This window comes from Brevundimonas sp., from assembly GCF_046293315.1.
GTDB lineage: Bacteria > Pseudomonadota > Alphaproteobacteria > Caulobacterales > Caulobacteraceae > Brevundimonas.
The window spans coordinates 165,426-279,461 of sequence record NZ_JBKBPF010000002.1 but is presented as its reverse complement, the minus strand read 5'-3'; the positions used below and the strand labels follow the sequence as shown (position 1 = coordinate 279,461).

Annotated in this window: 100 protein-coding genes (1 of these 100 cut by a window edge); 48 read left to right on the top strand and 52 right to left on the bottom strand. The window is 67.4% G+C overall.

The features are described from left to right. Positions 1-800: the 3' portion of an ornithine cyclodeaminase family protein gene (locus ACK4SE_RS03085; RefSeq protein WP_409688626.1), read on the top strand. Its footprint begins 172 nt before the window's first position; the window shows 800 of its 972 coding nt (coding positions 173-972); its start codon lies off the left edge, out of view; it ends in the stop codon at positions 798-800. A 9-nt stretch (positions 801-809) separates the two neighbouring features. Here ACK4SE_RS03085 and ACK4SE_RS03080 read toward each other — a convergent pair whose 3' ends face one another. Genes ACK4SE_RS03080 through ACK4SE_RS03060 form a run of 5 tightly spaced genes read right to left on the bottom strand, consistent with a single transcriptional unit; the run spans position 810 to position 7,510 of the window. Further along, positions 810-2,261, bottom strand: a complete 1,452-nt coding sequence (locus ACK4SE_RS03080; RefSeq protein ID WP_409688623.1) for a S10 family serine carboxypeptidase-like protein — start codon at positions 2,259-2,261, stop codon at positions 810-812. Further along, positions 2,258-3,580 carry an APC family permease gene (locus ACK4SE_RS03075; protein WP_409688620.1) on the bottom strand — a complete coding sequence of 441 codons (1,323 nt, stop codon included), beginning with the start codon at positions 3,578-3,580 and terminating at the stop codon, positions 2,258-2,260. The genes ACK4SE_RS03080 and ACK4SE_RS03075 overlap by 4 nt, the downstream gene beginning before the upstream one ends. Continuing rightward, complete coding sequence (locus ACK4SE_RS03070) at positions 3,573-4,538, bottom strand: ornithine cyclodeaminase family protein (protein ID WP_409688617.1); 966 nt, start codon at positions 4,536-4,538, stop codon at positions 3,573-3,575. The genes ACK4SE_RS03075 and ACK4SE_RS03070 overlap by 8 nt, the downstream gene beginning before the upstream one ends. Beyond that, positions 4,535-5,788 (bottom strand): aminotransferase class V-fold PLP-dependent enzyme, encoded by a 1,254-nt coding sequence (locus ACK4SE_RS03065; protein ID WP_409688614.1) that lies wholly within the window; start codon positions 5,786-5,788, stop codon positions 4,535-4,537. Before ACK4SE_RS03065 ends, ACK4SE_RS03070 begins: the two co-directional genes overlap by 4 nt. Positions 5,789-5,812: 24 nt before the next feature. Continuing rightward, the gene (locus tag ACK4SE_RS03060) at positions 5,813-7,510 is read right to left on the bottom strand and encodes a hypothetical protein (RefSeq protein WP_409688611.1); all 1,698 of its coding nucleotides are present in this window, start codon (positions 7,508-7,510) and stop codon (positions 5,813-5,815) included. Positions 7,511-8,143: 633 nt separating this feature from the next. Here ACK4SE_RS03060 and ACK4SE_RS03055 point away from each other — a divergent pair. From ACK4SE_RS03055 to ACK4SE_RS03030, 6 genes are all read left to right on the top strand, one after another. Then, positions 8,144-8,791: a helix-turn-helix transcriptional regulator gene (locus ACK4SE_RS03055; RefSeq protein WP_409688608.1), complete on the top strand. Its 648-nt coding sequence runs from the start codon at positions 8,144-8,146 to the stop codon at positions 8,789-8,791. A gap of 265 nt (positions 8,792-9,056) precedes the next feature. After that, the gene (locus ACK4SE_RS03050) at positions 9,057-9,632 is read left to right on the top strand and encodes a hypothetical protein (protein ID WP_409688605.1); all 576 of its coding nucleotides are present in this window, start codon (positions 9,057-9,059) and stop codon (positions 9,630-9,632) included. Between the two features lie 249 nt (positions 9,633-9,881). Further along, complete coding sequence (locus ACK4SE_RS03045) at positions 9,882-10,655, top strand: hypothetical protein (protein WP_409688602.1); 774 nt, start codon at positions 9,882-9,884, stop codon at positions 10,653-10,655. A gap of 126 nt (positions 10,656-10,781) precedes the next feature. Next, positions 10,782-11,627: a hypothetical protein gene (locus ACK4SE_RS03040; protein WP_409688599.1), complete on the top strand. Its 846-nt coding sequence runs from the start codon at positions 10,782-10,784 to the stop codon at positions 11,625-11,627. 26 nt (positions 11,628-11,653) lie between these two features. Beyond that, positions 11,654-14,197 (top strand): hypothetical protein, encoded by a 2,544-nt coding sequence (locus tag ACK4SE_RS03035; RefSeq protein WP_409688596.1) that lies wholly within the window; start codon positions 11,654-11,656, stop codon positions 14,195-14,197. Between the two features lie 14 nt (positions 14,198-14,211). After that, positions 14,212-15,108, top strand: a complete 897-nt coding sequence (locus tag ACK4SE_RS03030; RefSeq protein ID WP_409688594.1) for a hypothetical protein — start codon at positions 14,212-14,214, stop codon at positions 15,106-15,108. A gap of 9 nt (positions 15,109-15,117) precedes the next feature. Here the strand turns inward: ACK4SE_RS03030 and ACK4SE_RS03025 are convergent, their stop codons facing one another. The 6 genes from ACK4SE_RS03025 to ACK4SE_RS03000 form a co-directional block, all read right to left on the bottom strand. Next, entirely contained in the window at positions 15,118-15,537 is a 420-nt protein-coding gene (locus ACK4SE_RS03025) for a hypothetical protein (protein ID WP_409688591.1), read from the bottom strand. A gap of 264 nt (positions 15,538-15,801) precedes the next feature. Further along, positions 15,802-16,317 carry a hypothetical protein gene (locus tag ACK4SE_RS03020; RefSeq protein WP_409688588.1) on the bottom strand — a complete coding sequence of 172 codons (516 nt, stop codon included), beginning with the start codon at positions 16,315-16,317 and terminating at the stop codon, positions 15,802-15,804. Positions 16,318-16,333: 16 nt separating this feature from the next. Further along, positions 16,334-17,425, bottom strand: coding sequence for a zinc-dependent alcohol dehydrogenase (locus tag ACK4SE_RS03015; protein WP_409688585.1), 1,092 nt, complete (start codon positions 17,423-17,425; stop codon positions 16,334-16,336). Positions 17,426-17,718: 293 nt separating this feature from the next. Then, positions 17,719-19,275 carry an alkaline phosphatase D family protein gene (locus ACK4SE_RS03010; protein ID WP_409688582.1) on the bottom strand — a complete coding sequence of 519 codons (1,557 nt, stop codon included), beginning with the start codon at positions 19,273-19,275 and terminating at the stop codon, positions 17,719-17,721. Positions 19,276-19,369: 94 nt separating this feature from the next. Continuing rightward, positions 19,370-21,583, bottom strand: a complete 2,214-nt coding sequence (locus tag ACK4SE_RS03005; protein ID WP_409688579.1) for a TonB-dependent receptor — start codon at positions 21,581-21,583, stop codon at positions 19,370-19,372. A 274-nt stretch (positions 21,584-21,857) separates the two neighbouring features. After that, the gene (locus ACK4SE_RS03000; protein ID WP_409688576.1) at positions 21,858-23,111 is read right to left on the bottom strand and encodes a TetR family transcriptional regulator; all 1,254 of its coding nucleotides are present in this window, start codon (positions 23,109-23,111) and stop codon (positions 21,858-21,860) included. A gap of 141 nt (positions 23,112-23,252) precedes the next feature. Between ACK4SE_RS03000 and ACK4SE_RS02995 the strand changes: the two genes are divergently transcribed. The 7 genes from ACK4SE_RS02995 (at position 23,253) to ACK4SE_RS02965 (ending at position 42,933) form a co-directional block, all read left to right on the top strand. Further along, on the top strand, positions 23,253-24,311 hold the full coding sequence (locus tag ACK4SE_RS02995) for a helix-turn-helix domain-containing protein (RefSeq protein ID WP_409688573.1): 1,059 nt from the start codon (positions 23,253-23,255) through the stop codon (positions 24,309-24,311). Positions 24,312-24,945: 634 nt separating this feature from the next. Next, positions 24,946-38,367 (top strand): hypothetical protein, encoded by a 13,422-nt coding sequence (locus ACK4SE_RS02990; RefSeq protein WP_409688570.1) that lies wholly within the window; start codon positions 24,946-24,948, stop codon positions 38,365-38,367. A gap of 141 nt (positions 38,368-38,508) precedes the next feature. Continuing rightward, positions 38,509-38,772 (top strand): DksA/TraR family C4-type zinc finger protein, encoded by a 264-nt coding sequence (locus ACK4SE_RS02985; protein WP_409688685.1) that lies wholly within the window; start codon positions 38,509-38,511, stop codon positions 38,770-38,772. A gap of 93 nt (positions 38,773-38,865) precedes the next feature. After that, positions 38,866-39,099: a hypothetical protein gene (locus ACK4SE_RS02980; protein WP_409688567.1), complete on the top strand. Its 234-nt coding sequence runs from the start codon at positions 38,866-38,868 to the stop codon at positions 39,097-39,099. Between the two features lie 17 nt (positions 39,100-39,116). Continuing rightward, positions 39,117-39,662 carry an arylesterase gene (locus ACK4SE_RS02975; RefSeq protein WP_409688564.1) on the top strand — a complete coding sequence of 182 codons (546 nt, stop codon included), beginning with the start codon at positions 39,117-39,119 and terminating at the stop codon, positions 39,660-39,662. A gap of 101 nt (positions 39,663-39,763) precedes the next feature. Then, entirely contained in the window at positions 39,764-41,263 is a 1,500-nt protein-coding gene (locus ACK4SE_RS02970; RefSeq protein ID WP_409688562.1) for an ATPase domain-containing protein, read from the top strand. Next, a complete protein-coding gene (locus ACK4SE_RS02965; protein ID WP_409688559.1) occupies positions 41,260-42,933 on the top strand; it encodes a response regulator in 1,674 nt (557 codons plus the stop codon). Before ACK4SE_RS02970 ends, ACK4SE_RS02965 begins: the two co-directional genes overlap by 4 nt. 19 nt (positions 42,934-42,952) lie before the next feature. Here the strand turns inward: ACK4SE_RS02965 and ACK4SE_RS02960 are convergent, their stop codons facing one another. The 4 genes from ACK4SE_RS02960 to ACK4SE_RS02945 all read right to left on the bottom strand — a co-directional run bounded on the left by ACK4SE_RS02960 (position 42,953) and on the right by ACK4SE_RS02945 (position 46,992). Then, the gene (locus ACK4SE_RS02960) at positions 42,953-43,696 is read right to left on the bottom strand and encodes a peptidase (RefSeq protein ID WP_409688556.1); all 744 of its coding nucleotides are present in this window, start codon (positions 43,694-43,696) and stop codon (positions 42,953-42,955) included. A 67-nt stretch (positions 43,697-43,763) separates the two neighbouring features. Further along, a complete protein-coding gene (locus ACK4SE_RS02955) occupies positions 43,764-44,627 on the bottom strand; it encodes a transglutaminase domain-containing protein (RefSeq protein WP_409688553.1) in 864 nt (287 codons plus the stop codon). Positions 44,628-44,629: 2 nt separating this feature from the next. After that, complete coding sequence (locus ACK4SE_RS02950) at positions 44,630-45,568, bottom strand: alpha-E domain-containing protein (protein ID WP_409688550.1); 939 nt, start codon at positions 45,566-45,568, stop codon at positions 44,630-44,632. Further along, on the bottom strand, positions 45,568-46,992 hold the full coding sequence (locus ACK4SE_RS02945; RefSeq protein WP_409688547.1) for a circularly permuted type 2 ATP-grasp protein: 1,425 nt from the start codon (positions 46,990-46,992) through the stop codon (positions 45,568-45,570). Before ACK4SE_RS02945 ends, ACK4SE_RS02950 begins: the two co-directional genes overlap by 1 nt. A 354-nt stretch (positions 46,993-47,346) precedes the next feature. Here ACK4SE_RS02945 and ACK4SE_RS02940 point away from each other — a divergent pair, with 354 nt between their 5' ends. The 4 genes from ACK4SE_RS02940 to ACK4SE_RS02925 all read left to right on the top strand — a co-directional run bounded on the left by ACK4SE_RS02940 (position 47,347) and on the right by ACK4SE_RS02925 (position 53,832). Continuing rightward, positions 47,347-48,831 (top strand): alkaline phosphatase, encoded by a 1,485-nt coding sequence (locus ACK4SE_RS02940; protein WP_409688544.1) that lies wholly within the window; start codon positions 47,347-47,349, stop codon positions 48,829-48,831. Between the two features lie 231 nt (positions 48,832-49,062). After that, positions 49,063-51,822: a TonB-dependent receptor gene (locus ACK4SE_RS02935; RefSeq protein WP_409688541.1), complete on the top strand. Its 2,760-nt coding sequence runs from the start codon at positions 49,063-49,065 to the stop codon at positions 51,820-51,822. A 159-nt stretch (positions 51,823-51,981) separates the two neighbouring features. Beyond that, on the top strand, positions 51,982-52,380 hold the full coding sequence (locus ACK4SE_RS02930; RefSeq protein ID WP_409688538.1) for a DUF1489 family protein: 399 nt from the start codon (positions 51,982-51,984) through the stop codon (positions 52,378-52,380). A 78-nt stretch (positions 52,381-52,458) separates the two neighbouring features. Continuing rightward, positions 52,459-53,832, top strand: coding sequence for a class II 3-deoxy-7-phosphoheptulonate synthase (locus ACK4SE_RS02925; RefSeq protein WP_409688535.1), 1,374 nt, complete (start codon positions 52,459-52,461; stop codon positions 53,830-53,832). A 185-nt stretch (positions 53,833-54,017) separates the two neighbouring features. On the opposite strand, the gene ACK4SE_RS02920 is transcribed toward ACK4SE_RS02925, so the two are convergent. Beyond that, complete coding sequence (locus ACK4SE_RS02920) at positions 54,018-55,202, bottom strand: FAD-dependent oxidoreductase (RefSeq protein ID WP_409688532.1); 1,185 nt, start codon at positions 55,200-55,202, stop codon at positions 54,018-54,020. Between the two features lie 50 nt (positions 55,203-55,252). Beyond that, the gene (locus tag ACK4SE_RS02915; RefSeq protein ID WP_409688529.1) at positions 55,253-56,245 is read right to left on the bottom strand and encodes a sensor histidine kinase; all 993 of its coding nucleotides are present in this window, start codon (positions 56,243-56,245) and stop codon (positions 55,253-55,255) included. A gap of 270 nt (positions 56,246-56,515) precedes the next feature. Here ACK4SE_RS02915 and ACK4SE_RS02910 point away from each other — a divergent pair, with 270 nt between their 5' ends. Both ACK4SE_RS02910 and ACK4SE_RS02905 read left to right on the top strand, forming a co-directional pair. Further along, entirely contained in the window at positions 56,516-57,088 is a 573-nt protein-coding gene (locus ACK4SE_RS02910; RefSeq protein WP_409688526.1) for a prephenate dehydratase domain-containing protein, read from the top strand. A gap of 267 nt (positions 57,089-57,355) precedes the next feature. Next, positions 57,356-58,114: a chorismate mutase gene (locus tag ACK4SE_RS02905; protein ID WP_409688523.1), complete on the top strand. Its 759-nt coding sequence runs from the start codon at positions 57,356-57,358 to the stop codon at positions 58,112-58,114. On the opposite strand, the gene ACK4SE_RS02900 is transcribed toward ACK4SE_RS02905, so the two are convergent. The 7 genes from ACK4SE_RS02900 to flgF form a co-directional block, all read right to left on the bottom strand. Further along, the gene (locus tag ACK4SE_RS02900; protein WP_409688520.1) at positions 58,111-58,620 is read right to left on the bottom strand and encodes a hypothetical protein; all 510 of its coding nucleotides are present in this window, start codon (positions 58,618-58,620) and stop codon (positions 58,111-58,113) included. The genes ACK4SE_RS02905 and ACK4SE_RS02900 overlap by 4 nt on opposite strands. Positions 58,621-58,633: 13 nt before the next feature. Next, positions 58,634-59,080: a hypothetical protein gene (locus ACK4SE_RS02895; RefSeq protein ID WP_409688517.1), complete on the bottom strand. Its 447-nt coding sequence runs from the start codon at positions 59,078-59,080 to the stop codon at positions 58,634-58,636. 34 nt (positions 59,081-59,114) lie between these two features. Next, positions 59,115-59,585 (bottom strand): hypothetical protein, encoded by a 471-nt coding sequence (locus ACK4SE_RS02890; RefSeq protein WP_409688514.1) that lies wholly within the window; start codon positions 59,583-59,585, stop codon positions 59,115-59,117. Between the two features lie 122 nt (positions 59,586-59,707). Next, a complete protein-coding gene (flgH, locus tag ACK4SE_RS02885; protein ID WP_409688511.1) occupies positions 59,708-60,430 on the bottom strand; it encodes a flagellar basal body L-ring protein FlgH in 723 nt (240 codons plus the stop codon). Positions 60,431-60,441: 11 nt separating this feature from the next. After that, positions 60,442-61,278, bottom strand: a complete 837-nt coding sequence (gene flgA / locus ACK4SE_RS02880) for a flagellar basal body P-ring formation chaperone FlgA (RefSeq protein WP_409688509.1) — start codon at positions 61,276-61,278, stop codon at positions 60,442-60,444. After that, complete coding sequence (flgG, locus tag ACK4SE_RS02875) at positions 61,275-62,063, bottom strand: flagellar basal-body rod protein FlgG (RefSeq protein WP_409688506.1); 789 nt, start codon at positions 62,061-62,063, stop codon at positions 61,275-61,277. The genes flgA and flgG overlap by 4 nt, the downstream gene beginning before the upstream one ends. A gap of 13 nt (positions 62,064-62,076) precedes the next feature. Next, positions 62,077-62,814 (bottom strand): flagellar basal-body rod protein FlgF, encoded by a 738-nt coding sequence (flgF, locus tag ACK4SE_RS02870; RefSeq protein ID WP_409688682.1) that lies wholly within the window; start codon positions 62,812-62,814, stop codon positions 62,077-62,079. A 198-nt stretch (positions 62,815-63,012) separates the two neighbouring features. On the opposite strand from flgF, the gene ACK4SE_RS02865 reads away from it, so the two are divergent. From ACK4SE_RS02865 to ACK4SE_RS02840, 6 genes are all read left to right on the top strand, one after another. Further along, positions 63,013-63,630 (top strand): flagellar basal body-associated FliL family protein, encoded by a 618-nt coding sequence (locus ACK4SE_RS02865; protein WP_409688503.1) that lies wholly within the window; start codon positions 63,013-63,015, stop codon positions 63,628-63,630. 3 nt (positions 63,631-63,633) lie between these two features. Continuing rightward, positions 63,634-64,677, top strand: coding sequence for a flagellar motor switch protein FliM (fliM, locus tag ACK4SE_RS02860; RefSeq protein ID WP_409688500.1), 1,044 nt, complete (start codon positions 63,634-63,636; stop codon positions 64,675-64,677). Then, positions 64,674-65,168, top strand: coding sequence for a DUF6468 domain-containing protein (locus ACK4SE_RS02855; protein WP_409688497.1), 495 nt, complete (start codon positions 64,674-64,676; stop codon positions 65,166-65,168). The genes fliM and ACK4SE_RS02855 overlap by 4 nt, the downstream gene beginning before the upstream one ends. An 18-nt stretch (positions 65,169-65,186) precedes the next feature. Then, complete coding sequence (locus tag ACK4SE_RS02850; RefSeq protein WP_409688494.1) at positions 65,187-66,041, top strand: MotE family protein; 855 nt, start codon at positions 65,187-65,189, stop codon at positions 66,039-66,041. 68 nt (positions 66,042-66,109) lie between these two features. Continuing rightward, a complete protein-coding gene (locus ACK4SE_RS02845; RefSeq protein ID WP_409688491.1) occupies positions 66,110-66,358 on the top strand; it encodes a DUF3297 family protein in 249 nt (82 codons plus the stop codon). 268 nt (positions 66,359-66,626) lie between these two features. Continuing rightward, on the top strand, positions 66,627-68,249 hold the full coding sequence (locus ACK4SE_RS02840; RefSeq protein ID WP_409688489.1) for an AbgT family transporter: 1,623 nt from the start codon (positions 66,627-66,629) through the stop codon (positions 68,247-68,249). Between the two features lie 4 nt (positions 68,250-68,253). Here the strand turns inward: ACK4SE_RS02840 and pgeF are convergent, their stop codons facing one another. The 4 genes from pgeF to ACK4SE_RS02820 all read right to left on the bottom strand — a co-directional run bounded on the left by pgeF (position 68,254) and on the right by ACK4SE_RS02820 (position 72,554). Continuing rightward, positions 68,254-69,024, bottom strand: coding sequence for a peptidoglycan editing factor PgeF (pgeF, locus tag ACK4SE_RS02835; RefSeq protein WP_409688486.1), 771 nt, complete (start codon positions 69,022-69,024; stop codon positions 68,254-68,256). 1 nt (position 69,025) lies between these two features. Continuing rightward, positions 69,026-70,099 carry a class I SAM-dependent methyltransferase gene (locus tag ACK4SE_RS02830; RefSeq protein ID WP_409688483.1) on the bottom strand — a complete coding sequence of 358 codons (1,074 nt, stop codon included), beginning with the start codon at positions 70,097-70,099 and terminating at the stop codon, positions 69,026-69,028. A 4-nt stretch (positions 70,100-70,103) separates the two neighbouring features. Then, entirely contained in the window at positions 70,104-70,976 is an 873-nt protein-coding gene (lgt, locus tag ACK4SE_RS02825; protein WP_409688480.1) for a prolipoprotein diacylglyceryl transferase, read from the bottom strand. Between the two features lie 90 nt (positions 70,977-71,066). Then, entirely contained in the window at positions 71,067-72,554 is a 1,488-nt protein-coding gene (locus ACK4SE_RS02820; RefSeq protein WP_409688477.1) for a hypothetical protein, read from the bottom strand. Between the two features lie 167 nt (positions 72,555-72,721). On the opposite strand from ACK4SE_RS02820, the gene ACK4SE_RS02815 reads away from it, so the two are divergent. Next, positions 72,722-74,716, top strand: a complete 1,995-nt coding sequence (locus ACK4SE_RS02815) for an acetyl-CoA carboxylase biotin carboxylase subunit (RefSeq protein ID WP_409688474.1) — start codon at positions 72,722-72,724, stop codon at positions 74,714-74,716. A gap of 35 nt (positions 74,717-74,751) precedes the next feature. Beyond that, positions 74,752-75,138 carry a DUF805 domain-containing protein gene (locus ACK4SE_RS02810; protein ID WP_409688472.1) on the top strand — a complete coding sequence of 129 codons (387 nt, stop codon included), beginning with the start codon at positions 74,752-74,754 and terminating at the stop codon, positions 75,136-75,138. On the opposite strand, the gene ACK4SE_RS02805 is transcribed toward ACK4SE_RS02810, so the two are convergent. Together ACK4SE_RS02805 and ACK4SE_RS02800 are read right to left on the bottom strand one after the other, a co-directional pair. Next, entirely contained in the window at positions 75,135-76,592 is a 1,458-nt protein-coding gene (locus ACK4SE_RS02805) for a vWA domain-containing protein (protein ID WP_409688469.1), read from the bottom strand. The genes ACK4SE_RS02810 and ACK4SE_RS02805 overlap by 4 nt on opposite strands. A 436-nt stretch (positions 76,593-77,028) precedes the next feature. Beyond that, positions 77,029-77,406 (bottom strand): hypothetical protein, encoded by a 378-nt coding sequence (locus ACK4SE_RS02800; RefSeq protein ID WP_409688466.1) that lies wholly within the window; start codon positions 77,404-77,406, stop codon positions 77,029-77,031. Positions 77,407-77,541: 135 nt separating this feature from the next. Between ACK4SE_RS02800 and ACK4SE_RS02795 the strand changes: the two genes are divergently transcribed. Further along, on the top strand, positions 77,542-79,401 hold the full coding sequence (locus ACK4SE_RS02795) for a monovalent cation:proton antiporter-2 (CPA2) family protein (protein WP_409688463.1): 1,860 nt from the start codon (positions 77,542-77,544) through the stop codon (positions 79,399-79,401). A 63-nt stretch (positions 79,402-79,464) separates the two neighbouring features. On the opposite strand, the gene ACK4SE_RS02790 is transcribed toward ACK4SE_RS02795, so the two are convergent. Continuing rightward, entirely contained in the window at positions 79,465-80,076 is a 612-nt protein-coding gene (locus tag ACK4SE_RS02790; RefSeq protein WP_409688460.1) for a DUF4168 domain-containing protein, read from the bottom strand. 241 nt (positions 80,077-80,317) lie between these two features. On the opposite strand from ACK4SE_RS02790, the gene dusA reads away from it, so the two are divergent. Both dusA and ACK4SE_RS02780 read left to right on the top strand, forming a co-directional pair. Beyond that, on the top strand, positions 80,318-81,346 hold the full coding sequence (gene dusA, locus ACK4SE_RS02785) for a tRNA dihydrouridine(20/20a) synthase DusA (protein WP_409688457.1): 1,029 nt from the start codon (positions 80,318-80,320) through the stop codon (positions 81,344-81,346). Further along, a complete protein-coding gene (locus tag ACK4SE_RS02780; protein ID WP_409688454.1) occupies positions 81,343-82,167 on the top strand; it encodes a sulfite exporter TauE/SafE family protein in 825 nt (274 codons plus the stop codon). Before dusA ends, ACK4SE_RS02780 begins: the two co-directional genes overlap by 4 nt. Here ACK4SE_RS02780 and ACK4SE_RS02775 read toward each other — a convergent pair. Further along, positions 82,164-82,688: a TIGR02281 family clan AA aspartic protease gene (locus ACK4SE_RS02775; protein ID WP_409688452.1), complete on the bottom strand. Its 525-nt coding sequence runs from the start codon at positions 82,686-82,688 to the stop codon at positions 82,164-82,166. The two genes, ACK4SE_RS02780 and ACK4SE_RS02775, sit on opposite strands and share 4 nt — an antisense overlap. A gap of 282 nt (positions 82,689-82,970) precedes the next feature. Here ACK4SE_RS02775 and ACK4SE_RS02770 point away from each other — a divergent pair, with 282 nt between their 5' ends. Continuing rightward, positions 82,971-83,294, top strand: coding sequence for a hypothetical protein (locus ACK4SE_RS02770; RefSeq protein WP_409688449.1), 324 nt, complete (start codon positions 82,971-82,973; stop codon positions 83,292-83,294). Between the two features lie 56 nt (positions 83,295-83,350). On the opposite strand, the gene ACK4SE_RS02765 is transcribed toward ACK4SE_RS02770, so the two are convergent. Further along, entirely contained in the window at positions 83,351-83,599 is a 249-nt protein-coding gene (locus ACK4SE_RS02765) for a DUF1289 domain-containing protein (RefSeq protein WP_409688446.1), read from the bottom strand. 87 nt (positions 83,600-83,686) lie between these two features. Between ACK4SE_RS02765 and ACK4SE_RS02760 the strand changes: the two genes are divergently transcribed. Together ACK4SE_RS02760 and ACK4SE_RS02755 are read left to right on the top strand one after the other, a co-directional pair. Further along, a complete protein-coding gene (locus ACK4SE_RS02760; protein ID WP_409688443.1) occupies positions 83,687-83,845 on the top strand; it encodes a hypothetical protein in 159 nt (52 codons plus the stop codon). 74 nt (positions 83,846-83,919) lie between these two features. Continuing rightward, positions 83,920-84,720 (top strand): crotonase/enoyl-CoA hydratase family protein, encoded by an 801-nt coding sequence (locus ACK4SE_RS02755; protein ID WP_409688440.1) that lies wholly within the window; start codon positions 83,920-83,922, stop codon positions 84,718-84,720. Between the two features lie 7 nt (positions 84,721-84,727). Here the strand turns inward: ACK4SE_RS02755 and ACK4SE_RS02750 are convergent, their stop codons facing one another. The 3 genes from ACK4SE_RS02750 to ACK4SE_RS02740 are packed head-to-tail and all read right to left on the bottom strand — an operon-like array spanning position 84,728 to position 87,686. Next, positions 84,728-85,732 (bottom strand): HlyD family secretion protein, encoded by a 1,005-nt coding sequence (locus ACK4SE_RS02750; RefSeq protein ID WP_409688679.1) that lies wholly within the window; start codon positions 85,730-85,732, stop codon positions 84,728-84,730. A gap of 26 nt (positions 85,733-85,758) precedes the next feature. Then, the gene (locus ACK4SE_RS02745) at positions 85,759-86,517 is read right to left on the bottom strand and encodes an ABC transporter ATP-binding protein (RefSeq protein WP_409688437.1); all 759 of its coding nucleotides are present in this window, start codon (positions 86,515-86,517) and stop codon (positions 85,759-85,761) included. Continuing rightward, positions 86,514-87,686, bottom strand: coding sequence for an ABC transporter permease (locus ACK4SE_RS02740; protein WP_409688434.1), 1,173 nt, complete (start codon positions 87,684-87,686; stop codon positions 86,514-86,516). The genes ACK4SE_RS02745 and ACK4SE_RS02740 overlap by 4 nt, the downstream gene beginning before the upstream one ends. A 202-nt stretch (positions 87,687-87,888) precedes the next feature. Between ACK4SE_RS02740 and ACK4SE_RS02735 the strand changes: the two genes are divergently transcribed. Both ACK4SE_RS02735 and ACK4SE_RS02730 read left to right on the top strand, forming a co-directional pair. Further along, positions 87,889-89,964 carry a S46 family peptidase gene (locus tag ACK4SE_RS02735; protein ID WP_409688431.1) on the top strand — a complete coding sequence of 692 codons (2,076 nt, stop codon included), beginning with the start codon at positions 87,889-87,891 and terminating at the stop codon, positions 89,962-89,964. A 207-nt stretch (positions 89,965-90,171) separates the two neighbouring features. Continuing rightward, positions 90,172-92,238 carry a S46 family peptidase gene (locus ACK4SE_RS02730; protein ID WP_409688428.1) on the top strand — a complete coding sequence of 689 codons (2,067 nt, stop codon included), beginning with the start codon at positions 90,172-90,174 and terminating at the stop codon, positions 92,236-92,238. 4 nt (positions 92,239-92,242) lie between these two features. On the opposite strand, the gene pgsA is transcribed toward ACK4SE_RS02730, so the two are convergent. The 6 genes from pgsA to ACK4SE_RS02700 all read right to left on the bottom strand — a co-directional run bounded on the left by pgsA (position 92,243) and on the right by ACK4SE_RS02700 (position 97,432). Continuing rightward, a complete protein-coding gene (gene pgsA / locus ACK4SE_RS02725; protein WP_409688425.1) occupies positions 92,243-92,878 on the bottom strand; it encodes a CDP-diacylglycerol--glycerol-3-phosphate 3-phosphatidyltransferase in 636 nt (211 codons plus the stop codon). Between the two features lie 2 nt (positions 92,879-92,880). Further along, positions 92,881-93,714, bottom strand: a complete 834-nt coding sequence (locus ACK4SE_RS02720; RefSeq protein ID WP_409688422.1) for a glycosyltransferase family 2 protein — start codon at positions 93,712-93,714, stop codon at positions 92,881-92,883. Further along, entirely contained in the window at positions 93,711-94,343 is a 633-nt protein-coding gene (locus ACK4SE_RS02715) for a carbonic anhydrase (protein WP_409688419.1), read from the bottom strand. Before ACK4SE_RS02715 ends, ACK4SE_RS02720 begins: the two co-directional genes overlap by 4 nt. A gap of 9 nt (positions 94,344-94,352) precedes the next feature. After that, on the bottom strand, positions 94,353-96,233 hold the full coding sequence (uvrC, locus tag ACK4SE_RS02710) for an excinuclease ABC subunit UvrC (RefSeq protein WP_409688416.1): 1,881 nt from the start codon (positions 96,231-96,233) through the stop codon (positions 94,353-94,355). Positions 96,234-96,501: 268 nt separating this feature from the next. Next, positions 96,502-96,948 carry a DMT family transporter gene (locus ACK4SE_RS02705; RefSeq protein WP_409688413.1) on the bottom strand — a complete coding sequence of 149 codons (447 nt, stop codon included), beginning with the start codon at positions 96,946-96,948 and terminating at the stop codon, positions 96,502-96,504. Positions 96,949-96,958: 10 nt separating this feature from the next. Further along, positions 96,959-97,432 carry an NUDIX domain-containing protein gene (locus ACK4SE_RS02700; protein ID WP_409688410.1) on the bottom strand — a complete coding sequence of 158 codons (474 nt, stop codon included), beginning with the start codon at positions 97,430-97,432 and terminating at the stop codon, positions 96,959-96,961. 156 nt (positions 97,433-97,588) lie between these two features. On the opposite strand from ACK4SE_RS02700, the gene ACK4SE_RS02695 reads away from it, so the two are divergent. From ACK4SE_RS02695 to ACK4SE_RS02680, 4 genes are all read left to right on the top strand, one after another. Continuing rightward, positions 97,589-98,347 carry an SDR family oxidoreductase gene (locus ACK4SE_RS02695; RefSeq protein ID WP_409688407.1) on the top strand — a complete coding sequence of 253 codons (759 nt, stop codon included), beginning with the start codon at positions 97,589-97,591 and terminating at the stop codon, positions 98,345-98,347. A 5-nt stretch (positions 98,348-98,352) separates the two neighbouring features. After that, positions 98,353-98,748 carry a dihydroneopterin aldolase gene (folB, locus tag ACK4SE_RS02690; protein WP_409688404.1) on the top strand — a complete coding sequence of 132 codons (396 nt, stop codon included), beginning with the start codon at positions 98,353-98,355 and terminating at the stop codon, positions 98,746-98,748. A gap of 69 nt (positions 98,749-98,817) precedes the next feature. Continuing rightward, positions 98,818-99,402, top strand: a complete 585-nt coding sequence (locus ACK4SE_RS02685; RefSeq protein WP_409688401.1) for a hypothetical protein — start codon at positions 98,818-98,820, stop codon at positions 99,400-99,402. Positions 99,403-99,412: 10 nt separating this feature from the next. Next, a complete protein-coding gene (locus ACK4SE_RS02680; RefSeq protein ID WP_409688398.1) occupies positions 99,413-99,805 on the top strand; it encodes a hypothetical protein in 393 nt (130 codons plus the stop codon). Between the two features lie 2 nt (positions 99,806-99,807). Here the strand turns inward: ACK4SE_RS02680 and ACK4SE_RS02675 are convergent, their stop codons facing one another. Further along, a complete protein-coding gene (locus ACK4SE_RS02675; protein ID WP_409688396.1) occupies positions 99,808-100,413 on the bottom strand; it encodes a DUF3617 family protein in 606 nt (201 codons plus the stop codon). Between the two features lie 89 nt (positions 100,414-100,502). Between ACK4SE_RS02675 and ACK4SE_RS02670 the strand changes: the two genes are divergently transcribed. Both ACK4SE_RS02670 and ACK4SE_RS02665 read left to right on the top strand, forming a co-directional pair. Then, entirely contained in the window at positions 100,503-100,796 is a 294-nt protein-coding gene (locus ACK4SE_RS02670; RefSeq protein ID WP_409688393.1) for a GNAT family N-acetyltransferase, read from the top strand. 55 nt (positions 100,797-100,851) lie between these two features. Beyond that, positions 100,852-101,499: a DUF4126 domain-containing protein gene (locus ACK4SE_RS02665; RefSeq protein ID WP_409688390.1), complete on the top strand. Its 648-nt coding sequence runs from the start codon at positions 100,852-100,854 to the stop codon at positions 101,497-101,499. Here the strand turns inward: ACK4SE_RS02665 and ACK4SE_RS02660 are convergent. Then, positions 101,487-102,191, bottom strand: a complete 705-nt coding sequence (locus ACK4SE_RS02660) for a hypothetical protein (RefSeq protein ID WP_409688387.1) — start codon at positions 102,189-102,191, stop codon at positions 101,487-101,489. The genes ACK4SE_RS02665 and ACK4SE_RS02660 overlap by 13 nt on opposite strands. A 185-nt stretch (positions 102,192-102,376) precedes the next feature. On the opposite strand from ACK4SE_RS02660, the gene ACK4SE_RS02655 reads away from it, so the two are divergent. The 5 genes from ACK4SE_RS02655 (at position 102,377) to ACK4SE_RS02635 (ending at position 106,008) form a co-directional block, all read left to right on the top strand. Continuing rightward, positions 102,377-103,828 (top strand): sensor histidine kinase, encoded by a 1,452-nt coding sequence (locus ACK4SE_RS02655; protein ID WP_409688385.1) that lies wholly within the window; start codon positions 102,377-102,379, stop codon positions 103,826-103,828. Then, positions 103,825-104,247 carry a response regulator gene (locus tag ACK4SE_RS02650; protein WP_409688382.1) on the top strand — a complete coding sequence of 141 codons (423 nt, stop codon included), beginning with the start codon at positions 103,825-103,827 and terminating at the stop codon, positions 104,245-104,247. Before ACK4SE_RS02655 ends, ACK4SE_RS02650 begins: the two co-directional genes overlap by 4 nt. Continuing rightward, positions 104,247-105,290: a sensor histidine kinase gene (locus tag ACK4SE_RS02645; RefSeq protein WP_409688380.1), complete on the top strand. Its 1,044-nt coding sequence runs from the start codon at positions 104,247-104,249 to the stop codon at positions 105,288-105,290. Before ACK4SE_RS02650 ends, ACK4SE_RS02645 begins: the two co-directional genes overlap by 1 nt. An 8-nt stretch (positions 105,291-105,298) precedes the next feature. Next, positions 105,299-105,742, top strand: coding sequence for an NUDIX domain-containing protein (locus ACK4SE_RS02640; protein WP_409688377.1), 444 nt, complete (start codon positions 105,299-105,301; stop codon positions 105,740-105,742). A 92-nt stretch (positions 105,743-105,834) separates the two neighbouring features. After that, the gene (locus tag ACK4SE_RS02635; protein ID WP_409688374.1) at positions 105,835-106,008 is read left to right on the top strand and encodes a CsbD family protein; all 174 of its coding nucleotides are present in this window, start codon (positions 105,835-105,837) and stop codon (positions 106,006-106,008) included. A 67-nt stretch (positions 106,009-106,075) separates the two neighbouring features. On the opposite strand, the gene ACK4SE_RS02630 is transcribed toward ACK4SE_RS02635, so the two are convergent. From ACK4SE_RS02630 to ACK4SE_RS02605, 6 genes are all read right to left on the bottom strand, one after another. After that, positions 106,076-107,254 (bottom strand): vWA domain-containing protein, encoded by a 1,179-nt coding sequence (locus ACK4SE_RS02630; protein ID WP_409688371.1) that lies wholly within the window; start codon positions 107,252-107,254, stop codon positions 106,076-106,078. Then, positions 107,254-108,276: an adenosine deaminase gene (locus ACK4SE_RS02625; RefSeq protein ID WP_409688368.1), complete on the bottom strand. Its 1,023-nt coding sequence runs from the start codon at positions 108,274-108,276 to the stop codon at positions 107,254-107,256. The genes ACK4SE_RS02630 and ACK4SE_RS02625 overlap by 1 nt, the downstream gene beginning before the upstream one ends. Further along, on the bottom strand, positions 108,273-108,710 hold the full coding sequence (locus tag ACK4SE_RS02620) for a type II toxin-antitoxin system VapC family toxin (RefSeq protein WP_409688365.1): 438 nt from the start codon (positions 108,708-108,710) through the stop codon (positions 108,273-108,275). Before ACK4SE_RS02620 ends, ACK4SE_RS02625 begins: the two co-directional genes overlap by 4 nt. After that, positions 108,707-108,946 carry a FitA-like ribbon-helix-helix domain-containing protein gene (locus ACK4SE_RS02615; protein ID WP_409688362.1) on the bottom strand — a complete coding sequence of 80 codons (240 nt, stop codon included), beginning with the start codon at positions 108,944-108,946 and terminating at the stop codon, positions 108,707-108,709. The genes ACK4SE_RS02620 and ACK4SE_RS02615 overlap by 4 nt, the downstream gene beginning before the upstream one ends. A 280-nt stretch (positions 108,947-109,226) precedes the next feature. After that, positions 109,227-110,990 (bottom strand): arginine--tRNA ligase, encoded by a 1,764-nt coding sequence (argS, locus tag ACK4SE_RS02610; RefSeq protein ID WP_409688359.1) that lies wholly within the window; start codon positions 110,988-110,990, stop codon positions 109,227-109,229. Beyond that, on the bottom strand, positions 110,987-111,646 hold the full coding sequence (locus ACK4SE_RS02605) for a Tat pathway signal sequence domain protein (protein WP_409688357.1): 660 nt from the start codon (positions 111,644-111,646) through the stop codon (positions 110,987-110,989). The genes argS and ACK4SE_RS02605 overlap by 4 nt, the downstream gene beginning before the upstream one ends. A gap of 147 nt (positions 111,647-111,793) precedes the next feature. Here ACK4SE_RS02605 and ispH point away from each other — a divergent pair, with 147 nt between their 5' ends. Continuing rightward, positions 111,794-112,762, top strand: a complete 969-nt coding sequence (gene ispH / locus ACK4SE_RS02600) for a 4-hydroxy-3-methylbut-2-enyl diphosphate reductase (protein WP_409688354.1) — start codon at positions 111,794-111,796, stop codon at positions 112,760-112,762. On the opposite strand, the gene ACK4SE_RS02595 is transcribed toward ispH, so the two are convergent. Together ACK4SE_RS02595 and rpsD are read right to left on the bottom strand one after the other, a co-directional pair. Beyond that, on the bottom strand, positions 112,759-113,163 hold the full coding sequence (locus ACK4SE_RS02595) for a hypothetical protein (protein ID WP_409688351.1): 405 nt from the start codon (positions 113,161-113,163) through the stop codon (positions 112,759-112,761). The genes ispH and ACK4SE_RS02595 overlap by 4 nt on opposite strands. A gap of 117 nt (positions 113,164-113,280) precedes the next feature. Next, complete coding sequence (gene rpsD, locus ACK4SE_RS02590) at positions 113,281-113,898, bottom strand: 30S ribosomal protein S4 (RefSeq protein ID WP_409688348.1); 618 nt, start codon at positions 113,896-113,898, stop codon at positions 113,281-113,283. Between the last annotated feature and the right edge of the window lie 138 nt (positions 113,899-114,036).

Sequence of the window (114,036 nt, the reverse complement as noted above, 5' to 3'; positions counted from 1 at the left end):
CCGGGGAGGCCGTTTTCGGGGCCAAGCTGGTCAGCGTCTATCCAGAGAATTTCGGGCAAGGCCGTCCATCCCATCAGGGAGTCATCACCCTGTTCGATCCCGCCAACGGCGCGCCCTCGGCGCTGGTGCACGCCGGGGAGGTCACGCGCATCCGCACGGCCTGCGCCAGCGCGGCGGCGACCGACGTTCTGGCCCGGCTGGACGCGACGCGGCTGGCGGTGCTCGGCTACGGCGAACAGGCGAAGGCGCACGTGGCCGCCATCGCCGCCGTTCGGCCGCTGTCCCGGGTTCGCGTGTGGGGCCGGTCTCCGGACCGCGCCCGGGCCTTCGCCGCTGACCTGCACAGCGACGCGATCCCTGTCGAGGCCGTGGGCGACGTGCGGGAGGCTGTCCAGGACGCCGACATCATCTGCACCGTGACCGCAGCGGTCGAGCCGATCCTGATCTCGGAGTGGGTGAGCGACGGGGCCCACATCAACGCCGTGGGGTCCAGCTACGCCGGGCCGGTGGAGATCGCGCCGGACCTTGTGGCCCGCAGCCGCTTCATCGCCGATTATGCGCCCGGCGTTCTGGCGCAGGGCGCCGAGTTTCTGGCGGCGAAACAGGCCGGTCTGATCGACGACAGCCACGTGGTCGGCGAGATCGGGCAGGTGTTCGCCGGAACCCTGAAAGGCCGCACCCGCCCGGATCAGGTCACCCTATACAAGTCTCTGGGCCACGTGGTTCAGGACCTCGCCTGCGCATCATGGCTGGCGGATCAGGCGCGGCGGTGCGGCGGCGGCGTCGAGGTCGCCTTTTGAGCGGCGCCCCTACTCCGCCATGAAGTCGCGCACCGCGTCCGCCAGGGCCTCAAGGTTCGTGTCCTCGATGAAGACCGAGTGGCCCGAGGCGAAATAGGCTGCGGTCAGCCGGTCGGCGGGAATGCCCGCCTGATCCAGCGTGTAGCGCCCGCCGTAGGCCGGGGTGGACAGGTCGTAGTATCCGGCCGACCAGAACACCCGCAGATCGGGGTCCCGCGCCATGGCCTCGGCCAGATGCGGAATGGCGTCTGTAAAGCCTTCGTGGTCCCAGGCGCTGTTCACCTCCAGATTGAGCGCCTGGTAGGCGTCATCGGCCCGGAAATCCAGCACATCGCCGTAGTAGGCGTCGACTACGGACACGCCGTCCGCAGGCCGGAACACGGTCTCCTCGGCGACGGCGGCCCGCGCGGCGGCCTCGGGGCCGTAGTTCATGCCGGGGTCGTCATAGGGCGGGCGCTGCGCCGGGGCGTCGAGCCGGGCCGTGGCGCGCGCGTCCAGCTGGCCGGTGCGCAGGCCCTGATCCGCCAGCAGGTTGAACATGAACAGGGTGTTGGTGATGCGCAGGTCGTTCTCGGCGATCAGGGCGGCGGGCAGGCCGGTCATCGCCGACAGCCGCCCGGCCATGGCGTTCCGCTCCGCGTCGGGCAGGGCGGCGCCCTGGATCAGCGCCGCGATATAGTCCGTGCGCGCGAACACCACGGCGTCCTCGTACACCTGCTCGACCGTGCGGCCGTCGCGGGCGGCGCGGCCATGATGCCAGGCGGCCGCCGCATAGCTGGGCAGGGCCGACATATGGGCGAGGAGGCCGCTGCGTTCACCGGGCACCAGAGCGAACAGCAGCACGCCATCGAAATTCAGGTCGGGGGCCACGCGCGTGATCTCCGCCGCACGTATCGTGCCGTAGCTCTGGCCCAGCAGATAGCGGGGCGCGTCCGAACGGTCGTGGCGGGCTAGCCAGTCGCGGATGACGTCGGCGACGGAGCGCGCGTCGCCCGTGCGGCTCCAGAACGGCGCGCCGTCACCATGAGGGTGGCTGTACCCCGTGCCCACCGGGTCGATGAACACCAGATCCGCCGCATCCAGCAGGCTGTGGGGATTCATGGCCAGATACTGGTCATCGGCCTCGCCGAAACGGCGCATGGGCCCGAAGGCGCCGAAATGCAGCGGGGTGGTGGAGGCGCCGGGGCCGCCGTTGAAGATGAACAGCACCGGTCGTTCGGCGGAAACGGCATCCGTCCGGATGTAGCTGGTGGTGACCACCGTTCCCGAGCCTTCGCCGTCTTCGGACCGCACCACCGTCTCGGCCACGACCGCCTGATAGGCGACCGGCCCGTCCTTCAGTTGCCCCACATGGGAGGTGGCGACGGAGCGGGGGCTCTGCGGGTCCTGTGCGGCGGCGGGCGCGGCAAGCGCCAGGGTGAGGGCGACGCCGGCCGCGAGGCTTCGGAACGAATGGATCATGACGCACTCCGGGAATCTGGACCGACGCCGAACCGGCCGCGCACCAGGTACCAGGCGGCCCCGATCAACCCCCAGACCGTGAGCGCCACATACGGCCGCCAGTCGGCGGTGAGGCCGAGCAGGACCACGACGAACGAGGCGACGACGCCCATCCAGCCCCAGATGGCGACGAAGCGTCGGCTGGGGCGGAAGGCGGCCTGGGCGTGGATCTCGGGGTGGTGTTGCGCGATGCGCGTGGCCGACAGACAGGTGGCCCCATACTTCAGCAGCGTCGGCACGTTCACGGCCAGAAACAGGGCGGTCAGGTTCATGGGCGCCAGAAGGCCCAGGGCGCACAGGCCGAAAGCGACGGCCAGCGCAATGTGCGGCGTCTGGAAGCGCGGATGAACCCGGGCCAGCGACGAGGGCAGGGCGGCCGCGCGGGCCATGGCGAACAGATAGCGGCTGAACACCATGGCCAGGGCGTTCAGGGACTTGCCAATAGCGAGCACCGCCGCGAGGACGATGACAGGCCGGGCGATGTCGTCACCCATGAACACGGCAGCGGCGTCCAGAACCGGGGTTTCACTGGCGGCCAGCGCCTCGGGCCCCAACACGCCGAGGGCCACGGCGGCCACCATCAGATACAGGATCATGGCCGAGACGATGGAGGCGGCCACGCCGATCGGGATGGCGCGTCGGCTGTTGCGGACCTCGTCGCCGACCTCGGTGGCGGCTTCGATGCCGAAGAACAGCCCGATCAGGACCGGGGTGGCGGCCAGCACGCCCGCCCAGCCCTCGGACATGAAGGGAGTGAACGACTCCGGCTGGATGGACGGCGCGCCCCAGCCGGCGAACACGAAGAACAGAACGATCAGGCCGGCCATCAGCACGGTCTGGACCCGCGCGGCGATGGCCACGCCCCACAGGTTGAGCCCGAAGATCAGGACAAACACGCCCAGCATGGTCGCCTTGGTGGGAACCGGGACCAGCATCGACACATAGCGGGTCAGCACCAGCGCAAGGATGAGCATGGCGCCCACGCTGCCGGCGATGCGCAGCCAGGCGATCATGAATCCGGTCGCGGGCGACAGGAACCGGCGCGGCCATTCGTAGGACGCGCCCGCCGTGGGCAGGGCCGATCCCATGAAGGCGTAGGTCACCGCGATGATGAACATCGGGACGGCTGCGAGGGCGACGGCCAGCAGCATGGCCGGTCCGGCCAGGGCCGTGGCGGGCGCGATGACCGAGAAGATCGAGACCCCGACGGCCAGACCCAGCCCCAGGGCGATGACCGAGATCAGGCCCACGCCCTGTTTCAGATGCGGCGCATCAGCCATGCAGAGTTCCCCTTTCATGGGACAGCAGCCATGCGGCCGCCGCCAGATCCTGGGCGGCGTGGCCCAGGGATTTGTAGAGCGTGATCTGGTCCGTGCCGGTTCGGCCCGGGTGTCGGCCTGAGAAGACCTCGCCGATCTCGGCCACCACGTGATCGTCGGTCACGCGGCCCTGCTCGCGGGCGCGCAGGAATTCGCCGCCGTGAGCCAGAACGTGGCCGCGATGATCGGCGATGAACAGGCTGCGCGCCACGAGATCGGCGTCCGCCTCGGCCGCATGGGGGCCGCTGGAGCCCACGAGATTCACATGGGTTCCCGGCGCGACCCAAGCGCCTTCGAGCACCGGATCGGTCGCGGTGGTGAGGGTGCAGACCACATCGGCGCTCTCCACGGCCTGGGCGGCGGTCGCACAGGGCAGGACGTCAAGGCCGAAGCGGTTCTGCATGTCATCGGTGAACGTGGTGACACGCTCAAGATCCCGCCCCCAGACCCGGACGGTCGTCAGCGGTCGCACCGCCGCGATGGCTTCCAGATGGGCCTCGGCCTGGGCTCCGGCCCCGATCAGGGCGAGGACGCGGGCGTCATCCCGCGCCAGGGCGTTCGTGGCCGCCGCCGTGGCTGCGGCGGTGCGGATGCGGGTGATCTCTTCGGCGTCGCCGACAAAGACCGGACGACCGTTGTCCGTGTCGAACATCACGACCAGACCTTGATGCCGTCGGCGCCCGGGGCGGTCCGGCGCGCCATAGACGCTGACCAGCTTGGCCCCGAACCCGGCGTCGGACACGGCGGGCATGAGCGCGAAGGTCCGCCCTTCGCCCACGGGCAGGAAACTGCGCAGGGCCTGCCCGACCCGGCCGTCGGAAAGGTCGATCATGGCCTGACGCATCAGGGGAATGCACCCCGCTATGCTGAGCCGCGATCGCACGGCCTCGGCGTCCATGACCACCAGGGCGTCGCTCAAGCCAGCGCCTCCACCAGACGATCCACGTCGGCCGACGTGTTGAAGATCGACGCCGACACGCGCAGCCGGTGCGCGCCCAGGGTGACGCGCACGCCTGCGCGCCGGAGCCGGTCCGCGAAGGTCTGGCGGGCGTCCCTGTAGGCAAAGGCGATCAGCGGGCTGGTGCTGTCCTCGGGCGTCAGGGGCTCGAAGCCCAGTCGCGGCAGTTCGGCGCGGGCCCGTTCGATAACCGGCTGGCGCCAGGCCTGGATAGTCTGCACGCCCAGCGACTGGATGTAGTCCAGCGACCAGTCCAGATGGGCCAGGCCGGTGTTGGTGAAGGTGCCCATGGCGAACAGGCCGGCGGCGTCATCGCGCGCGCGGGTCTCGAACAGGCGCGGACCCGGCGGATCATAGGGATAGGCGTGGCTGGAGAAGGCGGCGAGCTGCTGATAGCCGGCCTGCGGCCTGCGCAGCCGGGGAATCAGGTCGGCCCGGGCGTAGAGAAAGCCCAGCCCCATGTCGCCCATCAGCCATTTGTAGCTGGACGACGCCACCAGATCGACGCCGGTGGCGCGCACGTCGAACGGCACGGCGCCGATGGCGTGGACCGCGTCCACATAGACATGAGCCCCATGGGCGTGGGCCAGATCGCACACGGCCTTCAGGTCATGCTGGAAGCCGTTGATGGTCGAGACGGCGGACAGGGCGACCAGACGCGTGCGGTCGTTCACCGCCGCCTCCATGTCCGACATCAGGATGCGGTTCTCGCGCATGGGCAGGATCACCACCTCCATGCCCGCGCGCTCCAGTTCGGCATACAGATGGAACGAGCCGAAGAAGTGCAGCGCGTCGGTGACGATGCGGCCGCCGACCTCTGGAATGCCCAGGGCGCTGACGGCCAGTTGCTCGCCCGCGGACGTGCTCTGGACATAGGCCACCTCGGCGGGCGTGGCGTTGATGAGGGCCGCGAACCGCTCCAGCACCGACTGCCGCAGCGGTCCGAAATCGTAGCCGTCGGGGCCGCCGTTCATGGCGCGGGACTCGAGATAGAGCCGCACCGACTCCCGCGCGCCGACGCTGAAGGGGTGGATCGACCCCGCGTCCAGATAGACGCCCTGGAGGTCGGGAAACTGATCGGTGGCGGGCAGGGCCGGAACAGACCCGCCGACACCAGCGACGGCGGGCGCAGCGCCGGCGGCCGCGGGCAGGGCGGCGGCGGCGGCCAGCCAGCTTCGCCGCGTCAGTCCCTGTGCCCGCTCGTCCGCCATGACCCTCTCCTCAACCCGAATCCGTCACAGGGCGCAGGCGCTGTCCGGCGCGCCGTCGACCCGTTCCCACCGCCAGCCGCTGACGGGCTCGCCGCGGGGCAGGTAGCTGACGCCATAGGTGGCGCCGTCGCGGCGGATGGTCATCTCCATCATGCGGTCCTCATCGCCCTGCGCCTCGCGCACCGGCGTGATCGACAGGATTTCGTCCCCCTCCGCAAGCCCGGCGCGGGCGGCGGCGGACTCGGGCAGCAGATCGGCCACCACGCCCAGCCGCATCTCGTCGAAGCCCAGCTGGAACGGACGATGCGACACCTGCACCGGCCTCAGGCAGGGGCCGAAGGAGTCCGGGTGCGGGGCCAGGGCCTGCCCCGCGATCATGCCGTCAAAGCCGGCCTGCGCCTCGTCGCCGATCTCGGCCTGCAGCAGCGCCACCCAGTCCGAAAGGCCGACCGTCTCGCCCGCCTTCTGACGCGCCAGAACGGTCACGACCAGATCGTCCAGCGACCGCGCCCCGTCGGAGGCGGCGCGGACCTGGGCGTCGACATTGGCGAGATAGATGAAGCCGCGGCCATAGGGGATGCGTTGCGCCCGGGAGTCGCTCCAGAAAATCTGGCCGGCCTGCTCGTTCGACAGGCGGATGTGGGGGTTGGCGTAGTAGGCGTCGGCGCGGCGGTTGATGATGTCGAGGAACTCCCCGGAGTCCAGAAGCCCGGCCCGAAGCGCCAGAAGCGAGGAATAGAACTCCGCAGTCCCCTCTGTGTACCACGCGGTCAGGGCGTGAGGATCGCCGCCGTTCAGGCGGGGCCAATTGTGGGCCATCTCGTGGGCCAGCAGCATCTGCAGCCCGTCGCTGGTGGTCTCGCCGCCCGCGCCGTAGCCGAACATGAAGGACTGGGCCAGGGCGGTGCCGCCACCCGCCGGATAGGGGTTCTCGCGAATGAACACCCGGTAGGGCGCTCCGGGATCGTCGAAGAACTCCGACATATAGGTGTAGAGCGCGCGCGTCCCGGCGGCCACATCTTCGATGTCGAAGGGCGGGTGAGACAGCCAGTAGAGGGCGAAGTCGTCGGCCCCGGCCTCAGGCTCGCTGGCCACCGCGCCCACGGCGTAGAACGAGAAGGCCAGGGTGCTGGCCGGCGCGGTGACGGAGCGCTCGCCCTCGCCGAAACTCCACACCCCGCGCGCGCCCTCGGGCAGGGCGGACAGGTCCCAGTTCAGGCTGATCCGGTAGGGGGTCTCGACCACGGGCAAGGCGAAAAAATAGACCCCGGCGCCCATCAGCCCGCCGTCCTGGGCGCGCAGATCGAACAGAGGCCCGTTGCGGGTTTCCGACGACACCGCTCGCGGGGTAACGGCGTAGGTGACGGTCACTTCGCCTTCCGTCGCCCGGTCGGCCAGATAATGGCGGTAGACCCCCTCTGGCGTCGGCTCCGCATCTTCGGCGGCAAGGGTCAGCCGACCGCGCGCGTCGCGAACCTCGATTTCGTCAGCTTCGTAGGCCGCAGTGGGTGTCGATACGAGCGTCACCGGCATGCGCAGAAGGGCGTCGGCAGCGTCGATTTCCGGAGCGGAGAATTGCAGTTGCACCTCCAGCCGATCCACCCCGCCGTCCGCCGCGGGGCGGGGCGTCAGGGTGACGGACAGAGGCGGCGACTCATCCGCCCACGCCGCCGGAGCGATGAGGAGAACGCAAAGAAGAAGGAGGTGTTGAAGGCGCGGCATGAGCCCTATCCCAAACAGATTTGATCCCAGAGGATACTAAAGGCGATCGGGGAGGTTCATGCGATCTTTGCAGCGAATGGGCGCTATGGCGGCTATTTTATGCCGATCGGCTGTGACATCCGCCTCGGCTCAAGCGTGACCATGGACGTTCCTGCGTCAGGCGCTTCTGGTTGATCGTCGTGTTTTTGCGCTTCTGAGATGACGGGTTCTGGCCCCAGGCGACAAGGTCAGCTCGGGCCGCCTGCAACTTGCAACGCTCTGCATGAAAGTTGAGACGGCTGTCAGGAGACGGCCTCGCACCGCCCGGATATCCTCGGCGCGAATAAAGGTATCCAGTATGGTCGTCTCCACATCATTGCGCGATCCGATCATGGCGGGCCGGGGCAGGAGACACAGCGCCCTGACGACGAGGACCTCGCTGTCGAGGGCGACTGCGCTGATGGTGATCGCGCAGCGAAGGTGGCGATGGCGCCGGCCGCCATCAGTGACGACTCGCCTCCGTGCCGGGTTGTTCCCGCGCACAAGTTCGCGGACTGCGCGAGAATCGCTCAGCGACTACCCAAAAATGGGGATTTCCGAGGTGCACTGCACAGCTAGATTGAATTAACTATAATCAGAAGTTCAATCCTAGTGATGTATGTATCGCCTGCGAGTGAAATCAGTAGATTGTCCTTAACTGGCTCTCCTGAGCCAGATTTACGAAATTGGCAGGACGAATTAGAGCGGCCGCTTCTTAACTGGAGCGTGCGCCGCGCTCATGCATTGTTCATCGTCACGCCGGAGTTGAAGCTTCTGGACCTGAACCTGGCAGGCGATATGCTCGTCAAGGCTGATCACGATATACAGACTGTCGGAGGGCAGTTCGGCTTTTCGGACAAGGGGCGCACCGGCTGCCTGCGGACATTTCTCGCGAATGAAAGTCTCGAAGCTGCAGGATGGTCCTATCGACGGGTTTGCGGGAGCATTGTGATCATCCATGTCGAGTGGCTGCGCCAATGCCCTGGCGTAACGGGCGGCAATGCCGTCGCGCTCACTTTCCAGCCCGCAAGCCCGGCCGAGCGATACGTATGGGCCGACTTCGCCCCGTACTTCGACCTCACGCGATCTGAAGCCGCGATCGTCAAGAGACTTGTCGACGGCCAGACGCCCGCTGCGGTGGCCGAGCAGCTTGGACTGTCGATCGAGACGGTAAGAACCCACATCCGACGCATCTACAACAAGCTGGGCGTGAGCAGCCGAGAGCAGCTCTTCGCAGCGGTCGCCTCGTTCCGGATCGGGTGACCTTCAGGCGCTTTCCTGCGCCAGTCATTTTAAATTGCTGATTATTTTCAACGAGAAAGGGGCTCATGTTCGCCCCTGGAACGGCAATTTAACCCTGCTGATTCCCCTGACAGTTGAATATAACGCGGCTACCCAAAACTGGGGACGCCCACGTTTCTGCGGACAACTAAGTTCCCGTTAAGAAAGCGTTAAGCTTTTAACTTTGCGGGGGGCGCGGCCACTTGAGCCGCTGCCGGAAAACCCGGTCTTGAGGGCGGCGGACAACATGCAATTGCAGGCTAATTCTGGCCGCCGGTTGGGGCGTTTGATTGCCTGTGCCGGCAGTCTGGGTGTCATGGCGTGCGCCGCTGGCGCTGTCGCCGCCGAGCCCGTCGCGCCCGGAGTTTCATCCTTTTCGCGGGTGGACGTCATCCTCGCGGGAAGCATCAGCGCGCGCTGCGACCTGGCCGGCGGAGGCGATATCGACTTCGGTGAGTTGGTCGGCAACCAGACCGCTCGGGCGCGGGTGGCCCTGGATTGCAACGTGCCCTTCGACCTGAGCTTCCAGTCCGCCCGGGGGGGGCTTGCCCATACGGCGCTGCCTGCCGGGGAGGGCCCCTATTCCGGCACGCTGGACTACACCCTGGACGTCAGTGTGCCGGTGATCGGCCCTCGCCGATCGACGCTGCACGGACGGTATGAGAGCCGGTCGCTCATGTCGCGCAAGACGCTCGGAAGCGGCGAAGCCATCGCTGCGGGGCACGCGCAAATAGAGATTCGCACAGGAACACCGCTGGGGGCGGGACTGCTGGCGGGCCGCTACTCGGAGACCCTGACCATAACTGTTGCTTCCCGTCTTTGAGGGCGGACGAAATAATCCACCATCTGACGGTATGGAGTAAAATTAGACAAATAAAGTCAGTTGTGGCGATTAATGCTAATTTGGCCGTGTAATTTAGTTAGTTGATCAAGTAAATCTCAGGCTCAATTGAGATATTAGGGTTCTTTGTTCTTGACTCTATTCCACAATAAGCTCTTAAGGGCGATAAGATCGGGGGGAGAATTCCATTCGTTCGACACGCCTAATCACAACCTTTCTACGGAGATCATCATGAAAATCGCTTCACTTCTCGCCGGCGTCGCCGCCGTCGCGCTCACCGCCGGGGCCGTCTCGGCCCAGGACATTCATCAGGGCCAGTCGTCGCTGACCGGATCCGCGACCATGTACGGCAACAACGGCGGCTTCCTGGGCCCCGTGCTGAACATCCCGGCCAATGCGAACCTGGCCAACGCCCAGAACGACGGCTCGTCGGTGTCCTCGTGGCACGCTGTCGGCAACGCCGTTGACAACATCGGCACGGCCGAGACCTCGGACGGCGCCACCTTCACCCTGACCGGTTCGGTGTCCACCGACTGCGCCTACTACTCGGGCAACAACAACACCGAGACGCTCGATTTCGGCCAGATCGGCATCTACGCCTCGGACAACACCGGCCCGGCCGCCGCCTTCACCATGGTCGCCCCGGCCGTGCTGAGCATCGACACCAACCTGGCCGGCTGCAACACCGCCAACACCGTGCGCATCCAGAAGACCGACGTGCGCGGCATGGTGAACAACAGCGGCTCGGGCTACGACACGGACGTCTTCCAGGCGAACCTGCCGTACTCCATCGCGGCCAGCTACACCGCCTCGGGCACGGGCGCGCCCGCCGCCGGCTCCGCCCAGACCCTGACCGTCGCCGAGAACGCCGACCAGGCCTCGCGCCAGCACGGCGCCTGGAAGTCGGCCATGTCCCTCGACATCGTCGTCCCCACCCCCGCCCGGGCGCTGCTCGCCGGCACCTATGCGGGCACCTTCGGCGTGACCATCTCCGCCGGCCTGTAGGCAACCACAGCCTGGTTCGGGGAGCAGGAGGGCGCAGTCCCTCCTGTTTCTCGTTCCGGGCCGGAGCCTCTGGCTCTCTCAATAACCACCATCACAGAGCCGCAGCAGCGGATTCGGAGACGCAGCATGTTTCGACGGGGCCAGTTTCAGTCGACCTGGAAAGGGTTGGCGTTCGCCGTGACTCTGGTGATGGGCATGTCGGTCCTGTCCGCGGCCTGGGCCATGCGTGTCGCGCCCATGGTGTCAGAACTGACCACCACAGGCGCAGGATCGACCACGCGCATCGAGGTCGGCAACATCGGCTCGGCCGCCCTGCCGTTCGAGACCCTGATCACCCGGGTCGAGTTCGACGAGAATGGTGAACTGGTCGAGACTCCGGCTGACGAGGAGTTCCTTGTGTTCCCCCCGCAAGGGTTGGTTCCAGTCGGCGGGCGCCAGGTCGTGCGGGTCCAATGGGTCGGTGAACCCGACCTTGAGGTGTCACACGCCTACTATCTGTGGGTTCGCCAGCTGCCTGTGGCCACCGAGCCTGTCCAGTCGGAAGCCGGCGGAGCGGTCACCGTATCGGTGCTTTACACGATGAAGGCGCTGATCGTGGTCGCGCCCGACGGCGCCCAGCCCAATGTTCAGATCGTCTCCGTCACGCCGGCCATGGTCACGCCGCCTGCGCCGGAAGTCGATCCGTCGCTGACCAATGGTGAAATGATCGCGCCGCCGCCCTCGCAGCCGGGCGTGGAAATCAGCGTGACCAACACCGGCCGGCGCTATGCCCTGATGAGCGGCGCGACCTGGATCATCGAGGGCACCACCCTGGGCGGCGAGCCCTTCAACCTGACCCTGAGCGGTCAGGAGGTCGCCGAGACTGTGGGGGTCGGCTATCTCGCCCCCGCTGGAGGCCGCCGCACGTTCCAGCTCCCCACAGGGGAAGCGCTTGACCCGGCCCGGCCGGTCACCGTGCGGTTCGCGCGATGAAGCGGTGGGAGAGAGCTCTGGCAGGCGTGACGCTTGCTCCGATCATGGCTCTCGCTGCGCCTCTCAACTGGGCGGCCGCGGGAGCCGAGGCCGGTCACGGGATAGCCCATCCGGCGGCTCTTTCGGAGCCCCCGGAGCCCACAGCTGGATCTCAGGAAACTCCGGCGCGGCCCAACATCAACCCCTATGACCGCGACATCGCCATGACGGTGCCGCTTCAGTTCAATCGGCGGGTTCTGGGTGAAATGCCGGTGCTTCTCACTGCGGACGACCGCTTCATCGTGAACAGCGCCGGCTTCGTCAGCCTGATCAGTCCGCTGTTGACGGAACAGGCGAACGCCGAATTGAGGGCGGCGCTTGAAGGGGTGCCGCAGTTCGCGCCGGAGGAGATCAATGCGGCGGGCATACAGCTCGACTACGATCCCGAGCAGCTGGCCGTGCTCGTTCTGCGCATTGATCCAAGCAAACGCACGCCCGAGTTCCTCTTTCGCGGCGGCGAACCCGAGACGCCGGAGCAGGGGCCGGAGAATTTCAGCGCCTATCTGAACGCCAACATGGCCGTCAGCCGGCGCGTGTCGACCGGCGAGGTCGACCGGCCGAGCCTCTTTCTGAACGGTGCGATCCGCGTTGCTGGTGTCGTCCTGGAAGCCGATGTCCAGGGACGGGAAGACCGCTTCACCGACACTTACTCGTTCGAGCGCCGCTACGCCCGCCTTGTCTATGACCAGCCCGAAGCCTTCCGACGCTGGACGCTGGGCGATCTCGATCCCGAGGTCCGGGGGCGGCAGGGGTTCGCCGACCTCGGCGGGCTGGGCGTCAGTCGCCAGAGACGGCGGTTTGAATCCTTCCGCAACAACGTCCTCTCGGGATCGCGCCAGTTGATCCTGCAGGAATCGTCAGTGGTTCGCGTGTCGCGCAACGGCGTCTTCGTACGGGAATTCCGGTTGGATCCGGGCCAATACGACGTCAGCAACCTGCCTCTGGATGCGGGCGGCAACAATATCGAGATCGACATCCAGGGGGAGTCGGGTCGCCGCGACAGCGTCTCCTACAGCGCCTATCTGGACAGCATCGATCTCGAACCCGGCGACTACGAGTACGGGGCCTACTTCGGTCTCACGAGCGAAGGAATTTTCGGCGAGCCTGACTATGCTGACGGCGAGCTGGCCTTCACCGGGTTCTATCGAAAGGCCTTCAGGGATCGCCCTTCGGTCGGTCTCGGGCTGCAGGCTTCGGAACGCGTGCAGACCTTGACCGGGCAGGGACAGCTGATCCTGCGAAACGGCTCCCGGATTCAGATGGATGCGTCCCTGAGCACCAGTGAGGACGCCGGGCAGGGCTATGCACTGGCGCTGGGCTATGACTTCCTGCTGGACAGGGGCGACTCGGCTGACGCGTTGAACTTCGTGGCGGATTTTGTTTCGGACGATTTCGCCAACCTGGGCAACCGCTTCGGCGATAACCCCACATCCTGGTCCTTCAGCGCCGGATACTCCCGCCGTTTCTCCCCGGACTGGATCGGCAACCTGTCCGCCAGCTACCGCATGAGCCGGGACGGGTCGCGTGACGACGCCTACACGATCAACGCCTCCAGCACCTATCGCGTGACCCCGGACTGGAGTGTCCAGATGGGGGTCGAGTACGCTGACTTCGGCATTAGATCAGGTCCGTTCGGGTCGAGCGACGCCGGCTTCGGCGCGACCGTCGCCCTGATCTGGACGCCCAATTTCCGCGACCGGGGCGAGGCGCGCTATAACTCCGCGCGGGATTCCGGCAGCGTGCGGTTCCAGCGTTCGGGGGCGAACCGCGTCGACTCCTTCGGCTATTCGCTCGCCTCCACCTACGACGATGGATCAGGATCTGTCTCGGGACAGGTGGACTACAGCTCAAACCGGTTCGACGCGACCCTCAGCCACATCGCCTTTGGCAGCGACTTCTCGAACATCACCGAGGAGCAGGTGACGAGCCTGCGCGTCGGCGCCTCCATCGCCACGACAGGCGGGAAGGTGGCGATCGGGCGCAACATCTATGACAGCTTCGCCATTGTGTACCCGCATGAGAGCCTGAGGGAGCACGACGTCATCGTCGGCGAGAGCCTGGAAGGCGGACGCTACACGGCCCGGAGTGGCGCCTTCGGCCCCGCGCTTTCCAACATTCTGACCTCCTATGTGAACCAGTCCGTTCGCTATGACGCCATCAACGCGCCGCGCGGCTATGACATCGGTGAGGGCATCCTGCGCGTTCATCCCGCCTACAAGAGCGGATATGCCATCGAGGTAGGGAGCAATGCCTATGTCAGCGCGCTGGGTCGGCTCGTCGGCAACGGCGACAGGCCACTGGCGCTGATCAGCGGGCATCTGATCCCGGTCGACGATCCGGATGCCGATCCCCAGCTGTTCTTCACTAATTCGGTGGGACGCTTCGCCGCCCAGTCGCTCGAGCCCGGCAGGCGCTACAGGGTCGAACTGTTCACCACGCCTCGACAGGGATTCGAGTTTACGGTTCCGTCTGATTCTGACGGCCTGCTGGACTTGCAGATCGTCCGGGTTCCCATCGACGTCGTCGAATAAGCAAGAGGTTCACCATGTCCTTCAGAGCGAATCTCGCCGTCGGCGCCGCCGGCATCTTCCTTTGCCTGGCGACGGCCGGCGCCGGTCAGGCGTGCAGCCTGTCCTTGCAGCCGTCGCAGGACAGCTGGACGATCCGCTACGATCCCTTCGCCCAGGACGCGACCCAGAACCAGTTTGACGTTGCGGTGGTGAACCAGGGCGACGTGCGCTGCTCCGGCACGATCAGGGTGGATCTTTCGGGCGAAGAGTACGGCCTTCGCATGGCGGGAGCGCCCGGCCGCATTCCCTACGCCTTGATCGATGAGCGGGACGGCGCGGACCTGACGCCCCGGGCGGGCCTCAACGCGCGGCGGATCAACGCCCAGCCGGTGGCTCTCGAACCGGGAGAGCGCAGCTTGCTGCGTTTCACCTTCGTGACCGCCCCCGGCGAGGTGCCTGCCCAGGGACTCCATGTCCAGAACGCGCGCATTGCGCTGGAGGACGGATCAGGGGTCATCGTCGGCGAACGCCCGTTGACGCTCGCGCTGGACGTGGTTCCCGCGGCGGTCCTGGGACTGAAGGGTGAGTTTCAGCGCAGCAACGGCGTCGCGCGGATCGACCTGGGTGAACTCACGCCGGGCCCCAAGCCCTTGTCTGCGGCCCTTTATGTCCTGAGCACGGGCGGTTATCGCGTGTCCGTCGGATCGGCAAACGGGGGCCGACTCCGGATGGGCGCGACCGACTGGTACGTCGATTACGAGCTTGAAGTCGGCGGCCACCGTATGGATCTGGCGTCGCCGGATGGCTTCGAGGTCGTTTCGCGGCGCGCCCGGGCCGACGACTATCCGTTGAGCGTGCGGATCGGTGACGTCGCGGGACGGCGTGCCGGCGAGTACACCGATGTGATCACCTTCACGGTCGCGGCCCTGTAGCCGGGGCGGTCAGATCGGCTGGATGGTGAGGGACAGGATCAGGGGCGCGGTCAGCTCCACATCGTCGAACTGGTAGTCGACGGTCCTGATGGTGGCCAGGTTCGAGCGACGAAGGATTTGTTCGCCGCTTCTGGACAGCTGGATGACGCGGCCCGCATAGCGCAGGCTGGCGGTCTCGCTCTCTCCCAGAGCCCGGTATTGTGCTGAAACCGTGAAGCCGCCCGGCGCATTGCAGGCCTCGACGACCGAGCCTGACACGCCGGGGCTCGCGAGCAACGCTCCGCTTGGGCGGACCCAGCATGCCACCGGCACCCGCGCGGTCAGGCGATAGGTGGTGCCGGACTGGCTGTCCGATGCGGCGGCGCCGGTCACGGCGAAACAGCTCCCGACCAGGGCGAGAGCGGCGACAATGCTGAGCGAGCGGGTCATGGCGAACCTGATCTCCTGTTCGACATGACGCTAGCCGTGAAGGCTTAATATGACGCGAGGAGGTAGGCTTAGCGGGTGGTGAACGAGACGCCGTTCCTGAAGGCAACCGTCAACCTTGGAGGTGTCTTTCTGCCCTGAGGGCCAGCGACGCTTCAGACAGCGGGTTTGGCGCGGTCATGGCGGTCTGCCGGCGCTTCCGCCAGAGCTTGCGTCGGGGGCCGCCCGGCTTCCTGGCCATATCTGGCTACTGACGTCCAGGCCTTGCTAACGCCTGCGGCGCACCAGAAGGATCATCGCGAGCACGCTGACGCTGACCGCCGCGGCGGTGGCGATGCCGGCCTCACGGGCATGGGCCCGTTTCACCAGACCCATCTCAACCAGCGGGTTTGGAAGGCGTCCGCGACGGAGATCCTGAAGCAGTCCTTCGCCGCTGTTCACGCGATCCGCCAACAGGAGCAGGAGCCAGTGACCCCACTGACTTTCGCTGAACCGGAAGGCTGTGCGACGGATGGCGCCGCTGAGCCCTTGCGGGGGCGCCGAGGTGCCGACCACCGCCGTAAGGCGAGGGTGCTCGACGGATCGCAGGATCTCCATATCAACATCCTGCAGCGGCGGCCGGACCCAGTTCATTCCCCTGTCATCGTCCCCGGACCGGTCGCGCATGGGCCAGGTTGGATCGTTCTCGGGATCGGCGTCGACGCCCCAGCCCGGGACCGTGTTCGGGTCTATGCGGGTGGTAGATTTGTCGGCAGCGGCCAGGGCGCGGTCGGACTGGGTCATGGAATGCTCCTTGCTCTCACGCCGCATTGGGAATGAGGACGGGCTTGATGCAGCCGTCCAGCTTGGACGAGAACAGGTGATAGGCTTCCGCCACGTCCTCCAGCGGGACGCGGTGGGTGATGATCGCCTTGGGATCGATGCGGCCCGCCTGCACATGCTCGATCAAACGGGGCAGCAGACGCTTGACCGACGCCTGGTTGGCGCGGATCGTGATGCCCTTGTTCACGACATTGCCGATCGGGACCATGTTGCCCGTGGGCCCGTAGACTCCGACGATCGACACCACGCCGCCCTTCTTGACGGAATTGATCGCCCAGTGAAGCGGCACGGCGCTGCCCGCTTCCAGCTTCAGCTTCTTGCCGAACAGGGTGTGCCAGGCATTTCCCGAGGCGTCGGCGCCGACGGCATCGATGCAGACGTCCGCCCCGAGCTCGGTGGTCTTCTTGATGAAGACCACGGGATCCCCGATCTCGCGAAAGTCGTAAACCTCGGCGGGGCAGTAGGTTCGGGCGAAGTCGAGGCGGTATTCATGGTGGTCGATCACGATCACCCGTCCGGCTCCGAACAGCCAGGCGCAACGGGCCGCCAGCAGACCGATGGGGCCGGCCCCGAACACCACGACCGTGTCGCCCGGCTGGATTCCGCCCATCTCCGCCGCCTGGTAGCCGGTGGGGACCACATCGGTCAGGAGGACCGCGTCGTCCGGATCCATCCAGTCCGGTATCAACGTCGGGCCGAAGTCCGCGTAGGGGACACGCACAAACTCCGCCTGGCCGCCGTCGTAGCCGCCGGCCGTATGGGAATAGCCGAAGATGCCGCCCACCGCCGTGGCCTGGGCGTTGGACTCATGGCAGTTGCCGAACAGGCCCTGCTTGCAGAAGTGACACTGGCCGCAGGCGATGTTGAAGGGCACCAGCACACGGTCGCCTCTCTTCAGATTGGCGACGTCCCCGCCGACCTCCTCGACCACGCCGCAGAATTCATGGCCAAAGGTCGTGCCGACCCGCGTGTCCGGCACCATCCCGTGATAGAGATGCAGGTCCGAGCCGCAGATGCATGAGCGCGTCACCCGCACGACGGCGTCGCGTGGATGCTGAATCGTCGGCATCGGCTTTTCCTGAATTCGGACCCGCCGGGGGCCTCGGTAGTCCATCGCAAGCATTGGGGTCTCCCGTAGGGTGGGTGACTGCCAACCCTGCGGGCGCAGCATCGTTCCAGCATGTCGGGTTTTGATCAGCCCGGATCATCGGAGGCGTTGCGGGCGGATGTCGCCGCAACAGGATGTCCAGCCTTGCGGCCCGCTGACAGGCCGCTCAGTCAAACAGCGTGAGAGTCCTTGCCGACGCGAACGTGGCGACCAGGTCGGCCGCCTTCCAGTCGAAGGAAACACGCGAGGAAGGATCAGGCCGCGACGGCGCCGGGGCGGCCGTCCTCGACCACCCAGCTGTTCAGGGTCGAGACCGTGGCGCGGGGGTCGCGGACATCCGAGATGGTCCGGTAGCGGGTGCTCATCCGGTCACGCTCCACATCGATGGAGACATAGCCGCGCACCCGGCTGTCGAAGAATTTGATCTGCGGATTCTCGGGCATCTGGGCCATCAGCGCCTCATGGGGCGGGCCCGAGGACGAGATGGAGGTGCCGACGAATTCGGTGGCCACGGTCTGGGACGACGGGTCGGCGCTGACGCGCTTCACGTCATTGGTCCAGAACGAGTGATAATCGCCGCTGAGCACCACCGGGTTGCGGGGCCGCAGGGTCACCAGCGCCTCGGTCATCCGGTCGCGCGCCACGGGGAAACCGTCCCAGGTGTCGGTCCAGTAGCGGGTCTCCGCATCGCCGTTGCCGAACCGCAGGCCCGCCATGACCAGATTCTGGCCCAGGATGTTCCAGCGCGCGTCGGACCGCGCCAGGCCCTCGTACAGCCAGCGCTCCTGCTCGAAGCCCAGGAAGGTGCGGGCGGGATCCAGCCGGTCCAGACAGGCGGCGTCGGTGATCACCTGGCCCTTGCCGCCGTTGGGCCCGTCGCTGCAGGCTTGCCTTGAGCGATACTGGCGCCCGTCCAGCATGAAGAACTGCGCCAGCCGACCGTAGCGGACGCTGCGGTGGATCGGCATCTGCAGCCGGGCGTCCAGGCGCGTGCGGCGGATGGGCATGGCTTCGTAGAAGGCCTGATAGCCGGCTGCGCGGCGACGCAGGAAGTCGTTAGGCGTAACGCCGGGCGTCTTGGACCAGACGCCGGAATAGTCGTCGTGGACTTCGTGGTCGTCCCACACCGCCAGACAGGGCGCGGCCGCGTGCAGGCGCTGCAGATCGGCGTCGGTGCGGTGCAGGGCGTAGCGGTTGCGATAGCCCGCGAGTGTGGTGGCCTCTTCCAGACCGTAGGGCCGCACCACATTGGCCGACTGGGCTGCGGTGCGGGTGTATTCGTAGATGTAGTCGCCCAGGAACAGGGTCAGGTCCGGCGCCTCGTCGGCCATGTGGCCATAGGCGCTGAAATAGCCGGACTCCCAATTCGAGCATGAGGCGACCGCCAGACGCAGCCGGTCGATGTCGGCGTCCGGCGCCGGCGCGGTGCGGGCGCGGCCGACCGGGCTCTGCTGGCCCAGGCTGGTGAAACGATACCAGTACGGTCGGTCGGGCGTCAGGCCCTCGATCTCCACGTGGACGCTGTGGGCGCTCGTCCTGTCTGCAGCGACGTCGCCGGCGGCGACGATGCGTCGGAACGCCTCGTCCGCAGCCACTTCCCACCGGACCGCCGCCGGGCCGCCCATGCCGCCCAGACCGTCCGGCGCCACGGGATCGATGGCGAGCCGGGTCCACAGGACGAAGCCGTCGGGCGCCGGATCGCCGCTGGCCACCCCCAGGGGGAAGACATAGGCGCCGTCGGCCCGCGCCTGACTGAAACGCAGCACCAGCGGCGCGGCGACCAGGCCGCCGATCAGATGGCGACGGTTCATGGACGGTGTTTCAAGCATGGACGGGGCTTTCCGGAGCTGTCGAAAGAAAAGATGGCCGGACCGGCTCGCGCCGGCCCGGCCTTTTCTCAGGCGCCTAGAAGTCCACCGTCAAACGGACGCCGACGGTGCGGCCCTGGTTCGGCGAGGACGTCGGACGGGCCGAGCCGTTGAAGCCGTTGCGGGTTTCTTCGTATTCCTTGTCGAAGATGTTGCGGCCCCACAGGCCAAGCCGCCAGTTGGCGTCCTCCGGACCGGCGCTCACGCTCGCGTTCCACAACCAGTAGCCGGACAGCACCGAGCTGGAGGCCGCATTGTAGACGGCGTCACGCTGGTTGTAGTTGGTCTCGGCGCGCAGGCCCCAGCCGGCCATGAACCAGTCGTAGGAAACCGAACCGCCGTAGTTGAACTCGGGGAACTGCAGGGGCTCTCCGGAACGGTCGTTGGTGATGATGTTGTCCCACGGACCGTTCGGCGGGTTCGCCGCATCGGTCGCCGCGCCGTCGATGGCGAAGTACTCGGTGTATTCGCCGGTCTTGTAGCCATAGTTCTGGCTGATGGTCAGGCCCCGGATCGGGGTCCACACCAGCTCGATTTCACCGCCGTAGATTTCCGACTTGGGCACATTGGTGATCTTGCCCAGGCGGCCGGCCTCGCGGTCGTACTCAAGGCCCTGAATCTGCTGGTCGGTATAGTCGTAGAAGAACAGGGCCCCGTTCAGACGCAGGGTGTTGCTGAACAGGTCCGCATTGATGCCCGTTTCGTAGGCGATCACGATCTCGGGCCTGAACGGGGTGGCCGAGGTGGCGTTGTAGGTGGTGAAGCCGCCGGACTTCACGCCGCGGGCCACGCTGGCGTAGAGCAGGGCGTTGTCGTTCAGGGCGTACTCGAGGCCCAGACGCCCGGTCACTTCCGACATGTCGGTGTCATAGGTGATCGCCGGGCCTTCCGGCACGTCGATGCGGCGGGTGCCCGAGGTGGTCAGGCTGCGCTCTTCGTACTCATAGCGCAGGCCGGCGATCAGGTTCAGACGGTCGGTCAGGGCGTAGCTGTTGTGGGTGAACAGGCCGAACGCCTCCACGCTCTGCTCGTAGGGCGTGTTGATCAGGGTCCGGTTCGCGCCACGGAACTGGGTGTAGAAGCCGCCGTCGATGCTTTCGTCAGCATAGTGGGCGCCGACCATCCAGTTCAGGCGGCCGCCGTCGTTGGAGGACAGACGGGCCTCCTGCGAGAAGGCTTCAATGTCGTTGTAGAAGTAGACATCGGACTCGTTGAAGCGTGTGCCGTCCCAGTCGTTGTATTCCGAGCGCTCGAAGGTCTGGTAGGCGGTGACGGTGTTCAGCACCGCCCAGCCCAGGTCAGCCTCAATGCGGGCGCTGAGGTCCAGACCCGTGTTGTCACGGCCGGGCCTGGACCCCAGCGCACGGCCCGAAACCAGCGACATTTCCGGCGACAGCTCCCAGCCGGTGATCCGCCGCTCGGTGTCGGTGGGATAGGTGATGCTGCCGTCGAAGACCGTGTAGGGCCCGCGCAGGCGGAAGCCGAGGCCGTCGGACTGGTCCATGGACCAGGTCCCCGCCAGGTCGACGGTGACGTTTTCGGCGGCAGCCCAGGTCAGGCGGCCGCGGAGCGCGGTCTTGTCCACGTCCCCCAGCTCCTCGCCCGTATCCCGGTGATACTGCCAGGCGCCGCCCTGTTCGGTGACGGCGGCCAGGCGGCCGAGCAGATTGGGCGCGATCTGGCCGGAGACATAGCCCTCGAGCTTGTAGCGGTCATACGAGCCGTACTCGGCCATGAAGCCGGCGCGGGTGTCGGCGGTGGGGGCGTTGGTGATGATGTTGACGGCGCCGCCGGTGGTGTTGCGGCCGTACAGCGTGCCCTGCGGTCCGCGCAGAACCTCCAGGCGGGCGATGTCGAACATCGCGCCCTGGGTGGTGATCGTATAGGGATGCGCGACTTCGTCCACATAGATGCCGACGGTCGAGGCGTTGTTGCTGGAGTATTCGCGCGTGCCGATTCCGCGGATGCGGAAGGCGGGCTGTCCACTGCCGAATTGGCTGTCGACTTCCATGTTCGGCACCAGGTTCTCGATGTCGTTGATGACCTGGACGCCCTTCTCTTCCAGGTTGTCGCCGTCGATGACGCTCAGCGCGATGCCGACGTCCTGGCGGGACTGGGCGCGACGCTGGGCGGTGACGACGACTTCCTGAACGGTCGTGGCGCCCGCGTCAGGCGTCGATTGGGCGGCGGCGGGGAACGCCACGGCCAGGGTCAGGGCGGCGCTCGAGGCGCTGATGAGCAGACGGTGCATTGCGCGATCCATGCGGACGGCGCGCGCAGGCATCCCCTCCCGCGCGGGCCGAACTGTTGATGATGGTGTCGAACAGTCGCTCTATCCGGCGGTTTTTCGAGGCGGCGCCAGCACCGGGGACAGGAGGCCGTGCCGCTTTCTTCGCGCCAGAAAAACAATTGTTCGACAGCAATCTGCTACTAGGACCCGTGCGCAATACTTTTGCGACAGTTGTTAGAAGACTTCCTGTCATCCCAAGGCCCGTAGCGCACCATCGGGCGAGATAACGGTCGTTCTACGCCTGGGTTTGGGCCACGAGTTGGCCTGCGGCGTGCTTCAGATCCGCGCCCGAAAGCGGAATGCCTGTCGCCGAGGCAATCAGTCCGCGCCCCTTGATCCACAGGGCGAAACGCGTGGCGGCCAGTCGTGTGAGGTTGAAACAGGGCGGCCAGACGCCAGAACTGTTGTAGAAGGTGCCGCCGCCCTCCGGCCCGCGCAGCACCATTGCCAGGTCCTGAAGCGCGGGGTCTCGCCGGGCCTCCAGACAGATGCTGGCGATAAGACGGGCGTACTTGATGTAGAAGCCTTCGCCGTCGGGGTTGACCGAGAGCGTGGGGGCCATGATCCGCTGCCAGCTCTCGATGGTCGGCGCCGACGGAGCACCGTCCGGACGGCGGCCGGCGAGATACTGCGGCAACTCGCGGAACACGGTGTGCCAGACCGCGTCCACGACGAAATGGCGCATGTCGGGCCAGTGATAGGCGATCGTCGAGGTCGAGGTGCCGGCGACGAGGCTGACCGACCGATTGGTCACGGATGCGACGCCGCCGGTCAGGATCTGGTCCGCCGCGATGTCGAGCAATTTGAGCCGCATGGAGTCCGCCTCGAGGTCTTCGGCCGGCGCCCGGGGCATGACGAGGTTGTCCCGGAACCAGAAGGTTGCGCTGGCCGATCCGTCCGGCCGGCCGAGGGAACGATCGATCAGTGACCCGAGCCCCTCGGCGCAGACGACCTCATAATCAGCCCGTCCCGAAAGGGCGCCGGCGTAGAACTGCTCGATCACCAGACAGGGGGCGAGGACCCGGGCGAGGTCCGCCGTGTGGACCGAAGCGGCGAGGTAATCGCGCCAAGTGCGCTCTCGCATCGCCTCCCAGCGGCCGATGAGTTCCCGCCGCCCGTCCTCCGCTTCAGCGTCCAGCAACAGCGCTTCCCAGACCCGCACGAACCCGGCGTCCTCTCCGGCTCGCCGACGCAGGTAAAGCATGATGATGGTGAGGAGATTGTCGCGGCTGGCTTCAAGACCCGCGACACTCGCGAAGAACTGACCGTGGAAGCGCGCGTCCCGTTCAAACGCAGCCTCGCCGATCGCCAGAATCAGGCCGGACTTGCTGCCGAACAGATTGACGATGACGGTCGTGCTCTTGCCTACGGCTTGCGCCACGTCGCGCAGGGTCAATCTGCGGAACCCCTGCAGGGCCACCACCTCGATTGCTGCATCGATGATGCGTTGCGAGTCGCTTGATCCCATGAGCCCCTTGCCCTGAAGCATGGGTGTCCATGGAATGCGGGAAGCGGTGTGTCGAGAGATTAGCCTCGTTATAAGGCGTTTCCGCATCGCGCGGCGTCTTTCTGGAACGTTGCCCGGCCGCCCTCGAGCCGCTACCCTTTGGTTTAACCAGAGGAATGCGGGATGCTGGGTGAGGTGCCGAGTTTTGCGATCGACGGGCGGGAGGTGGGAACACCTGCTGCGCTTCAGGCCTTTGGCGGCTCGGTGCAGGATGTCTTCGGGGTCGAGCTTGTCGATCCCGCTCCGACCGGACGCCCCATCGACTTGGTCGCCTGGCATCTCGGCACGATCATGCTTGGCGTATTCTCCGGACCACCCCTGTATTTCAACCGTCCCCCCGCGCTGGTTGCGCGCAGCGGGCTGGATCACATCCTCGTTCAGCTCTACACCGAAGGAGGGTTTTCGGGGATGGCCGGCAGCAAGCCGGTCACGGTGGTCGCTGGGGACATCTGCGTTTTCGACCTCACCGACACGATCAGTACACGCGCCACGAGCTTCTGCAATTACAGCTTGTTGATTCCGCGAGAGGCTCTGTACTCCACGCTCGATGATCTATCGCCGCTGCATGGGATGGTCGTCCCTTCCACCACGCCGCTGGCGGGGATACTGGCGGAGTACATCATCTCGCTGTCCCGGCGTGTGCCGACGCTGAACGCGCGCGAAGCCCTGCTGGCGGCGCTGGCGACCGCGGCTCTGACCAGCACGGTGCTGGCCGGCGAAGCGCATCGAAGCTCCGGACAGCGCTCGACGGGGGAACGGCGGTCGCCGTTGCGGCAAGTGTGCGCCTATATCGACCAACATATTCAGGATCCCGACCTCGATTCGGACCAGATCGCACGCGCCCTGGGCATTTCGCGCGCGAGCCTTTACCGGCTCTTTGCGAGTGCGGGCGGCGTGGGCCGCTATATCCGCCGCCGGCGCCTGAGCGGCGCGGCGCTTGAGCTTTCGGATCCGACCAGGTCCGCGCGGATCGGAGAGGTGGCGATACGCTGGGGCTTCGTCAATGACGCCAGCTTCGCACGCGCGTTTCGGCAGGCGTTCGGTATAGCGCCTCGCGCGGCTCGCGAGCGCAATCTGGCGTTTCTGGCCCCGGCGCCGGATGCCGGGGCCGGTGAAATCAGCGGCCCGGGATTTGCCTACTGGATGCGCACCTTGCACTCGAGCCGCGCGACGCCGGGCTAGTAATTTGACACGGCCGGCACGGTCGTGGGCGCTTTCAAAGCTATTCAAGACGCCTGTTGGTCGCTCGATCCGACGGGATGGCAAGCAGGCTGGCCGTGGCCGGCTGACTCCAGCGATGCTCGGGGAAACCATGAGCCGAGACGGTCAGCGACCAACTGCAGCACGGCGCGCATCCGTGCGGCATTGCTCTGGAACGGCAAGTCTTGCGCTCGTTTCCCTGCTGGCCATGCCGGCATTTGCCCAAGCTTATGTCCGATCCTGTCATCCAGCGTCGTAGTCACCCAGCATTTCGACAGGGATGGTCATCGACTGGCGGCAATTCCCGGTCGGCGCCGGCAGCAGCATCACCTTTGAGCAACAATCCGCTTCGTCGATCGCCCTCAGCGCGCGTGAGTGGGCTGCGGGCGTTGCAGCGAAGCGTCCAAACTTTCGGTGGCATAAAGCTGGTTTCTGCATTAACTTTTTCTTAAGGGGTGCGTTCGGGGGAATTTGGGGCCCATTTCGCGAGTGCGTTCAACTCGGACGCGAAATGTCTTGCCGCCTGTTTTCGACTGCGCCGAATGTGGTTGGAAATCAGGGGCCTATCATGAACGCGCTCGTCAGCAGTGGCTCGCGGTTATCTCGAATCGCGGTCTTGGTGGACCATCTCGCCTCGGGTCTGGCTCCCGAGCGACTTCCGAAGGACGAGGCGGACGCAGCCCGCGCCCAGATCGAGGAGATGGTCGCGCTGCTGGCGGTCCGGAAGGACAGCGACGCCCGCGCCCTGGCTTCCGCCCTGCGCCGGCTTTCGAGCTGTCTGGCCCAGGTCGACGGTCGTCGGCGGGCGCGCAAGTCCGACGAAGTCCGCAACCGGCGACTGCTGCGAGCGCTCCGCAGGATCGCCCTGATCCTGGCCACCAGCATGGCGGTGTCCGCGCCGCTCGCGGCGGCGGCGGCGGCGCCGGACCTGTCGACGCCCCCCGGGGTCCAGGCCGCAATTCCTGTCCTCAGTGTCGGCGACCCGGTGTTCAACCCCGTCACCGCGTTGAACGAGGAGGTGGTCGAGATCATCAGCCCGGCCGTCGTTCGCACCAACCTGGGCAATTTCATTCTGCTCGCCACGACTGTGGGCGACATCTTCACCGACCCGGAGACGGGGGAAGCCTATGAGGTGACGGCCGTCGTCCTCAACGGGTTGGGCAATCCCGTCACCGTCACGGTCGAGGACAGCGGCGGCGCAGCGACCGTGCTCGGTGTGGTGACCGACCAGTCGGGGCAGATCGCGGGTGTCACCCCCGATCCGGATGGCTCGAACGGTTCAGGCGCCTCGGACTTCAATTTCCCGACGGCCGCGGGCGACTCGAACAATTTCGACCGGGCCCGCAGGGGTGACGACGGCGGCGACGGCTCCGACGGGGGCGGCGTAAGGATCTGTGTGCCGTTTCTGGGCTGCGCCACCATCGGCGTTTCGCCCAGCAACGGCGGCAACGGCGCCACCGGGCCGACGGTCAATGAGGTGGTCGACAGCGGCTGGGGGGACATCGAGACCGTTTCCGCAGGCTTGCCGGGTATCGTCGTCTCGAGCGTCGGCGGCAACGGCGGGCAGGGCGGCGACGGCTTCGGCATCAACATTCCCGGCGCGCGCGGCGGCCAGGCCGGCCAAGGCGGCTCGGTCACCCTCGACGCGTCGGTGACGGTCGTCACGAGCGGCGACGAGTCCCACGGCATCTTCGCCCAAAGCCGTAGCGGCCGCGGCGGGGACGGGGGCACGGGTTACATCGCCAGCGGCGGCGGCGGCGGCGGCACATCCGGCCAGGGCGGGACCGTCAACGTCACCCATTCGGGCCAGATATCCACGTCCGGCGACGGCGCCATGGGTATTCTGGCCCAGAGCCTGGGCGGCGCGGCCGGCGGCGGCGGCGACAGCTATGGCATCATAGGCGACGGCGGCGGGGGCAGCGCCGGCGGCAATGGCGGGAACGTCACCGTCGACCACAGCGGCGTCATCGAGACTTCGGGCGGCACCGCCCATGGCGTCCTCGCCCAGTCCATCGGCGGCTCGGGCGGCAACGCCGGCAATTCCGGCGGCATCGTCACCTTTGGTGACTCCGGCGACGCGGGCGGCAACGGCGGGTCGGCCTCGATCATCGCCCGCGACGGCTCCAGCACCGTGACGACCGGCGAGGGCTCTCACGGCCTGTTCGCCCAGTCCGTGGGCGGCGGGGGCGGCAACGGCGGCAACGCCGGCGGCCTGGTCACGCTCGGGTCCGGCGGCGGTGCGGGCGGGGCGGGCGGATCAGCGACCATCCAGCTGGAGACCGGCGGCTTCGTCGGCACCGGCGGCGACTATTCCTACGGCCTGTTCGCCCAGTCGGTCGGCGGCGGCGGCGGTGATTCCGGTTCTTCGGGCGGCTTCGTCACCATGGGCGCGTCCGGCGATGCGGGCGGGGCGGGCGGCGGGGTCCAGATCACCACCGGCGGCAGCGTCACCACTGACGGCCTGGATTCGCGCGGCGTGTTCGCCCAGTCGGTGGGCGGCGGGGGTGGCGCGGCCCGCGGGGTCGGCGGGGTCGTCTCCCTCGGCGGCGGCGGCGCGGCGGGCGGTGCGGGGGGCGCGGTCACCGTGACGGCGACAGAGTCGAGCTCGGTGGTCACCAGTGGCGACGGCAGCGACGGCGTGTTCGCCCAGTCGGTGGGCGGCGGCGGCGGCTCGGGCTCCAGCTCCGGGGGCGTCGTGTCGCTGGGCGGGACGGGCGGCGGCGGGGGGGCCGGCGGCGCGGTCTCGGTCACCCACGGCGGCGAGATCGAAACCGGCGGGCTGAATTCGCGCGGCATCTTCGCCCAGTCGGTGGGCGGCGGCGGCGGCTCGGGCGGTCACAGCGGCGGTCTCGTCTCGATCGGCGGCGCCGGCGGCGCGGCCAGTCATGGCGGCGACGTCGACGTGATCAACACCGGTTCCATCACCACCACCGGGAATCTGTCCAGCGCTATCCAAGCCCAGTCAATCGGCGGCGGCGGGGGCGACGGCGGCACCACCGGCGGGGTCTTTCTCACCATCGGGGGCAGCGGCGGCGGCGGCGGGAATTCCGGCATCGTCACGGTCGAGCACAGCGGCGCGCTGTTCACCGGCGGCGACGATTCCCACGGCATCTTCGCCCAGGCCGTGGGCGGGGGTGGGGGCAATGGCGGCGCGAGCGCCTCGGTCAGCGCCTTCGCGGGCGCGGCCGTGGGCGGCGCCGGCGGCGCCGGCGGCGCCGGAGGCGTCGTCAACGTCAATCTCTCGCAGAGCCTGGTCAATGTGGGCGGAACGCCGACCCTCGTCGATCCGCTGATCGTCACCCGGGGCGATCGCGCGCGCGGCGTGTTCGCGCAGAGCGTGGGCGGTGGCGGCGGCAATGGCGGCTTCGCGGCACAGGCTTCGGCCGGCTACGGCATCGGCGCCAGCATCGCCATCGGCGGCTCAGGCGGCTTGGGCGGCGTTGGCGGGGAAGTCAATCTGAACGGCGACGCAATCATCCTTACCGAGGGCGACTTTTCGCAGGGCGTGTTCGCGCAGAGCGTGGGCGGCGGCGGCGGCAACGGCGGTTTTGCGACGGCGTTCTCCTTCGCGGCGGGTGAGACCGCGGCAGCCGCCTTCTCGGTCGGCGTCGGCGGCAGCGGCGGCACGGGCGGCCAAGGCGGCCTCGTCCAGATCAATTCGGGCGGGGCCATCGAAACCCGGGGCGACTTCTCCACCGGCTTCCTGACCCAGAGCGTGGGCGGCGGGGGCGGCAACGGCGGCTTCGCTGTCTCGTTCGCCGGTTCTGGCGCCGGCGTGGCCTCGGCCGCTGCGGCGGTGGGCGTCGGCGGTTCGGGCGGCTCCGGCGGGGTCGGCGGGACGGTCAACGCGCTGTTTGACGGGACCATTTTGACGGTCGGCGACGATTCGCGCGCGGCGCTGATCCAGTCGGTGGGCGGCGGCGGCGGCAACGGCGGCTTCAACATCGCCGGTGCGGTCTCGATTTCGGGCACGGTCGGGGTGGCGGCGGCGGTCGGCGTCGGGGGCGCGGCGGGCGACGGCGGCGCGGGCGGCGCGGTCACGGGCCGTGTCGGGGGGGCGGTGCAGACCGGCGGCGACCGGTCGACCGGCGTCACCATCCAGTCGGTGGGCGGCGGCGGCGGCTCTGGCGGATTCAATATCTCCGGCTCCATCGGCGGCGGCGGCGCGGTGGGCGGCGCGGTGTCGGTGGGCATCGGCGGCGCGGGCGGCGGCGGCGGTGCAGGCGGCGACGTGACCGGCTCGTCCGGCTCGACGATCCTGACCACGGGCCACCAGTCCGGCGGCCTGGTGGTGCAGAGCGTGGGCGGCGGCGGCGGGGACGGGGGCTTCAATGTCGCCGGCTCCATCGGCGGCTCGGGCGGGGTCGGCGCCGCGTTGTCGGTGGGCGTCGGCGGGGCCGGCGGCGGCGGCGGCGGCGGCGGCACGGTCATCGGTCACGCCGAGGGCCTGGTGCAGACCACGGGCGACCAGTCCACAGGCGTGACGTTACAGAGTATCGGCGGCGGCGGCGGCGCGGGCGCCTTCACCGTGGCCGGCTCCATCGGCGCCGGAAGCACGGTCGGCGCAGGCCTGTCGGTGGGCGTCGGCGGCGCGGGCGGCGGCGGCGGCGGCGGCGGTGCGGTGACGGCTTCTGCGGTCGGCGTCACGACGACCGGCGACCAGTCCGGCGGCTTCCTCGCCCAGAGCGTGGGCGGCGGCGGCGGCAGCGGCGGGTTCTCGATCGCAGGCTCGATCGGCGGCGGCGGCGCCGTGGGCGCGGGCGTGTCGGTGGGCATCGGCGGATCCGGCGGCGGCGGCGGCCTCGGCGGCCAGGTCGACGCTGCGGTCACCGGGGACGTCACCACCCTGGGCGAGGAGGCGGACGCCATCGTGGCCCAGAGCGTGGGCGGCGGCGGCGGCAACGGCAGCTTCGCGGTCGCGGGTTCGATCGGAGCCAGCGGCGGCGGCGCGGGCGCGGCGAGCGTCGGCGTGGGCGGCTCGGGCGGCGTGGGCGGCCGGTCGGGCGACGTCACCCTCGACGTCCTGGGCGCGGCCCGGACTGCAGGGCTGAACAGCGACGGCGTCGTGGCGCAGTCAATCGGCGGCGGCGGCGGCAACGGCGGCTTCGCCGTGGTCGGCAACATCGCCGGCGCGGCCGCAGGTGCCGGAACCGTCGGCATCGGGGTCGGCGGCTTTGGCGGCGGCGGCGGCGACGCCGGCGGCGCCACCCTGCGCGTCAACACGGGTGTGGCCGATGCAGGCAACGCGCTGCTGGCGGCGCACACCGCCGGAGACAATGCGCGCGCCATTCTGGTCCAGAGCGTGGGCGGCGGCGGCGGCAACGGCGCCTTCGCCGTTACAGGCGGTATCTCGGGCGCCAAGGGCGCGGCTGGCAATGTGGGCGTGGGTGTCGGCGGCGGCGGCGGCGACGGCGGGGACGGCGGCGTGGTCATCGCCGACGTCAACGGCGACGTCCTGACCACCGGCGACGACGCCACCGGCATCTTCGCCCAAAGCCTCGGCGGCGGCGGCGGCAACGGCGGCTTCAGCGTCGCGGGCGGCATCTCCGGCTCCAAGGGCGGCGCCGGCAACCTGATGATCGGGGTCGGAGGCTTCGGCGGCGGCGGCGGCGAAGGCGGAGACGTCCGGGGCGTGGTCACCTCCGACGTCACGACCCTGGGGGACCGCTCGACGGCGGTCACCTACCAGTCGGTCGGCGGCGGCGGCGGCAACGGCGGGTTCACCGTCTCGGGCGGCATCGCCGGCAGCGCCGGCGGATCCGGCTCGGTCAGCCTGGGCGTGGGCGGCGGCGGCGGCGACGGTGGGGCCGGCGGGGACGTCAATGTGGACATCACCGGCCTGATCCAGACGGCAGGCGACGGCAGCGACGGCGTGCTGGCGCAGAGCGTGGGCGGCGGCGGCGGCAACGGCTCGTTTGCGATCACCGGCAATGTGGCCTTCTCGGCTGGCGGTGCGGGGACGCTGGGCGTCGGCATCGGCGGCATGGGCGGTGGCGGGGGCGACTCCGGCTCGGTCACCCTGCGGCTCAATGACGGCGTGCTCGACCCGACGAACGCCCTGATCGCGGCCCAGACCACCGGCGACGGCTCGCGCGCGGTTGTCGCGCAGTCAATCGGCGGCGGCGGCGGCAACGGCGGCTTCGCCGTGACGGCGGGACTGTCTCTGGCCAAGGGCGCGGCCGGCAACATGGGCGTGGGCATCGGCGGCGGCGGCGGCGACGGCGGCGATTCCGGCAAAGTGACCGGCGAGATCACCGGCGACGTCCGCACCGGAGGCGATGACGCCTCGGCCGTGCTGGTCCAGAGCGTGGGCGGCGGCGGCGGCAACGGCGGCTTCAACATCACCGGCGGCATCACCGGCGCCAAGGCCGCGGCCGGCAACCTGATGGTCGGCGTGGGCGGTTTCGGCGGCCTGGGGGGTGACGCCGGTGAGGTGACCGGCGGCGTCGAGGGCGACATCCTGACTTTCGGCGACCGGTCTTTTGGCGCGACTTATCAGAGCCTTGGCGGCGGCGGCGGCAACGGCGGCTTCAACATCACCGGGGGCGTCAGCCTGTCGATCGCCAGCGGCGCGGCCGGCAATCTGGGCGTCGGCGTGGGCGGCTTCGGCGGCGATGGCGGGGACGCCGGGTCGGTCGATGCCTACCTGACCGGAAACATCGACACCGTCGGCCGGGAATCCTACGGCGCCCTGCTGCAGAGCGTGGGCGGCGGCGGCGGCAACGGCGGCTTCAACATCACCGGGGGGCTCAGCGCCTCGACCGGCGGCAGCGGCACGCTTGGCTTCGGCCTGGGCGGGTTCGGCGGCGGCGGCGGCAACGCGGGCAGCGTCACCGGCGTGCTGACCGGCGACGTCACCACTTCGGGCGACGAGTCCTATGGCGCGATGCTGCAGAGTCTGGGCGGCGCGGGCGGCAACGGCGGGCTGAATGTCACCGGGGCGGTGGCCTTCGCCGTCAACAACAGCGCCGCAGCCGCCATCGGCATCGGCATCGGCGGCTTCGCCGGCGGCGGCGGCAACGCCAGCGCGGTCGACGCCACGGTCATCGGCGACTATGCGACCTCCGGCGTGAACGCCGACGCGGTGATCGCCCAGAGCCTGGGCGGCGGCGGCGGCAATGGTGGTCTGAACGTCACCGGCGCCCTGTCGCTCAGCACCGGGACCGCCGGCACGGGGTCGATCGGCATCGGCGGGTTCGGCGGCGTCGGCGGCGATGCGGGCGACGTATCCCTGATCCGCACCGGCGACACCGCGACTGACGGCCAGAACTCCGACGGCGTCATGGCCCAGAGCGTGGGCGGCGGCGGCGGCAACGGCGGGATCAATGTCTCGGGCGGCCTGACGGCGTCCTCCGGCGGCGCAGCCGGCTCGCTCGGGTTCGGCCTCGGCGGCTTCGGCGGCGGCGGCGGCGACGCGGGCGACGTGACGGCGGTCGTGACCGGCAATGTCCACGCCCGCGGGGCGGGTGCGGTCACCATCGTGGAGGCGATTTCGCAGACCTCCCCGCTGCCGGATGCGATCACTGACATCGTCAACCAGATCGTGCCCGGCACGTTCGAGACCATCGAGCGGCCGGCCTATCAGTCCATCGCAGACGGCTCTCACGGGGTCGTCGCCCAGAGCATCGGCGGCGGCGGCGGCTCGGGCGGCCTGAATGTCACCGGCCAGGTCTCGTTGGTGGTTCCGGGCGGCTCCCACGCGGCCCGGTCGGTGTCGATCGGCGTGGGCGGTTTCGGCGGTTCCGGCGGCGACGCGGGTAACGTCGACCTCACGGTTCAGGCGCCGGGCGCGGACCGGGTGCAGGTCAGCGCCATCGGCGATGACCGTTCGGCGGTGATCGCCCAGTCGGTAGGCGGCGGCGGCGGCGTCGGCGGCATCAACATCTCCGGCGGCTTCGCCATGAACGGGGTTCTGACCGCCGGAGTCGGCGGCTTTGGCGGGGCCGGCGGCGTCGGTCGTGACGTGTGGGCCGATGTGGACGCGGACCTGTTCGCCACCGGGGCGCGTTCGCGCGGCATGATGGTGCAGTCCATCGGCGGCGGCGGCGGCGCGGGCGCCATCAACATCTCCGGCGGCGTCAGCGCCGACCCGGCGAGTCGTGAGCCCTCCCTGACCTTCGGCCTGGGCGGCTTCGGCGGCGCGGGCAACATCAGCGGCGACGTGAGTGCGCGCCATAATGGCCAGATTCTGGTGCAGGGCTTCCAGTCGATCGGCTTGCTGGCCCAGAGCGTGGCCGGCGGCGGCGGATCGGGGGGGCTGAACGTTTCTGCGGACGTTCACCTCGGTCGTAGCGACACCCGGACCCATGGCGTGGCCATCGCAGTCGGGGTCGGGGGCACGGGCGGCGCCGGCGCGGACGCGGGCGACGTCATGGTCGACAGCGTCGGCAACATCTTCGTCAACGCCCAGGCGCGCGCGGACGCCCTCCCGGACGAAGATCCGTGGGAATCCATTGAATACGCCGGTGATTCTGTTGGGATTCTGGCGCAGAGCATCGGCGGCGGCGGCGGCATCGGCGGCATCAGCGTCACCGGGGTGGTCGCGCCCTTCGGACAACCGGCCGCCATCGGCGTGGGCGGTTCGGGAGGATCCGGCGGTCACGGCGGCACGGTCGATGTCGTCCGCGGCTATGAGACGGCAGGGGGCGTTGAGACCACGGCTTCCGGCCTGATCCGGACCTTCGGCGACAACTCGGACGGCCTGGTGGCCCAGAGCATCGGCGGCGGCGGCGGCCGCGCCGGCATGAACTTCACCTTCGCTGTGACCACCAGCAGCCCGACCACCAACTCGCTGGCGGCGCTGATCACGGTCGGCGGCGGCGGCGCCGGCGCCGGCAGCGGCGACGACGTTTCGGTCCGCCACTACGGCGATATCATCACCTCCGGCGTAAACAGCGCCGGTCTGGTGGCGCAGTCCGTGGGCGGCGGGGGCGGCGACGCCAACTTCAACATCGGCTTCGGCATACTCAAGGACACGACGGCCCTGAATCTGGCCGTGGGCGGCGCCGTCGGGGCCGGCGGCACGGGCGGCGACGTGACGGTCGACCATGTCGGCACGATCATCACCGCCGGCCGGGCCTCCAACGGTGTCAGGGCCCAGAGCATCGGCGGCGGCGGCGGCAATACCTCGCTGGACATGGCCCTGGGTCTCCGGGCCGCCAATGCGCTGAGCGTGACGGTCGGGCGCCAGGGCGGCACGGGCGGCGCCAGCGGCAATGTGGACGTCAATGTGGACGGCGTCATCGACACCACCGGCGATGAATCCACGGCCGTCTTCGCCCAGTCCATCGGCGGCGGCGGCGGGGCCAGCAGCGCTGTGGTTGTCGGGGCGACCGGCACCCGCAGCCCGGGCACGGCGGATGCGGCCTCCTACAGCGGCTCGGTCGCTGTGGGCCTCGACGGTGGCGTCGGCGCCACCGGCGGCGACGTCGCGGTCATCGCCGACGGCGACATCACCACCCGCGGTGACGACGCACGCGGCATCCACGCCCAGTCCGTCGGCGGCGGCGGCGGCACGGGCGGCAGCGCCGGCAACGTGATCTTCCGCGCAGCCGGGGCGGCCAGCGTAGCGGTCGGCGGCGCAGGCGGCGTGGGCGCGACCTCCGGGGAGGTTCATGTCGATAACGCCGCGCAAATCGTGACCCTCGGCGACCGGTCTGACGGCATTCTGGCCCAGTCGGTCGGGGGCGGCGGCGGCCTGGCGGGCAGCGCCCGCACCATCGCCATCCAGGTCGGCGGCGTGCCCGCCGGCACGACCACCCGAACGGCGTCGGTCAATGTCGGCGGCACGGGCGGAACCGGCGCGGTCGGCAATCTCGTTGACGTCGTCAACACGGGCGTGATCGCCACCGAGGGTGAGCTGTCGTTCGGCATCCGCGCCCAGTCTATCGGCGGCGGCGGCGGCGTGGGCGGCGCGGCGATCAATTTCCGCGCCCAGGGCACCCGCAGCAACGACTCCATCGACCTCAACATCGGCGGGCAGGGCGGAACCGGCGGCGCGGGCGGAGCGGTCAATGTCCTGAACGAAGGCCTGATCTACACTCAAGGCCGCGCGGCCGCGGGCATCAGCGCCAACAGCATCGGCGGCGGCGGCGGCGACGCGGGCATCGTGCTCGACGTGGTGGCCGGCGGCACCGGCGCCGACCAGCAGAGCCACCGGGTCGTCATGAACTTCGGCGGCTCGGGCGGCGACGGCGGCGTGGGCGGCGCGGTGACGGTGACCAACCACACCACGGGCGTGGACGGCACCGGCCAGATCGTCACCCGCGGAGCGGACGCCTACGGCATCTTCGCCCAGAGCCTGGGCGGCGGCGGCGGCAACGGATCGTCTGTCATCTCCATCACCGGGCTGCGCAGCGGGTCTGACAGCTTCGTCGCCGGCCTGACGGTGGGGGGCACGGGCGGCACGGGCAACACCGGCGGCGTGGTCACCGTCAGCAACGACGGGCTGATCGACACCACCGGGGCCGGCGCCCACGGCATCCTGGCGCAGTCCATCGGCGGCGGCGGCGGCAACGGCGGTCTGGCCATCACAGCAGCCGGTCTGATCGGGGCGGCGACGAGCACCCCGCTGATCACCATCGGGGGAACCGGCGGTGACGGCGGCGACAGCAGTCTGGTGACCGTCAACAACTCGGGCCGGATCATAACGCGCGGCGCAGGCGCTCACGGCATCGTGGCGCAGAGCATAGGCGGCGGCGGCGGCAACGCCCAGATGGGCTTCAGCCTCGGCGGCGAAGTCTCCACCCTGGCCTTGTCAACCAGATTGTCGGCCCTGGTCGGCGCCCTGGGCGGTGGGACGGGCGGCGCGGGCGGCGAGGTGGTGGTCAACCACTCCGGCGACATCACCGTGCTGGGCGACGGCTCCATGGCCATCAAGGCCGAGAGCATCAACGGCGGCGGCGGCACCCTGACGCTGGACTTCAGCGGCATCACCGGTCTTCCGGGGATCCCCTTCGTCGACATCCATGGCGATACGGTCACCGCCGACCCGCTGGTCGAGGCCCGCGCCGGCGCGGACGGGGCCACGGACATGAACGCAGGGTCGGTCACGGTGAACACCACGGGCACGTTCGGCGCCTTGGGCGACAACGGGGTCGGCAGCTTCACCCAGGCTGTCGGCGGCGGCGGCGGTTCGCTGATCCTCAAGACGGTGCTGGCCCATCCGGGGACGGAGCCGGCCGCCCCGCTCGGGGTGGAGGCCACCCTGGGCGGCGTCGACGGCGAGAACAACAACGGCGGCGACATCAACAGCGTCCACTCCGGCGACATCGTCACCACCGGGCTGAACACCCCCGGCGCCCTGATGCAGTCCATCGGAGGTGGTGGTGGCCGGGCCGTCATCGACATCACGATCCCGCAGGGGGCGTTGCTCGGCCCGGTCGGGGTCACGCTCGGCGGCAAGAACGGGCTGAATGAGTCCGGCGGCCAGATCACCCTCGACCATACGGGCTCGATCGTCACGACGGCGGCCTTCGCCCCGGGCGCGATCCTGCAAAGCATCGGCGGCGGCGGCGGCTCGGCCAGCATTATCCTGCAGGACGACAACCCGGCTGCTTCTCCAGTGTCGACGGCCTCGGTGGCGATGGCGCCGCAAGCGGCCCTTGCGGGCGTGCCCGTGCTGGTCGACTTCGGCGCGAACGGCGGGGCGGGACTGGACGGCGGCGACATCGACGCCGCGTTCAGCGGCGGCATAGCCACCGAGGGCGACAGCGCCATCGGTCTGATCCTGCAGTCCATCGGCGCCGGGGGCGGCGAGGCGCGCCTGTCCGGGGCTGCTGATCCCCAGATCACCCTGGGCGGCTTCAATGACGCTTCGGGCGACGGCGGCGCGGTCGTGTTGAGCAATACCGGGGAGGTGTTCACCTCCGGTGCTCGGGCCCACGGTGTTTTCCTGCAGTCCATCGGCGGCGGCGGCGGCGCGGCGTTCGGCGACTTCACGACGCCGACCGTGACCCTGAACGCGGATAATACCGGCGACGGCGGCGCGATCACGTTCGCCCAGACCGGGCACATCACCGTGCTGGGCGCCGGGGCCCATGGCGTCATCGCCCAGAGCGTGGGCGGCGGCGGCGGCTGGGTCGACGGCGCGTTCGCTGGCACGGGCGGTGGGGTTGGCGCGGGCGGCGCCATCGATCTCGATCTGGCTGGTCAGGTGTTCGCGGCCGGCGAGGACGGCGTCGCTGTGTTCGCCCAGAGCCTGGGCGCCAGCGGCGGCGGGGACATCACCCTGGTGTCTGACGGTCTGATCCGCGGTGGCGCGGGCATCGGGGCCGGCGTGGTGTTCGAGGGCGGCGACCAGAACCTGGTCCAGACCACGGGCTCTATCTCGGCGGTCTCCGGCTTGGCTATCCTGACGGGCGCCGGCGACGAGCGGGTGGAAAACGACGGCGTGGTGATCGGCAACATCGACCTCGGCGGCGGCGACAATGTCTTCGTCAACGGGGGGAATGGCGTGTTCGTCGCCTTCGACACCATCGACCTGCGCGACCAGCCCACGGATGAGGGCGTGTTCATCAACGAGGGCGACTTCCTGATGGGGCTCGGCGCCCCGGCCTTCCCGCTCGATCTGGCGGCGGGCGACGTGTTCGGGGACCTCGACGGCTCGGGGAATCCCGCGACGAACCTGATGTACGGCGCACGGGTGATCAACACGGTCGGGCTGGACGGCGACTTCGTCCAGACCGCCGGCGGCCATCTGGAGTTCGACGTTGCGTTCGGTCCCTACGCTTCGGACCGGGTCAATGTCACCGGCGACGCCACGGTTGACGGGACAGGGGACATCACCCTGATCTGGCTTGAGAATAACGACGACGTGACCCTCTTCGCCACCGACGGGGCAGGGGCGGACAACGGGCTGGAGATCTCCGACACCCTGGCGCTGGATTACAGCATCAGGGCCGACGCCGACGGCGTGCACCTCGGCTTCGTGAGCGATTTTGGCCAGGCCTTCCTGAACGACAACGGTCAGGCTCTGGGCGGCAGCATCGACTCGGCGCTGATCGCCGGGGGGGCATCCGGCATCGGCCGGCTGGCGGCTCTTCTGGGCAACCTGCGCGCCGGCGACGAGGAGATCTACTCGGCCATCTTCACCGAGATGGACCCCAGCCCGCACCTGGAGCCGCTGCAGCTCCAGTTCGCCACGGCCAACAGCTTCTCGAACGAACTGTTCGGTTGCACCAATGTGGTGGTCCAGTCTGGCGAGCAGTGCGTGTGGAGCCGGCTTGAAAACACCCGGCGCGAGAGCGTGGCGGATTTCGAGCATTTCGGCACATCCAGCCACGGCGTCCGCCTGCGGGCCGGCTTTGAACAGCCCGCCAGGGGCCTGTGGTCGGTGGCTGCGGCCATCGGCTATGACGACGTCGATCACATGCGGATCGACGGGCTTCGGGCCTTCACTGACGGCAAGTCCCTGAATCTGGGCCTCGGCCTGCGTCGCACCCAGCCCAACGGCTTCGAGGCGGGTGTCGCGGTGTCGGGCGGGGTGCAGTGGATGGACACCGAGCGGACCATGAACATCTTCGGGCCGGAGAGCGGGACATCCTCGCCGGAAAGCCGCTACGCCCAGGTGTCAGGCCATCTCGCCTATCTGGCGCGCCACGGCTCGTTCTTCGCCCGGCCCGCCCTTCAGGCCTCGGTCACCGCCCTGCACGGGGACGGCTTCGCCGAGGAGGGGTTGGGGGGCAACGGTGTCGAGCGCCTGGCCGATACCCAGTATCTCGCGACCCTGAATCCGGAGCTGCAGTTCGGCCTCGTGTTCTCTGAAACGCCGGGGGCACAGGGCGTGCTGAGCTTCACAGTGGGAGGCGTCTTCCAGTCCGAGGACGAGATTGAGTCGCCGTTCCGCATGCTGGGCGCCAGTCCGCTGTCCGATCCTGCGGTGATCAGCACACCGCTGGACCGCGAAGCGCTGCGCGTCGGGGCCGACTTCGCCATCGTCGGCGACAACGGCGTATCGATGCGCCTGCGCTACTCCGCCGAGTTCGGCGACCGCACCGACAGCCACAGCGCCGGGCTCGATTTCCGCTTCCGGTTCTGACCCGGGGCGGATGAACTCCCGGGTTCACTGAACTCGGGAGGCGGACCAGGACGCCGACCGCCGTTCGCCCTCTCACAGCGTAGCGCTTGGATATCACTGCGTATTCCCATCTAGGTCTTCTGAAGAATGGCGGAGACGTTGATGGCGAGCGGATGGGCCCGGGACGGAGCGATCCTGGATCAGATCGACGATACGATCGCCGATGGCGTCCTGAGCGCCCGGGCGCGCATGCCCGCAGGCGAGGGCACCACCCATTGTGTCGAATGCGACGACGAGATCCCGGCCGCCCGCCGCAAGGCTTTACCGGGGGCGACCACCTGTGTCCGTTGTCAGACGGGGCGTGACAGCCGCGTCGTGTCGACGGGAATCAACCGCAGGGGAAGCAAGGACAGCCAGCTGCGCTAGGCGACACCCCCCGACACGGCCCGCTCACGGTTTCGGCAGAGGGGGAACCGCCCGAGCCCTGCGCCGTTTCGGCGCGGACCCGGAGAGTACCCAGTGATTTCCTACTTCTGCATTGTGAGCCTGCCGGGTGTTCCGGTCCGCGATATTGTAGTCCTCGCTGCGGAGAACGACGCCGCCGCAGAAGTGGCGATGAAGCGGTTGCTCACGCAATGGCCGGGTTATGAGACCATCGCGCTTTACGCGGGCGAGCGCAGCGTGACCGTCCTGTCCAATCCTGCCCTGGGCTTTCCGCCGGAGCCCTTTTCCATAGAGGCCGAGGCGGCGTGATCGGTGTCCGGATCACAATGCTCGGGGACTCGCTGACAGCCGGCTATGGCCTGCGCGCGAGTCAGGCGTTGCCGGTCCGGCTTTGTGAACAACTTGGCGTGCTGGGCCTGCCTGCCAGCGTGACGAACGCCGGTGTATCCGGAGACACCACGGCGGACGGCCTGCGCCGGGTGGATCGGGATGTTCCGGGAGACACCGAACTGTGCATCGTGGCGCTGGGCGCCAACGACCTGATGCAGATGGTCGCGCCGGATCGGGTCCGGTCCAATCTGGACGCCATCCTTTCGCGCCTGAAGGCGCGATCCATTCCGGCCATGGTGTGCGGCATGCGCGCGCCGCCCTGGTTCGGCTATTACGCCATGAGCTTCGACGGTGTTTTTCGGGACGTCGCCGACCGCCATGGGGCCGCGCTTGATCCTTTTCTGCTGGAAGGGATCGCCATGAACCCCGCCTATGCGCTGGCGGACCGCATTCATCCGAACGCCGAGGGCGTGGCCTTCATGGCGCGCCGGCTGGCGCCCAGGGTGGCCGATGTGCTGCGCCGCCAACCCGCAAGCGCCTGACGTAGGCATGCGGGTGTGTGGAGACCCGCGCCGCCGCCTACAATGAGGCAACCGTTCCAGCCAGACCGGCGTTTAACAGTCTAGCTGAAGCGAGAAAGCGCATGCCGTCACCTGCCGACCCTTCCACGACACAGGCCAAGTTTGGAATCTCCGGACTCGACGACATCCTGGGCGGCGGCCTGGATCGGGACCGGGTCTACCTGCTGGAGGGCAACCCGGGAACGGGCAAGACCACAGGCGCCATGCGATTCCTCATGGAGGGCGCCGCCAGGGGTGAAGCGACCCTCTACATCACCCTGTCGGAAACCGAGGCGGAACTGCGCAGCACAGCGCGGTCCCACGACTGGTCCCTGGATGGGGTGGAGATTTTCGAGCTCGTGCCGCCCGAGAGTCTGCTGGACGAGGATCAGCAGCAGAGCCTGCTGTATTCTTCGGATCTCGAACTGGGAGAGACGACGCGACTGATCCTGGACGCTGTGGAGCGGGTGAAGCCCACCCGGATCGTTATCGACAGCCTGTCGGAGATTCGCCTTCTGGCGCAGGGTTCGCTGCGGTACCGTCGCCAGGTCCTTGCGCTGAAGCACTACTTCGCCAATCACGGCGCCACCGTGCTGCTGCTGGACGACCTCACCACCGACGTGAACGACAAGACGGTCCACAGCGTGGCCCATGGCGTCATCCAGCTGGAGGAGCTGGCCCCGGAATACGGCTCTGAGCGGCGGCGGCTTCGTGTGATCAAGTATCGCGCTCGCAAGTATCGGGGCGGCTACCACGACTTCGTCATCCGGAGCGGCGGGCTGGAGGTGTTTCCTCGCATCGTCGCCGCCGAGCACCGCGTCGCCTTTGACCGCATCGCCGTCTCCAGCGGAATTTCCAAGCTGGACACGCTTCTGGGCGGTGGCATCGAGCGGGGGTCCAGCGCCCTGATCCTCGGCCCGGCCGGCACCGGCAAGTCGCTGTTCGCCATCCATTTCGCCGTCGCTGCAATCGCCCGTGGAGAACGGGCCGCCCTGTTCCTGTTCGATGAAGAACTGGGTTTGCTGTTCGATCGCATGCGCGGCATGGGCATCGATCTGGAGGCCCTTCAGCGGGATGAGACGCTGATCGTCGAACAGGTCGATGCGGCCGAGATGTCGCCCGGCGAGTTCGCGACCCGGGTCAAGCGCTGCGTCAGCGAGCAGAACATCCAGACGGTCGTGATCGACAGCCTGAACGGCTATCGGGTGGCCATGCCCGAGGAGCAGTTCCTGATCCTGCATATCCGCGAGCTGCTGCAGTATCTGAACCGCCAGGGCGCCTCGACCTTCCTCACGGTCGCCCAGCATGGCCTCGTGGGCAGTCTGTCGGCGCCGGTGGACGTGACCTATCTGGCGGATACGGTGGTGCTGCTCCGCTACTTCGAGTCGGCCGGAACGGTGCGGCGCGCGGCCTCGGTGATCAAGAAGCGGTCGGGCCAGCACGAGAAGGCCATCCGCGAATACACAATCACCGAGGACGGCCTGACGCTGGGCGAGCCGTTGACTGGTCTCCATGGCGTTCTCCGGGGCGTGCCCGACTTCTTTGGGGCCGGGTCGCCGTTGATGCGGGACGCCCCCGCATGAGCCCGCAGGCCCTGTCGGAACGGGCGCTCATCCTGGCACCAAAGGGTCGTGACGCGGATATCGCCCAGGCGATTCTGCGTGAAGCGGGGATTGCAGCCGAGATTTGCGCTGATCTGCCTGACCTGATCGCGCAAATGGAGAGGGAGGCCGGCGCAGCTGTGGTCGCTGACGAGGCATTGCGCAGCGCCGACCTCGCGCCGCTGGCGCACTGGATCGGCGCCCAGCCGCCCTGGTCCGATTTCCCGTTTTTGCTGCTGACCGTTCGTGGCGGCAGCATCGAGCGCAATCCCGCTGCGCAGCGCGCCTCGACCCTGCTGGGCAACGCCGCCTTTCTCGAGCGGCCGTTCCACCCCACCACCCTCGTCAGCGCGGTCCAGACGGCCCTGCGCGGGCGTCGGCGTCAGTACGAGGCGCGCGAGCGCATGGAGGACATCCGCCGGGCCGAGGCCCTGCTGGAGCGGCGCGTGCGCGAGCGCACCGCCGAGCTCGAATCCGCGAACCGCCAGCTTGCCGCGCAGATCATCGAAAGGGAGAGGGTGGAATCCGCGCTTCGTCAGGCCCAACGTCTGGAGGCGATCGGTCAGCTGACATCAGGCGTGGCCCACGACTTCAACAATCTGCTCACGGTCGTGCTCGGCAATGTGGAGCAGATGCAGAAGAAGGTCTCGGACCCGGCGCTGACCCGGCGGCTGGAGATGATGGCGGAGGCCTCGCGGCGGGGGGCTACGCTGACCGCGCAGATGCTGGCGTTCTCGCGACGCCAGAAGCTGGAGCTGCGGCCGGTCGATCTCAACGAGACGGTGACCGGTATGCGCGACCTGCTGGCCAGTTCGATCGGGGGCAGCGTGCAGATCCTGCCGCCGGACCTTGCCGACGATCTGTGGCCGGCCATGATCGATCCGACCCAGATCGAGCTGGTGATCCTGAATCTGGCGATCAACGCCCGCGATGCGATGGACGTGGGCGGCTCCCTGACCATCCGCACGCGTAACGTGGCGCTTGACCGGGGCCAGGATGACCTGCCGGCCGGCGAGTTCGTGGTGGTGTCGGTGACGGATACGGGCTCCGGCATGAGCGAAGACGTGCTGGCCAAGGCCTTCGAACCCTTCTTCACCACCAAGCCGGTCGGCCAGGGGTCTGGACTGGGCCTGAGTCAGGTCTTTGGACTGGCCAAACAGGCCGGAGGCGGGGTGAAGATCGTCTCGGCGGTCGGGGAAGGGACCACCATTGAGGTCTATCTGCCCCGAGCTCAAGCCGAAGTCGGGCGTTCTGAGCCGCCCCCGGTCCGGCACATGCCCCGACGGGGTGAGCAGCGCCGGGTGCTAGTCGTGGACGACGACGACGCCGTCCGCGAAGTCGCCGCCGGCTACCTCGGGGAACTGGGCTATGAGGTGGTTCAGGCCGGCAGCGGGGGTGCGGCGCTTGAGCATTTCGCCAAGGGGCAGGAACCCAGGGCCGTGCTCATGGACTTCGCCATGCCCGGCATGAACGGGCGTGAACTGGCCCGTGAGATCGGCAAGCATCACCCGGGAATTCCTGTTGTTTTCGTAACCGGTTATGCCGACGCCGAGGCCTTTCGCGACACGGATCCGACCATGATCCTGCGCAAGCCCTACACCCGCAGCGAGTTGGCCGAGGCGATGGATCGGTGCATGGCGCCAGCAAGCTGAACCTGCTTTTGCAGCGCGGTCACGCGGTCGTCAGCCAAGTGGGTGTCGGCATCGCCTGGTGGGCGTCGCTGATGGCCTGGGACCAGCGAGCGCCCAGTTCCCGGAAATAGGGATCCTCCGCCTCGATCCGTCGCTGATCGCTTTTCAGGGCGTCGCGCGGAAGGGTAATGAGGTCGAACGGGGGACCCACCGCCACATTGGAGCGGACGGTGGAATCGAACGAGATCAGGCCCAGCTTCACCGCATCGGACAGGGGCGTTCTGGTATTCAGGGCGCGGTCGAGGATCGGCTTGCCGTATTTGAACTCGCCGATCTGCATATAAGGCGTGTCAGGCCCGCACTCGATGAAATTACCCTGGCTGTAGATCAGATAGAGCCCCAGAGCGCCGCCCGCGACCTGGCCGCCCATCAGCACAGTGGCGCTTATGTCCACCGCCTCGGCCTCTAGCGAGGGGGCGATGTTCTCGCGCACGCTTTTCACCGCATGACCGACCAGCTGGGCGGCCCGGAACAGGGTCGGCGCGGTGTGCAGGGTCTCGACCTCGTCGGAGTCCGCCATGCGGATGCCTTCGCGGACCATGGCCAGAGCAGTCTGGGTGACCGACAGATTGCCGGCCGTGGCCAGGGCGATGACCCGCTCGCCGGGTGTCTCGACTACATGCAGCTTCTTGTAAGACGAGATGTTGTCGACGCCCGCGTTGGTGCGGGTGTCAGCCATCATGGCCAAGCCTTCGTTCACCAGCATGCCGACGCAATAGGTCATGAATAGTCGCCTGACTCGAAGCCCCAGCCAGCCATAACCGATTCGAGGGCGATGCGATCCATGACGCTCATTTCGGCCAGACGGTCTGACGGCCGCCGGACTGCTGGGCCTGCTGCTGGCTCTGGGACTGGCGGAGGTCGCGCACGTCCAGCTTGACGCTGAGGCGCTCACCGCCGCCGCCATAGCTGGTTCCTCGCACGGGGGCGGCGCCCAGATAGTCGGGACCCGAGGCGATCCGGACATAGGACTCGGATGGGCTGACCCCGTTGGCCGGGTCGAAGCCCACCCAGCCGAGACCGTCCACATGGGCCTCGGCCCAGGCGTGGGCGGCCTCCTGATCTGTCTCGCCGTCCATGCGCACCATGTGGCCGGAAACGTAGCGGGCCGGCACCCCGAGGCGACGGGCCACGGCGATGAAGACGTGAGCGTGATCCTGACAGACGCCGCGCCCCTCGGCGAAGGCCTGGGCGGCGGTGTGGGTGGCCGAAGTGACGCCCACCTCGAAGGTGATCCTCTGGTGCAGGGCGGCCATGATGGCGTGCAGTTGTTCCAGCCCCCACCGGTCGCGGAAGGTTTCGGCAAAGGCGATGAGAGCGGCGTCGCAGGTGGTCAGAGGGGTATTGCGCAGGAACACCAGCGGCGAAAGGCGCTCGGGCCAGCCGCTCATCACCCCGCCGGTGTCGGTGGTCGTGACCTCGCCGGCCACCCGTACGGTGAGGCTGTCGGCGGGCTGTTCGGTGTAGAGGGTATGCAGGATGTTGCCGAAGGCGTCCTCGGACTGGCGCAGGCGGGCGTCCACGTCGGTCTCGATGCGCCAGCGCTCCACCTGCTGGCCGTCGCAGGACCTGGGCGTCAGGCGCAGCACCTGGATGATGAAGCGCGCGGCCTGATCATAGCTGTAGGTGGTGGCGTGATCGATCCGGATGCGCATGGTCAGCTCAGATACTGTTCGCTGATGGCCTGACCGAGGCGGTTGTTCTGGTCCAGAAACGCCTGGATGTACTCGTGCAGGCCGGACTGGAAGATGCGTTCGATGGTGGCCTCCTCGAACTGCATCAGCCGGGTGTTCGCGATGCGCTGGGACAGGCCCCGACGACCGTAGTCGGCGGCCAGAAGCTCCAGACAGCTGACGATCTCGGATTGGCAGCTGGCGAGAGAACGCGGCATCTGGCGGTTCAGCACCAGCAGATCCGCGACCAGCCACGGCTTGACGTTGTCCCGGTAGACCCAGCGATAGGCCGTCAGGGCCGAAACCTCCCGCAACAGGGTGGTCCACTGGAAATAGTCCAGCTGGCCGCCGACCCGCTCGCCCTCGGGCAGCAGCAGGTGGTATTTCACGTCCAGCAGACGGGCGGTGTTGTCGGCCCGCTCCACCGCTGCGCCCAGCTTCAGGAACCAGTAGGCGTCGTTCCTCAGCATGGTCCGCGACGAGGCTCCCTCCACAGAGAGGGTGACGGTCTTGACCCATTCAAGGAAGTTCACGAACTCGTCGCGCCGCGCCGGACGGCCCTGATCCGCCAGGCCGTTCCAGGCGCCGTTGATGGCTTCCCAAAGTTCCACCGTCAGGGCGGTGCGCACCGACCGGGCATTAGTGCGGGCGCGGGTGATGCATGCGGTGATGGACGAGTCGTTGTCGGGGGCAAAGGCCAGGAACTCGCGCACCGACCGTTCATTGGGGGCGGCGCCGAGGGCGGCGAACGCGTCGCCCATGCCGGCGGATGCCACCGCGCCGGCCCAGACGCCCTCGCTGGCGCCTTCGCGGGTGGGAATGGCGGCCAGGCGCAGGGTGGCCTCGAGAATGCGCGCCAGATAGTCGGCCCGCTCGATGTAGCGGCCAGTCCAGAACAGGCTGTCGGCGGTGCGTGAAAGCATCAGTCCTCCAGCACCCAGGTGTCCTTGGTCCCGCCGCCCTGGCTGGAGTTCACCACCAGCGAGCCCGCCTTGAGCGCGACGCGGGTCAGGCCGCCGGGCGCCGCCTTGATGCCCTGCGGCGAGGACAACACGAAGGGGCGCAGGTCCACATGGCGGCTGGCCAGTTCTCCCTGGTCCAAGGTCGGGGCCGTGGACAGGGACAGGGTCGGCTGGGCGATGAAGTCGTCCGGGTCGGCGATCAGTTTCTTGCGAAAATCCTCGATCTCGGCCTTGGTCGAAGCGGGGCCCACCAGCATGCCGTAGCCGCCAGAGCCGCCCACCTCCTTGACGACCAGTTCATCCAGCCTGCCGAGAACTTCCTTCAGCGCCTCTGGCTCGCGGCATCGCCATGTGGGGACGTTCTTGAGGATCGACTCTTCGCCGGTGAAGAAGCGGATGATCTCGGGCATGTAGGTGTAGACCGCCTTGTCGTCGGCGACGCCGGTTCCGGGCGCGTTGGCCAAGGTGACCGTGCCGGCCTGATAGGCGGTCATGAGGCCGGGGACCCCGAGGGCGGATGCCGGTTCGAATGTCAGGGGGTCCAGCCAGACATCATCCACCCGGCGATAGATCACGTCCACCCTTTGGGGCCCCTGCGTCGTGCGCATGAAGACAAAGCCGTCGTCCACGAACAGGTCGGCGCCTTCGCAAAGCTCCACGCCCAGCTTGTCGGCCAGGAACGAGTGCTCGTAGTAGGCCGAGTTGTACTGACCCGGGGTCAGGACCACGATGTTCGGATCGGCCCCGGCGCCGGACGGGGCGCAGGCGCGCAGGCTGTCCAGCAGCATGTCTGCATAGGTTTCGACCGGCCGGACCGGGTATTCGGCGAACAGGTCCGGAAACAACCGCATCATCATCTCGCGGTTCTCCAGCATGTAGGAGACCCCGGACGGAGTGCGGACATTGTCTTCCAGCACATAGAAACCTTGCTCGTCGGTGCGGACCAGGTCTACCCCGGCGATATGAACCCAGATGTCGCCAGGCGGGCGACGACCCTGCATCTCGGGGCGGTAGCAGGAATTTGTAAGCACCAGCTCTGGCGGGATGATCCCGGCCTTCAGGCACTCCTGAGGACCGTAGATGTCCCTGAGGAAGGCGTTCAGCGCGCCCACGCGCTGGACCAGGCCGGCCTCCAGTCCCGCCCATTCCGCCGCTCCGATGATGCGCGGCACGACGTCGAAGGGGATCAGGCGTTCGCTGGACGCGGCCTCGCCGTAGACGGCAAAGGTGATCCCCATGCGGCGAAAAAAAAGCTCAGCCTGACGGGACCGGGCCTGCAGCAGATCGGGCGGCGCCTCGGCCAGCCAGCGGGCGAGCGCTTCATAGCTCTCACGGACGACGCCCGGCCCGCCGTTCCCCGTCATTTCATCAAAAACTATCCCCATCCCCGAAGGCTAACCATGACCTCGAGCCGCGGACAACGGCGGAAGTGAAAGAAATGTTGCAGTGCGGCATGCGCGTGGGCGTGCTCCGGGATCGGATGAAGCCGCCGCCAGGAAGCGCTGCGGGACGCGCCAGGCGGGCATCGAGCCCAGGATGGATCCGGTCCCGAAACAGGTGTGCCGGCGGCAGGGGTCGTTACGAAAGCGACGCCGATCCGTCTTGGAAGTTGCGCGCGGATGTCATCCCTCTGCGATGGGAGGGCGGCCGCGACCATGCTTTAGCCTCCGATGGGCCACTGGCTTTGAGCCGGCGCGGCCCTCGCCTGGACACCTGGGAAACTATCCGCGAGGACAACCATGATCTTCTCCCGTTACGCTGTGGCTGCCGTCGTCGGCCTGGTCGGCATATGCTGGGGCGCCGACGGTCTGGCTCAGGAGTCCAGCGGTCAGCGGCCGCGCAACGTCATCCTGATGATCGCCGATGGCCAGGGCTTCAACGGCTGGCTGGCCACCGACTACTACTCTCACGGGGAGGCCGGCAAGGAGCCCTACATGCGCCCCCGGCCCGACGGCACACGTCCGCACGTGGGCGCCGTGATGACCGGTTCATTGCAGATGTTCGATGGAGCGGGCGCCGAGACTCGTGTGGCCGCCGAGGCGCGATCCGTGCGCCGGATGCCTTATGACCCGACGACCCGCTGGGCGGATTTCGGGTCGGTGAGCCAGGCCACGGATTCCGCCGCCGCCTCGACCGTGCTGCATACGGGCCGTCGCACCACAAATACTCGCCTGGGGTTGGCTTGGGACGGGGAGACCCGGTTGACCTCCGTGGCGGCCCTCGCGCGACGCCAAGGCATGGCAACGGGCGCGGTGACCAGCGTGCAGTTCGCGCACGCCACGCCCGCCGGAGCCGGAGTCCAGACGGCGAGCCGCCATGACTACGACGAGGTCGCCCGCCAGATGCTGGATGGCCGTCTGGACGTGGTCATGGGCGCCGGTCACCCACTCTTTGACGATGACGGACGGCCAGTCGCGCCGGACGCTGTTCCGGATGAAGCGTGGGAATGGGCGGGCGGGCGCGACTATGTCGAGCGCCTTTTGGCCGAGGGTCGTAGCCCGGGGGGGCTGACCCTGATCCAGAACCGCGAGGACTTCGAACGCCTGGCGCAAGCCGGTCCGAGCGAGCACGGTGGCATGGAGCCGCTGGTGGGTCTGACCCAGGTCCGTCAAACCCTGCAGTTCAGGCGCGCCGACGGCGCTGACCTGATTGACGGCACGCCCACCCTGTCGGTCATGGCCCAGGGCGCCCTGAACCGCTTGTCCGCAAGCCCGAAGGGCTTCTTCGTCATGATCGAGGGGGGGGCGGTCGACTGGGCCAATCACGCTAACAACGCCGGTCGGATGGTCGAGGAGCACGCGGCCTTCAACGAGGCGGTCAATGCCGTGGTCGACTGGGTCGAGGCCTACTCGAGCTGGGACGAGACCCTGCTGATCATCACTGCAGACCATGAGACGGGAATGCTGTGGGGACCGGGGGCCTGGACGGACGTGGATGGCGACGGCGTCTGGAGTGAGGGCGACACTTTCCATGACTATGCCCTTCCTTCCAACAACGGGCAGGGCCAGATTCCGGGGGTCAGCTATGGGTCGCCGCATCACACCAACGAGCTCGTGCCTCTGTTCGCCATGGGTGTAGGGGCGTCTATGTTCGAGGGCATGAGTCTGCGGGACGAGGGCGCCCGTCGCCTGTGGGGCGAAGCCTACGACTGGGACGGCGGCTACGTGGACAACACAGACGTTTTCCTAGTTATGCACGCCGTCATGACAGGAGCTGCTGAATAGCAGAATTGGTATTCTCGTAAATCCGAAGAAATTCCGATCACTCTCAAAAAACAAGCTATTTGGTTATGCGTGTAATGTTCGTCCGAATACGAATTGGTTAGCGGAACTATTTGGAAAATAGTGACGTATTCGGACGTAATTTTACGAAAACTTGTCTTGAGAAGAAAAAATAGCAGCCCTATCGGCCTCGCATCGGCTTTCGGCAGGAAGGCCGCATTCGGGGATATACAAATGAAGAAGAGATTTCTGGCTTCCACGGCCTTGGCCGTGGCGGCTGTTTCGCCGTTCGCCGCCTTCGCCCAGTCTGCCGACCCGTCTTCGGCCGGTCCTGACGCCGCTGTCACCGTCGATGAGATCATCGTCACCGGCAGCTACCGCCGCAGCCTGGAGGAGGCCATCGACATCAAGCGTGACAACATCGGGTTTTCCGATTCCATCGTTGCGACGGACGTGGTCAATTTCCCGGAGCAAAACTTGGCGGAGGCGCTTCAGCGCGTTCCCGGCGTAACCATCGACCGGAACCGCGGTCTGGGCGGGCGGGTCATGGTGCGGGGCCTGCCCAGCGAGTTCACCCACGTTTCGATCAATGATCTGGCCACGGCCTCAGGCAGCGGCGGGCGCGAAGTCGAGTTCGACATCTTCGCTTCCGAGATCATCCAGCAGGTCACCGTCCAGAAGTCCCCGACCGCCTCGGATGAGGAAGGCGGCATCGCCGGCTCTGTCAACATCTCCACCGCTCGGCCGTTCGACTATGCAGGGCGCACCTTCGTCGCCGCCGTCGAGGGGGCGCACAACTCCATCTCGGAAGAGATCGACCCGCGCTTCTCATTCCTGGCCAGCGATACCTGGGGCGACTGGGGCGCGCTGGTTTCGTTTTCGTCGGCGCAGCGGACCAACCGCACGGACTCCAACTCCGGCATCAACTTCCGTCCCATGTTCCGCTTCCTCGAGGCGACCGGCGCACGCTCGGATCAGGCGGCTGCGGTGCTTGAGCGGGACGCCGGCGTGATCGTGCAGGATCGCCGGGATCGCGACGAGACGGGTCGCATCATCTTCCAGGACAAGGTTGGTGACCGGGCCTATCTGACCGAACAGGACAAGTGGGGGGCGACCCTGTCGCTGCAATACCGTCCGTCCTCCAATTTCAGCCTGACCTTTGACGCCATGCTGGGCGGCTTCGACACCGTCGAGGACGAATACGATGCGGCGGCCTATTCAGCCTCCAGCCGAAGCACGCTGGAGACCATCCACGAGTACGACGACACCACCCTGGCCGAGTACGGCATGATCATCCTGCGGGACGTGTCGTACACCGCCACCCAGCATGAGTTCCTGAGCAAGGAGATCATCAACGAGACCGACTACGCCCAGTTCGGCCTGACCATGAACTGGAGCGGCGACAACTGGGACATGAACGCGCTCGTCGGCTACTCCGGCGCCGAGGGCACCCGCGACTACGCCAACCTGAAGCACGTTGCCTATGCGCCGTCGCGCACGCGCTGGACCGAGCGGGGCGGGGAGACCATCCCCAGCGCCAATCCTGCGACCATCGACATGTACGACGCGCCCGACAGCTACCTGTTCGAAGCCTACGAGACCACATTCGAAAGGATCACGGACGACAAGTACGCGGGCCAGATCGACTTCACCCGCCATTTCGACCTTCAGGCCTTCCCCGCCCTGTCCAGCGTCCAGGTCGGCGCGCGCTACACAGATCGATCCACCGAGCGGCAGTACGGGGCGCTGAATATCCAGGGCCCCGGACCGGGAGATTCGTCCTGGGTCAACACCCGCACCCTCGCGGACAGTCCGTTGACGCCCATCGCCGATCTGGTTCCGGGCGGCGCCTACAGCGCCCGGGACCTGACCTGGAGCCAGGTCTCCAACGACTATGCGCGCAGCACCTTCCGCTACGACGGCTTCTTCACGCCGTTCGACCCGGGCCAATATTATGAGGTCGGCGAAGAGGTGGTCAGCCTGTACGCCATGGCCGACTTCAACTTCGCCCTCGGCAACGTTCCGGTCTTCGTCAACGCCGGCGCCCGCTATGTGGACACCACGGTGGTGTCCTCCGGCTTCCACCAGATCCAGAATCCGGACGGCTCGACGGGTTATACGCCGGATCCGGTCACCAGCGAGGGCGGGTACAGCGAAGTGCTGCCCAGCCTGAACTTCCATGCCGACCTCACGAACAACCTCGTGCTGCGCGGCGCGGCGTCTGAGACCCTGATGCGTCCGGCCCTGACAGACCTGGCCTACCGCCGCACGGCCAGCTGGAACTCGTTCCGGTTCACCGATGGCAATCCCGCGCTGGAACCCACCTATGCGACCCAGTGGGAGATCGGTCTGGAGCGGTACTTCGACAACGGCGGCCTTCTGGCGGTGTCCTACTTCTGGAAAGAGATCGAGGGCGTCGTCCGCAACGAACTGACCGGCGTCGTCCGGGGCGTGACCAAGTACAATGCCAACGGCACGATCGACGGCGTCTATGACTTCGATGTCTATCAGCCGGTGAACGCCGAGGGGTCGTACGAGGTCAGCGGCATTGAGCTGGTGGCTGTCATGCCGCTGGATGTCCTGCACAGCAGCCTGCAGGGCTTCGGCATCAACGCCAACTACACCCTGCTCGACAGCTCTCTCACCGGAGAATCGGATCTGGGCATCCCGACCCCGCCGGTCGGGCTGGCGGAGACCACCTACAACCTGACGCTCTACTACGAGAACAGCCGCTTCGACGCCCGGGTGTCCTACAACTACAAGGACGACTACGTCGAAGCCATCGGTTACGAGATGTATCCGATCTGGCGCGCCGGCTACGGCCAGACCGACATTTCCATGAGCTACAATCTGACCGACTGGGCCCAGATCAGCCTCAAGGGGATCAACATCACCGACGAGGCGACCGAGGGCTACACCATGGATCCCTCGTTCCCCACCATGTACGAGCGGTCGGGACGTCGCGTGAGCCTCGGCCTGCGCATGAGCTTCTGATCCGCGCTGGATAAGCAAGCCTGAAGTAGAGAAGGCCGATCCCGGGTCCGGGGTCGGCCTTTGCAATTTTGCGGGGCAAGGTCGGCGAGGAGGCGCCTTATCCCCCGCCGCGACATCCGCGGCCCTTTTCCGCGACCCTGCAGATGCTAGACCGGCCCCATGGCGTTGCATCTGATCAAGCTGTGCGTGGGCGTGTCCGAGATCGAGTGGCTGGAGACGCGGGCGGCCTCGGGCCGGCCGCTGATCGTGCACACCCGCATGACGCCCAAGCGGGCGGCCGAGATCGAGGACGGCGGCTCGCTGTACTGGGTCATCAAGGGCGTAGCGGGATGCCGCCAGCCGATCCTCGACATCACGACGCTGGGCGAGGGCAAGACCAGCCGCTGCGAGATCACCCTGGAGCCGCGCGTCATCCGCACCGCGCCGCTGGCCCGGCGGCCGTTTCAAGGCTGGCGTTATCTGGAAGCGAAAGACGCGCCGACGGACCTGACCACGGCGGAGGCGACGGATCTGCCCCAGGATCTGGCGAAGGCGCTGCGCGAAATGGGGGCCTGGTAAGGCGAAAACCTCATCTGCGATCATGGCGATCGGCGCATAATCGTTGTTCCACCGCCCCCGTTTGCCTATCTTGTTGAAATGAACACGCGCTGGACCCCCGATAGCTGGAGATCGAAACCCGTCAGGCACATGCCGACGGACTATCCCGACATGGCCGCCCTGGAACGGGTGGAGGACGAGTTGCGCGCCATGCCGCCGCTGGTCTTTGCGGGCGAGGCGCGCAACCTGAAGGATCGACTGGCGCAGGTGGAGGCGGGCAACGCCTTTCTGCTGCAGGGCGGGGACTGCGCCGAGAGCTTCAAGGAATTCTCCACCGACAACATCCGCGACACCCTGCGGCTGATCCTGCAGATGGCGGTGGTGCTGACCTTCGCCGGGCGCAAGCCCGTGGTGAAGGTGGGCCGCATCGCCGGCCAGTTCGCCAAGCCCCGCTCGTCGGCGGTGGAGCAGGTCGGCGACGTGGAGCTGCCCAGCTATCGCGGCGATATCATCAACGGCATGGGCTTCACGCCCGAGGAGCGCCTGCCCGATCCGCAGCGCCTGCTGAAGGCCTATCACCAGTCCAGCGCCACCCTGAACCTGCTGCGCGCCTTCGCGGGTGGGGGCTATGCGGACCTCTACAACATCCACCGCTGGACCCTGGGCTTCGCGGCCGAGAACGCCTATGGCGCTAAATACCGGGACCTGGCCGACAAGATCAGCGAGGCCCTGGCCTTCATGGCGGCGGTGGGCGTGACGCCGGAGACCCATCCGGATCTGAGCCGGGTGGAAATCTTCACCAGCCACGAGGCCCTGCTGCTGAATGTGGAATCCGCCATGACGCGGCTGGACGGCGCAACGGGCGAGTGGTTCGACACCTCGGCCCACATGCTGTGGATCGGCGAGCGCACGCGCCAGCTGGACGGCGCCCACGTGGACTTCATGAAGGGGATTTCCAACCCCATCGGGGTCAAGTGCGGCCCGACCATGGAGCCGGACGACCTGCTGCCCCTGATCGACGCCCTGAACCCGGACAACATCCCCGGCCGCCTGACCCTGATAGGGCGCTTCGGCGCGGACAAGGTGGGCGACCGCCTGCCAGCCTTGATGGCCGCCACCAAGGCCGAGGGCAAGCGGGTGATCTGGTCCATCGACCCCATGCACGGCAATACGCTGAAGGCGTCCACCGGCTTCAAGACCCGGCCCTTCGACCGCATTCTGGGCGAGGTGCGCAGCTTCATCGATGTGGCCGAGGCCGAGGGCGTGCACCCGGGCGGGGTCCATCTGGAGATGACCGGCCAGAACGTCACCGAATGTCTGGGCGGCGCCCAGGCGGTGACCGAGGACGACCTGTCCAGCCGCTATCACACCCACTGCGACCCGCGCCTGAACGCCGACCAGGCGCTGGAGCTGGCCTTCCTGGTGGCGGAGCGGCTGAAGTCGGGCCGGGTGGAGACGTCCGAGGCGGCGTGACACCTTCTCCCGATGGGAGAAGGGGGAACCCGCGTACGAAGGCGCGAAAGCGGCTTCGTTCTGACGCGGGGGATGAGGGGCGGGCGCCTCATAGGAAACACCGGACCCTCACCCTGCGCGCCAAGGAGCGGCCTGCTTCGCATTCCGCTGCGCGCATCCCTCTCCCATCGGGAGAGGGCGTTCGATCAGGCGAACAGCCGCGCCACCGTATTGATCGCCTGTTCCGCCTCGGCGCGGTCCGCGACCTCCTCCTCGATCCCGTAGCCGTACATGTCACTGCCGCCCAAGGCCTGGACGACGATGCCGTCGGGGCGGGGGACGACCGAGACGCCGCTGTAATAGAGGCTGTAATCGACCTCCGGCTGGGGGGCGAGCCAGGCGATCTGGCCGCGCACGGGGGTGAGGGTGTCGTCGCCCCACAGGTCGCGGGCGCCGTAGCCGGTGCAATTGACAACCACCGGTTCGGACAGGCGCGCGAGGTCGGCAGGGGTGTGGAAGGTCATCTGCTGGATACGGCCGCCCTCGCGCAGAAAATCGTCGGTGAGGCGCGCGGCCAGGGCGGCCACATTGAAGGTCATGGTGAGGCCGAGGCGCGCCTGGGCGACCGGGAAGGGGTGCTCGTGCGGCACCAGCGGGCGGGAGCGCGAGCCCAGGTCGCGCACGCGGCTGGAATAGTTGGCGAATTCGATGCCCGATTGGTCCGGGTCCGGCGCTGGCGGGCTTCCGCCGGGGCGTGGGGCGTCGCGCAGCATGTAGTTGTCGTTCCAGAACACCGGGCGGCCGGGCAGGCCCACATAGGTCTGGTGCATGGCCCAGGAGTCGCGGGCCATGCGCTCCCAGACGTCGCCGAAGGCGGCGGGGGCCCGGGCCACGTCGGCGATGCGGGAATCCGGCGACCAGACACCGGTGGCGCGGGCTGAGCGGGTCTGGGCTGTGCGCTCGGCGGCGTAGATGCTGACCCGGGCTCCGGCCCGTTGCAGGGTCAGGGCGGCGGTCAGGCCCAGCGCGCCGCAGCCGATGACGGCGATGTCGCGATGCCCGCCCTCGAGCGCATTGGCCGCCGCGATGCGGGCCGAGCCCCAGGCCAGTGACCAGCCGCTGCCGCCGTGGCCGTAGTTGTGCACCACCCGCTTGTCGCCGACCGTCTCCACATCGAGGCGCGGCCCGGCGGCGCGGAAGGGGCGCAGGCAGACGGTCATGTGGGTGAGCCGGGACATGTCCATGCGCAGCGGCGCCAGGATGCGCGGCTGGAAGCCGGGACGGGACGGGGCCGGGGAGGCGGGGGAGGTGGTGGCGCATCCCGCCAGACCCGCCGTGCCCAGACCGCCCAGTCCTGCGATCACATTGCGGCGGCTGCTGGCGAGGATCATGGGCGGGCTCCGTGAGGTGTCACGAAGATGAGCCGGGCTGGATCGGCCGTCTAGGGTGAAAGACGGTCGGACGCCACCCGCACCTTCGCGACCAGACCCTCGGGCTGCCACTGGTAGTCGATCGACCCGCGCAGTTGCCGGTTCACCACGCGGTCCAGCAGGCGGCCGCCAAAGCCCGAGGTGTCGGCGGGCGGCTTCACGGGCGGGCCGCCACGCTCGGTCCAGACGATGACGGCGTCTTCGTCCTGGATCGAGCAGGAAACGTTCAGCAGGCCTTCGGCCGCCGACAGGGCGCCGTACTTGACCGAATTGGTGGCCAGTTCGTGGATGACGAGGGCCAGCGCCGTGGCCGCCTCTTCGCCGATCCTCATGCGGGGCACGGAGACCCGGATGCGTCCGCTGAAAGCGCCGAGGTCGTCGTAGGGCACCAGCAGCAGGGACAGGAGGTCGCCGAGCAGGGCGGCGTCATTGTCCTGGCCTGGCACGGGCCGAACCAGATCGTGGGCTCGGCCCAGCGCGGCGAGCCGGTGGGTCAGGTCGCGGGCCATGTCCTCCTTGGTCTTGGCCGAGCGAGACGTCATGGAGGTGAGGGCGCCCGCGACCGCCATCAGGTTCTTGACGCGATGGCTCATCTCGCCGGCCAGCAGTTCATTGGCCTCTTCCGCCTGCTTGCGGCCCGTGACGTCGAGAAATACGCCGTACATGACGCGCGCCTTGATGCCCTCGTCATCGCCCCGGCCGCGGGCGGAGATCCAGCGCACATCGTCCTCGACCAGAATCCGGAAATCGATCTCGTAGGGGCCGACGATGCCGCGCGTCGCGTGAAATGCCACCCGGACCCTGTCGCGGTCGGCGGGGTGGATATGGGCGGAAAGATCCTCAAAATTGATCGGGGCGCCCTTGGGCACGGTCCACAGATCGTAGCCGATCTCGTCCATGGTCAGGCGATCGGTGTCCACATGCCATGACCACAGGGCGATCCCTGCGGCGGTGACGCCCAGGCGAAGGTGTTTTTCATCCCAGACGGGCGCGCTTCGGGGCATGGGCCTCCATCCATTGCTCTTGCAGGACGCTCTTACGCAAACCCCCCGACGGCCGGAAAGGCTGCGTATCGAGAACGTTTTTTGCGTGAAGGCGGGAGTGTGCGGCGCACGATGCCGGTCTCTTCCAGCCGCAAGAGCCCTTTGATCCTGTCTCGCGATGGGAGGAACATACACTTTAAGGCCGCAACAGCGAAATCCTGTCCATGAGCCGCCGGCCGCCTTCCAGCCGCGGCCCTTGGCGCCCTGCGCGAAACGACGGATATGTAGGGCATGAACGCATCGGATCCATCACAGGGCCCGGCGCGGGTGGCCTATCAGGGCGCGCCCGGCGCCTTCAGCCATGCGGCGTGCCTGGCTCTGCGGCCGTGGGACGAGCCGGTGGCGTTCGAGACCTTCGACCAGGCGATCAATGCTGTGCGCTCGGGCGATTGCGGCTTGGCCCTGATCCCGGTGGAGAACTCGACCATCGGGGTGGTCCAGCCCGCCGCCGATCTGGTGGCGGCCTCGGGTCTGGCGGTGGTCACGGAGGTGTGGCGGCCGATCCGGTTGGCGCTGATGGCAGCGCAGGGCGCCCGCCTGTCGGACCTGAAGACCGTCGAAAGCCATCCCGCCGCCCTCAGGCAGTGCGTGAAGACGCTGGCCGAGCTGGGGCTGGAAGCGCGCGAGGTCTTCGACACGGCCGGGGCCGCGCGGGCTGTGGCGGAGGCCAGGGATCGCAGCCGCGCGGCCGTGGCGCCGCCTCCGGCCGCGGAAATCTACGGATTGTCGATTCTGCGCCACGATCTTCAGGATTCAGCGGATAACCGCACGCGCTTTGTGCTCCTGACGGTCTCAGAGGGTTGACGGCGCAAGGATTTTGCGTGTTCTGGGCAGCACGGTCGATCTGACCGCAACTGCCGGACCCTTGTCATGTCCATGTCGCGCGCGCTTTCCGTCTCCACCTCTGACCGTTCGCGCGCGGCCTATTTCGGCTATTTCGCCTCCGAGTTTCGATACGCCGGCTGAGGCGTCGGGCTTTCTGAAAACCGACGCCTCGCCGGCGACCGCTCTGAACGCCAGAGCGGCGGACCGTATCCCTGTCCCCTGAAACTCTTTCCAGCGAAATCACCCATGTCCAACTCGACCCTGCATCAGGTCTGGCCTGAATCGGCCGCCGACTCTCCCGAACACAAGGCCCTCGCGGCCCTGCGCGCCCAGATCGACGCCGTCGACGACCAGCTTCTGGAGCTATTCCAGAAGCGCCTCAATCTGGCCGGTCAGGTGGGCCGGGCCAAGGACGCGCCGACCGGTCCGCACACCAAGCTGCGACCGGACCGGGAAAAGGCCGTGCTGGCCCACGTCCACGGCCGTGCGGCCGTCCCTCACAAGGAGGCGGTCACGGGCCTGTGGCGCGAGATCGTCGGTTGGGGCCTGGCCCAGCAGGGCCAGCTGAAGGTCCAGGTCTGGTCGCCCAATGAACCGGCCCGGGCCTTCGACGGCGCGCGCCAGCGGTTCGGCCGGGCGGCGGAGATCCGCATGGTGCAGGACGCCGAGGCCGCCCTGCGCTTCGCTTCGGAGGGAGGCGGGGTCGCCGTGCTGGCGGTGAACAACGACACGCCCTGGTGGATCGGGCTGCGCAAGGAGTGGGCGCACCTGAGCGTGTTCGAGGGCTTCGGCGGCGAGGTTCCCTCGGCCTTCGCGGTGGGGCCCATAGACCCGGCGGCCCTGCCGGGCGGACGGCGGGTGGTGGTGTCGGCCGGCGGCGACGCGGGAGACGGGGCGGGTGCCCGACGCTGGGGCCTGCACACTCATCACGGCTGGACCCTGGCCCTGACCGACGCGCGCATAGCGCCGGGCGGGCCGGAAGGCTGTGTCGGGGCGGTGGGTTAGCCGCAGGCGGAGAAGAAGCGCTCGACGGCGGCTTCGGAACCGGCATGGGCGGCGTAGGCTTCGCGGCGGTCGCCGACCCATGAGGCGATCCAGCCGACGCGGCGGAAGCGCTGGAACACCGGATGGGACGGATCGGCCGTGGCGGCGAGGAGCACCCCGTCGCTTAGCATGGACGGCTGGGATTCGGCGGGGAAGCGTTCGGTTTCACCGCCGGATTCCAGATGGATGACCGGCTCCACGCCGTCCTCGACGTCCTTATAGAGCATCAGGCCGGGCGTTCCGGTTTCGCAGTGCAGGCTGAGGCGGACGTCGTCACTCTCGGCGACGCCATAGGCCAGCGCCGAACCGTCAGCATGGCGGTTGAAGTGCCAGTCGTATCCGGCGATGGGCGTCGGGGCGGGGCTTTCCGTGCGCGCGTAGGGCTCCGGCTTCGGGGCGTCCACCGAGGCGCAGGCGGCCAGAATCAGCAGGGAGGTGGTCGCGAGGAGGGGGGTGAGGGCTTTCATTGGACCTTCGGAGTCAGCCGCCGCACGCTGCGGCGAAATCGGTGAGCAGAGCGCCGTGTTGGCCGCCGATGCGGACCGTCCAGCGGTTCTGTCCCTGGTGCAGAGCCAGGGCACTCGTTTCCAGGAACGCTGCGAACACGGGGTGTTCCATGCGCAGCGAGGCGGTGAGGCGCGTGGAACCTCCGTTTTCGGCCAATTCGCCCTGCGACGCCGTGGAGGTCTGGCCCGAGCGGATGGAGACGTAGCCCATGACAGCGCCCGGTCGGTCGTACACTGAAACCATCACAGCCCCGCTGCCGGGTTCGCACTCGAGTGTGGCGCGAAGGTCGGGCGTGTCTGGCACTTCATTGGCCAGGACGATCCGGTCGCCGCCATCAGCGCCATAGAGGGTCCAGGTCCAGCGCGCCTGGTCGGGCGGCTGGACAGCCAGCGCGGCAGCCATCAGCACCCATGCTGTCATGGTTCAGAGCCCCCGTATCCTGAACCGACAGTGATCAGGCGCGACCCGAAGCGCAATAGGCGAGGAAGCGGGAAACCGTGGAGCGCTCGGACTCGTTGGCCGGCAGCACGAAGGCGCCGCCCGCGCCCTCAACGTGCATGGAGCCACGCTCGACAAGACCGGTGAGGGCAGTGTCATCCAGCGCGATGCGGGTCTCGTAAGCCTCGCCGCTCGACAGGGGGTCGGGCTCGGAATAGTTGACAGAGGCGCGCATCAGCCGCGGGGAATCCGGTTGGACGTCGCCGTAGATCACCGCGCTGCGATCACCGGGATCACAGGTCATCATGAGGGCCAACTGGTCGGAATTGGCCACGCCGTAAGCCAGCTTGGCCATGGAGCCCTCGTGATGCAGATGCCATCCCATGGGCTGGACATCCTGCTGGGCTTCGTAAGCGGACGAAGCGGGCTGCGCGGCAAGGACCACGAGACCCAGGAAACCAGCGGCGGGGATGAGAACCTTGAACATACTGTTAACTGCCTCCGCCGATCAGAACGCGGACGGCCGTGAACGGTTCACGGCTCAGCTTCCGGCGTTCGATGGCTTACCGTGGCAGGTCGAACATGAACGGAAGCTGAGCCGTTTAGCAGTCAGAACGGGTTGAAGCGTTCCACCAGCGACTGGGCCGCAGGCGCGGCCTGGACCCGGCTGATGTCGCCGCGTCCGCCGTAGTGAATGCGGGCCTCGGCGATCTGGTCGTGGCGAATGGTGTTGGCCGATGAGATGTCTTCGGGCCGCACGATGCCGGCAACGGTCAGTTCGCGAACCTCTCGGTTGGTGCGCACTTCCTGCCGACCCTGGATCACCATGTTGCCGTTGGGCATGACGGCGGTGACCACGGCGGCGATCGTGACGTTGATGTTCTCGGACCGGCTGACGCTGCCCGAGCCCGAGGAGGTGGAGCCGCCGCCGAAGCCGATGAGCGCCGATGGGTCGAAGGCGCCGCCGATGGCGCTGGCGGCTTCGGCCTCGAGTCCGAAGAAGTTGGAAACGCCGGAGTTGATCTCGTTGGACCGGCTGCGCTGGGTCGAATTCTGGGTCTGGGCCCGGTCGCGGATGTCGATGGCCACCGTCAGGATGTCGCCGACGTTGCGGGCGCGCTGATCGCCGAAGAAGGTGCGCGAGCCCGAGCGCCAGATGGAGTTGGCCGAGGCCGGGCGTGCTTCCGGCGCCGGCAGGATTTGCTGGTTCACCGGCATCAGGGCTGCGGGATAGCCAATGGGCGCCAGTTCCGGGCCCCGCACGGCCTCCATGGCGGTGGAGCAGGCGCCGAGCAGGGCCAGGGGAACGATGGCGACGAGGGCTTTACGCATGACGGATTCCTCTAGCGCAGGGCTGCGAATTGTTGGGGATTGGTGCGGGCGGCGTGGGCGGCGGGGCCGGTGACAGCCTGGCCGGGGCCGACCGCCACGGCGTCGATGGCGCGGCCGGATTCTATGTTGGTGACGACCACGGCCTCGCCGACGGCGGCATTGCGCGCAGCGCGGCCAGTGACGGTGAGGCTGACCCCGCCCGAGATGAAGGCCACCTGGACCATGTCGCCACGGGCGATCACCTGGGGCGTGGTCAGGTCGCGGGACTGAACCGGGGTTCCGGCCCGCAGGGGCCGGCGGGCGGAAAGGCCAATGACGCTTTCGGCGTCCTGTGGCCCGCCAGCGGACGCCTGGTGGGCCTGAACTGCGGACCAGATCACATCCTCGGGCTGGATTACATCGCCGGACGCGAGGCTGCGGGCGTAGGTCAGGACCTCCACCGTCGCGCCGGGACGGCCAGCGGACGCTGCGGTCTGGGTAAGGACGCCGCCCGTAGATCCTTGGCGCACGACGATGCGGCGCAGGCCTGTCGGATTGCTCCAGTGCAGTCCGGCGCGGGCGGCCGCAGCCTGGACGTGGGCGGCGTCCAGCACAGCCGTGGGTCCGCTACGCCGCGCGACGACCACCGAGGCGGCCGCTCCGGCGCCGTCGAATAGTTCGCCCAAGGTAATGCTGCCGTCGTCGTCCATGGGACTGGCCAGGAGGCTGACGGGGCTCGACATGGCGGGGGTGGCGGCAATCACGGCGATGATCAGGGCGGCGAGGGCGGTGGCGCCCATGCCGATACGAGCGCGACGGCGACGGGGCATCACCTCGAAGGCCGGGCGGCGGTAAACGGCTCTCATCATGACTTCACCTGGGCGGAGACGCTGAGCATTTCGTCGGCGGTGGAGATGACCTTGGAGTTCATCTCGTAGGCGCGCTGGGCCACGATAAGGGCCGTGATCTCGCTCACCGCGTCGACATTGGAGGCTTCGGTGTAGCCCTGCAAAAGTTGCCCGTAACCGATGTCGCCGGGGGCCCCGATGGTGGCCGGACCTGATGCGGCGGTCTCCAGCAGCAGGTTGTCGCCAATGGCCTCGAGCCCCGCTTCGTTGAAGAAGGTGGCGATCTCGAGTTGGCCAACGATCTGGGGCTCTGCTTCCCCGTCCAGGATGACCTGCACCTGACCGGCGCGGGAGATGGACACGTCCACCGCTTCCTGGGGGATCGCGATGGCCGGTTCCACCTGGTAACCGTCGTCGGTGACCAGGATACCTTCCTGATTGACCGAGAAGTTGCCGGCCCGCGTGTAGGCGATTTCACCCGATGGCATGGTCACCTGGAAGTAGCCGCGCCCGTCGATGGCCAGGTCGTAGGTGTTGCCCGTCTGGGTAGGCGAGCCCTGGGTCATGATGCGGTAGACGCTGCCGGCCTTCACGCCGGCGCCGATCTGGATGCCGGTGGGCACCACGGTGCCCTGGGCCGAGGATTGGGCCCCCATGCGCTCGACGTTCTGATAGAGCAGGTCCTGGAACTCGGCGCGCTGACGCTTGAAGCCCACCGTATTCATGTTGGCGATGTTGTTCGAGATGACCTCGACGTTCAGCTGTTGGGCCAGCATCCCGGAGGCGGCGGTGCGAAGTGCGCGCATGGTCAACTTCTCCTTAGTTCGGGCGGCCGAGGCGCTCGACGGCGCGCTTGGACAGGTCGTTCTGGTTTTCAATCATCTTGGAGGCGCGCTCGTAGGCGCGGCTGATCTCGATCAGGTTGGTGATCTCAAGGATGGTGTTGACGTTGGAGCCTTCCAGCATTCCCTGACGGATCTGGACGTCGTTGGCCTCCAGGGGGGCTTCGTTGGCGGTGTTTCGGTAGAGGCCGTCGCCGCCCTTTTCGAGAACGGAGAGCAGTGCGAAGCGCACCGTGTTCAGGCGGCCCACCGCTTGGCCGTCCTGGCTGATGGTCCCGTCCTCGGCCACAGCGACAGCGCCCAGCGCCGGGTCGAGGATGATCTCGCCGCCGTCGCCCAGCACTGGATGCCCGGCCTCCGTAGTGAGGCGTCCTTCGGGGTCCAGGGTGAAGGCCCCGTCGCGGGTATAGGCTTCGCCCTGGGCGGTCTCGACGGTGAAGAAGGCGCCTTCGCCTTCGATCGCAAAGTCCAGGGGGCGGCCGGTCTGGCGAAGGGCGCCCTGGCCGAAGTCGCGACCCACGCCGTTGTCCAGCACGAAGCTGGCTGAAGGTCGGATGCCGTGGTTACGGGCGCGTTGGCCGATCTCCGTGCCAACCATCAGTTGCTCCACCTTGAAACCGGTGGTGTCGGCATTTGCGATGTTGTTGGCCACGATATCCAGCTCGCGACGGAGCGTCATCTGGCGGGACAGGGCGACATAGGCGGCGTTTTCCACGGGCAACTCCTTCAGCCCCGCTCCCAGCAAGGGGCGGGCCAACAGGGTTAATCCTTGTGGGGTAAGGGTTTTGAGCGAGGTGCCGGGCCAGATGCCCGGCAGAAACTGCCGGTTATGAACGCCTCGTTAACCAAACCGGCGTCATCTGGAGGCTGGAATCGACAGGTCGAGATTCGCGGCCGCGGGGCGTCTGGACACATGCTGAAACTCGGCAAGAAAAAGAAGGACGCAGGCGTGCCCGCCACGACCGAGTCGCCCGCCGACGGCGTCGAGGGCGAAGGCGCGCCCGGCAAGAAGAAGCCGCCTATGCTGTTGATCATCGGCGCCGCCGCCGCCGTGGTTGTTCTGGGGGGGGGCGCTGCAGCTTTTTTCCTCATGCAGCCTGGATCGGCCGAGGCGTCGGGCGATGAGGTCCATGCATCCCCACCACCGCCTCCCGCCAAGAAGGGCGGAGACAGCCACGGTGCGCCGGCCGAGGGTGGAGCGGGCGTGATCTCGGCCGGTCCGGACGGCGTGACCTTCTACACAATGCCCGACATGGTGGTGAACATTCAGTCCGCCAGTGGTCGTCCTACCTTCCTCAAGCTGAAGCTGACCCTCGAGATGGAGGACGCCTATCTGGCCCAGACGCTTCAGGCCGAGGCGCCGCGACTTCAGGACATGTTCCAGGGCTATCTGCGGGAACTGCGTCCCGAGGAACTGGCAGGCTCTGCAGGAAGCCACCAACTGCGTCAGGAACTGCTGCGACGGGTCAATCTGATCGCCGCACCGGGCCAGGTCGACGCCGTGCTCATCGAAGAAATGCTGGTGCAGTAGACCATGAGTGACGTCGAAACCCTCGATGGCGATGCGGCGGCCGGCGGCGAAGCGGGTCTGTCGGAACGCGTCCTGAATCAGGACGAGATCGACAGCCTGCTGGGCTTTGATCTCGGAGACGACGACGGTTCCGACCGATCGGGCATCCGGGCCATCATCAACTCCGCCCTTGTCAGCTACGAACGGCTGCCAATGCTGGAGATCGTCTTCGACCGTCTGGTGCGGCTGATGACGACGAGCCTGCGCAACTTCACGTCGGACAACGTCGAGGTGTCCCTGGACAACATCAGCTCGATCCGTTTCGGCGACTATCTGAACTCCATCCCGCTGCCGGCGATCCTGGCGGTGTTCCGGGCTGAGGAACTGGATAACTACGGCCTGCTGACGGTCGATTCGAACCTGATCTATTCCATTGTGGACGTGCTGCTTGGCGGCCGCCGCGGCACCGCGGCCCTGCGCATTGAGGGGCGGCCCTACACCACCATCGAGCGGATGCTGGTTCAGCGCATGATCGAGGTTGTCCTGGCCGACGCCCAGGCGGCGTTCGAGCCCCTGACACCCGTCCATTTCAATCTCGACCGCCTGGAGACCAATCCTCGTTTCGCCGCCATCGCCCGGTCGGCAAACGCCGCCATCTTGGTCAAGCTGCGTATCGACATGGAGGATCGCGGCGGTCGGGTTGAACTGTTGCTGCCCTATTCGACGCTCGAGCCCATCCGGAAAATGCTGCTGCAGCAGTTCATGGGCGAGAAGTTCGGACGCGACAACATCTGGGAAAGCCATCTGGCCACCGAGCTCTGGACCACCGAGACCGAGGTGCGCGCCGTGCTGGAAGAGCAGCAAATGCCGCTTCAGAAGGTGCTCGACCTGAAGGTCGGTGACACTCTGATGCTGAACGCTGGCCCCGACAGCGAGGTCAGCGTGCGCTGCGGCTCGATCCCTGTCACCACGGGCCGCATGGGCCGCAAGGGTCAGCACATCGCCATACGCGTTGAGCGCCCCATCAGCGTCGAAACCGCAAGCCGACTGACCGGAGGGAAACGATGAGCGCGACCGGATTGATTCTGGACGGGGTCCTGATGTTGCTGCTGATCGGGGCGGTTGCTTTCGGCATTCGCCTCGAGCGGAAACTGGCCGCGTTGCGGACTGGTCAGGCCGAGTTCGCCCGGGCTGTGAGCGAGCTCAACGCCGCCGCCGGAAAGGCCGAAAACGCGCTGATGGCGCTCAAATCGGCTGGTCAGGACACGGACCTTCTGCACGACCGTATCGTCAAGGGGCGCCAACTCAAGGCTGAACTGGAGGCGCTGATATCGCGGGCCCCCGCGCGGCCGGAACCGGCCGTCAGCGCGCCGTCGGCGGTGGCCAGCGCCCCCCATTCGGAGCCGCGCCTTCAGCCTCAGGAGGTCCCTGCGTCGGCGCCCCAACAGGCTGCGGAGCGGGCGTCGATGATCCTCCAGGCCCTGGCCGCTAACCAAACTGCTCAACAAAGCCTGAACCGCGCCCGGCGTAAGCTGGACGAAGACCTGTTCGCCGCCTGATTCTGAAAGCCCTCTCCGATGAAGATGCCCCGCATCCTGCCCCTGATCGCCATTGCCGTTGGCGGTATCGTCGCCGTGCGTGCCGTGGGACTGGCCCCCGACCTGTTCCAGGGCGCCCAGGCCTGGGCCCAGGAAGGTGTTGTGGCGGCCGGAGACGTGGCCCTGCCGACCATCGCCTCTGCGCCCGCCGTGTGCGCGCTGTCTGAAGAGCAGTTGGCCGAACAGGCAGGCATCTCCCCGGCTGAACTGCGGATCATCCAGCGTCTCTCGGATCGTCGCGGAGAGCTGGATGCGCGCGACGCGGATTTCGCCACCATGTTGCCGTTGATGGCTGCGGCGGAGCAGAAGCTGGACGAAAGGATCGCCGCGCTGAACGCCGTCAAGGCTGAGCTTGAGGGCATGCTGGGGCAAGCCGACGAGCGTGAACAGGCCGAGGTCAACCGGCTGGTCCAGGTCTATCAGGCCATGCGGCCGCGAGAAGCCGCAGCGGTGTTCAACACCCTGGCCGACTCGGTGCGTCTGCCGGTGGCCCAGGCCATGCGCCCGCGCGCCCTGGCCGCGATCATGGCCCAGATGCCGCCCGCCGAAGCTCGCGAACTGACCGAGAAACTGGCCGACCGGTATGAGGCCGAGGAACTGGCCGTCCGCGCCGAGGCGGCGGGGCGGGATGCGCTTGCTACAGCGCCCGCACCCACCCAGACGGCCGAGGCGGCGCCCCCAGCCCAACAGCCCGCACGTCGCCCCGCCGCGCGCCCCGCCCAGGCCCGTGCGCAGGCCCAGACGCCGCCCGCGCCGCCACCGGGCCCCCAGGCGTATGAGGCCGGGGACCAGCCGGCCGGCCAGGCGGAGCCCGCACGCCAGACGGTGCAGTAGAGCAAGGCCCTTTCGATACCGTGCGGGCTCGGCTAAATGCGGCTCAGTACATCGCCGAAAGAGCCGTCATGTCCGAAACGCCCCCCGACCGTCTGTCCGTCAATCCCGCCAGTCCGCACCATGACGAGGCCGTGCTCGCGCGCGGGGTCGGCATCCGCTTCAAGGGCGAGGAGAAGACGAACGTCGAGGAGTACTGCGTGTCCGAAGGCTGGGTGCGTCTGGCCGTGGGCAACCGTGTGGACCGCAAGGGCAACCAGCTGACCGTCAAGCTGCAGGGGCCCGTGGTCCCCTACTTCAAGGACGACGGCGAAGCCTGATCGACCTGCCGTCCGACAGGGCGTCGGACCAGCATCGGCTAGTCGGTGATCCGTGCGCGCCCGGTGTCGAGGGCGGGCACGGGGCTCCGTCACCGACGCGCAGGGGACGGAGGTGTGAGCCGGGCGATCACAGTCCCGGCTCCCGCAAGACCACCGCACGGCTGGACTTTCCGTCCCGGGTCGGCTGAAAGTGCGCCTCGACATGGGGGCTTCAGGACGGGCTTGGGCCGGCCAGCCTCCGCCCTATCCGATAGAACATGGACGCCTGATGACCGACGCCACGCCGGCCACGCCCACTGGTTCAACCCCTCCCGGCGGCCCGCCGCCAGGCAAGCGCAACGCTTTCACCCGCTTCCTCGACGGGGTGGAGTGGCTGGGCAATTGCCTGCCGCACCCGGTCACCCTGTTCTTCCTGCTGGCCGTGGCCATCGTGCTGCTGTCCGGCCTGTTCGGGGCCATGGGCGTGGCGGTGGAGGATCCGCGACCGCTGGGCGCGTCCGGCCGGTCCGAGGACGGCATGATCCGCGCGGTCAGCCTGATGACCGACGACGGCCTGCGCCGCATCTTCACCAGCCTGGTGGACAATTTCACCAGCTTCGCGCCGCTCGGAGTGGTTCTGGTGGCCATGCTGGGCGTAGGGGTCGCGGAACGCTCGGGCCTGCTGTCGGCGGCGGTCCGCGGCATCGTGCTCGGCGCCTCGCCCAAGGTGGTGACGATGGCTATCGTGTTCGCGGGCGTGCTGTCCAACACCGCGTCCGAGATGGGCTATGTGGTGCTGATCCCGTTGGCTGGCGCGGTCTATTACTCGCTGGGTCGACATCCGCTGGCGGGCATGGCGGCGGCGTTTGCCGGGGTGTCTGGCGGCTATTCGGCGAACCTTCTGATCGGCACGGTCGACCCGCTGCTGGCCGGGATCACCGAGGAGGCCGCGCGCCTGATCGACCCCACCTATGCGGTGACGGCCACGGCCAGCTACTTCTTCATGGTGGTCAGCGTGTTCCTGGTGACCATCATCGGCTCGCTGGTCAGCATCTATATCGTTGAGCCCAAGCTCGGCGCCTATGACAAGAGCAAGGCCGATCCCGAGATTCTCAAGGGGGGCTCCATGGACGCCCTGACCGACAAGGAGAAGAAGGGTCTGAAGGTGGCCGGTCTGGCGGTGCTGGGCGTGTTCGCCGTCATGGCCCTGACGCTGATTCCGGACTGGGGCCTGCTGCGCGATCCGGTGACCGGGGACCGCATCCGCTCACCCTTCTTCAGCGGCTTCGTCACCTGGATTCTGCTGTTCTTCCTGGTGGTGGGTTTCGCCTATGGCCGCACGGTCGGCACCATGAAGAACGACCGGGACGTGATCGACGGCATGGCCTCGGCCATATCTACCCTGGGCCTCTATGTGGTGATCGTCTTCTTCGCCGCCCAGTTCGTGGCCTTCTTCGGCTGGTCGAACCTGGGTGCCATCACGGCCGTCAACGGCGCAACCTTCCTGCAGAACAGCGGCCTGACGGGGCCGGCGGTGTTCATGGGCTTCATCCTGATCTGCTGTTTCGTGAACCTGATGATCGGGTCCGCCTCAGCCCAATGGGCCATGACCGCGCCGATCTTCGTGCCCATGCTGATGCTGATCGGCTATTCGCCCGAGGTGATCCAGACCGCCTACCGGATCGGGGATTCCACCACCAACATCATCACCCCGATGATGAGCTATTTCGGCCTGATCCTGGCGTGGGCGACCCGCTACAACAAGGATGTAGGCATCGGCACGATGATCGCGATGATGCTGCCCTATTCGATCTTCTTCACGATCGGATGGACCATCCTGTTCTTCCTGTGGGTTTTCGGCTTTGGCCTGCCGGTGGGACCGGGGTCGCCGACCTATTACACGCCAGGCTGACCGCTCAGTCGGTCAGGGTGATCGCAGACAGCAGGCGGCCGAAGTCCGGCTCTCCGCGTTTGAAGGCCCGGCGGTTGGAGAAGAAGCGCGCCTCGTCGGTGCAGGTGTCGTGTCCGGTCCAGGCGGCTTGAGCGACGCCTGCCTCGGCCAGCCGCCACAGGATGAATCCGGGCAGGTTGAACAGGCGCTTGTCGGCCACCTCGCCCGGCCGGAAGAAGCGCCCGGCGCCGGGATCATGGTGCTCGAACCGGTCCTGGAAGTCGGCGCCCACCTCATAGCTGTCCGGCCCTATGCAGGGGCCGACCACGGCTACAATGCGCTCGGGAATGGCGCCCATGGCCTGCATGGCCGCCACGCCGCTGTGGACCACGCCGTTGAGGGCGCCCTTCCAGCCCGCGTGCACCGCGCCCACGACCCGGGCGTGGGGGTCGGCCAGCAGGATCGGCGCGCAGTCAGCGGTCAGGGCCCCGCAGACCAGGCCGGGCCGATCAGTCACCACGCCGTCGCCCTCGGGCCTCTGATCGCCCCACGGGGCCTCGGCCACGCGAATGAGGGTCGAGTGGATCTGATAGGCGGTGAACAGGCGGCCCTCCCCGGCGCCGAACACGGCGGCGCAGCGGCGGCGGTTCTCGCGCACGGCCGGCGGGTCATCGCGGGAGCCGAGGCCCACGTTCAGGCTGTCGTAGATGCCGGTGGAGACGCCGCCGTTGCGGGTGAAGAAGGCGTGGCGGACGCCGGGCCGGTCCAGCAGGGGATGGGTCAGGGACTCGGCCATGTCAGCCCTCGAAGCCGGGGATGGACAGGCTCTTCGGGCCGAACACGCAGGCGGCCTTGAACAGATCGCCCATCTGGTCCGGCGCGGTCAGGCGGCGCAACTGGCGCTCGATCACGGGCGCGGCGTCGGGGCGGGGCTGCATCAGCCTCTGGGCGCGGGTCTCGACCCCCAGGGCGCGCAGGAAATCGCCCTGGCCGCGACAGCCGGTGACGTCGGCGCCGGACCGCACGGCGGCCTCCAGAACCACCGGGAAGTCGGCCCACTGGGTCAGGTCGGCCTCGCCCGGCGTGGACAGGGGATCGACCTTCTCGTGCCGCTTCAGGGCCTGAAGCGTATCGCCGGGCCCGGGCCGGTCGCGGCCGTAGTCGATCAGTAGCGCGGCGCCGGACGCCTCGCGGGTCAGGGCGCCCAGGTCGCGGCCGAAGGCGGCCTGTTGCTCGGATATCTCGAAGATCTGACCGGGTGCGATGTCGAAGGCGGGCTTGTGGAAGCCGGCGCTGGGGGCGGTCAGGCCGAAGGTCAGGCCGTCGGCGTCGTCCAGCCCCACGCGCCGCTCGGCCCAGCCGGTGGCGGTACGCATGAACTGGCGCGCGGGCAGGCAGTCCAGCACCTCATTGGCGATCAGGATGACGGGGGCGTCGGTCTCGATGGCATGCAGGGATTTGACCCAGCGCGGCTGACGGTCGTGGTCGGACAAGCGCCGGGCCTGAACCTCGCGCAGCGGCGCGCTGGGCTCGATCAGGACCAGATCGCAGGCCTCCAGAAAGGCGGGGGCCAGGCGGGCGGCGCGCAGGGCGTCGTCCATCAGGGTTCCGTCGCCCGGCCCGACCTCCACCAGCCGGAAGCGGTCCGGCGCCCCGAGGCGGGTCCAGACCTCCACCGCCCACAGGCCGATCAACTCGCCGAACATCTGGCTGACCAGGGGCGCGGTGATGAAGTCGCCCCGCGCCCCGAGGTTCGGCCGGGTGGCGTAGTAGCCGTCTTCAGGATCATGCAGGCAGCGGGCTACATAGTCCGCCACCGTCATCGGTCCGGTCAGGGCGATCTCGCGCCGCAGGCGGTCGATCAGCGGCATGGGATCACCCTTGCGCGGGCGGTCGGCTCCAGGCCCGCCAGATCAGCCAGGCGCCGATCAGCATCATGGGAATGGACAGCAGCATGCCCATGGTCACCATGCCCTGCAGGGCGTCCGGCATGTGGGTGTCGGGCTCCCGCACCGTCTCCAGCACCGCCCGCGACAGGCCGTAGCCCAGCAGGAAGATGCCGGTGACGTAGCCGGGCTTGGCCAGCAGGCGCCATTTCCAGACCGCAAGGGCCAGAAGCACGAACAGCACCAGGCCCTCGAGTGCGGCTTCATACAGTTGGCTGGCGTGCCGGGGTTCAAGACCGGCAGGGCAATAGCCGTAAAGCTGCAGGATACGGTCGTTGCAGAACACGACGCCCAGCGGGCTATCCGTCGGGCGGCCCCACAGCTCGCCGTTGATGAAGTTGGCGATGCGACCGAAGAACAGGCCGATGGGCGCCACCGGCGCGATCAGGTCGCCCAGGGACAGGGGATTGATTTTCTGGCTGCGCGCGAAGAAGAACAAGGCGATGGCGACGCCGATTAGCCCGCCATGGAACGACATGCCACCGGTCCACACCTGAAGGATTTCGAGCCGCTCCCCGATGCCCGAGCCGGTGAAGATCTGGCCGAGCAGATCGGGCCGGTAGAACAGGACGTAGCCCAGACGTCCGCCCCCGATGATGCCCAGCGTCACCCACAGCACCAGATCATCGATCTGAGGCCCGGTGACCGGAGGGGTGCGCGGCGTCCAAAGGCTGTCCCGCTTCGACAGCATGACCGCATAGCGCCAGCCCAGAACGATGCCGGCCACATAGGCCAGTGCGTACCAGCGGATGGGCAAAGGCCCAATCTGGAACAGGACTGGATCGAATTCCGGAAAGACCACGCGCGACTCCCTGGTGGTTGCCGGTCTCGTTTAGCAAGCGCGGCCGGACCCGTCGCCCCTGATCTGAGGCGACGGGCCGGTTGTCGTGCGTCAGCCGCCGAACAGGCCCGCGACCCAGACGCGCACGGCGGCCTCGTCCGTGGGATCGCCGGTGTAGGACAGGCCCTGGCCCGGAGTGTGCGGCTCGTTGGAGGCGCGCTCGCGGTTGGTCCAGGCCTTGTGCCCATAGACCACGCGGCCGAAGCCCGAGGGCAGGGCGGTGATGGTCGGTTCGATGAACAGGGTGTCGGCGCTGGTGGTCTGGCCCGCCAGGCGCACATTCGGCAGGTCCTTCAGCACATCCACCGCGTCCAGGCAGCCGCCTGAGCAGCCGCCGTCTACCAGCACCACCACATTACCGCGCACAGGATTGGCGCCGGTTTCTATCTCCCCCATCGCGGGGATCGGCCGGGTGAAGGTTTGCTGACCGGCCTGGATGGCTTGATCGAAGGCTTCGACCACAGCCTGGGTCTCGGCGATGGTGGCCGGGTTGTTGGCCACGAACGCGGGGTCGCCCTGCATACGGGCCAGGGCCTGGGCAAACCATTCACGGTTGGCGGGTGTAGCCCGGTAGCCGAGATTGACGCCGGTCGGCTGGGCCGCACCGATCATTTCCGGCGTCCAGATGCGGGCCGCGGCGCGCAGGGCGTAGCTGGCGGCCGAAGCCGAGGTTCCATCCGCGCCGCGCAGGTCGATCACCACCCCGGAAGCACCGCGGATGGCCGATTGCTGGGCGTCCACCTGGGCCAGGAAGGCGTCCCAGTCGGCGTCGTCTGCCAAGGTGTGGACGTTCACCCACGCGAGGCCATCGACCATCTCGACCGCCAGCGGAACTGACGGCGGTACATAAACCGAGGCGCGATAGGCGGCCTCGCGGTGTTCGGGCGTGGCAAAGTCGGTCACGATGTTCACACTGCGGTTGCGACGACCATCCGTGAACCGGCACGTGGCGGGCATGCCGCCGGCCATGGGGTTGCCCCGGTCCCAGAACAGGTAGGGAGCGGTCTCGATGCGATGCGCTTCAAGCGACAAGTCACCTTCCCACCGGTCCAGGCGGCGCTGGGCGATTTCCTCGGCCGGCGTTCCGTCGCAGGAGTCCAGAACCCAGCCCACCTGCGGCACGTTGCGGCGCACGGCTGGATTGACCCAGCTCACCACATAGGCGCCGTCGCGCCACGCGGTGGCGAAGTTGGCCCAAGCCACCGCGTCCCACGGCTGGCGACCGGCCCAGGTCGGGCTGAGGCTGATGTTGGCGTCGCGGAAGCCGTAACCGTAGCCCCGCAGCAGATAGGCGTAGGCGTTGGGCGAGTTGATCCGGCCCAGATTGCCCTGGGCTTCTGCATAGCCTTCGTCCAGCCAGGTGCGGAACTGGGCGCTGGAGGGCGCTTCGATGACCGCAGCCGGGTGGTTCTGGCTCAGCGCCTCGCGGGCGGCGGTCAAATCCTGTTCGGCGGCGGCGCGCCAGTCCTGGGCTCCGGCCCCACCGGCCGAGACCGTCAGAGCCAGGGCGGATGCTGCAGTGGCGAGGAGGGTTTTCACGGCGGTGTCTCCGAGTGAGTTCAAGCACAGATGACGGGTGTTAAACCCTATCAGCCCATGCTCGCCAACCCCCGGACGGACACCCGCGGACGTTTACACAGACCGGCATGGGCCGTAAGCGAAGCCCGGCGAGCGGCGACAGACCGCGTCAGGGAAGTCATCACGGCATGTTCTCCAAGATCCTCATCGCCAACCGGGGCGAGATCGCGGTCCGGATTATCAAGACCTGCCGGCGCATGGGCATCGCGACGGTGCAGGTCTATTCCGAGGCGGACGCCGGCTCGCTGGCGGTGGAGATGGCGGACGAGGCGGTGCTGATCGGCCCGGCGCCGGCGAACCAGTCCTATCTGCTGGCCGACAAGATCGTGGAGGCGGTGCGCCAGACCGGCGCGGAAGCCGTTCACCCGGGCTTCGGCTTCCTGAGCGAGAACGCGGGCTTCGCCCGGCGTCTGCGCGACGAGGGCATCGCCTTCATCGGCCCCAACCCCGAGGCTATCGACGCCATGGGCGACAAGATTAGCTCCAAGAAGCTGGCCGCCGAGGCGGGGGTCTCCACTGTGCCGGGCCATATGGGACTGATCGAAACGCCGGAAGAGGCCGTCAGGATCGCCCGTGAGATCGGCTATCCCATCATGATCAAGGCCTCGGCCGGGGGCGGCGGCAAGGGAATCCGCGTGGCCCACTCCGACGCTGACATGGCGGAGGGCTTCGCCGCCGTGAAGGCCGAGGCGAAGAACGCCTTCGGCGACGACCGGGTTTTCCTCGAGAAGTTCATCATCGACCCGCGCCACATCGAGATTCAGGTGCTGGGCGACAAGCACGGCAACGTCATCCACCTGTTCGAGCGGGAATGCTCAATCCAGCGCCGCAACCAGAAGGTCATCGAGGAGGCCCCGTCGCCCCTGCTGGACGAGGCCACCCGCGCCGCCATGGGCGCCCAGGCTGTCGCCCTGGCCAGGGCGGTGAACTATGACTCGGCCGGCACGGTGGAGTTCGTGGCCGGGCAGGACAGGAGCTTCTTCTTCCTGGAGATGAACACCCGCCTGCAGGTGGAGCATCCGGTGACGGAATTGATCACCGGCGTCGATCTGGTCGAACAGATGATCCGCTCCGCCTGGGGCGAAAAACTCAACCTGACCCAGAAGGATCTGAAGATCGACGGCTGGGCCATCGAGAGCCGCATCTACGCCGAGGATCCCTATCGCGGCTTCCTGCCCTCCATCGGCCGGCTGGTGCGCTACGACCAGCCCGACGAGGGTGAGCAGGACGGCTATGTGGTCCGCAATGATTCCGGGGTCCGCGAGGGCGACGAGATCAGCATGTTCTACGACCCCATGATCGCCAAGCTGTGCGCCTGGGCCCCGACCCGCGAGGGCGCCATCGACGGCATGGGCCGGGCGCTTGAGGACACCCATCTGGAAGGCGTCGGCCACAACGTCCCCTTCCTGGCGGCGGTGATGGAGCAGGAACGGTTCCGGTCCGGCGTGCTGTCCACCAGCTACATCAAGGACGAGTTTCCCGATGGCTTCGACGGCCTGCCGGTAGCGGATTTCGGGCGCGACGTGATGATCGCGGCGGCCGCGGCCATGAACGAAATCCTCGCCGAACAGTCGGGCGATCCCTCTGACCGGTTCGAATGGGCCGTCCTGATCGGCTGCGAACGCCAGGGGATCATGGTCGGTTATGACGATGACGAGAGCCTGGTGATTGATCTGGACGGGGACCACACCCTGACCCTGACCGACATCGACTGGCGTCCCGGCCTGGCCCAGTTCCGGGCGGTGCTCGCCAATGGTCCTGAGGAAGGCCGGCCATTCACCGCCGAGGTGAAGCGCGCACCGGACGGCTTCGACATCCGCTGGCGGGCCTCGAAGGCGCGGGTGAGGATTCTGGCTCCCCACATCGCCGACCTCTACGCTCGCCTGCCCGAGAAGCAAGCGGCCGACACCTCCAAACTGATTCAGTCGCCCATGCCGGGGCTGGTGGTTTCCATCAATGTGAAGCCGGGCCAGGCGGTCCAGTCTGGCGAGGCCGTGGCGGTGATCGAGGCCATGAAGATGCAAAATATCCTGCGCGCCGAACACGACGGAACGGTCAAGACGGTCAGCGCCGCCACTGGCGACAGCGTGGCCGCCGACGACGAGCTGGTGGAATTCGAATAGTGCGCCGTTTCGCCTCTGGCGTAGATATTGGAACCTTGTTCCTGGCTCCGAAGGGGCGGATCGACCGGCGGCCGTTCATCGTCGGTGTGATCATGCTGATCGCTCTGCTTGCGCTGTTTCAGCTGATGGCGGTGGGACAGTGGTGGCATGTGCCGTTGGGCTGGGTGGTCTATCCGGTCTGGGTCTACGCGGCGGTCTGCGTACTGGCCAAACGGCTGCATGACCGGGGCCGTAGCGGCTGGTGGGCGGGGGGCGTCGTGATCGGATTCAACTTCATCTGGCCGTACCCCGACAGCCTGATCGGGGTGGCAGGGCTGGCGGTCGTGCTTTGGGCCACAGTGGAACTGGGCTGGATGCAAGGCGAGGAAGGGGCGAACCGGCATGGTCCGCCCCTTAACGTTCCAACGACGCCCGCGTCCTAGGGCCTGTCGCGCGGCGGCAGGTCGGACGCCGCCCGGATTATCTGAACGAACGCGGCGCGCTCGCCATAGGGATCATCGCCTCGTGCGCCCTGGGCCAGCTCCAGCACCTGGTCCCAGCCGTAGCCGGCGCCGAGCCACGGATCGCGGCGCAGGCGCTGGCCGAAGGCTGCGACGGCCAGCGCCCACCGTGTGCTTTCCGGCGCGGAAGCCGAGGCCGGACCGGACACCGGCGTCTGCATCAGCACCGACTCGGCCTCACCCGGCAGCTTGTAGCGCACCTGGACGAAGGCCAGTTCTTCGGATGTTGTGCGCGGCGCCTGGCGGGTGTCATAGCGCCGCTCCGACAGCTGGGTCGGACCGCCGACCGGCGTGATTTCATACAGCGCCGTCACCGAGGCCCCCGAGCCCACCTCGCCCGCATCCACCGCATCATTGTTGAAGTCGGCTTCATCCAGCAAGCGCGTCTCGTAGCCGATCAGCCGCCATTCGGCGACATGGGCGGGGTTGAACTCCACCTGGATTTTCACGTCATCGGCGATGGGGAAGGCGCCCCGGTCGAAGGCCGGGCCGAACAGGCGCCGGGCCTCGTTCAGACTGTCCACATAGGCCGCCGTGCCGTTGCCCGCCTGGGAAATGGTCTGCATGCGGGTGTCCTGATAATTGCCACGTCCGAAGCCGTACACCGACAGATAGATGCCGCTGTCGCGCTGCAGTGACACGTACTCCTCGATGGAGCGGTTGTCGGTGACACCCACGTTGAAGTCGCCATCGGTGAACATGAGGATGCGGTTCACCCGGTCGACAGCGTAGTTCACCCGCGCCTGATCATAGGCGTTGGTCATGCCCGTGGCCCCGGCGGTGCCGCCATAGGCGCGCAGGCTTTCAACCGCACAGCGGATGCGCAGCTTGTCCGTACCCGGCGTGGCCTGCAGCGTCGTGCCGGCGCCCTGGGCGTAATAGGTCACGGCCACCGTGTCCTGGGGCCGCAGCCGATCGATGATCAGGTTCATGGACCGCTGGGCCAGCTCCAGCTTGTCCGGACTGTTCATGGAGCCGGATACATCGACCAGGAAGGTCAGGTTCAGCGGGCGGCGCTGATCCTCGGGCAGTTCATACCCTTGAAGGCCCACATGGACGATCCGGCGACCCTCGGCCCAGGGCGAGTCCACCACAGCGGTGGTGACCGCGAAGGGCTCATCGGCGCTGTCAGGCTGAACGTAGCCGTAGTCGAAATAGTTGATCATCTCCTCGACGCGCACGGCGTCGACGGGCGGCGACATGCCGTCATTTATGAAGCGGCGGACGTTGGAATAGCTTGCCGTATCCACGTCGATGGAAAAGGTCGAGACCGGCTCATCCATCGTCCGGCGCACTGCATTGGGCGTGGCCTGGGGATAGGTTTCGGGCGTGCCGGCGATCACCGGGCCGGGTGCGATGCGAGAACCTGTGACCACGACTTCCTGTGGCGAAGCCGCACCGACGGGCGGCGGCGGCGCCGGAGGCGGCGGAGGTGGAGGCGGAGGCGGAGGCGGAGAACCTGGGGCGACCACGGGCGGGCCCGAGTATTCGTGACGGTGCTGGTTCCCGGTCGCTTGTACAGGCGGCGTCGGAAACCGCGACCGGACATTTACCGGCTCCTTGTAGATTTCAAAACCCAGAGCGGCGCAGGCTGCCCGGGTCGGCGCACCGTCCCCCGGCCGGTGGGACGTCCCCTGCGGGGCCGGCTGCGCCCCAGCCATCGTCACCATCCCGAGACTGGCGGCCAGACTGACCCCGGCCCTGAACGTCTTTGATCCAAACATGGAAAGCTCCCGATCAACCCCTGTGCGTCCATCACGCAAGCCAAGATTGGTCGAAACTGTGGCGAATTATCCAGATGGAATCCGATGGCTACGATCGGTTGGCCGCGTCCAGCGCTTCGCCGCGTGAGGAAAGCCGAGGGCGTGCGACCGCGGCCAGGCGGGTCGGGCGCGGAACAGCAGGGGCCTGGATGCTCTCGATCGATTGCCGACCTTCGGGCAACTGCAGGGTCAAGCTGATCCTGAATTCGGCCCGTGTCCGGGGACGCAGAGGCCGAAGTGAAGCGGAAAAGGTTGAAATCCGTTCCCTCACCCGGATGTGGCGAGGCGTCGGTTCTGCACCCCTGCGCTTGAGAGTGACGGCGCAGCCGCGCTGCTCATCGCCACCCAAAGGGGCAATCTGCGCGATCTCATCCAGGCTAAGGATGATGCGATGCCCATCCGCGTGAGTCAGTTCGATGAAGGTCATGTTCACCTGCCCTATGAAATATAGCACGGTTATCGATCTTCGGTAAGAAGGGCCTCGCTCGGTGATTTCCCGCCGATCAAGGCTCGTGGCGGCAGAGCTGGAAGCCTATATTGGCCCCGCGACAAGGGGGATCAGATGGCGGACGCATCGACGGGAATGGAGCTGGGCCACGCGGTGGTTCTGCTGGGCGCGGCGGTGGTGGCGGCGCCGCTCTTCCGCAAGCTGGGTCTGGGTTCGGTGCTGGGATATCTGGCCGCCGGGCTTCTGATCGGTCCGTTCGGGCTGGGCCTGTTCGACGATCCCATGACCATCCTGCACGTGGCTGAGCTGGGTGTGGTGATGCTGTTGTTCATCATCGGCCTGGAGATGCGCCCCTCACGGTTGTGGAGCTTGAGGCGGGAGATTTTCGGCCTCGGCGCGGCCCAGGTGGCCGCTTGCGCCCTGCTGCTCACGGGGGTCGGCATAGCGTTCGGCTTTGCGCCCGCCGTGGCGCTGATCGGCGCCTGCGGCTTCGTGCTGTCGTCCACGGCCGTCATCATGCAGATGCTGGACGAACGCGGCGAGCGGATGGAGCCGCAGGGGCAGAGGGCGGTCTCGATCCTGTTGCTGGAGGATCTGGCCATCGTGCCGCTGCTGGCGCTGGTCGCCTTCATGGGGGCGGCCATGGGCACGGACTCCGGCGAAGCGGCGCGCCCGGTCTGGCAGGCGGTGCTGATCGGGCTTCTGGCCATCGCGGCCCTGGTGGGGGCAGGGCGCTATCTGCTGAACCCGCTGTTCCGGATCCTGGCCAACAGCGGCGCGCGCGAGGTGATGACGGCCGCGGCCCTGCTGGTGGTGCTGGGGGCCGCCCTGTTCATGCAGGTGGGCGGGCTGTCCATGGCCATGGGCGCGTTCCTGGCCGGGGTGCTGCTGTCGGACTCCACCTTCCGCCATCAGCTGGAGGCGGACATCGAGCCGTTCCGGGGCATCCTGCTCGGCCTGTTCTTCCTCAGCGTCGGCATGGCGCTGGATCTGGCCGTGGTGGCGTCGGACTGGATCCTGATCGCCGGGGCGGTGGTCGCCTTCATGGCCGTGAAGGGCGTCGCGATCTACGCCATCGCGCGCGTGTTCAAGGCCAGACACCGCGAGGCGCTGGAGCGGGCGGCCTTGTTCGCTCAAGGGGGCGAGTTCGCCTTCGTGCTGTATGCTGCGGCCCTGACCGCCGGGGTATTCGACGGGCGCACCAGCGCGGTGATGACGGCGGTGGTGATCCTGTCCATGGCCCTGACGCCCGTGGTCACCCTGATCGTCACCCGGTTCTTCCTGCCCGATGAAAAGGGCCTGTCGCCCGATGACGCGGACGGCGTGGACCGGGCCGACGACCTGCACGGGCGGGTGCTGATCATCGGCTTCGGCCGGTTCGCCCAGGTGGTCAGCCAGCCGCTGCTGGCCCGCGACGTGGATGTGTCGATCATCGAGAACGATGTGGAGATGATCCAGGCCGCGGGTAATTTCGGTTTCAAGGTCTACTACGGCGACGGGGCGCGGCTGGACGTGCTGCACGCGTCAGGGGCGGGGACCGCCGAGGCGGTTCTGGTGTGCGTGGACAAGCCCGAGGTCGCCGATCACATCGTCGAGCTGGTCAAGGCGGAATTCCCCCTGACGCGGCTGTATGTCCGCGCCTTCGACCGGGGCCATTCGCTGCGGCTGGTCAAGGCGGGTGTGGACTACGAGCTGCGAGAGACCTTCGAATCCGCCCTGAAATTCGGCGGTCAGGTGCTGGCCGACATGGGCCTGGACGAGCGCGGCGTGACGGAAACCCTGGACGATGTGCGCCGCCGCGACGAGCAGCGATTCGAAGCCCAGATCACCGGCGGTCTGACGGCGGGTCGGTCCCTGATGCGTGGCAATGCGGTAACGCCCCAGCCCGCGCCCTATGTGCCGCCGAAGCGCGAGGCCAGGCCGCTCAGCGAGGAGACCGCCGACGTGCTGGAGGACGAGGACTCGCCCGCCTGAGGCTCAACGAAAAACGGCGCCCCAGAAGGAGCGCCGTTCTGTCTTCGCAGGGTGTGATCCTGATTACTGACCGGATTGCGCCGCCGCCAGGCCTACACGGGCCTGAAGGTGCTGGTCTTGTCCAATGGCGCCGGAGATTTCGTTGAAACGTTCCAGCGTCAGGCCGGAGGATTCAATGGCGGATGCCATCTGGGCTTGCTGTTCAGCGCTAGGGGCTGCGCCGTTCAGAGCCTGGGCGATCGGTTGCACGGCCGTCATCGCGGCGGCGAACTGGCCGGCCTCTGCGTCGGTCACGCCGGCGCCGACGGAACCGGCCGCGGACGGGGTGGTGGACGCCACGCCGATGCGGGCCTGAAGCACCGGATCGGTCGAGACCGCTTGAGAGATCGTGTTGAAACGGTCGATCTCGAGGCCCGAGGCTTCGACAGCGGCGGCCATTTCAGCCTGCTGCTCGGGGGTCGGCTGACCGCCCTGAACCTGCTGGGCGACCGTCTGCATACGCTCCATGGCGCCAGCGAAGGCAGCCAATTCGGCATCGGTCGGTTCACCCGCGGCGACCGGGGCGGCGGCTTCGGCCTGCGCCGAGACGCCAGCCTGGGTGTCGGCTTCCTGAGCCATGGCGGCTCCGGCGAAAAGGGCGGCGGAGGAAACGGCGGCGATAAGCTTGAGACGCATGAATTGTCCTTCGAATTGTCCACTCGGTTCAGTGAGAACCGTCAAACGCGAACTAGGTTCACGACTTCCCGTGTGAATGTGGCGTTGAATCAATGGGAAGTGGGAGGACCAGAGGGTACCCCGACGGAAGCCGTCCATGCAACTAAGGCGGTAATCGGGCCCAAGCCGGCGTGAAAACGCCCACGTTTCCCGTTATGTAGGGTTCCTCCACGCGCCAGCGCCCCAGGATCGCCTCAACAAAGTGACGCTTCCCGCACACCGTTTTTCCGTCGCGCCTATGATGGACTGGACCGACCGGCACTGCCGGGCGCTTCATCGTGTCCTGAGCCGGCATGCCCTGCTCTATACGGAAATGGTCACGGCGCCGGCGGTGGTTCACGGCGACCGCGAGCGCCTGCTGGGGTACAATCCGGTCGAGCATCCCGTGGCCCTGCAACTGGGCGGGTCCGAGCCCGACCAGTTGGCCGAGGCCGCCCGGATCGGCGAGATGTTCGGCTATGACGAGATCAATCTGAACGTTGGCTGCCCGTCTGACAGGGTTCAGTCCGGTCGTTTCGGGGCATGCCTGATGCGCGAGCCCGAGCTGGTCGCCGACTGCATGGCGGCGATCCGCGAGGCGGTGACCCTTCCTGCGACCGTAAAGTGCCGCATCGGCGTGGACGGCCAGGACCCTAACGAAAGCCTGTTTGCGACTGTGGACGCCAGCGCGGCCGTCGGTGTCACGACCTTCATCGTCCATGCCCGCAAGGCCTGGCTGAAGGGGCTGTCGCCCAAGGAGAACCGCGACGTGCCGCCGCTTGACTACGCTCTGGTCCGGCGCCTGAAGCGGGAACGGCCGCACCTGACCGTCGTCATCAACGGGGGCGTGTCCGATCTGGACGCCGCCGAGTCGCATCTGGCGCCGGACGAGCACGGCGTCGCGCTGGACGGCGTCATGGTGGGGCGCGCGGCCTATCACGAGCCGGTGCTGCTGGGACAGGCGGACCGGCGGCTGTTCGGCGCGGACTCGCCCGACGTGGACCCCTTCGACGCCATCGTGCGGTACCGGCCCTACATGGCAGCGCGGCTGGAGGAGGGCGTGCACCTGCCCGCCATGACCCGGCACATGCTGGGCCTGATGCACGGGCGGCCGGGCGCGCGCACCTTCCGCCGGATCCTGACGGTGGAGTCGATCCGCCCAAATGCGGGGCTCGAGGTTGTGGATCAGGCCGTCGAGGCCGTGCGCGAAGCCGAGGCCAGGCGAGACGCCCGCGCGGAACAGGCCGCGTGAACGGCCTTCCGGTCGCCGACCTGCTGCTGATGGCGGCGGCTCTGGCCGGGGCCGGAGCCGTGGCGGGGGTGATCGGCGGCCTGTTCGGCGTCGGCGGCGGCACGGTGCTGGTGCCCGCCCTGTTCTATGCCTTCTCGGTGCTAGGCGTGGGCGGTGAGAGCAACCTGCATGTGGCCATCGGCACCTCCCTGCTGACCATCGTCGCCACCTCCTGGAAGTCGCTGGCCACGCACCGGGCGCACGGCGCGGTGGACGAGAGGGTGCTGCGCACCTGGACGCCCTGGGTGGCCTTCGGTGGTCTTGTGGGTGCGGCGATTGCGGGTGTGACCTCCATGGGGGGGCTGGCCATCGTCTATGGCGCCTGTCTGCTGCTGGTGGCGGCCCAGATGGGCCTGCTGCCGGAGCGGATCACCCTCAGGTCCGACCTGCCCACCGGCTGGGGCCGGCGAGGCGCAGGCACGCTGATCGGCGGGCTGTCCGCCATGATGGGCATAGGCGGCGGCAGTCTGGGCGGCATGACCATGGTGCTGTGCGGACGGCCCATCCATCAGGCGGTGGCCACTGCCTCGGGTTTCGGTCTGGCCATCGGCGCCGCGGCGGCCCTAGGTTTCGCGGTGTTTGGATGGGGCGCGGAGGGACGGCCGCCGCTATCCCTGGGCTACGTCAATGTTCCGGCCGCTGCGATCATGGGCCTTCTGACCGCCCTGACGGCGCCCATCGGCGCGCGGCTAGCCCATCGCCTGGACCGGCGCGTGCTCAAGAAGGCGTTCGCCGTCTACCTGCTGGCCACCGCGATTTCGGTGGTCGTAAAGGCGCTCTAGGGACGAAGCGTCAGGCTTTGGGGGGTCGCCTCAATGCGCGACAGCCGGCCCAGATAGCTCATGCCCAGCAGCGACGCGGGCAAGCCCCGCTCCACAACCAGCGCCTGAACCCGCTCGACCCGTGCGCCCGCGACAGCCACATGCGCCAGTTCGATGCGCGCTGCGCGGCCCTCGCCATTGGCGGTGACCACCGTGTGGTCGAAGTCATCGGATTCCAGCATGAAGCCCAGACGCAGGGCGTCGTCACGGGTCAGGGCGACCACGGTCGCGCCCGTGTCCACCAGAACCCGCACAGCCCGGCCGTTGATGTCGGCTTCGGCCCAGTAGTGGCCGTCGGCGGCGCGACTGATCTGGGCCGGCCGAGCGCTCGCAGCGGGTGTCGGCGCGCCGGTCGCCATCAGGGCGGGCGTGAAGGGCAGGCTGTCCGCATCCCGAAGCTGGCTTGCGCCGTATCCGAGCGCCGCCGCTATCGACAACGCCAGGGCGAAGGGAACGCCGGATTGAAGATCGGAAAACGACATGGGCTCGAGCTGACTGTGCGGGCGAACCTGACCCGCGCTCTCAGTGTCGCCTCAAGCGATTGGGTTCTGATGAAGAGGATTGGTGAACAATTCCCGAACCGGCCTCGCGCTCGCCTTCGACCTTGATCACGACTGTTCTATGGTTCTTACAGCCCGTACATGTTTGCCTCAAAATAGTCGAAAATAGAATGCGTCATAAAATTGTATTCATGAAATTCAATTCACTATGCGAGTAGAAAATTGAGTAATAGAAATCGTGTGCACTCAAATCTGGAGAAAGCCATGAAGATCGTTACTCTTTCATTCGTCGCTGCATTGGCGGCGGGCGTGGGCTCGGTTTCGGCAACGGAACGTCTGTCGGACGCCGAGTACCTTGCATTGGGCCGTTGCGCCGGACTCGCGGCCGGCCTGGACCAGAATGCTGACAACTGGCGTGCCGCGTTCCGCGCCGGCGCTCACGGCCGGTCAACGATGGCCCGGGATGAGGGTGACCGACATCACGACGAAGCGCGACGCAGCGCTCGACGCTCGGACGAGGTTCGTCGGCGGCAACTGGCCGCAGAACTGCAAGGACGGTGCGCTGCCTTCGCCCCGACTCCGTCGTAAGTCATAATCCCGCGAGACCGCGCGCCCCGATCACCCCAGATCGGGGCGCACTCTGTTCACGGTGATTTCGGGTGTAGCAGGGCCGGGGTAATCTGACTTCGGCGGTCCTGAAGGTCCGACATGATCGCGCTGCGCTCTGCATCGGAATATCGTGACCAGCCGCTGATTTCACTCAGGGTTCTGAAGCACCCAAGGCAAAACCCGGTCTCGCCGTCCACCGCACAGACCTGGACGCATGGCGTTGGTATGGATCGCGGCGGCCCTGACGGCGGGCGACTTGAATTCGGGGTGTTGACGTCCGACATTGGTTCCGACGCGACACGACCAAGAGGGTGAAATCCCCAACCGGCGCGCCGCGTCTTCTTTCATCGTTCACGAAAGGAGACGCCAACATGAACGATAAGCACTTCAACCTCCAGAACGCCGTCATGGAGTTCGCCCTTCTCGGCGGCACGGCGTTCAACGCCCGGACGGTTCCTTCCAACCGGCTTCGTCGCCGGCCCCTGGAAAAGCTGTCCAATACGCTGAAGCTGCGCCGCATCTGGCGCTGATCCGCACGTCATCTCTTGCGATGGCGCGCCCCGGCCCTCAAAAGGCCGGGGTTTTGCTGTCTGGAGGGCGGTTCATGAGCGACCTGATCTCGACCGAGCGCCGCGGCGCTGTGCTGGTCATGACCCTGAGCCGGCCCGAGCGGCTGAACGCCCTGCCGGATCTGGGCGACGGCGACGCCTTCGCCGCCGTCTGTGAAGCGGTCAACGTCGACCCGTCGGTGCGCTGCGTCGTCCTCACCGGGGTGGGCAGGGCGTTCTCGGCGGGCGGTGACCTCAAGGCCATGAAGGACCGTCGCGATCTGTTCGAGGGGTCCGGCGCCGACATCCGCGAACGCTACCGCCGGGTGGTCCACCGCATCGTGCGGTCGCTGTTCGGACTGGAGGTCCCGTTGATCGCGGCGGTGAACGGCCCGGCCATGGGGCTGGGCTGCGATATCGCCGGACTGGCCGACATCCGCATCGCCTCGGACCGCGCCAGCTTCGGCGTTCCGTTTCTCAAGCTGGGCATCATTCCCGGCGACGGCGGGTCATGGCTGCTGCCGCGCAACGTCGGCTATGCGCGCGCCGCCGAGATGCTGTTCACCGCCCGGTCCATCGATGCGGAGACCGCCGAGCGATGGGGTCTGATCAATCGCGTGGTCGCCCACGACGTCCTGATGGACGAGGCCATGGCGACCGCGGAACAGGTGGCCGCCCATGCGCCCCAGGCCCTGCGCATGGCCAAGAGCCTTCTGCGGCAAGGGCGGGACATGAATTTCGATCAGATGCTGGAGATGTCGGCGGCCATGCAGGCCCTGGCGCACCTGACCGACGACCACATCGAAGGGGTGTCGGCGGTGCTGGACAAGCGGCCGGCGGATTTCACCGGCCGCTGAAGTATCGTTACGGCGTGCGCATGGCCTGATCCGGCCCGACGCCGACGCTGACTTCGCGCTCGGCGCCCGCGGTCTCGCCCGGCTTCATGAACTTCACCAGCACCCGTTGACCGATCAGGAACGGCGCGTCGTCGGCCGAGACCACGACCTCCACGACACGCTCGTCGGCGCGCTGGGACGGGTCGTCCGACTGCAGGCGACGAGCGCCGAACAGGCCGGCACGGCGCAGAACCCGACCCACATAGACCTGGGTGGCGTCGCCCTCGGGCGTGATCTCTACGTCCTGGCCGATTGTAATGTTCGGGATGTCGGCCTCGACAATCTCGGCCCTGACGATCCGGGCGGTATCTGGCTCCAGATCAAACATGTTGGAGACGTTCAGGGTTGAGGCGCCCGCGCCCGGCTGGGCGTAGCGGCGGGCGATGCGCCCGGCCATGGGGGCGCGGATCGCGGTCAGCTCCATGTTGTATTGAGCCTCGTTGAGCCGCGCCTGGGCGGTCTGGACCGAAGCGCGCTGGCTGGTCAGGCGAGCCTCCGCCATGGCGATGGCGTCGCGGGCCTGATCCAGCCGCTGGGCGGCGATGAAATTGCTGTCTGCCAGGCGGTTCATGCGTTCGAACTCGCGCCGGGCGGTGTTGAGGTCCACTTCGATGGCGGCCAGCTGAGACCGGGCCTGGGCCACTTCGGCGCTGGCGCGCTGCACGGCCAGGCGAGGCTCGTCGTCTTCCTGACGGGCGAGGATCTGGCCGGCGGTCACCTCGTCACCCTCGTTGACATAAACCTCGCGGACCACGCCGCCGCGCCGGGCGGCCACCTGGATAACACCGCCTTCAACATCCGCCTTGCCGTTGGCGACGGCAGCGTAGGGGCTCTCCGGCGCCCGGGCCACCGCCGCCTCCATGGCGGCCTGGCGTTGTTGCCCCTGAGCTCGCATGAACATGAAGCCGAAGATCAGGAGGATCACCACCACGAGAGCGATCCAGGTGCGCTTCTTCTTGAGGAAACCGGGAATGGACATGGGCTGCTCTTTTCTGGTCCTTAGTGGGCCGAAGTCAGGACGGCATTCGCGTCGGGTGTCCGTCGCTGATCGTCGAGGATACGGCCGTCTTCGATGTGGATGACCCGGTCGGCCCAGGCCTCAAGTCGGGGGTCATGGGTCACGCAGATGACCGCAGCGCCGTGCTCGGTGGCTGCCCGACGCAAGAGACGGATCACCACCTGCCCGTTCTCGCCGTCCAGCGCCGAGGTCGGCTCGTCCGCGAACAGAATTTTGGGATTCTTGGCCAGGGCCCGGGCGATGGCCACCCGCTGCTTCTCGCCGCCGGAAAGGGCCGAGGGCTTCTGATGCAGGCGAGGGCCAAGGCCCACTTCCTCCAGAGTCGCGGTCGCCTGGCGGCGCGCCTCGCCCTTGGACAGGCCCTGATATTTCAGCACGGTGGTGACCTGCTGCAGGGCGCTGAGGGCGGGAAACAGATTGAAGCCCTGAAAGATGAAGCCGCAATTTTCCAGTCGGAACCGGTCGATGCGGCCTGAAGACAGCTTCCACAGGTCATCCACGTCAAGGGCGTCCACGCGCCCTTCCTCCGGCTTCAACAGGCCTGACAGCGCTGCGATCAGCGTCGACTTGCCCGAGCCTGAAGGCCCCATGACCATGGTCAGATCGCCGTGCCGCGCGTCGAAATCGACGCCCTTCAGGACTTCTACAAAAGTCCGGCCAGACTTGAAGCGTTTGACCAGACCCTTCGCCTCGATGGCGTAATCACCGTGCACGCCGTGAACTTTGGTATGCTTGTTCATCGCAGCAGATCCGCCGGTTGGCTCTTCTTGAGGATGCCCAGCGACAGCAGGCCGGAGCCCATGGCGATGACGATGAGTCCCAGGCCGACCACGACCAGCAGCGAGATGGGCAGGGCTATGATCACCGCGCCCATACGGGCCAGCAGCGACAGCAGCCAGGTCAGGAGGATCGCGGCGGCCACGCCCACCAGCCCGACCCAGAAGCTGAGCTCAAGCACGATCCGCCGCAACGACCCCATGCTGACGCCGAGAGCGCGCAAGGAGGCGAATTCCTTGATGTTGGCCATGATGGCGCCGCGCAGGGTCTGCCAAGTGATAGCCACGCCGATGATTGTCCCCAGCACCACGCAGCCGCCGATGATGATGACCAGGATGCCTTCCTCGAACATGCCCCTGGCGTTGGCCTCGGCCAACTCCTGACGCGTCCAGGCGCGCCAGCGGCCGTTGCCGGTTTCGTTCAACTGGGCCGCTACGATCGGCGCCAGCGCCGGGTCGCGCAGCTTGATCATCAGCGGGCCGCCCATGGTGTTGCCCCAGGACTGGCCGAGCATGCGCAGGGAGTCGCGGGACATGACGATGGTCGGTTGCATCATGTTCGGATAGCCCCGCAGCACGCCGACGACCGTCACCGTCTGGCCGGCGTAGATGGCGCGATCGCCCAGTTGCACACCCAGCGTACCGAGGGCCGTTTCGTCCACGGCTATGGTGTATGGCTGTCGCAGCGCCGCGACCAGTTCGTCGGAATAGTCGGTCGGGATGGTGACCGAACCCGGCTGGGTGTCGATCACATTGACCATCACCTGCCGCGATCTCGAGGCGCCCTGCCGGGCGCGCTCGGCCTGGCTCATGGTCGGGTCCACGTCCCGCACGTTCTGGAAGCTGCCGCCGTTGACCTCCAGGGCCCGGACCTCGACCACCTCGGGATGATTGTAGGCCAGCGGAATGAACCGCCGGGGCACACCCATGGAGCCCCCGAACAGCTGGGTCGCGCCCGGCTGCATGATGATGACGTCCGCGCGGGAGCGTTCGATGGCCGCGGTGAAGCCCTTGCCGATGCCGATGAACACACCGGTCATGGCCAGCACCAGCAGGCCGGACAGGGCCAACGCCATGACCGCGGCCATGTAGCGGCGCCATTCGTAGAGCAGCGTTGCAAGCGCGAGTGACATCGAACCCCCTTCGTTGTCTCCTTGTCTGAAGGTCAGCGTTCGTCCGGCCAAGTTAAATCGGGGTAAGGGTCGGAAAGGTGAGCGATTTTCCCTTTCCCATCAAAGGCGGCGGGGCTGAGTGCTGGCGCGCTGTGCCTCGCCTTGCTAGTCAGTGCGCCAACAAGCGCCCCAATTGATCGGTGCGCTCAGGGAGCCTTCAACAATGTCGCTTCGCCTCACCGTTTCGGCCGTCGCCCTGGCCTTGGCCGCCTTCGCTTCGTCCGCCGCAAAGGCCGACGAAGGCATGTGGACGTTCGACAATTTCCCCACCGCCACGGTGAACGAGACCTACGGCACCAATATCGATCAGGCGTGGCTGGACAGCGTGCGCGGCGCGGCCGTCCGCCTGTCCAGCGGCTGCTCCGCCTCGGTAGTGTCGGGTCAGGGGCTGGTGCTGACGAACCATCACTGCGTGGTGTCCTGCGTCCAGGACCTGTCGGACGCCGAGAACGACTACGTCCAGAACGGCTGGATGCCCGCCACCCGCGGGCAGGAGCGTCAGTGCCCCGGCGTTGAAGCCCAGATCCTGACCGACATCACCGACGTGACCGATCAGGTGCTGACGGCCGGAGAGGGCCTCGAGGGCGCGGCCTTCGTCCAGGCCCGCAACGACGTCACCCGCGCCATTCAGGAAGAAGCGTGCGGCGACGACGACACCCGATCCTGCCAGGTCATCAGCTTCTATCGGGGCGGCCGCTACGCTCTCTACGAGTACCGCAACTATTCCGACGTTCGCCTGGCCTTCGCGCCGGAGTTCCAGGCGGCCTTCTTCGGTGGTGACCCGGACAATTTCAACTATCCCCGGTACGCCCTGGATGCGGCCTTCCTGCGCCTTTACGAGAACGGCCAGGTCGTCGAGACACCGAACCATCTGACCTGGAATCCCGCGCCGCCGACCGAAGGCGAGCCGGTGTTTGTTGCGGGCAATCCCGGCTCGACCTCGCGTCTGCTGACCGTGGCCCAATTGGAGAACCTGCGTGACCAGCAAATCCCCATCAGTCAGCTGCAGCGCTCTGAACTGCGCGGCCGCCTGATCGCCTTCGGCGAGCGCGGGGAGGAGCAGGAGCGCGTGGCTCTGGATACCCTGTTTGGCGTGGAGAACAGCTTCAAGGCTTTCTATGGCCAGCAACTGGCGCTGAACGACGGCGACTTCATGGGAACCAAGCGCGAGCAGGAAGCCACGCTGCGCGCCGCCGTGGCCGCCGACCCCGCCCTGGTCGAACGCATCGGCGATCCGTGGACCGAGCTGGAGACGGTCCAGTCGGCAGCAGAGGAACTGTATCTGCCGTATCGCCAGCTGGAATCAGCGGCGGGCGGCGGATCGACTCTCTACAGCTACGCCCGCGCAATCGTCCGCGCGGCACGGGAAGGTGCGAAGCCCGCGGGCCAGCGTCTGCCGGAGTACGCTTCGGAAACCGGCCTCACCAACCTGCGCCGCCGTCTGGCGGACGAGACGCCGGTGTCGCCCGAACTGGAGCAGCTGCTGCTGGGCTTCTGGCTGTCCAAGACCCGCGAGTATCTGACCACCGACAATGCGGCGGTCCAGACCCTGCTGGGCAACGAAAGCCCTGAGGGTCTGGCCCAGCGGCTGGCCACCGGCACGACCCTGACCGACCCCGCCGTACGCACCGCCCTGTTTGACGGGGGGCTGGAGGCCGTGGAAGCGTCGACCGATCCGATGATCCAGTTCGCATTGCGGGCAGAGGGCCTGGGCCGGGAGCCCCGCTCCCTGTGGGAGCAACGTGTGTCGGCGCCCACCGGTCAGGCGGCCGAACGCATCGCCCAGGCCCGCTTCGCCGTCTATGGCGACAGCCAGTATCCCGACGCCACCTTCAGCCTCCGCCTGAGCTACGGCGCGGTCGAGGGCTGGAGCTATCGCGGCGTGGACGTGCCCCCGATGACCTACATCGGCGGTCTGTACGAGCGGGCCACCGGCGCCGAGCCCTACGATCTGGCGCCCCGCTGGGCCGAGGCCGAGGGACGGGTGAACCGCGAGACGGTCTATGACTTCGTCTCCACCAACGACATCATCGGCGGCAACTCGGGCTCGCCCGTCATCAACGCCCGGGGCGAGGTGATCGGCACGGCCTTCGACGGCAACATCCATTCGCTGGGCGGCGCGTTCGGCTATGACGGAGAGCTGAACCGCACCGTGTCGGTCTCCACCGCGGCCGTGACCGAAGCCCTGCGCAACGTCTATCGTCTGCAGCACCTGCTGGAAGAGCTGGGCGTGGAGTAACAACCCGACCTTCTCCCGGTGGGAGAAGAGGGACCCGCGCACCGGAGCGCGCAGCGCGGAGGTCCTTTGCGCGGGGGATGAGGGTCGGTGGTTCCGCAAGGACTCGCCCGACCCTCACCCTGCGCGCTCAAGAAGCGGTCTGCTTCGCATCCCGCTGCGCGCAGCCCTCTCCCGTCGGGAGAGGGGCCCTGCCTGATGGAGATCGCCATGCGTCTGTTCCTCACCGCCTCCGCCGCCGTCCTCGCCCTGGCCGCCGCGTCCCCGGTTTCGGCCGAGGAGGGCATGTGGACCTACGACAACTTCCCGATCGAGCGGGCCAACACGGCGCTGGGGACCGACATTGACCAGTCGTGGCTGGACCATGCGCGTCTGTCGTCGGTGCGCCTGACCACCGGCTGTTCGGCGGGCATCGTTTCCGGCGAGGGGCTGGTGATGACCAACAACCACTGCGTCTCGTCCTGCGTCCAGAACATCTCCACGCCCGAGATCCAGTACGCCGAAACCGGCTTCACGCCCGCCAGCCGTGAAGAGGAGCGTCGCTGTCCCGGCATGCAGGCCGAGGTGCTGATCGATATCGCCGACGTGACGGAGCGCATGCACGCGGCGGGGCAGGGGCTGGACGGCTCAGCCTTCACCCGCGCCCGCGACGCCGAATCGGGCGCCATCGAGAGCGAGGCCTGCGAGGGTCGTGACGACCTGCGCTGCCAGGTGGTCAGCCTGTATCGCGGCGGTCAGTTCAAGCTTTACACGTTCCGCAAATACCCCGACGTCCGCCTGGCCTTCGCGCCGGAAGAGCGGGCGTCGTCCTTCGGCGGCGACCTGGACAATTTCAGCTTCCCCCGCTTCGCCCTCGATGCAGCCTTCCTGCGCCTTTACGAGAATGATCGGCCGGTGGTGACGGAAACCCACTTCACCTGGAACGCCAATGCGCCGACGCCGGGCGAGGCGGTGTTCGTCTCCGGCACGCCCGGCGCGACCCAGCGCTTGCTGACCCAGGACCAGCTGGTCACCGTGCGCGACGTGGTCCTGCCCATGGATCAGCTCACCTCCTCGGAGCTTCGTGGGCGCCTGATCCGGTTCTCGGAGGAAAGCGACGAAAACCGCTTCATCGCGTCCTCCGCCCTGTCGGGGACGGAGAACACCTACAAGCGCGGCATGGGCCGCATGCGCGCCCTCATCGACGGCGACTTCATGGGACGCCGACAGGAAGCGGAAGAAGAGTTCCGCGCCCGCGTCGCCGCCGATCCGGCGCTGGCGGCCGAGGCGGGCGATCCGTGGTCAATACTGGCGGAGATCCAGCCGGTGCAGGCGCGGCTCTATCCGGCCTACAGCTTCCTCGAGGCCCGCGCCGGCGGCGGTTCACGTCTGTTCGGCTTTGCCCAGACCCTCGTCCGCGCCGCGCAGGAGCGCGATAAACCCTCCGGCGAGCGCCTGCCCGAATTCGCCGACAGTCGCCTGCCGCTGGCGCAGCAGCGCCTGTTTGCGGACCTGCCGGTCTATCCAGAGCTGGACGAGCTTCAACTGAGCTGGTGGCTGTCCAAGACCCGCGAAATCCTGACCGTCGATGACCCGAGGGTGCGCGCCCTGCTGGGGGATGAATCCCCCGAAGGCATGGCCGAGCGGCTGGCCGCAGGTTCCACCCTGGGTGACCCGACCGTGCGCCGCGCCCTGTGGGAGGGCGGGCTTGAGGCCATCGAGGCCAGCGACGATCCGCTGATCCGTTTCACCCTGGCCATGCAGCCCATCAACCGCCCGGTGCGTGAGCAATGGGAGGCCGAGGTCGAGGCCCCGACCGCCCGCGCGTCCGAGGCGCTGGCCGCCGCGCGCTTCGCCGTCTACGGCGACGCCATCTATCCGGACGCCACGGGCACCCTTCGCCTCAGCTACGGCAAGGTGGAGGGCTGGACCTATGACGGCCGGACGGTGGAGCCCCTGACCACCTTCGCAGGCCTGTTCGACCGAGCCACCGGCGCCGATCCCTTCGTCATCACCCCACGCATCGCCGCCGCGCGCGACCGCATCAACATGGAGGCGGTGATGAACATGTCAGTCTCCACCGACACCATCGGCGGCTCGTCAGGCTCGCCCGCCATCAATGCGCGGGGCGAGATCATTGGGGCCAATTTCGACTCCACCGTCCTGACGCAGCGCAACGCCTATGGATATGACATCAACGTCAACCGCAGCGTCATCGTCACGACCCAGGCCGTGACCGAGGCCCTGCGCGACATCTACGGCATGGATCACCTGCTGTCGGAGCTGGGGGTGGACTAGACCCTCAGCGCATCTGCTTGCCGGCCTCGCGGAAGTACTGCCAGCCGGTCCAGACGGTGACGCCAGCAGCGACCCAGAGCAGCACGTCGGCGAAGGTCTGGAAGTTGGGCAACAGTTGCAGATCCCAGCCGAACACGCCCCAGTTAAGGGCCAGAAGTTGCAGGCCGAGCGCCACAAGTTGCAATGTCGTCTTCCACTTCGCCAGGGTCGTGACCGGCAGCTTGACCTCGCCCGCCAAGGTCTCGCGCAGGGCCGAGACCGCGAATTCGCGGAACAGGATCAGGCCGCAGGGGATAGCGATCTGGGTCAGGGAGCCCGACGTCAGCAGCCCCAGAATGGCCCCGGTCACCAGGATCTTGTCCGCGATCGGGTCCAGAATAGCGCCCCAGCGGCTCTCCACCTTCCAGCGCCGCGCCAGGAAACCGTCCACCCAGTCGGTGGAGGCGGCGATCACGAAAATGAAGAAGGCTGCGCGATACAGGGCGAACTGGTCATCCGGGCTCAGATAGGCGGACAGGATCGGCGTCGCAGTGGCCCCCGCCAGAATCAGGAACATGACCACCCCCGCCGCCAGTCGGGCGCCGGTCAGGATGTTGGGGATGTTGCGCAGCGGGGAGGTCATCGGGGTTCTCTGGAGCATGGTCAGGGTTCCTGAACGCGCGAGCCCACGTCCGGGTCGCGATCGACGGAAGGATGGCGTGTCATCGCGTCATGCTCCCAGGTCTTGGCTTCAGTCAGGAAGGAATAGATGGCCGCCTGCATGGCGAAGATTACACCGGCCCAGCCCGCACGATACAGCTTTCGCCCGTACATCACGCGCAGGAAATAGACCGGCGGGTTCAGCAGCATGCGCCAGGGTGTGAACCGCTTTTTTCCGGCCGCGCGCATGCCGGCCTTGAGGGTGGCGTAGCGCTCTTCCTTGACGACGACGTCTCCCACCGTAAGCGGGCGGTAGTGCAGCAGGGCGCCTTGCTCCGCAACGCGCACGGTCCCGTCCGGTATCAGGCCTTCGTGCACGGTCTTCTTGATGTCGAATACGGCCTTGCCCCGCCGGAACAGCCGCAGATTGGCCCCGTCGCCCACGCCCTTGGGCGTATAGCCGTAGCCCATCAGCCAGGGCCGCCGCCGCAGGCGCCAGCCGACCACCTCGTCCGGGGCGGCCAGCAGGCCGGGCAGGGCGCCGCGCAGGTCCTGGTCCAGCCGTTCGTCGGCGTCGATGCTGAGCAGCCAGTGCTGGGTCGCCTGCTCCAGGGCGAACTGCTTCTGACGGGCGAAGCCCAGCCAGTCCTGATGCATGAAACGGATGGGAAAGCCTTCCCGCGTCAGTCGTTCGATCACCTCAGCTGTGGAGTCGGTGGAGCCGGAGTCGACGATGACGATCTCCGCGCACTGGTCCAGCGAGCGGATGCACGCCTCGATGGTCCCGGCCTCGTTCAGGCAGATGACGAAGGCCGAGAGCGGAAGGCGCTGGGTCAAGCCTCCGGTTCCAGGGCGTCGAACACGCCATTTTTCTGCATGCGCCACAGCACGCCATTGGCGATGCCGAAGTGCAGGCCGACCAGTTCCAGATCCCCCGACGCCTCCCGCTCGGCGATCCAAGGGAAGGTGCGAAGATTGTCGATGGAGAGACGCACCACGGCGTGTTCGCCCACCGTCTGACGACCGTCCTCCTCGACGCCCTCGATCGCCCGTTTCACGATGGGCTCGGCCTGGGCGACCCAGGGGCGGACAAAGTCCTCGCAGCCTTCCGGCGCGCCATGGATCATGGCCCAGACGCCGCCGCACAGGGCATGCCCCATGACCACGATCCGCCTGACCTTCAGCACGCGAACGCCGAATTCCAGCGCGGCCGAGACCCCGTGCAGCTTGCCGTCGGGCTCATAGGGCGGAACGATGTTGGCCACGTTGCGGACAACAAAGAGTTCGCCCGGCGCGGTGTCGAAGATGGAGCCGGGGTCAGCCCGGCTGTCGGAACAGGCCACCACCAGCGTTTGCGGGGTCTGGCCCTTGGAGGCCAGTTCCTCGAAGCGGGCCCGCTTTTCTGGCCAGGTGTTGGCGCGGAAGCGTCGATAGCCGGAAAGGAGGGGATCGGATTCGTCGGTCATGGGCCTCTTCTATGCTTTTCGGAAGTTGGCGTGAATACGCTCCGCCAAGGCGCGGCTGACGCCGTCCACCTTTTCCAGATCGGTCACCGAGGCCCGTGAGACGCCGCGCGCCGAACCGAAGGCGTGCAGCAACGCCTTCTTGCGCCCCGGGCCCACGCCCTCGATCTCGTCCAGCGGATTGCGCTTGATGTCCATGGACCGGCGCCTGGCGTGGGCCCCGTTGGCGAAGCGGTGGGCCTCGTCGCGCAGCCGTTGCAGATAGTAGAGGGCCGGGGACTTCAGCGGCAGCATGAAGGGCGCCTTGCCGGGCATGAAGAACTTCTCCATGCCCGCGTCCCGGTCCGGCCCCTTGGCCACGCCGACCACGGGAATGTCGTCGACGCCCAGATCGGCCAGCACGGCCATGACCTCGGCCAGTTGTCCCGCGCCGCCGTCGATCAGAAGCAGATCGGGCCGCTCCACCGGCTCGCCGGCTTCCTCTTCCTTGACCAGCCGCCCGAAGCGTCGGCGCATCACCTCGCGCATCATGCCGTAGTCGTCGCCGGGGCTCAGCTCCTCGTCGCGGATGTTGAACTTGCGGTACTGGTTCTTCCGGAAGCCCTCGGACCCGGCCACGATCATGCCGCCCACCGGGTTCGAGCCCTGGATGTGGGCGTTGTCATAGACCTCGATCCGCTCGGGCCGGGCCTCCAGCCCGAACGCCTCGCAGACGTCATCAAGGATCTTCGTCTGGGCCGAGTTCTCGGCCAGCTTGCGGCCCAGCGCCTCGCGGGCGTTGGTCAGGGCGTGGCCGACCAGATCAGCCTTCTCGCCCCGGCGAGGGATGGCGATCTCGACCCGGCGCTCGGCCTTCATGGAGAAGGCCTCGGCCAGCAGCTCGATCTCGTGCGGGGAGACGTTGGTCAGGATCAGGCGAGGCACCGGCTTGTCCTCATAGAACTGGCCCAGGAACGCGCCGAGGATCTCCGGGTCGCTGTCGCTGCGGTCGATGCGCGGGAAATAGGCCCGCCCGCCCCAGTTCTGGCCCGCCCGGAAGAAGAAGGCCTGGATGCACGCCTGGCCGCCGTCGGAGAACAGGGCGAAGACGTCGGCCTCCTCCACGGTCTCGGCGTTGATGGACTGCTCCATGGTGATGGCCGACAGGGCCCGGATGCGGTCCCGCACCCGCGCCGCGCGCTCGAAGTCCAGATCGTCGGAAGCCGCCTGCATCTCGCTCGACAGCCGACCGATCACCTCGCGCGACTTGCCCCGCAGGAACTGCTCGGCCGAGGCGACCAGCTCGCCATAGTCCTCAAGACTGATCAGGCCGGTGCAGGGCGCCGAACAGCGCTTGATCTGGTGCAGCATGCAGGGGCGGGTGCGGCTCTCGTAAACGCTGTCGGAGCAGGATCGGAGAAGAAAGGCCTTCTGCAGGGTGTTCAGGGTGCGGTTCACCGCCCAGGTGGAGGCGAACGGCCCGAAATAGTCGCCGGGTACGGTGTGGGCGCCCCGGTGCTTGCGGACTTGGGGTGCGCGGTGGTCGCGGCGGATCATCAGTTCGGCGAACGACTTGTCGTCGCGCAGCACCACGTTGAAGCGGGGCTTCAGCTTCTTGATGAAGTTGGATTCCAGCAGCAGGGCCTCGGTCTCCGAGGCCGTGACCACCATCTCCATGGACCGGGTCAGGGACACCATCAGGGCGATGCGCTGGGTGTGGAAGCGCCCCTGCGCATACTGCATCACGCGCTTCTTCAGGGACCGCGCCTTGCCCACGTACAGGCACGTCCCGTCCTCGCCGTACATGCGATAGACGCCCGGCTTGTCCGGCGCGCGCCGCGCCTCGTCGCGGATCAGCTCGGCTGCGGCCAGCGAGGTCTCCGGCGGCGTCTCGATGGGAGGGGATTCGGTCACGGGGCCAATATGGGATTATCCCTCTCCCAATGGGAGAGGGTTGCGCGCACGGATGCGTCAGCATCCGTTTCTCCTCCCCTGCGTCGCAGGGGAGGGGGACCACGAAGTGGTGGAGGGGCCGGTCGCTGGAAACCAACCCAGGGCGCCCCCCGGGGGGGGGGGGCGGTTCCCGGCGAAACACGACCCTCATCCCCCGCGTCAGAACCTGCGCGCTGAAGCGCTCCGGTGCGCGGGTTCCCCCTTCTCCCATCGGGAGAAGGATCATGGCTCAGCCCCTGCGGACCAGCAGAACGCCGCCGACCAGCATGGCCACCCCCGCAAGACGGGTCAGGGTGACGGGCTGCTTCGGCACCCCCATGAAGCCGAAATGGTCCAGGATCAGGCTCAGCATCATCTGCCCCGCCACCATCAGGACGATGGTGGTCGCCACGCCCAGCCGCGGCACCGCATAGGCCGAGGCGACCACGAACACCGCGCCATAGAGCCCGCCGAGCCAGGCCGCGGGGGGCAGGGCGCGGGTGGCGGCCATGTCGGGCCTGGTCTGCAGCACCGCGGCCAGCATCATCAGGGCTACCGTCCCGATGGCGAACGAGATCAGGGCCGCATTGACCGGCGAGGCGACGGCGGCGGACAACCGGGCGTTGGTGGGGCCCTGCAGGGCGGTCAGGGCGCCGCCGATGATGACGGCCAGGATCGCGATGACGGTGGGGTTCATGTCCGGGCTTCTACCACAACGGATCGGGCGGGGCGCCCGTGAAGATTTCATCCAGCCGCCGCTGCGTGGCCGCCGTCACGTCCTCCGGCAGGGCGTCGGGCGCGAACCAGTCCGCGTCCGAGATTTCCCCGTGGGAGGTCCGCTCGCCGACCTCGAACGCGTCCACCGCGAACACCACCACATGGTCGTTGGGAAAGAAGCGGTGGTTGGAATGCACCGACAGCAGGCGCGGAGCCCCCGAAGCGATAAGCCCGGTCTCCTCGCGCAGTTCGCGCACCGCCGCGTCCTGAACCGTTTCGCCCCGGTCCACCCCGCCGCCCGGCAGCCCCCAACCGTCCAGATAGGTGTGCCGGACCAGCATGATCCGCCCCGCTCGATCCCGCGCCACCACCCGCACGCCCAGGGTCATGCCGCGCGTCAGCCGCGAGAAGGCGAAGAACAACGGCCGGGTGAAGGGTTCGATGTGACGGCGCCAAGTGGTCATGCTCGCCTCATAGGCCATCGGCGGCGCTTGAACCATCGCCCGCCGCCCTATAGATGAAGCCGGAATTCTTGAGGAGTTTTTCCATGGTCGTCGTCGCCGCCATTGTGGGTCTCGCCGTTGTCCTCGCCGCCTTCAACTGGTTCGAGTTCGGCCGGATTGACTGACACGGGCGCCCCGCGCGGCGCGGCGCTGGTCACCGGCGCGGCGCGCCGTATCGGCCGGGCCATAGCGCTTGAGCTGGCGCGGGCCGGGTTCGACGTCGCCGTCCACCACAACAACTCCGAGGCTGACGCCGCCGACACGGTGCGCGAGATCGAGGCGCTGGGCCGTCGTGCGGTCGCGCTTCAGGCCGATCTGACAGACGAGGCCGCCGCGCGCCGGCTCGTCCCCGACGCCGCCGCCGGGCTCGGCCCCCTGACCGTGCTGGTCAACAACGCCTCGGTGTTCGAGGACGACCGGGTGGGCGGGCTGAGCCGCGACAGCTGGGACCGGCATATCGAAATCAATCTGCGCGCGCCCATCGTGCTGGCGGAGGAATTCGCCGCCCGGGCCCCGGACGGGACGTGCATCGTCAACCTGCTGGACCAGCGGGTGCAGAAGCCGGATCCGCGCTTCTTCTCCTACAGCCTGTCGCGCGCCGGCCTGTGGTGGGCGACCCGCACCCTCGCCCAGGCCTTGGCGCCGCGCATTCGCGTCAATGGGGTCGGACCCGGCCCGACCCTGCCCTCGATCCACCAGACGCCCGAGGAATTCGCGGCGGAGGCGGAGAACACCCTGCTTCAGCGCGCCGGGGATCCGGCCGAGGTGGCGCGGGCTGTGCTCTATCTCGTTGACGCATCCCTGGTCACGGGCCAGATGATCGCCGTGGACGGCGGCCAGCATCTGGCCTGGCTGACCCCCGACATCGTGGAGTAGCCGTCTTGTCCCTGGCCCCCAGCCCTTTGCCCTTCCAAGCGCCCGAGCCCCGTCGCGAAGCCCTGACCGTGTTCGTGCGCGGGCTGGAAGTGCAGGCCGGTATCGGCGTGCATGACCACGAGCAGGGGCGTTTGCAAACCCTGATGATCGATGTGGAGCTGGAGTTGGGCCCGGTTGAGGTCGACGGACTGGACGACACCGTGAACTACGAGACGGTGGCCGAATCTGCACGTGCCATCGTCATGGCGGGCCACGTGGGTCTGGTGGAAACTTTCGCCGACAGGCTGGCCCTTGCGTGTCTGGGGAACCCGCGGGTGCGGGCCGCGCGGGTGCGCGTGGAGAAGCCCGGCGCCCTGGCCGCTGCCATCGCTCCCGGCTGTGAAGTGGTCTGGCGCCGGTAACCCGGTTGTCACGGGCGGCGGGCGCCGCCATTGTCTGGACAAGCGCGCGAAGGCGTATCGAGGAGCACCATGGCCGAACCGGGCGACCCCAGGACACCCGAGGACGATTTCGACGATCAGGTCGGTTTCTGCTCGCCCCAGTCGGTGGCCGGCAGGCCCGTGGAGCGCGAGCCTGAGCCCATACTCGCGTCGGAGCCCGAACATGTCCCCGAACGAGCGGTGGCCGAGCCCGAACCGGCCGCGCCGACGCCCCAACCTGCGCTGGAGCCCGCCCCGGCCTTTGTGTCGCGCGCCGAGCGCCGCCGGGCGCTGGACGAGGAGCCGAAGGATCGGCTGACCTGGGCCCTGACCATCTACGCCCTGATCCTGTTCGCGGTGCCGACTCTCGGCTTTTCCGCCGTCCTGGGCCTGCTGGCCGTGACAGGGCGCACGGTGAACGCGTCGCCGTTCCTGCTCAGCCACTATGTCTATCAGCAGCGCACCCTGTGGACCGCGGCCATCGCGGCGCTGGTGGGGCTGATCCTGATTGTGGTCAACCTGGGTATCTTCGTGCTGTTCCTGCTGGCGGTATGGACCATCGCGCGTGGCGCGGCGGGCCTGTGGCGGCTGAAGAACGCCCAACCCATATCCAACCCCCGGACATGGCTATTCTAGGAGACATCTGATGGCCGACGCCGCCCCCGAGCCCCGCTACGCATCAGGCGACCCTGAAGAAGGCCGCGCCGCCGCCGGCGTCGTCTGGCTGCTTTATCTGCTGGCCATTCCCAGCGCCAATCTGCTGGCGGTGGTCGGTGTGGTCGTGGCCTACGCCATGCGCGGGTCGTCGACAGGCTGGGTCCGCGCCCATTTCGACAATCAGATCCGCCTGTTCTGGTCCGTGATCATCTGGTTCATCCTGCTGTCCATCGTGCTGATCGTGGCGGTGCCGCTGTCGCTGATCCTGATCGGCATACCGTTTGTCATCGCGGCGGCGGTCGCGATGCTGGTGTTGTTCATCTGGTTCACGGTGAAGAGCGTGCTGGGCCTGATCGGCGTGGTCCAGGGCCGCACACCCTGAGGCTACGGGGCGCCCGCCTGGCCGGCCATTTCGGCCATCTCCAGCATGTTGAAGCGAATGCCGCCGGGGGCCTCCAGGTCTCCCGGCGCCATGCCCTCGGGACAGGCACCCTGGTGCTCACCTTCGACCAGCTGGGCCACGGTTCGGTTCATGTGCGGCACCGCCGCGCCCGTGGTGGTGGAGGTCATCTCGGTGCGATAGGCGCTGTTCAGGTCGCCGGTGGTGACGCCTTCGCTGACCACGCGTCCACCCGACCCCATGTCGCAGACCGACCGCACGGTCCAGCCGCCGTCGGGGCGCGGCGTCACCGAGGATTCCTCGCAGGCGCCGCCCGACATCTGGCTGCCCAGCACGCTCATGCGCGCCTGCACCTCGGCGTCCACACACATCCGCATCGCCGACCGCATGCCGTCGGTGTCGCTGGCCATGACCCAGAGCCCCTCGCGCAACACCGGGCGGTCGCCGGCCGCAGCCCTGGCGCTTTCAGGTGCATCGGCGGGTTCGCCGCCCTCAGGTCCAGACACCGCCGGCTCTTCGCGGCCACAGGCCGACAGCGTCAGAATGACGGCGCCCATGAGGACGCCCTTCGCCACGTTCATGCCCATCATCAGCCCCTTCACACGCGATCGTCAGATGTGGTCTGGAACGTCGTCGCTCCCGCCACGGTTTTTGACTATAACCTGATGAGGAGCCTTCCATGACCGATTTCCGTGATGTCGCCGCCGAAAACCGGTTTGAACAGGGGTTCACGGACACCGACGGCGACCTGCGCCGCGTATGGGCCGACTACGCCAAACACGGCGACAGCCGTGTCATTCTTCACGTCGAGGCTGATCCGCAACTGCGAGGATCGGGAGCGGCGGGCGACTTCATGAAATGCCTGGCGGATCACGCGCGCGACGAGGGCCTGAGCCTGATTCCCCGCTGCGCCTATGCGGTCGCCTGGTTCCGCCGTCATCCCGAAGCAGCAGACGTCGTCAGCGACCAGTAGCCGTCGCTTGACGCGCGCTTCGCCTTCGCGCTGTGTCGGGTGAGGGGGGACGGTCATGATGGAACAGGTCGAGGGCGCGTTGGCCGGAGTGACGGCGACGGTTCAGGGATGGGGGCAGCCCTTCGCTGTATGGGTCGTGCCGGCCCTTCTCGGCCTGGGTCTCGCGGCCTCGACCGGGCTTCGTACATTCCTGCCCTTGCTCATGCTGGCGCTGGCGGCGCGGTTCGGCTGGTTCGGCATCGAATTGAACGCGCAGATGCAGTGGCTTCATTCCGATGCGGCGATCGCGGCGCTGGGCGTGGCCGCCGCGGTCGAGTTCACGGCCGACAAGATCCCTGTTGTCGACAATGCACTCAGCGGCCTGGGTCTGGTGGTGCGTCCGCTGGCGGCCGCGTTGGCGGCCGGGTCGCTGTTCGTCGGTGTCGATCCCCTGCTGGCGGCGGTGGCGGGCATTATCGTGGGCGCGCCGACGGCCCTGGCGTTCACCGCAGCCCAGGGCGGGCTGAGGCTGGCCTCCACCGCCACCACCGGCGGTCTGGGCAATCCTGTGCTCTCGCTATTTGAGGACGTGCTGGCCTTCTTCACGGCGCTTTTCGCCTTGCTCGCGCCGGTGCTGGTCCCGGTGTTCCTCGTCATTCTGGCCCTGGTCATAGGCCGCGCCGCGCGTCGGGTCCGGCGACGGCCTGAGCGTCAGTCCGCCTGAACCCAGCCGCCGGCCGATGCGTCGCGCGCCTGTGCGTTGACAGGGCGGGCGATGAGGCCCGACTGGGTGATCCAGACCTCGTACTGGGCGCCGTCAGCCATCGGCATGTAGGCGGCCGAGCCATACAGCGTGTCCACGGCGTCCACATAATCCCGGTAGCGCCGCGACACGTCCCACACATCCACGGTCCAGCGCTGCTCCGACGCCACGTCGCCGCCGCGCAGATCATGCACGCTGCGCACCGCTGTCAGTTCCTGCCGGGTGTCCTGATAGCGGCCGGACAGGCGGTCAAGCCGGTACTGGGCGTCGAGGCCCAGGATGTTGGCCCAGGGCTTCCAGCGCAGGACGTGAGCCTCGATGCGCCACTCGTCGCCGTGAACCGGATAGATCGCCGTCGAGGCCGGGGTCGTCGCCGTTTCCGGCTGGGTCAGGGTCGCCTCGAAGAACTGGGTCTCGATCTGGCTGAGGGTAATCGTCGCCACCGGCCGTTCGTGGGTCAGGCGGGCATAGCTCTGGACGTTCAGGCCCAGCAGGATCGTCGCGACACCCGCGGCGAGGAACCCGCCGCCGAAAAGCACGCCCCCGAACGCGCCCAGGAACCGGCCCCGAAACAGGGATCCCAGTCCCGAGAGCAACAGCAGCGCACCAGCCACAGCCACCGCGCCGGGAAGAATCCACCACCACCAGACCATTGCACACGCTCCCCCGAAGCTTGGCCACGTTAACCAAGGAAAGGAGCCGCGTCACCCCATGGTTCCGTGACAGGCTGGACAGGGGCCGCAGGGCCGCTAAAGGTCCCCGTATGGCGCCAGATTTCCGTTCGACAATTCAGGGCCTTCGGGTTTTCCTGAGGACCCCGACCATCAGCCGGACCATCGTGGGGCTTTTGAGCCTTGCGATCCTGCTCCTGCTGGTGATCAACATCGCCACCTTCGTCATGATGCAGCGCATCTCGGATCACACCCGGGAGTCCGAGCGCAGCCAGCAGATGCAGCTGGCCGCGCGCGAGTTCATGCTGCTGATGGTCGACGCGGAGACGGGACAGCGCGGCTTTCTGCTGACGGGGCGCGCCGACTATCTGGCCATTCACGACGCGGCGCAGGAACGGCTGCCGGCGTCGGGAGCACTGCTGTCGTCGCTGGCCATTACGGCCGAAGAGACCGAACGCGTCGACGCGCTGCGTGAACTCAAGCGGCAGAGGCTTGACGTCATGGAGCAGACCATCGTCCTGGCCCGCCAGGGCCGGATCGGCGAGGCGGTGCAGATCCTGCGCAGCGGCGAGGGCAAGGCCCTGATGGACGAGATGCGCGAGCAGGTGGCGGCCATCGACCAGCTGGAAGAGGAGCGGGTCCAGGCGAGTAACCGCGCGGCCCGAAACGCCACCTGGGCTGCGATCGGGGTCAACATCTTCTCAGCAATTCTGATCGTGGCCCTGGCGATCATCAGTCTGATGCTGATCCGCCGCTATGTGGGCGAGGTGCAGTCCGCCCGCGACAGCCTGGATGAACTCAATCAGGGCCTGGAAGCGACTGTGGCCGAGCGCACGGCCGACCTGACCCGCGCCAACGAAGAGATCCAGCGCTTCGCCTATATCGTCAGCCACGACCTGCGCGCGCCGCTGGTCAATGTCATGGGCTACACGTCAGAACTGGAGCAGGCGGGCAAGGCCCTGTCCGCCCACATGGAGCGGACGCGCTCGGACGAGCCGGATCCCATCGAACAGGACGCGGTCCAGGCCGTGAAGGAGGATGTGCCAGAGGCCATCGGTTTCATCCGTGCCTCCACCGCCAAGATGGACCGCCTGATCAACGCCATTCTCAAGCTGTCGCGGGAGGGGCGCCGTGCGCTGGTTTCCGAGCCGCTGGACATGGCGGCCATGGCGCAGCAGATCGCCGACAGCGTGCGCCACCAGACTGAAGAGGCCGACGCGGAAATCATCGTCCACGACCTGCCGGAGGTGGAGAGCGATCGCCTGTCCATGGAGCAGATTTTCGGCAATCTGATCGACAACGCGGTCAAGTATCTGGACCACGGCCGGCCCGGCCGCATCGAAGTCCGCGGGCGCGACCTGTTGGGCGGATGGGTCGAATACGAGATTGCGGACAATGGGCGCGGCATCTCTGACCGGGACCACGAACGCATCTTCGAACTGTTCCGGCGATCGGGCCGCCAGGACCGGACCGGAGAGGGGCTGGGGCTGGCCTTTGTGCGTAACAGCGCGCGGCGTCTGGGGGGCACGATCGACATCGAGTCAGAGCTCGGAAAAGGCTCGACATTCCGCCTGAAATTTCCGAAACGTCTGATCGTAGGGGCGGGAGAAACAGTATGACTGCAGCCGTAACCATCGTCATGGTCGAGGACGACCATGGCCACGCCAAGCTGATTGAGAAAAACATCCGTCGCGCCAACATCTCGAATGAGATCAAGCATTTCGACGACGGATCTACGGCGCTAGACTATCTGTTTAGCGAGGAGGTGAGGGCCAACGGCCCCATGCTGGTGCTGCTGGACCTGAACCTTCCTGACATGCAGGGCACGGACATCCTGGCGAAGATCAAGGCGGATGACCGCCTGAAGCGCGCCCCCGTGGTGGTTCTGACCACCACCGATGACAAGGTCGAGATCCAGCGTTGCTATGACCTGGGCTGTAACGTCTACATCACCAAGCCAGTGGATTACGAAGCCTTCGCGGGCGCGATCCGCCAGTTGGGCCTGTTCCTCTCTGTAATGCAGGCGCCCGAGATCTGATGAGCACGGCCGGGAACGGAGTTCGGCTGCTCTATATCGACGACGACCGGGGGCTTTCCCGGCTGGTCGAGAAGGAACTCACCCGACATGGCTATGACGTGACCTGCGCCCTTGACGGGGACGTGGGGCTTGAGCGGCTGCGCGACGGAACCTTCGACGTCATCGCCCTGGATCACTACATGCCCACCCGCGACGGGCTGGACGTCCTGCCGGACCTCCTTGCCGTGCCGGACGCGCCGCCCGTCGTCTATGTGACCGGCGCCCAGGACGGGCGGATTGCGGTCGCCGCCCTGCGCGCGGGCGCGGCGGACTACGTCATCAAGGACGTCTCCGAAGACTTTACTGCCCTGCTGCGCGCCGCTCTCGAAGACGCTCTGGACCGCCGCCGGCTCAGTCGCGCCAACGAGGAGGCGCAGGAAGAGGTTCGTCTGGCCCGCGACCGGGCCGAGGCCATGCTGCGCGAGGTAAACCACCGCGTGGGCAACAGTCTGCAACTGGTCTCCAGCTTCATCTCCCTTCAGCTGCGGCAGATGAACAAGGATGACGCGGGGCGTCTGGCCCTGCAGGACGCCCAGGTGCGCATCGAGGCCGTGGCCCAGGTCCACCGGCGGCTCTACACCTCGGCCGACATGGCCAGCGTGGCTTTGGATGAATACCTGGCGGGCCTGGTCGACGAACTGGTCCAGTCCCTGTGCCCAGATGAAAGCGCGCCCTGCATCAGCCTGAAAGCTGAACCCATGCGGGTCGATACGGACCAGGCCGTGTCGCTCGGCGTGGTGGTGACCGAACTGGTCACCAACGCGGTCAAATACGCCTATTCACCCGGCGGCGGCGGAGACATCCGGGTTCTGCTTGAACGACAGGGCGAGACGCGCGCCGTGCTGACGGTCGAGGACGACGGCCCGGGCATGGGCGACGGCAAGCCCAAGGGCACGGGCCTTGGCGGAAAGATCATCTCGGCGATGGCGCATGGGCTCAAGTCCAGTCTGGAGATCGATCCGGAACACACCGGCGTGCGGGCGCGTATGGTCTTCGACCTCTAGGGCGCGAGATGAACCTGCAATTCGGCCAGCCGGAACCCGGCCACAGCTATGAAGACCGCCCGACCGCGTTCGGCCTCGTGTTTCGCGATGGGCTGCTCGCCTGCGTACGCGTGGATCGCGGGGAGGGGAGCTATTACGACCTGCCCGGCGGCGCCATCGACGGCGACGAAACCGAGGAACAGGCTCTGGTCCGCGAGTTCATTGAAGAGACCGGCCTGACGGTTCGGGCGAGCGAGCGGTTGGGAGAGGCGGGGCAGTATTTCCTGAAGTCGGACGGCAAGGCGGTGAACAATCTGGCCGGCTTCTGGACAGCCGAGATTGAGCAGGAAGACCCCGCCGCCAAGGTTGAGGATGACCACGAATTACACTGGCTGGACCCTCACCGGGCGCTGGCCGAACTGCGCCACGACGCGCACGCATGGGCCGTCGCCACATGGTTCCGAGGGCGGTGATCCCGATAGCGTGAGGGAACAATCCAGACGTTTCGCCGGTTTCCCTATTGAAGCGCCGCCGCAATGGCCGGCGTCAATCGAAGGGATACACCATGGCTGACCATGATCGTGTTGAAGGCTCCGCGAAGCAGGCCGAAGGCAAAATCAAGGAAGGCGTCGGCAAAATGACCGGCGACCAGAAGCTGCAGGCCGAAGGCAAGGGCAAGCAGGCCGAGGGCAAGATTCAGAACGCCGTCGGCGGCATCAAGGACAGCCTGAAAGACTAGTTTCAGGCTTGATTGAAGTGAGGGCGCGGACGTTCGTTCGCGCCCTTTCGCTTGTCCGGCGAGCGGTCTAGCGCGCCAGTGTCCGCATGGCCCGTTCCAGCCCGTCCAGCGTCAGCGGGAACATGCGCTCCTCCATTACCTCGCGGATCAGGCTGACCGACGGCGTGTAGCCCCAGAACCGCTCGGGCACGGGGTTCAGCCACACCGACTTCTCCCATTGCTGGCGGGCCCGCTGCAGCCAGACCGCGCCGGCCTCCTCGTTCCAGTGCTCCACCGAACCGCCGGGCACGGTGACCTCGTAGGGGCTCATGGTGGCGTCACCCACGAACACCGCGCGCCAGTCGCCGGGATACTTGTTCAGCAGGTCCCAGGTGGCGGTCTGTTCGGACTGACGCCGCCGGTTGTCCTTCCATACGCCCTCGTAGAGGCAGTTGTGGAAGTAGAAGAACTCCAGATGCCGGAACTCCGTCTTCGCCGCCGAGAACAGCTCCTCGCACAGCTTCACGTGCGCATCCATCGAGCCGCCCACGTCCAGAAACAGCAGCACCTTGATGGTGTTGCGCCGCTCGGGCCGCATGTGGATGTCCAGCCAGCCCTGACGCGCCGTGCCGTCGATGGTGGCGTCCATGTCCAGCTCGTCCGGCGCCCCCTCGCGGGCGAACCGGCGCAGGCGGCGCAGGGCCACCTTGATGTTGCGGGTGCCCAGCTCGACCGTGTCGTCCAGGTTCCTGTATTCCCGTTTCTCCCAGACCTTTACCGCCCGGCCCTGACGCCCCTGGCCGCCGATGCGCACGCCCTCGGGGTTGTAGCCGCCGTGACCGAAGGGGCTGGTCCCGCCCGTGCCGATCCAGCGGTTGCCGCCTTCATGCCGTTCGGTCTGTTCCTCAAGCCGCTGCTTCAGTGTCTCCATCAGCTTGTCGAAGCCGCCCAGGGCCTCGATCTGGGCCTTCTCCTCGTCGGTCAGGTGTTTCTCGTTCAGCAGCTTCAGCCAGTCCGCCGGCACATCGGCGGCGATCTCGTCGCCGGCCCCCACCGTCTCGACACCTTTGAACACCTTGCCGAACACCTGGTCGAAGCGGTCGTAGTGCTTCTCGTCCTTCACCAGAACCGCCCGCGACAGATGGTAGAAGTCCTCCACCTTCCCGTCGGCCACGCCCGCATCCATGGCCTGCATCAGGTGCAGCCATTCCTTCAGGGACACGGGCACCCGCGCGTCGCGCAGGGCGGTGAAGAAGGGAAGCAGCATCAGGCGGTCCGGGCCGCGTAGGCGTCCACCTCGGCGATATGGCGGGCCTTGTCCTCGTCAGGCAAGAACGAGCCCTCGAAGCTGTTCTTCGCGATCTGGACCAGCTGCGCGCGGGTCACGCCCGCATGCTCGGCCATAGCCTCGTAGTTCTTGTTCACATAGCCGCCGAAATAGGCCGGGTCGTCCGAGTTCAGGGTCACGTGCAGCCCCTGTTTCAGCATCTCGGGCACGGGGTGCTTCGTCAGATCATCGATGACGCACAGCTTGTGGTTCGACAGGGGGCACACCGTCAGGGTCATGCCCTCGGCCGACAGGCGACGGATCAGCGCCGGATCTTCCAGCGACCGGTTGCCGTGGTCCATGCGGTCGATCTTCAGCAGATCCAGCGCCTCCCACACATACGCCGGCGGGCCTTCCTCGCCCGCGTGGGCCACGCGCTTGAGGCCCAGCGCCCCGGCGGCGGCGAACACCCGCTCGAACTTGGACGGGGGATGGCCGACCTCTGACGAATCCAGCCCCACGCCCTCGATCCGGTCCAGCCAGGGCTCGGCAGCCTTCAGGGTGGCGAAGGCCGCGTCCTCGTCCAGATGGCGCAAGAAGCACAGGATCAGCTTCGAGGTGACGCCCAACTCGCGCTCGGCCTGATCCATGCCTGCCAGCAACCCGTCAGCGACCACCTGGAAGGGGATGCCGCGGTCGGTATGGGTTTGGGGATCGAAGAAGATTTCCGCATGCCGCACGCTGTCAGCCGCCGCGCGCCGGAAATAGGCCAGCGCCATCTCCCGGAAGTCGTCCTCGGTGCGCAGGACGTCGGCCCCGGCGTAATAGATGTCGAGGAAGTCCTGCAGGTTCGAGAAATCATAGGCCGCCTTGATCTCCTCCACCGAGGCGAACGGCAGGTCGACCCGGTTGCGCCGGGCGAACGCGAACATCTGCTCGGGCTCCAGACTGCCCTCGATATGCAGGTGCAGTTCGGCCTTGGGCAGGCCGGCGATGAAAGGAGAAAGGTCGTGGAGATTCATGATGCGTCTATCCCATCGAAATCTGCAAGCAAGATGACTTCGGCCTGGACGACGCCGTCAGGCGCCGACGCCACGGCGTCACGAAGTTTCCTGTCTGCCGTCAGCAGGATCGAGTGTTCCTGTTCGGCGAGAGCAAGATAGAAGCAGTCATAGGCTGGATGCCCCAATTCCGAGGCGAGCGGCAAGGCACGATGCAGCAGCCGACGCGACGGCTCGATATAGAGTTGCATAGCGTCCAGCAGCAAGCGGGCTTCATGAACTTGGGCCTGCGTCAGCTCGCCCCGTTTGTGGTGTTTCCAGACAATGTTCGCGCACTCGGGGATGATGAGGTCCGGCGCGATGCAGTGCTTTTGCCGCAGAACCTCCAGCGCTCGCTCGCTGCCATCTTCCGAAAGGATCGTCTTGATGGCCACGCTGGCGTCGAGAACGATCACCTGCTGTCCCGATCTTCCCGGATCAGAATTTCCGATGGCGTGGATAGCTTGCCCTTTGTGGCTTCACGCAAGGCTGCCGCCCGCCTTTCCCATTCGGTGTCCAACCTTGGCGCCAAGGCGCGGCGCAACAGTTCTCGATGCTCGCTCTCAATGGAACGATTGTTCTCACGCGCGCGCTTCTTGAGGGCGCGGATTATGTCTTCTTCCACGTTGCGGACATGCAGGCTGGCGGACATGTGTGATCTCCAGTGCTAGCAAATATAGCACTGAAGGAAAGGGTTCGCTACATCTGCTCTGGTGGTGCCATGCCTAGTGCTTGGAGGGCGGGCTGAATTTTTGAGGCCCCGTCAGGAAGTTCATCTCTCAGGGTTTCGGCGGCGAGACCTAGCTCATTGTGATCCAGCCATTCCGCGACAAACGCGCGGCTCTGTTCGTTCAGTCGATGACCGTCAGACTCCAGAATGTCGCGGAGAAGCCGCTCGGCAGTCGCCCACTTAAGCTGAAAATCTGTGCCAATTACATCCGCTCCGGCGTCGCAATGCCCAGCAGGTCCAGCGCGATCTCAAGCTGTCGCAGCGCGGCGGCCGCCAGGGCCAGTCGCGAGCCGCGGGTCGCCTCGTCCGGCGCAGCCAGCACGGGGCAGGCTGCGTAGAATTTCGAGAACGACTGGGCCAGGCGATAGGCGTGTTCGGCGATCAGGTGCGGGCTGCGCTTGTCATAGGCGTCGGCCGCGGCCTGATCGAAGGCGTCCAGCGTCAGGACCAGATCCCGCTCGGCGGGTTCGGCCACCGCGATGGCCCCGGGTGTGGCGCCCTGATCGGCGGCCTTGCGCAGCAGGGATTTGATGCGAACCGCCTGATACAGCAGGTACGGCCCGGTCTTGCCCTCGAAGCTCATGAAGCGGTCGAGGTCGAAGACGTAGCTGGTGGTGCGGTTGTTCGACAGGTCGGCGAATTTCAGCGCGGCGACCGCCACCTTGCGGGCGATGTCCTCGAACTCGGCCTCCGGCAAATCGGCGCCCAGCTCGGCCTCCTTGAGGCGCTCGCGCGCCTTATCGGTGGCCATGGTGATCAGGTCGTGCAGCTTCAGCACCCCGCCCGCGCGGGTCTTGAACGGCTTGCCGTCAGGCCCATTCATGGTGCCGAAGCCGAGGTGCTCCAGAGCGCCGTCTTTCGCGTATCCAGCCAGGTACGCCGCGCGGAACACCTGCTCGAAATGGTCGGCCTGACGCTGGTCCACCACATAGAGGATCAGGTCGAACCCGGGGTCCTCGCGACGCCCCACAATGGTCGCCAGGTCGGTGGTGCCGTACATGGCCGAGCCTTCGGACGACACCACCAGCAGAGGCGGCAGGTCGCGCTTGTCGCCCTCACGGGCCACCCGAACGATGCGCGCGCCCTGATCCTCAATCAGCAGGCCCTGCGTCTCCAGATCCGCGACCATGCGGGCCACGAAGGCGTCAGCGTCGGATTCGCCCTTCCACAGGTCGAAATCCACGCCCAGGGCCGAGAACTCGCGCTCCAGCGCCGATCGGCTGACGGCGACGAAGTGGGCCCACAGCGCGCGGTATCCGGCCCGGCCGGCCTGGAGCTCGGCGGTCGCCTTCCGGGCGCGATCGCGGAACGCCTCGTCCTCCCTGGCCTTGCCGGCCGCCAGCGGATACAGCCGCTCCAGGTCTGCCAGCGACACCGGGCTCTCGACGGGGAAGGGGCCGTCGCCTTCGGCCATGAAGGCGTCGGCCAGCCCCTCGTCGGCGCAGGCCACGATGAGCAGGCCCATCTGGAAGCCCCAGTCGCCGAAGTGGGCGTCGCCCCACACCTGATCGCCCCGGAAGCGGAACAGCCGCTTCAGGCTCTCGCCGATAATGGAGGAGCGCAGGTGGCCCACGTGCATGGGCTTGGCGACGTTGGGGCCGGCGTAGTCGATAATGACCTTGCGGGCCGCATCCACGCCGCTTGCCCCGGCCCGGGCCATGTCGCCCGCCACCGCCTCGGCCCGCTCAGCCAGGGTCGAGCCCGCCACCTTCAGATTGATGAAGCCGGGTCCGGCCACCTCGACGGAGTCCAGCCGAGGATCAGCGGTCAGCCGCTCGGCCACGCGTGCGGCCAGCTCGCGAGGGTTGGCCTTCAGCGCCTTGGCGGCGGCCAGGGCGCCGTTGGACTGGAAGTCGGCCAGGTCGGGCCGGTCCGAGGCCGTGACCCGCGCCAGCACCGCGTCCACGCCTTCGGCGGCGAAGGCGGCCCCGACCGCTTCGCCCAGAACAGACTTGAGATCGGTCATTGTTGCGTTTGGGCCGTGCCGGCGTTGATGCGGAATCGGCTGCCCGTGCGGTTGAACTCGGCCATTTCAGGGGTGACCTCGAAGCCGACCAGGATCTCGAAGTTCGATCCGCTGGTGGTGATGTCGGCGCGTGGAATGACGATCTCGCGAATTTCTTCCTCGACCGTGGCGCGCTGCTGGCCCCGGAAGTTTACGGGCAAGTCGAAATATTCCTTGTTCAGGATAGCGGTGTTCCGGTCCGTCACCGCGATCCAGTAGCGATAGGTCCGGCTGTCACCCGTGGCCTGGGGCCCGCGACCCAGCTCGAACAGCACGTTCATATTGACCCGGATGGGGTCGTCGCCCCGATATACGCAGTTCGCTGAGACGCCCTGAATCTCGCCGGTAAAGCCTACATTCGTGGTGGCGGGCTGGTCGAACGGCATTTCCACGTACCGCGCCGCGTCATAGAGAATCTTCACGAAGGGGCAGGGGCCTGCGTTGGCTTGCTGGCTCAGGCGAAGCTGCGGGACGTTCCAGCTGCTGTCCGGCGCCTGCTCCCGACCTGGTTGTTGCGGTTGCTGCTGGCCGCCGGGACGCGCCTGGGCCAGGCTCTCCACGGGCGCGGCGGTGACGGCGGCGGCCGCGAGGACCAGGGCGAGGGTGTAGCGACGCATGAGCAGTTTCCGGACAACCAGATGGGTCCCGCAACGACTGCGATGCGGGCATGGACAGGCTCATCGCTGATAGCGGCTAAAGCGAGGCGCCGCAACGCGGCCGGGCGACCGCTGGCGTCCGGCGAAGCGAACGCCTAGGTAAGCGTCATGACCGTTGTCCCCTGGCAAGATCTACCCCGTCGCCCGCTGACCGTGCGCCTGGCGACCCCGCGCGGCTTCTGCGCGGGCGTTGATCGGGCGATCCAGATCGTGGAGCGGGCGCTGGAGAAGTACGGCGCGCCGGTCTATGTGCGCCACGAGATCGTACACAACCGGCATGTGGTGGAGCGCCTACGGGGCCTTGGGGCCGTGTTCGTCAAGGAGCTTGACGAATGTCCCGACGACCGCCCCGTCGTGTTTTCGGCCCACGGCGTGCCCAAGGCTGTGCCCCAGGCGGCCCGTTCGCGGGACATGTTCTTTCTGGACGCCACCTGCCCGCTGGTCTCCAAGGTCCATGTGGAGGCTGAAAGCCACCACGCGGCTGGTCGCCATATCATCCTGATCGGCCATGCGGGCCATCCGGAAGTGGTGGGCACCATGGGGCAACTGCCCCCCAGCGCCATCAGCCTGGTGGAGACCGTCGAGGATGCTCGCGATTTCGTGCCGCCGAATGACGCCGATCTGGCCTATGTGACCCAGACCACCCTGTCGCTGGACGACACGGCCGAGATTGTCCGCACGCTCAAGGCTCGCTTTCCAGGCTTGCCCGACCCCCACAAGGAAGACATTTGCTACGCCACCACGAACCGGCAGGAAGCCGTGAAGCGCCTGGCGGACGGGTCAGAGCTGGTTCTGGTGGTCGGATCGGCCAACTCCTCCAACTCTGTAAGGCTGGTGGAGGTGGCGCTGCGCGCCGGCGCCCGTGACGCCCGCCTGGTTGACGACGCATCGCGCCTTGACTGGACATGGTTTGAAGATGTGCGGACCGTGGGTGTGACCGCCGGCGCCTCTGCGCCTGAGGAACTCATCCAGGGGCTGATCGCGGCGCTTTCCGCGCGCTTTGACGTGACGCTGCGGGAAGATGACGGCGCCCGGGAAACTGTGACCTTCAAGCTGCCGCGCGCCCTGACCGCCTAAAGCGAGTCGAGGTAGGGGTTGTTGATCCTGACCCGCTGGCCGGGGGTCAGACCCAGCTCCTCGAACGTCCAGATCAACTCCAGGCCGTCTTCGGCATAGGCCTGGCAATAGTCGTCATGCATCCGGCGAAGAGTCACTACCGCCTCGTCATCCACGAGAGTGATGATCGGCTGAATGTCGTCCCTGTCGGTGCACCCGCCCGAGGTGACGCGGAACACGGCGTGATCAGCGATGATGGCTGCGGCATGGATCGGCTCCAGCACACCCGGCATGCCGTCTGTGTTCACCACGATCTCGCGTTCCGTCGTCACCTCGCCGCGGCCGGGCAGGACGCGGTCAATCATCGCACAGCCGCCTGTGAGGACGCAGAGGGTCAGGGTGACGGCGATGGTGCGGAGCAAGACGCTCTCCCAATGGCGTGGCCCATGATCACCTGATTGGGCCAAATGCGAAAGGCCCCGGATCGCTCCGGGGCCTTGTTGTTCACAACCGGGCGCCCGAGAGCGTCCAGAAAAACCTTAGGACGAGTAAAACTCGACCACCAGGTTCGGCTCCATCTTCACGGCGTAGGGGACGTCGGCCAGCTCGGGGACGCGCACGTAGCGCGCCGAGAAGCCGCGATCACCCAGTTCCAGATAATCCGGAACGTCGCGCTCGGACGACTGCTGGGCTTCAAGCACCAGCGCCATGGAACGGGACTTTTCCTTGACCTCGACCACGTCGCCGGCCTTCACGCGGTAAGAGGCGATATCGACCTTCTTGCCGTTGACGGTCACGTGACCGTGGCTGACGAACTGACGGGCGGCCCAGACGGTGGGCACGAACTTGGCGCGGTAGACGATGGCGTCCAGGCGCGACTCAAGCAGACCGATCAGGTTTTCCGAGGTGTTGCCCTTGCGGCGGGCGGCCTCGTCATAGGTCTTGGCGAACTGCTTCTCGGTGATGTTGCCGTAGTAGCCCTTCAGCTTCTGCTTGGCCTTCAGCTGGATGCCGAAGTCAGAAACCTTGTTCTTGCGGCGCTGGCCGTGCTGGCCGGGACCGTAGGAGCGCTTGTTGACCGGAGACTTTGCGCGACCCCACAGGTTTTCACCCATGGCGCGGTCGATCTTGTACTTGGCGCTGTGGCGCTTGGACATATGTCACTCTCTATGCTGATGCGGCCCGGCATCCCCCCGAATGGGAATGCGATCTCAACGGCGGTCCACGCATCGTCCGTAATGGAACACACCCAAGCCTTAGCGGGCGGGGCGTGAAGGCGGGGCTTATGACCGTGC

What these genes read in the sequence shown, in the direction of transcription:
- ACK4SE_RS03080 (WP_409688623.1), bottom strand. Translation starts at nt 2,261, where the DNA reads ATGATCCATTCGTTCCGAAGCCTCGCGGCCGGCGTCGCCCTCACCCTG.
- ACK4SE_RS03075 (WP_409688620.1), bottom strand. Translation starts at nt 3,580, where the DNA reads ATGGCTGATGCGCCGCATCTGAAACAGGGCGTGGGCCTGATCTCGGTC.
- ACK4SE_RS03065 (WP_409688614.1), bottom strand. Translation starts at nt 5,788, where the DNA reads ATGGCGGACGAGCGGGCACAGGGACTGACGCGGCGAAGCTGGCTGGCC.
- ACK4SE_RS03060 (WP_409688611.1), bottom strand. Translation starts at nt 7,510, where the DNA reads ATGCCGCGCCTTCAACACCTCCTTCTTCTTTGCGTTCTCCTCATCGCT.
- ACK4SE_RS03055 (WP_409688608.1), top strand. Translation starts at nt 8,144, where the DNA reads ATGTATGTATCGCCTGCGAGTGAAATCAGTAGATTGTCCTTAACTGGC.
- ACK4SE_RS03050 (WP_409688605.1), top strand. Translation starts at nt 9,057, where the DNA reads ATGCAATTGCAGGCTAATTCTGGCCGCCGGTTGGGGCGTTTGATTGCC.
- ACK4SE_RS03045 (WP_409688602.1), top strand. Translation starts at nt 9,882, where the DNA reads ATGAAAATCGCTTCACTTCTCGCCGGCGTCGCCGCCGTCGCGCTCACC.
- ACK4SE_RS03040 (WP_409688599.1), top strand. Translation starts at nt 10,782, where the DNA reads ATGTTTCGACGGGGCCAGTTTCAGTCGACCTGGAAAGGGTTGGCGTTC.
- ACK4SE_RS03030 (WP_409688594.1), top strand. Translation starts at nt 14,212, where the DNA reads ATGTCCTTCAGAGCGAATCTCGCCGTCGGCGCCGCCGGCATCTTCCTT.
- ACK4SE_RS03025 (WP_409688591.1), bottom strand. Translation starts at nt 15,537, where the DNA reads ATGACCCGCTCGCTCAGCATTGTCGCCGCTCTCGCCCTGGTCGGGAGC.
- ACK4SE_RS03020 (WP_409688588.1), bottom strand. Translation starts at nt 16,317, where the DNA reads ATGACCCAGTCCGACCGCGCCCTGGCCGCTGCCGACAAATCTACCACC.
- ACK4SE_RS03015 (WP_409688585.1), bottom strand. Translation starts at nt 17,425, where the DNA reads ATGCCGACGATTCAGCATCCACGCGACGCCGTCGTGCGGGTGACGCGC.
- ACK4SE_RS03010 (WP_409688582.1), bottom strand. Translation starts at nt 19,275, where the DNA reads ATGAACCGTCGCCATCTGATCGGCGGCCTGGTCGCCGCGCCGCTGGTG.
- ACK4SE_RS03005 (WP_409688579.1), bottom strand. Translation starts at nt 21,583, where the DNA reads ATGCACCGTCTGCTCATCAGCGCCTCGAGCGCCGCCCTGACCCTGGCC.
- ACK4SE_RS03000 (WP_409688576.1), bottom strand. Translation starts at nt 23,111, where the DNA reads ATGCTTCAGGGCAAGGGGCTCATGGGATCAAGCGACTCGCAACGCATC.
- ACK4SE_RS02995 (WP_409688573.1), top strand. Translation starts at nt 23,253, where the DNA reads ATGCTGGGTGAGGTGCCGAGTTTTGCGATCGACGGGCGGGAGGTGGGA.
- ACK4SE_RS02985 (WP_409688685.1), top strand. Translation starts at nt 38,509, where the DNA reads ATGGCGAGCGGATGGGCCCGGGACGGAGCGATCCTGGATCAGATCGAC.
- ACK4SE_RS02975 (WP_409688564.1), top strand. Translation starts at nt 39,117, where the DNA reads ATGCTCGGGGACTCGCTGACAGCCGGCTATGGCCTGCGCGCGAGTCAG.
- ACK4SE_RS02970 (WP_409688562.1), top strand. Translation starts at nt 39,764, where the DNA reads ATGCCGTCACCTGCCGACCCTTCCACGACACAGGCCAAGTTTGGAATC.
- ACK4SE_RS02965 (WP_409688559.1), top strand. Translation starts at nt 41,260, where the DNA reads ATGAGCCCGCAGGCCCTGTCGGAACGGGCGCTCATCCTGGCACCAAAG.
- ACK4SE_RS02960 (WP_409688556.1), bottom strand. Translation starts at nt 43,696, where the DNA reads ATGACCTATTGCGTCGGCATGCTGGTGAACGAAGGCTTGGCCATGATG.
- ACK4SE_RS02955 (WP_409688553.1), bottom strand. Translation starts at nt 44,627, where the DNA reads ATGCGCATCCGGATCGATCACGCCACCACCTACAGCTATGATCAGGCC.
- ACK4SE_RS02950 (WP_409688550.1), bottom strand. Translation starts at nt 45,568, where the DNA reads ATGCTTTCACGCACCGCCGACAGCCTGTTCTGGACTGGCCGCTACATC.
- ACK4SE_RS02945 (WP_409688547.1), bottom strand. Translation starts at nt 46,992, where the DNA reads ATGGGGATAGTTTTTGATGAAATGACGGGGAACGGCGGGCCGGGCGTC.
- ACK4SE_RS02940 (WP_409688544.1), top strand. Translation starts at nt 47,347, where the DNA reads ATGATCTTCTCCCGTTACGCTGTGGCTGCCGTCGTCGGCCTGGTCGGC.
- ACK4SE_RS02935 (WP_409688541.1), top strand. Translation starts at nt 49,063, where the DNA reads ATGAAGAAGAGATTTCTGGCTTCCACGGCCTTGGCCGTGGCGGCTGTT.
- ACK4SE_RS02930 (WP_409688538.1), top strand. Translation starts at nt 51,982, where the DNA reads ATGGCGTTGCATCTGATCAAGCTGTGCGTGGGCGTGTCCGAGATCGAG.
- ACK4SE_RS02925 (WP_409688535.1), top strand. Translation starts at nt 52,459, where the DNA reads ATGAACACGCGCTGGACCCCCGATAGCTGGAGATCGAAACCCGTCAGG.
- ACK4SE_RS02920 (WP_409688532.1), bottom strand. Translation starts at nt 55,202, where the DNA reads ATGATCCTCGCCAGCAGCCGCCGCAATGTGATCGCAGGACTGGGCGGT.
- ACK4SE_RS02915 (WP_409688529.1), bottom strand. Translation starts at nt 56,245, where the DNA reads ATGCCCCGAAGCGCGCCCGTCTGGGATGAAAAACACCTTCGCCTGGGC.
- ACK4SE_RS02910 (WP_409688526.1), top strand. Translation starts at nt 56,516, where the DNA reads ATGAACGCATCGGATCCATCACAGGGCCCGGCGCGGGTGGCCTATCAG.
- ACK4SE_RS02905 (WP_409688523.1), top strand. Translation starts at nt 57,356, where the DNA reads ATGTCCAACTCGACCCTGCATCAGGTCTGGCCTGAATCGGCCGCCGAC.
- ACK4SE_RS02900 (WP_409688520.1), bottom strand. Translation starts at nt 58,620, where the DNA reads ATGAAAGCCCTCACCCCCCTCCTCGCGACCACCTCCCTGCTGATTCTG.
- ACK4SE_RS02895 (WP_409688517.1), bottom strand. Translation starts at nt 59,080, where the DNA reads ATGACAGCATGGGTGCTGATGGCTGCCGCGCTGGCTGTCCAGCCGCCC.
- ACK4SE_RS02890 (WP_409688514.1), bottom strand. Translation starts at nt 59,585, where the DNA reads ATGTTCAAGGTTCTCATCCCCGCCGCTGGTTTCCTGGGTCTCGTGGTC.
- flgH (WP_409688511.1), bottom strand. Translation starts at nt 60,430, where the DNA reads ATGCGTAAAGCCCTCGTCGCCATCGTTCCCCTGGCCCTGCTCGGCGCC.
- flgA (WP_409688509.1), bottom strand. Translation starts at nt 61,278, where the DNA reads ATGATGAGAGCCGTTTACCGCCGCCCGGCCTTCGAGGTGATGCCCCGT.
- flgG (WP_409688506.1), bottom strand. Translation starts at nt 62,063, where the DNA reads ATGCGCGCACTTCGCACCGCCGCCTCCGGGATGCTGGCCCAACAGCTG.
- ACK4SE_RS02865 (WP_409688503.1), top strand. Translation starts at nt 63,013, where the DNA reads ATGCTGAAACTCGGCAAGAAAAAGAAGGACGCAGGCGTGCCCGCCACG.
- fliM (WP_409688500.1), top strand. Translation starts at nt 63,634, where the DNA reads ATGAGTGACGTCGAAACCCTCGATGGCGATGCGGCGGCCGGCGGCGAA.
- ACK4SE_RS02855 (WP_409688497.1), top strand. Translation starts at nt 64,674, where the DNA reads ATGAGCGCGACCGGATTGATTCTGGACGGGGTCCTGATGTTGCTGCTG.
- ACK4SE_RS02850 (WP_409688494.1), top strand. Translation starts at nt 65,187, where the DNA reads ATGAAGATGCCCCGCATCCTGCCCCTGATCGCCATTGCCGTTGGCGGT.
- ACK4SE_RS02845 (WP_409688491.1), top strand. Translation starts at nt 66,110, where the DNA reads ATGTCCGAAACGCCCCCCGACCGTCTGTCCGTCAATCCCGCCAGTCCG.
- ACK4SE_RS02840 (WP_409688489.1), top strand. Translation starts at nt 66,627, where the DNA reads ATGACCGACGCCACGCCGGCCACGCCCACTGGTTCAACCCCTCCCGGC.
- pgeF (WP_409688486.1), bottom strand. Translation starts at nt 69,024, where the DNA reads ATGGCCGAGTCCCTGACCCATCCCCTGCTGGACCGGCCCGGCGTCCGC.
- ACK4SE_RS02830 (WP_409688483.1), bottom strand. Translation starts at nt 70,099, where the DNA reads ATGCCGCTGATCGACCGCCTGCGGCGCGAGATCGCCCTGACCGGACCG.
- ACK4SE_RS02815 (WP_409688474.1), top strand. Translation starts at nt 72,722, where the DNA reads ATGTTCTCCAAGATCCTCATCGCCAACCGGGGCGAGATCGCGGTCCGG.
- ACK4SE_RS02800 (WP_409688466.1), bottom strand. Translation starts at nt 77,406, where the DNA reads ATGACCTTCATCGAACTGACTCACGCGGATGGGCATCGCATCATCCTT.
- ACK4SE_RS02795 (WP_409688463.1), top strand. Translation starts at nt 77,542, where the DNA reads ATGGCGGACGCATCGACGGGAATGGAGCTGGGCCACGCGGTGGTTCTG.
- ACK4SE_RS02790 (WP_409688460.1), bottom strand. Translation starts at nt 80,076, where the DNA reads ATGCGTCTCAAGCTTATCGCCGCCGTTTCCTCCGCCGCCCTTTTCGCC.
- ACK4SE_RS02775 (WP_409688452.1), bottom strand. Translation starts at nt 82,688, where the DNA reads ATGTCGTTTTCCGATCTTCAATCCGGCGTTCCCTTCGCCCTGGCGTTG.
- ACK4SE_RS02770 (WP_409688449.1), top strand. Translation starts at nt 82,971, where the DNA reads ATGAAGATCGTTACTCTTTCATTCGTCGCTGCATTGGCGGCGGGCGTG.
- ACK4SE_RS02765 (WP_409688446.1), bottom strand. Translation starts at nt 83,599, where the DNA reads ATGTCGGACGTCAACACCCCGAATTCAAGTCGCCCGCCGTCAGGGCCG.
- ACK4SE_RS02760 (WP_409688443.1), top strand. Translation starts at nt 83,687, where the DNA reads ATGAACGATAAGCACTTCAACCTCCAGAACGCCGTCATGGAGTTCGCC.
- ACK4SE_RS02755 (WP_409688440.1), top strand. Translation starts at nt 83,920, where the DNA reads ATGAGCGACCTGATCTCGACCGAGCGCCGCGGCGCTGTGCTGGTCATG.
- ACK4SE_RS02745 (WP_409688437.1), bottom strand. Translation starts at nt 86,517, where the DNA reads ATGAACAAGCATACCAAAGTTCACGGCGTGCACGGTGATTACGCCATC.
- ACK4SE_RS02740 (WP_409688434.1), bottom strand. Translation starts at nt 87,686, where the DNA reads ATGTCACTCGCGCTTGCAACGCTGCTCTACGAATGGCGCCGCTACATG.
- ACK4SE_RS02735 (WP_409688431.1), top strand. Translation starts at nt 87,889, where the DNA reads ATGTCGCTTCGCCTCACCGTTTCGGCCGTCGCCCTGGCCTTGGCCGCC.
- ACK4SE_RS02730 (WP_409688428.1), top strand. Translation starts at nt 90,172, where the DNA reads ATGCGTCTGTTCCTCACCGCCTCCGCCGCCGTCCTCGCCCTGGCCGCC.
- pgsA (WP_409688425.1), bottom strand. Translation starts at nt 92,878, where the DNA reads ATGCTCCAGAGAACCCCGATGACCTCCCCGCTGCGCAACATCCCCAAC.
- ACK4SE_RS02715 (WP_409688419.1), bottom strand. Translation starts at nt 94,343, where the DNA reads ATGACCGACGAATCCGATCCCCTCCTTTCCGGCTATCGACGCTTCCGC.
- ACK4SE_RS02705 (WP_409688413.1), bottom strand. Translation starts at nt 96,948, where the DNA reads ATGAACCCCACCGTCATCGCGATCCTGGCCGTCATCATCGGCGGCGCC.
- ACK4SE_RS02700 (WP_409688410.1), bottom strand. Translation starts at nt 97,432, where the DNA reads ATGACCACTTGGCGCCGTCACATCGAACCCTTCACCCGGCCGTTGTTC.
- ACK4SE_RS02685 (WP_409688401.1), top strand. Translation starts at nt 98,818, where the DNA reads ATGGCCGAACCGGGCGACCCCAGGACACCCGAGGACGATTTCGACGAT.
- ACK4SE_RS02680 (WP_409688398.1), top strand. Translation starts at nt 99,413, where the DNA reads ATGGCCGACGCCGCCCCCGAGCCCCGCTACGCATCAGGCGACCCTGAA.
- ACK4SE_RS02675 (WP_409688396.1), bottom strand. Translation starts at nt 100,413, where the DNA reads ATGATGGGCATGAACGTGGCGAAGGGCGTCCTCATGGGCGCCGTCATT.
- ACK4SE_RS02670 (WP_409688393.1), top strand. Translation starts at nt 100,503, where the DNA reads ATGACCGATTTCCGTGATGTCGCCGCCGAAAACCGGTTTGAACAGGGG.
- ACK4SE_RS02665 (WP_409688390.1), top strand. Translation starts at nt 100,852, where the DNA reads ATGATGGAACAGGTCGAGGGCGCGTTGGCCGGAGTGACGGCGACGGTT.
- ACK4SE_RS02660 (WP_409688387.1), bottom strand. Translation starts at nt 102,191, where the DNA reads ATGGTCTGGTGGTGGTGGATTCTTCCCGGCGCGGTGGCTGTGGCTGGT.
- ACK4SE_RS02650 (WP_409688382.1), top strand. Translation starts at nt 103,825, where the DNA reads ATGACTGCAGCCGTAACCATCGTCATGGTCGAGGACGACCATGGCCAC.
- ACK4SE_RS02645 (WP_409688380.1), top strand. Translation starts at nt 104,247, where the DNA reads ATGAGCACGGCCGGGAACGGAGTTCGGCTGCTCTATATCGACGACGAC.
- ACK4SE_RS02640 (WP_409688377.1), top strand. Translation starts at nt 105,299, where the DNA reads ATGAACCTGCAATTCGGCCAGCCGGAACCCGGCCACAGCTATGAAGAC.
- ACK4SE_RS02635 (WP_409688374.1), top strand. Translation starts at nt 105,835, where the DNA reads ATGGCTGACCATGATCGTGTTGAAGGCTCCGCGAAGCAGGCCGAAGGC.
- ACK4SE_RS02630 (WP_409688371.1), bottom strand. Translation starts at nt 107,254, where the DNA reads ATGCTGCTTCCCTTCTTCACCGCCCTGCGCGACGCGCGGGTGCCCGTG.
- ACK4SE_RS02625 (WP_409688368.1), bottom strand. Translation starts at nt 108,276, where the DNA reads ATGAATCTCCACGACCTTTCTCCTTTCATCGCCGGCCTGCCCAAGGCC.
- ACK4SE_RS02615 (WP_409688362.1), bottom strand. Translation starts at nt 108,946, where the DNA reads ATGTCCGCCAGCCTGCATGTCCGCAACGTGGAAGAAGACATAATCCGC.
- argS (WP_409688359.1), bottom strand. Translation starts at nt 110,990, where the DNA reads ATGACCGATCTCAAGTCTGTTCTGGGCGAAGCGGTCGGGGCCGCCTTC.
- ACK4SE_RS02605 (WP_409688357.1), bottom strand. Translation starts at nt 111,646, where the DNA reads ATGCGTCGCTACACCCTCGCCCTGGTCCTCGCGGCCGCCGCCGTCACC.
- ispH (WP_409688354.1), top strand. Translation starts at nt 111,794, where the DNA reads ATGACCGTTGTCCCCTGGCAAGATCTACCCCGTCGCCCGCTGACCGTG.
- rpsD (WP_409688348.1), bottom strand. Translation starts at nt 113,898, where the DNA reads ATGTCCAAGCGCCACAGCGCCAAGTACAAGATCGACCGCGCCATGGGT.